Genomic DNA, 113661 nt, shown 5'->3' with positions numbered 1-113661 from the left:
CTGCCACGATTCCTCGACCGATTCGCCGTCGGTCTTCCATTCGTCGGACAGCCGGTCCCACATGTAGGTACGGACGATGCCGGGGCAGATCGCGTTGACGGTCACCCCGTCGCGCGCTAGCTCCTTCGCGAGCGCGTTGGTGAAGCCGACGACCGCGAATTTCGATGCGCTGTAATGCGCGAGATTCGGAAAGCCCTCCTTGCCCGCGATCGACGCGACGTTGATGATCCGGCCGCGCCCCTGCGCCTTCAGATGCGGGAGCGCCGCGCGGCAACCGAGGAACGTGCCCTTCGCGTTCACGTCCATCACGAAATCCCAGTCGCGCTCGGTCAGCGCCTCGACCGGATGAATGCTGATCACGCCCGCGCAATTCACGAGGATGTCGAGCCGGCCCAGTTCGGCGCGCGCCTGCGCGACCATCGCGTCGACCTGCGCGGCCTGCGTGACGTCGACCTTCGCGATCGCCGCGCGGCGGCCGAGCGCGCGCACCTCGCGGGCGGTCGCGTCGAGGGCGTCGTCGAGCAGATCGGCCAGCAGGATGTCGGCTCCCGCGCCGGCGAGCGTCAGCGCAATGCCGCGGCCGATGCCGCGCGCGCCGCCGGTCACGATGGCGACCTGTCCTTCGAGCGGGTTTGTCATGGCAATGTCTCCTTGATGATCGTTATGGATGCCGAAATACCGTTCGGGACGACGGATGCTCAACCACGCCACGCGCCGGCATCGCGCAACAACCGCCGCGACGACGCGTAACGCAGCGTGCGGCCGACATCGACCGTCAACGGCCCGCGCCAGTCGAGCGCGATCTCGTAGCGCTCGCCGCGCGCGACCTCGATCTCGCGCTCGCCGTCGAACGCGAGCGTGCCGTGCTCGAACGGGATCGTCTGCCACGCATTCGGCTCGAGCCGCTCGCAGCTGCGCATCACGACGCGATCGACGCGGCCGGGCGCGATCGGCGCGACGAGCGGCGTGCCGGCGGTCTTGCCGTCGGCGGCGAAGCGCATCGCGAGCCCGTGCGGCGCGCTGCGCTCGAGCGGTGCCCACGCGCCGCCGAGCGCGGACAGGCCGATGCCGTCCGGCTCCGCAAACGTCAGGTAGAGCGTGTCGATGTCGTCGGGCCCCGAGATCGCGCGCGCACCGATGAAGCGCTGGCGCGCCGCGCACACGTCGACGAGCGCGATCTCCTCGCGGCCCGCGTTCGCGCCCGCCGCGCAGCGCACGACGAGCCGCTTGTTGCGCGTGAACGCAACCTCCGCCGGCACGGCGCCGGTCGCGGCGAGTCCTGCCGCGACGCCCGCGACGGTCGCTTCTCGATGTTCGGGAAACGCATTGTTCGTGCCGGTGGACAGCGCAACGAGCGGCGTCGCGCCGCAATGCGCGGCGACCGCACGATGCGTGCCGTCGCCGCCGAGCACGACGATCAGCGCGACTTCCATCCGTCGCATGTAGGCGGCACCGGCCTGCGTGTCGGCGACGGTGTCCGAGATCGGCAGGTCGACGAATTCGACGTCGGGCCAGCGCTCGTGCGGCGCGACCGCGCGATGCGTATCGAGCGCACGCATCAGCAGCGTCGCGATGCCCGTCTTGTCGCGCAAGGTCAGCACGCGCTCGACGCCCATCGCACCGAGGCCGGCGAGCAGGCGCACAACCATGTTGGCCTTTTCCGCCGTCGGGAATACGGATGCATGCGTCGTCAGGCGGCGAATGTCGCGCCCCGATGCGGGGTTCGCGATCACGCCGACGGTCACGGGCGTCGTCACGGGCTTGTCTCCATCCAGTGGGCCGGCGCTCGCGCCGGCCCTGCATGTGTCGTCCGCCGTCATCGAGAGCAGCGGATCGTCGTCGCCGACGCGATTGCGCCGGCTTGCCCGTGACATCTGCAAGCGGCGTGCCACCGTGTGTGCAATGACCGCGAAACCCGCGTGCGGACTGGCTCGGCCGGTACGCCAGGCATCGGCATCTGCTGCCGCGAGCGCCCGACGCCCTGCGAAACCGCCCGTGTGTCTCACGCGGTCGATCTCCTGGCGCGCCGGTTTCGGCGCCTTCATCCGGACCGCAATTTCGCCGGCAAACCACGCGGCTTGCGGCGCGGCGCGCACCGCCGTGCGCCGGCCCACCGTTGCGCGCGGCCTGCCCGCGCGTCTCAGCCGCGCGAGACCGGCTGAGATACCGCTGAGACGAACGTCTCACGCCGCGCGCGTGCTGCGATGCAATGTGATCCGCGCAAGCGGATGTGCTACAAGAACATCGAATTCCCCGCCGTACGGAACCGGAGCCGATCATGCCCTACGCAGTCCCCCAGGCCCAGCACGCCGACCGTGTGCTCGGCGCGCTCGCCGGACGCCTGCCCGCGCCGGCCGATTCCGCGCGTCTCGTGTCGTCGTGGCAGCGCTCGCTCGAGCGCTACGCGCTCGACCCGGCGTCGTCGATCGGCCCGCGCGTGCTGACCGCGGCCGAGCTGCGCGAGGTGCGCGACAAGGAGGAGGCCTTCCTGCGCGCATCGGGCCAGTGCCTGACGCGCCTGCACGACATGATTCGCGTCGCCGACTACTGCGTGATGCTGACCGACGCGCACGGCGTGACGATCGATTACCGGATCGACCGCGAACGCCGCAACGACTTCCGTCATGCGGGGCTGCACATCGGCTCGTGCTGGTCGGAAAGCGAGGAAGGCACCTGCGGCGTCGCGAGCGTGCTGACCGATCTCGCGCCGATCACCGTGCACAAGACCGACCACTTCCGTGCGGCGTTCACCACGCTCACCTGCAGCGCGGCCCCGATCTTCGCGCCGGGCGGCGAACTGATCGGCGTGCTCGATGCGTCGGCCGTCCAGTCGCCGGACGGCCGCGACAGCCAGCGTCTCGTGTACCAGCTCGTGCGGCAGAGCGCGGCGCTGATCGAGGATGGCTACTTCGTGCACAGCACCGCGCAGCACTGGATATTGTTCGGGCACCCGAATCGTCACTACGTCGAGGCGCAACCCGAATGGCTGATCGCGTTCGACGAATGCGGCAATATCGTCGCCGCGAACCGGACGGCGCGCGACGCGCTGCCGGCGCTGCGCGAGCCGCGCCATATCGACGAGATCTTCGATGCGACCGAGATGCCGCTGCGCGACGCCGCGCGGCTCGACGCGATCGTCGCGCTGCGGCTGCGCGCGACCGGCGCCCCGCTCTATGCACGGCTGCGCGCGCCGCTACGGCGCGCCGGCCGCGAAACCGGCACGGCACGGGCCGCCCCGGCATCGCGCCGCCCCGGCACCGCGCAGCGCCACGTCGGCGCGCTGACGCCGTTCCTGCACAGCAGCGACGCGCGCGTCGCGCAGCAGGCCGAACTCGCGCTGCGTGTCGCGAGCAAGCGGCTGCCGATTCTCGTGCTCGGCGAAACCGGCGCGGGCAAGGAAGTGTTCGCCCGCGCGATCCACGACGCCGGTGCGCGACGCGCACGGCCGTTCGTCGCGGTCAACTGCGGCGCGCTGCCCGAGGCGCTGATCGAAAGCGAGCTGTTCGGCTATGCGGCCGGTGCGTTCACCGGTGCGCGCAAGCACGGCGCGCGCGGCAAGATCGCGCTCGCCGACGGCGGCACGCTGTTCCTCGACGAAATCGGCGACATGCCGCTCACGCTGCAGACGCGCCTGCTGCGCGTGCTCGCCGACGGCGAGGTCGTCCCGCTCGGCAGCGATACGCCGGTGCGCGTCGATCTCGACGTGATCTGCGCGACGCACCGCGATCTCGCGCGGATGGTGGCCGACGGCACGTTCCGCGAGGATCTGTATTACCGGCTGAGCGGCGCGACGTTCGAACTGCCGCCGCTGCGCGAGCGCGCGGACGTGCGCGACGTGATCGCCGCGGTGTTCGCCGAGGAAGCGCAGGCGACCGGCCATGTGCTCACGCTCGACGCGACGCTCGCCGAGCAGCTCGCCGCGTATCCGTGGCCCGGCAACGTGCGGCAGCTGCGCAACGTGCTGCGCTATGCGTGCGCGGTGTGCGACGCCGCACGCGTGACGCGGCGCGACCTGCCGGCCGATCTCGCCGCGCAGCTCGGCGCCGGGCCGCCCGGCGCGCTGCCGGACGACGAACGCGGCCGCATCGTCGCGGCGCTCACCGCGCATCGCTGGCGGCCGGACGCGGCCGCACAGGCGCTCGGCATCTCGCGCGCGACGTTGTACCGGCGGATCGCGAAACACCGGATCGTCGCACCGCACCGCCTCTGAAGCATCTGATGCATCCGGTTCATCCGACGCACCGGCACGCGTCGCCTCACGCGGCGCGCGCGCCCGCTTCGGTCGTGCCGCCGTCCCGGCCGGCCGCTTCATCGCGCCGCGTGAACACCTCGTGCGCGGCGAACAACGCGTTGAGGGCGGCCGGGAAACCCGCGTAGACGGCCATCTGCATGAACACCTCGACGATCTCGTCGCGCGTGCATCCGACGTTCAGCGCCGCCTCGACATGCACCTTCAGTTGCGGCTGCGCGTTGCCGAGCGCGGCCAACGCGGCGATCGTCGCGATCTCGCGCGCTTTCAGGTCGAGCTGCGGCCGGCTGTAGATGTCGCCGAAACCGAATTCGACGATCAGCCGCCCGAAGTCCGGCGCGATCGGCGCAAGCGACGCGATCACGCGTTCGCCCACTTCGCCGTCGATTTCCTTCAGCTTGTTCCAGCCGCGCGTGTAGCGATCTTCAACGAGTCGTTCCATGGTGTCCGTCCTGTTCCGAGAATGAGTGAGTAGGGTTCGCCCGTCGTTCCGTCTCGCGTTCCTGCGTCTCGTAGTACGTGATCTTGTCGCCGATCGCGTCGAGGCTCGCCTGCAGCTCCGCGATATGCGCGCGCACCGCGTCGCGATGCGCGGCCAGCAGGCGCCGCCGCGCACCGAACGTCGACTCGCCTTGCGCACGCAGCGCCGCGAACTGCTGCATCTGCGCGATCGGCATGCCGGTCGCCTTCAGGCGCATCACGAAGTCCAGCCAGTCAAGATCGGCCGGCGCGTAGAGCCGGTGCCCGGCCGCCGTGCGCGAAATCGCGCGCAGCAGGCCGGCCTGCTCGTAATACCGCAGCGTATGCGTCGACACGCCGGTCAGTTCGGCGACTTGCCCGATCGTGAGCGGACCGGCGGCGGAAGGTCTGGATACGGTTTTCGACATGGCAGGAACAAGGTTAGGAGTTAGAGTTCACTCTAAGTCAAGCGTTGTCGCACGGCCAAGTACAACAATTTGGAATCCCCGCCGCGGACACCGTAAAGAATGGTCAAAACCGCCGCCCGACGCGGCTTTCCGTCTTTACAGCGACGCAAGCCTTCAGCAAGATTCGGTCAGCCTGTCTCAAAAAGGGCACGCATTTGTCCTATGCTTAACGGCGACGCCCGGCCAGGTCTCGCCCCGCCGTCCGTTGCAACAGCCATTCATCCGTCAGAACCAGGGAGCCTTTGCCATGCTGAAAAAGCTGCTGATGCTGTTCGTCGCGCTATCGCTGTCGCTTGCCGCCGGCCTCGCCGCGGCCGTCGAAGTCAACACGGCCGACCAGGCCGCGCTCGAATCGGTGAAGGGCCTCGGCCCCGTGAAGTCGAAGGCGATCATCGACGAACGCACCAAGAACGGCCCGTTCAAGGACGCGGACGATCTCGCGAACCGCGTGAAGGGTCTCGGCACGAAGTCGGTCGGGCATCTCGAGGAAAACGGCCTGACGATCGGCGGCTCGTCGACGCCGCCGAAGGGCGTGAAGCTGTCGAAGCCGGCCGCGACGACGCCGGCGACGACCCCGTCGACCACGCCGGCCACGACGCCGGCAGGCACCGCTCCGACGTCGACGACCGCGACGGCCGGCACGACGGCGACGGCACCTGCACCGGCCACGAGCGCTCCGGAAGCGGCGACCAAGCCGGCCAAGGGCAAGCGCGCCTCGAAGAAGGAGAAGGCGGCCGCAGCCGCGGCGGCCTCCGCCGACGCGGGCGCGAGCGCGAGCGCGCCGGCCGCAGCGTCGTCCACGAAGGCGACGAAGGGTTCGAAGAAGAAGAGCAAGAAGGACAAGGCAGCCTCCGCCGCCGCGGCGTCGGGCGCCTGATGTGCGCCGCGTGCGCGATGGCGTGCGCGCGGCATTCGATCAACGGGCGCCGTCGTCACGGCGCCCTTTTCAGTAAAGGTGAAGAACCATGGGTCTCCTCGATATCGTTGGCGGTCTGCTCGGCGGCCAGGCCGGCGGCAACTCGCAAAGCGCGCTGATCGCGACCGCGCTCGAATTCATCAACAACCAGCCGGGCGGGCTGAACGGCCTGATCGAGAAGTTCCAGAAAGGCGGCGCCGGCGACGTGATCGGCTCGTGGGTCGGCACCGGCGAAAACCAGCCGATCTCGCCCGACACGCTGCAGAACGTGCTCGGCTCGGACGTCGTCGGTTCGCTCGCCAGCAAGATCGGCATCGATCCGGGCCAGGCCTCGTCGATCCTCGCGCAGGTGCTGCCGCACGTCGTCAACAGCGCGACGCCGAACGGCGAAGTGCCGGCCGGCGGCCAGATCGACACGTCGAACGTGCTCGGCACGCTCACGCAGCTTGCCGGCATGTTCGGCGGCAACAAGCAAGGCTGAGCCGCGCCGGCTGACGGCCTCGGCAGCGGTTTCGGCCGCCCCATATGCAAACACCCCGCCTGAGCGGGGTGTTTGTTTTTGCGTGCCCGGCGCGAACCGGGCACGCGGCCGATGGCCGGCGATCAGTGCACGACGCGGTCGAACACGAACTGGCCGTCGTTGACGTCGACCGGGATCACGTCCTTCGGACCGAAGCGGCCCGCGAGGATCAGCTTCGCGACCGGGTTCTCGATCTCCTGCTGGATCGCGCGCTTCAGCGGCCGCGCGCCGAACACCGGATCGTAGCCGACCTTCGCGATCTGTTCGAGCGCCGCCGGCGACACGTCGAGCGCCATGTCGAGCTTCGCGAGCCGGTCGTGCAGGCGCGCGAGCTGGATCTTCGCGATCGACTCGATGTTGCTGCGATCGAGCGCGTGGAACACGACGACGTCGTCGATCCGGTTCAGGAACTCCGGACGGAAGTGCTGCTTCACTTCGAGCCACACGGCGTCCTTGATCTCTTCCTGCGGCGAACCCGTCATCGCCTGGATCACCTGCGAGCCGAGGTTCGACGTCATCACGATCACCGTGTTCTTGAAGTCGACCGTACGCCCCTGCCCGTCGGTCATGCGGCCGTCGTCGAGCACCTGCAGCAGCACGTTGAACACGTCCGGATGCGCCTTCTCGATCTCGTCGAGCAGGATCACGCTGTACGGCTTGCGGCGCACGGCTTCCGTCAGGTAGCCGCCTTCCTCGTAGCCGACGTAGCCCGGCGGCGCGCCGATCAGCCGCGCGACGCTGTGCTTCTCCATGAACTCGCTCATGTCAATGCGGATCAGGTGCTCTTCGGAATCGAACAGGAACGACGCCAGCGCCTTGCACAGCTCGGTCTTGCCGCCCCCCGTCGGGCCGAGGAACAGGAACGAGCCGTACGGACGGTTCGGATCGGCGAGACCCGCGCGCGAACGACGGATCGCATCCGCGACCGCGCTGATCGCCTCGTCCTGGCCGACCACGCGCTCGTGCAGCTTTTCCTCGATGTGCAGCAGCTTCTCGCGTTCGCCCTGCATCATCCGCGACACCGGAATCCCGGTTGCGCGCGACACGACTTCCGCGATTTCTTCGGCGCCGACCTGCGTGCGGAGCAGCCGCGGACGCGTCGGGTTGTGCTGCTCCTGCTCTTCGGCCTGCGTGACCTGCTTCAGTCGCGACTCGAGTTGCGGCAGCTTGCCGTACTGCAGCTCGGCGACCTTCTCCAGCTTGCCTTCCCGCTGCAGACGCGCGATGTCGGCGCGCACCTTCTCGATCTCTTCCTTGAGCTGCGCGCTGCCCTGCACCGCGGCCTTCTCGGCGGTCCAGATCTCTTCCAGGTCAGCATATTCGCGACCAAGGCGCTCGATCTCTTCCTCGATCAGCTGCAGGCGCTTCTGCGACGCTTCGTCCTGCTCCTTCTTCACGGCCTCGCGCTCGATCTTCAGCTGGATCAGCCGGCGATCGAGCTTGTCCATCTCTTCGGGCTTCGAATCGATTTCCATCTTGATCTTCGATGCAGCCTCGTCGATCAGGTCGATCGCCTTGTCCGGCAGGAAACGATCGGTGATGTAGCGGTGCGACAGCTCGGCCGCGGCGACGATCGCCGGGTCGGTGATGTCGACGCCGTGGTGCAGTTCGTACTTCTCCTGCAGCCCGCGCAGGATCGCGATCGTCGCCTCGACGCTCGGCTCGTCGACGAGCACCTTCTGGAAACGACGCTCGAGCGCGGCATCCTTCTCGATGTACTTGCGGTATTCGTCGAGCGTGGTCGCGCCGATGCAGTGCAGCTCGCCGCGCGACAGCGCCGGCTTCAGCATGTTGCCCGCGTCCATCGCACCCTCGGCCTTGCCGGCACCGACCATCGTGTGGATCTCGTCGATGAACACGATCGTCTGGCCTTCGTCCTTCGCGATGTCGTTGAGCACGGCCTTCAGGCGCTCCTCGAACTCGCCGCGATACTTCGCGCCGGCGAGCAGCGCGGCCATGTCGAGCGACAGCACGCGCTTGCCCTTCAGCGTCTCGGGCACTTCGCCGTTGACGATCCGCTGCGCGAGCCCTTCGACGATCGCGGTCTTGCCGACGCCCGGCTCGCCGATCAGCACCGGGTTGTTCTTGGTGCGGCGCTGCAGGATCTGGATCGAACGGCGGATTTCGTCGTCGCGGCCGATCACCGGATCGAGCTTGCCCGCGCGGGCGCGCTCGGTCAGGTCGACCGTGTATTTCTTCAGCGCCTCGCGCTGGCTTTCCGCGTCCTGGCTGTGCACCTGCGAGCCGCCGCGCACCGCGGCGATCGCGGCTTCGAGCGCCTTGCGCGTGAGGCCGTGCTGGCGGGCCAGCTTGCCGGCTTCGCCCTTGTCGTCGGACACGGCGAGCAGGAACATCTCGCTCGCGATGAACGTGTCGTTGAGCTTCTGCGCTTCCTTGTCGGCCTGGTTCAGCAGCCCGGCCAGCTCCCGGCCGATCTGGATGTCGCCGCCCGTGCCCGTCACTTGCGGCAGGCGCGAAATGGCTTCGTTCAGCGCGCCTTGCAGCGCCTGCACGTGAACGCCCGCGCGCGACATCAGCGAGCGGGCGGAGCCGTCCTGCTGCGCGACCAGCGCCGCCAGCACGTGAACGGGTTCGATGTATTGATTGTCGCGCCCTGCCGCGAGGCTTTGCGCGTCAGAGAGTGCTTCCTGGAACTTGGTGGTGAGCTTGTCGATTCTCATTTGGTGAGACCTCCAATTTTCGATTAACACCAAGATGAGGATGGTTATACGGGTTTCAAGCGAAATTCGGGTTGATTCAACGCAAAAATCGCCGGGCGGCGACGCTGCGGCCTGTGGGCGGGCCGCAGCGCGGACGGCGGGGATGGCGCCGGCGTGTCAGTCGCCCCTCGACGACGATTCGGCGGCCGCCGGCGCGTCATCCCCGGACGGTTCGGCGCGCACCAGCGCGATCGGACGAATGCCCAGCAGCGCGGCGAGCGGCGACGCGGGCACGCTCAGCTCGCCGAGCGTGTGGCGGTCGAGCTCGGCGAAGAATGCGTCGCGCGCGGCCGCCAGCACACCCTTCAGGCGGCATTGCGGCTCGATCACGCAACCGCGCGCCTCGTCGCCGTCGGCCACGAAGCAGCCGACCAGCGCGAAATCGTTCTCGGTCGCGCGCACCACCTGGCCGACCGTCAGCTTCAGCGATTCGCGGAACAGCCGCAGCCCGCCGTTGCGGCCGCGCACGGTGTCGACCCAGCCGAGCTCGCCGAGCTGCTGCACGACTTTCATCAGATGGTTCTTCGAGATGCCGTAGGCGTCCGAGATCTCCTGGATCGTCGCGAGCCCCTCGCCGCGCACGGCGAGATACAGCATGACGCGCAGCGAGTAGTCGGTGTAGTCGGTGAGTCTCATGAGCAGGTACGGAAAATCGTCGATCGTGCCCCGCTCGGGCGAAGCGGGTCGATCGGAACACGCGCCGGGGCGGCTGTCGAGGCCACCGACGACGCCGGGTTGCCGGGACGGCCTGCGCGCAATAAGATGCATGGAATCTGCGCATTTTTCAGGCAGGGGTGGACGCTATTTTGCGTCAAAATTCCGTCGGCGTCCTGCGCGTTGCCCCCGCCGCCGTTCCGCGGACACGTCACCGATGCCCTGAATTTCCCGGCCCTTTTTTTGCCATGACCGCCCTGCCCGCCTCGCCCGATACCGCCCCGGCCCGCCTGCGCGACGCCGAACCGACCGAAGACAACATCCGCGACCTCGTGTACGCGTTCTACGACCGCGTGCGCGCCGATCCGCTGCTGGGCCCCGTGTTCGACGCGAAGCTGGACGGCCGCTGGGACGAGCATCTGCCGAAGATGGTGAGCTTCTGGTCGAGCCTCGTGCTCGGCACCAAGAGCTATCGCGGCAACGTGCAGCAGGCGCACCAGCCGCTCGACGGGATCGAGCCCGCGCATTTCAGCCGCTGGCTGTCGCTGTTCCTGAAGACCGTCGAGGGGCGCTACACGCCGCCCGCGGCCATCCGCTTCATGGAGCCCGCGCTGCGGATCGCGCAGAGCCTGCAGCTGAGCCGATTCGGCTGGGATTACCCGATTCCGCCCGAGCAGCAGGCGCTGCTCGACGCGATCGCGCCGCGCCGCCGCGACACGGGCGACGATCCGCATGCGCTGCCGTCACGCGCCCGCGGCGAGCCGTTTCCGGCGAGGATCATCGGACGCGGCACGGATCCGGACGCCTGACACGACGATTCGCTGCGCTCGAACCCTCGAGCGCCTGCGGCACATCGCCGCACAATGCGAACGCCGCGCTCAACGCGGCGTGTTACCCGATTCGACGCCCCAGCGTGCGAGCGCCGCATCGTCGGTACTGCGGGCATCGACCCAGCGCTCGCCGTCCGGCGTCGTTTCCTTCTTCCAGAACGGCGCCTCGGTCTTCAGGTAGTCCATCACGAATTCGCACGACGCGAACGCGTCGCCGCGATGCGACGCGACCGTCGCGACCATCACGATCTGGTCGAGCGGCAGCAGCCGGCCGACGCGGTGCACGATCGCGACGTCGATCCCGGGCCAGCGCCGGCCGGCCTCGGCGGCGATCTTCTCGAGCGCCTTCTCGGTCATCCCCGGATAGTGCTCGAGCTCCATCGCGGCGACCGAATCGCCTTCGTTCAGGTCGCGCACGGTGCCGACGAAGCATGCGACCGCGCCGATCTTCGGGTTGCGCGCGCGCAGTGCCGCGACTTCGGTGTTCAGGTCGAAGTCGTCGGTCTGGATTCGTATCGTTGCCATCATCTGCCTCTGTCGACCAGAGTTAGCGCTTTAGCGCTTACTCCGGTCCCATGCTTCGCGGTCGACCAGAGTTAGCGCTTCAGCGCTTACTCGGGTCCCATGCTTTGCGGTCGACCAGAGTTAGCGCTTTAGTGCTTGCTCTAGTCCGATGCTTCGCGGTCGACCAGAGTTAGCGCTTTAGCACCTACTCCGGTCCCATCCCAAGCTCAACCGCCCGTCACCGGCGGAAAGAACGCGACCTCGCAACCGTCGGTGAGCCGCGTATCGGGATCGGTCATCTCGTGATTGCATGCCATGCGCAACGCGCGCCCTTCGGCGAGCGTTTCGGCCCACGCGCCGCCACGCAGGCGCAGCCAGGCGCGCACGTCGCCGACGGTCGTCACGCCGTCCGGCACGTCGGCCTGCTCGTCGGACACGCCCAGCGCCTCGCGCACGCTTGCAAAGAATTTCAGCTGAATCTTCATAAGTCGGGAAGCCGTCGTATTACGACAGCAGTTCGGAAAACGGAATGAAACGCACGGTCTCGCCCGCGCTGATCGCGTGCTGCGGCGGATTGTCGATCAGTCCGTCGCCCCAGACCGTCGACGTCAGCACCGCCGAGCTCTGGTTCGGGAACAGGTCGAGGCCGCCGGCCGCGTTGACGCGCGCGCGCAGGAATTCGTTGCGCCGGTCGCCCTTGCCTTGCGAGAAGTCCGCGCGCAGCGACAGCGCGCGCGGCGCGACGTCGCGCACGCCGGACAGGCGCAGCAGGAACGGCCGCACGAACAGCAGGAACGTGACGAAGCTCGACACGGGGTTGCCCGGCAGCCCGATGAAATGGGCGTCGGGACGCGCGTCGCCGCGACGCACCGCGCCGAACGCGAGCGGCTTGCCCGGCTTCATCGCGATCTGCCACAGCGCGAGCCGCCCTTCGGCCTCGACGGCCGGCTTCACGTGATCCTCGTCGCCGACCGATACGCCGCCGCTTGTCAGGATCACGTCGTGATCGCGCGCGGCCTCGCGCAGCGTGTCGCGGGTCGCCGCGAGCGAGTCGGGCACGATCCCGTAATCGGTCACGTGGCAGCCGAGCCGCTCGAGCAGCCCGCGCAGCGTGAAGCGGTTCGAGTTGTAGATCGCGCCGGGCTTCAGCGGCTCGCCCGGCATCGTCAGTTCGTCGCCGGTGAAGAACACCGCGACGCGAATCCGCCGCGCGACCGACACCCGCGCGCAGCCGACCGACGCGGCCAGCCCGAGCGCCTGCGGCGTGAGCCGCGTGCCGGACGGCAGGATCACCGAACCCTGGCGGATGTCCGCGCCCTGCGCGGTGATCCATTCACCGGCCTTCGGCGTGTGCAGGATCTCGACCGCATCGCCGTCGGCCGACGTCTGTTCCTGCATCACGACGGCGTCGGCGCCGGGCGGCACCGTCGCGCCGGTGAAGATCCGCGCGGCCGTGCCCGCCGCGAGCGGCGCGGCCGGATGGCCGGCCGGAATCCGCTGCGACACCGGCAGGCGCCGCTCGCCGTGCAGCAGGTCGGCGACGCGCACCGCATAGCCGTCCATCGCGCTCGTATGCATCGGCGGCACGTCGAGCGGCGAACTCACGTCGGCCGCCAGCACGCGGCCGAGCGCATCGAGCGTGGCGACGGTTTCGGCGCCGGGCAGCGGCTTCGCGGCTTCGAGCAGCGCGGCGAGCGCCTCGGCGGTCGACAGCATCGGCGCGCGCGGCGCCGCGGGATTCGGATTCGACATCGATGGAATCGGGGAAACGTTGGAGTCAATACGTCATTGTAGCGACGCCGTCGCGCCCACGCGCGATATGCCGGACATGCGGCAACTGTGATCGGCGCGAACACGCGGCACTGGCACTCGTTTCGATTTACTTGTTTCGATTCGCGCGCCGTCGGACGGCGCGCCCGTGCGCGGCCGCCGCCCAACCCAAACAAAACGGCCGGAACCCCGATCCGTGCGACGAATCGGCATTCCGGCCGTGCTGCGCCGCCGGGCTTGCGACCCCGCGGCACGGTGCTACCCCGGTGCTACGTCATGCGCCCGTATGCGCGACGATGAAGTCCTTCACCTGCTGCGCGTCGGCCTTCACGACCTCGAAACGCTGCGGCAGCGCCTCGAGCCCGTCGAATGCGGCCGGCCGCTCGGCCTCGCGATCGAGCGCTTCGCGGATCGTCTCGCCGAACTTGATCGGCTGGGCCGTCTCGAGCACGACCATCGGCACGCCCGCGTCGAGATGCTCGCGCGCGACCTTCACGCCGTCGGCCGTGTGCGTATCGATCATCGTGTCGTAGCGCGAGAACACGTCGCGGATCGTCGCGATACGGTCCGTGTGGCTGCTGCGGCCCGACACGAAGCCGAACTCGGCGACGCGCGCGAAATCGCCGCTCGCCGCGAGATCGAAACCACCCTTCTCCTCGACGTCGCGGAACAGCTGCATCACGCGGGCCGGATCGCGGCCGAGCAGGTCGAACACGAAGCGCTCGAAGTTCGATGCCTTCGAGATGTCCATGCTCGGGCTGCTCGTGTGATAGGTGTTTTCCGCGCTGCGCACGCGGTATGCGCCAGTGCGGAAGAACTCGTCGAGCACGTCGTTCTCGTTGGTCGCGACCACGAGCTTCGCGATCGGCAGGCCCATCATCCGCGCGATGTGACCCGCGCAGACGTTGCCGAAGTTGCCCGACGGCACCGTAAACGACACGCGCTCGTCGTTCGACGTCGTCGCCGCGAAATAGCCCTTGAAGTAGTACACGACCTGCGCGACGACGCGCGCCCAGTTGATCGAGTTGACCGTGCCGATCTTCTGTTGCGCCTTGAACGCGTGATCGTTCGAGACAGCCTTCACGATGTCCTGGCAGTCGTCGAACACGCCTTCGACCGCGAGGTTGAAGATGTTCGGATCCTGCAGGCTGAACATCTGGGCGGTCTGGAACGCGCTCATCTTCTTGTGCGGCGACAGCATGAACACGCGCACACCTGCCTTGCCGCGCATCGCGTACTCGGCCGCGCTGCCGGTGTCGCCCGACGTCGCGCCGAGGATGTTCAGCGCTTCGCCGTGCTTCGCGAGCGTGTACTCGAACAGGTTGCCGAGCAGCTGCATCGCCATGTCCTTGAACGCGAGCGTCGGGCCGTTCGACAGTTCGAGCAGCGACAGCGCCGCGCCGTTCTCGGTGCCGAGCGTCTTCAGCGGCGTGATGTCGGACGCGTTCTCGCCGTGGCGCGTGTTGCTGTATACGGCGGCCGTATAGGTGCGGCGCGTGATCGCGCGCAGGTCGTCGGCCGGCACGTCGTCGCAGAACTTCGACAGGATCTCGAACGCGAGATCCGCGTACGGCAGCGTGCGCCAGCGCGCGAGTTCGTCGGCCGACACCTGCGGGTACTCGGCCGGCAGGTACAGCCCGCCGTCCTTCGCAAGGCCGCCGAGCAGGATGTCGGAGAACGTGTGGCGCTCGCCGATGCCGGCACCGCGCGTGGAGATGTAGTTCATGTCGTTCCTGGTCCTCAGTTCAGCGCTTCCATGCGCAGCTTCGTCACCTTCGAGACCACTGTCGCGAGGCTCTCGATCTGCGCGATCGCCGCGTTCACGTGCTTCTCGAGCGTCTCGTGCGTGATCAGGATGATGTCGGTTTCGCCGTTCGCGTCGTCGACCTGCTCCGATTCCTTCTGCAGCAGCGCGTCGATCGAGATGCCCGTGGCGGCGAGGATGCGCGTGATGTCCGCGAGCACGCCGGTCTGGTCGGCCACGCGCAGGCGCAGGTAGTAGCCGCTCGTCACTTCCTCGATCGGCAGGATCGGCGTGTTCGACAGGCTGTCCGGCTGGAACGCGAGATGCGGCACGCGATGCTCGGGGTCGGCCGTGTGCAGGCGCGTGACGTCGACGAGATCCGCGACGACCGCCGACGCGGTCGGTTCCGCGCCCGCGCCCTTGCCGTAGTACAGCGTCGTGCCGACCGCGTCGCCGTGCACGACGACCGCGTTCATCGCGCCCTCGACGTTCGCGAGCAGGCGCTTCTCCGGAATCAGCGTCGGGTGCACGCGCAGCTCGATGCCCTTTTCGGCGCGGCGCGCGATGCCGAGCAGCTTGATCCGGTAACCGAGCTCTTCCGCGTAGCGGATGTCGGTCGCGTCGAGCTTGCTGATGCCTTCGACGTAGGCGCGGTCGAACTGGACCGGCACGCCGAACGCGATCGCGCTCATGATGGTCGCCTTGTGCGCGGCGTCGACGCCTTCGATGTCGAAGGTCGGATCGGCTTCCGCATAGCCGAGCTCCTGCGCGGCCTTCAGCGCGGTCGCGAAGTCGAGGCCGCGGTCGCGCATTTCCGACAGGATGTAGTTCGTCGTGCCGTTGATGATGCCGGCGATGTACTGGATGCGGTTCGCGGTCAGGCCTTCGCGCAGCGCCTTGATGATCGGGATGCCGCCGGCGACGGCCGCCTCGAACGCGACCATCACGCCCTTCTCGCGCGCGGCCTCGAAGATCTCGGTGCCGTGCACCGCGAGCAGCGCCTTGTTCGCCGTCACGACGTGCTTGCCGTTCGCGATCGCGCGCAGCACGAGCTCGCGTGCGATGCCCGTACCGCCGATCATCTCGGCGATGATCGAGATCGACGGATCGTCGACGACCGCGTTGAAATCGTCGGTGATCTGCGCGGCGCCGGCGTTACCGCCGAGTGCGGCCTGCGCCTTGGCCGGATTGCGCACGGCAATGCGCGCGATCTCGATGCCGCGCCCCGCGCGTCGCTTGATTTCTTCCTGGTTGCGGTGCAGCACCGTGAAGGTGCCGCTGCCGACGGTGCCGAAGCCCAACAGGCCAACTTTGATCGGTTCCATGCTGCGTGTGATCGATGAGTAAGAATTGAATGAATGCCGGGGGACGCTGTCCGCTCAGACCGAATGACGCTTGCGGTAGCCGTCGAGGAAGCGCGCGATCCGGTTGATCGAATCGGTCAGGTCGTCGAGGTTCGGCAGGAAGACCACGCGGAAGTGATCCGGCGCCGCCCAGTTGAAGCCCGTCCCCTGCACGAGCAGCACGCGTTCCTCGAGCAACAGGTCGAGGATGAACTGCTGGTCGTTCTGGATCGGATAAAGCTTCGGATCGAGGCGCGGGAACATGTACAGCGCGGCCTGCGGCTTCACGCAGGTCACGCCGGGAATCGACGTGAGCATGTCGTATGCGAGTTCGCGCTGCTTGAAGAGGCGGCCGCTCGGCACGATCAGCTCGTTGATGCTCTGGTAGCCGCCGAGCGCGGTCTGGATCGCGAACTGCCCGGGCACGTTCGCGCACAGGCGCATCGACGACAGGATCCCGAGGCCTTCCAGGTAATCCTTCGCGCGCCGGCGGTTGTCGCCGCCGAGGCCCGACACGGCCATCCAGCCCGCGCGGTAGCCGCACGAGCGATAGCTTTTCGACAGGCTGTTGAACGTGACGGTGATCACGTCTTCCGACAGCGAGCCCAGCGCCGTGTGCTCGAGCCCGTCGTAGACGATCTTGTCGTAGACCTCGTCGGCGAACACGATCAGCCCGTGCTGACGCGCGATCTCGAGCAGCTCGAGCAGCAATTCGTCGGAATAAAGCGCGCCGGTCGGGTTGTTCGGGTTGATCACGACGATCGCCTTGGTATTCGGCGTGATCTTGCGGCGGATGTCGTCGAGGTCGGGCATCCACGCGTTCTGCTCGTCGCACACGTAGTGCACGGGCGTGCCGCCCGACAGGCTCACGGCGGCCGTCCACAGCGGGTAGTCGGGCGCCGGCAGCAGCACTTCGTCGCCGTCGTTCAGCAGCGCCTGGGTCGCCATCACGATCAGTTCGGACGCGCCGTTGCCGATGTAGATGTCGTCGAGGCCAACGCCCACGACGCCCTTTTCCTGCGTGTAGTGCATCACGGCCTTGCGGGCCGAGAACACGCCCTTCGAATCCGAATAGCCGGACGACGCCGGCAGGTTGCGGATCATGTCCTGGATGATTTCGTCCGGCGCGTCGAAACCGAACGGCGCGAGGTTGCCGATGTTCAGCTTGATGATGCGGTGGCCTTCTTCCTCGAGGCGCTTCGCGTGCTCGAGCACCGGGCCACGGATGTCGTAGCAGACGTTGAGCAGCTTGTTCGACTTCTGAATCGGTTTCACGACGACACGGTTCCTGGGTTGGCCTTGCGGCCGGGGGACGGGATCAAAACTGGAGAGCGGCTGGTCTATGCGCGCTGTCTAGACTGGGGAAAATGCGGGCAGTCGGACGCGGCTTGTGGCGACGCACGATGCAAGTGGCGCCCGGGGGCGACCAAAAAGTTATAATTTAGCGGATTTTGGCCAACTTTCGCAATGCACCATGGCCGCTCCGGGCCCGCGCCGTCAGGCGTCCCGCGTGCGCCGGTCGCGAAACGGCCGCCCGGGCCCGTGCGGCCCTTGCCAGACCTTCCCTCCACGGAACCGCGGAATACCGATTTGAAACTGCACCAGGACACGAGCGGCGCGCTCAACACCGTCACCGGCTACGGCCCCGATTATGTCGACGTCAACCTCCAACGCCACGAAGGGAGCGTCATCGTGCTGCCCGGCGCACCGGTGCGGGACTGGCCCGTGTCGTCGTTCGACGCGCTCGCGCCCGAGCATTTCGCGATGCTGCTCGACCCGGCCCCCGAACTCGTGATCTTCGGCAGCGGCGCGCGGCTGCGCTTCCCGCACCCGCGCCTCGTGGCCGCGCTGACGGTCAAGCGGATCGGCGTCGAGACGATGGATTTCCAGGCCGCCTGCCGGACCTACAACATCCTGATGGCCGAGGGCCGCAAAGTGGCCGCCGCGCTCTTAATTGAACGTTAATCCCCGATGCGGTAAAACTCGGGCCGGCACACCGGGTCGATCCCCGGATCATCACGCGGATCGGCAACCGGCAAGCCGGCCGCCGCCGGCGCGACCCGCCGGCGGCGCTTACAACAACCAACAGGCTGAAAATTCATGAACGATACGCCGTCGAGGCTACCGCTCAATCGCATCACGCTCGTCCTCCTGCTCGTCGCGCTCGCGATCGTCTGGTTCGCGCCGCTCGGGCTGCGCCACCTGATCCCGAGCGACGAAGGCCGCTACGCGGAAATGGCGCGGGAAATGTTCGTCACCGGCGACTGGATCACGCCGCGCTACAACGGCTACAAGTATTTCGAGAAGCCGCCGCTGCAGACCTGGCTGAACGCGCTGACGTTCGCCTGGTTCGGCATCGGCGAATGGCAGGCGCGCCTGTACACGGGCCTCGCCAGCTTCGCCGGCGTGCTGCTGGTCGGCTTCACGGGCGCGCGCCTGTTCAACCCGCTGTCCGGCTTGCTCGCGGCCATCGTGCTCGCGTGCTCGCCGTACTGGAACCTGATGGGCCACTTCAACGCGCTCGACATGGGACTCGCGTTCTGGATGGCGCTGTCGCTCTGCTCGCTGCTGCTCGCGCAGCGGCCCGGGCTGCCGGCGGGCGCGGTGCGCGGCTGGATGTGGGCGTGCTGGGCCGCGATGGCGTTCGCCGTACTGTCCAAGGGCCTCGTCGGCCTGATCCTGCCCGGCGCCGTGCTCGTGCTCTACACGCTGATCGCCCGCGACTGGGCGCTGTGGAAGCGGCTCTACCTGGTCAGCGGCCTTGTGATCTTCTTCGCGATCGTCACGCCGTGGTTCGTGCTCGTCCAGCAGCGCAACCCCGAGTTCTTCAACTTCTTCTTCATCGTCCAGCAGTTCCGCCGCTACCTGACCCCGGAACAGAACCGCCCGGGCCCGTTCTACTATTTCGTGCCGGTGCTGCTGGTCGGCTTCCTGCCGTGGCTGTCGGTCGCGTGGCAGAGCATCCGCCATGCGCTGCGGATGCCGCGCCAGCCGAACGGCTTCTCGCCGATGCTCGTGCTGCTGATCTGGAGCGCGTTCATCTTCCTGTTCTTCAGCACGTCGCACTCGAAGCTGATCTCGTACGTGCTGCCGGTCGCGCCGGCGCTCGCGCTGATCATCGGCGCGTACCTGCCGCTGATGAGCGCCGACCGGTTCCGCCGCCACCTGCTCGGCTACCTCGTGTTCTTCGTCGTCGCGGCGTTCGGGATCATCTTCCTCTCGTATCAGGGCGACGCCCGCACGCCGAACGCGCTGTATCGTGCGTTCCAGGTGTGGCTGTACGCGGGCCTCGCGGTCGCGGGCGCGCTGACGCTCGCGGCCGCCTGGCTGAACCGCCGCGTGGGCGTCGCGGCCGCGATCACCGCGTTCGGCGCCGCGTGGCTCGCGTTCGGCACGATCGGCGGCACCGGTCACGACGAATTCGGCCGCTACAGCTCGGGCGCGCTGCTCGCGCCCGCCGTGCGCGCCGAACTGGCGAAGCTGCCGCCCGACACGCCGTTCTACTCGATCGAGATGCTCGATCACACGTTCCCGTTCTATATGGGCCACACGACGATCATGGTCCAGCGCCAGGACGAGCTCGCATTCGGCATCTCGGTCGAGCCGGACAAGTGGATCCCGACCGTCGACCAATGGATCGAACGCTGGAAGCAGGACACCCATGCGCTCGCGATCATGCCGCCCGGCCAGTACGACACGCTGGTCAGGCAAGGCGTGCCGATGCGCGTGATCGCGCGCGACAACCGCCGCGTGATCGTCGAGAAACCGCAATCGTAAGGACGCCCGCCGCATGAATCCCGTTTCGTTCGTCTGCATCATCACCGGCGTGATGCTCAACGCCTGTGCGCAACTTCTGCTGAAAGCCGGCGTCAACGCCGTTGGACACTTCGAATTCAGCCGTGCGAACATCCTGCCGGTCGGCCTGAAGATCGCGACCCAGCTGCCGATCATCGGCGGCCTCGGCTGCTACGTGCTGAGCGTCGTCGTCTGGATTGTCGGGCTGTCGCGGGTCGACGTGTCGATCGCCTACCCGATGCTGTCGCTCGGCTACGTGGTCAACGCGTTCGCCGCCTGGTACCTGTTCGGCGAGGTGCTGTCGGTCCAGCGGCTGGTCGGCATCGGCATCATCCTGATCGGCGTGCTCGTGCTCGCGCGCAGTTGAGCGCGCCCGGCCGGCCCGGCGGGCATTAAGCGTCCGCCTACAAAAAATCACGGTACGAATCCGGCAACCGGTGTTTAATGCCGGTTTCGGGCCGGATCGCCCGACCCCTTTATTACACGCCATTACAGGCAAAGTGTTCATGAGCCAGACTACCGCTCCGTTCCTGCCGTTCACCCGCCCCGAAATCGACGAGGAAACCATCCAGGGCGTCGTCGACGTGCTGCGCTCGGGCTGGATCACCACCGGCCCGCAGAGCCAGAAGTTCGAAGCCGCGCTGTCCGAGTACTGCGGCGGCCGTCCGGTCCGCGCGTTCAATTCGGGCACCTGCACGCTCGAGATCGGCCTGCGCATCGCGGGCGTCGGCCCCGGCGACGAGGTGATCACGACGCCGGCGTCGTGGGTGTCGACCAGCAACGTGATCCTCGAGACGGGCGCGACGCCCGTGTTCGCCGACATCGACCCCGTCACGCGCAACATCGACCTCGACAAGCTCGAGCAGGCGATCACGCCGCGCACGAAGGCGCTCATCCCGGTCTACCTGGCCGGCCTGCCGGTCGACATGGACCGCCTGTACGCGATTGCGCGCGCACACAACCTGCGCGTGATCGAGGACGCCGCGCAGGCGCTCGGCTCGACGTGGCAAGGCAAGCGCATCGGCGCGATCGGCGACATCGTGTCGTTCAGCTTCCACGCGAACAAGAACCTGACGACGATCGAAGGCGGCGCGCTCGTGCTGAACGACGAGGACGAGGCGACGCTCGCGCAGAAGTACCGGCTGCAGGGCATCACGCGCACCGGCTTCGACGGGATGGACTGCGACGTGCTCGGCGGCAAGTACAACCTGACCGATGTCGCCGCGCGCGTCGGCCTCGGCCAGCTGCCGCACCTCGAGCGCTTCACCGCGCAGCGCCGCGCACTCGCGCGCGCGTATTTCGCCGCGCTCGACGGCGGTGCGGCCGTGCAGCTCGGGCTCGGCCTGCCCGTCGCCGATTTCGAGAACAGCAACTGGCACATGTTCCAGGTCACGCTGCCGCTCGACCGGCTGTCGATCTCGCGCGCCGATTTCATGGCGCAGATGAAGGAGCGCGGCATCGGCACGGGCGTCCACTACCCGGCCATCCATCTTTTCACGCTGTATCGTGCGCGCGGCTTCAAGGAGGGCATGTTCCCCCACGCCGAACGATACGGCGCATCGACCGTCACGCTGCCGCTCTTCACGCAGATGACGGAAGACGACGTGCGTCGCGTGGCCGACGCCATCAACCAGATTTGCGAACAATACGGAAAATAAGCGTACATGAATCACCTTGAAGCACGCGCCGGGCATCCGGGGGCCGCGAACCCGGAGGTATCGGTCATCATTCCCGTGTACAACGAGGAAGACGGCCTGGCCGCATTGTTCGCGCGGCTCTACCCGGCACTCGACGCACTCGGCACGTCGTACGAAGTGATCCTGATCAACGACGGCAGCCGCGACCGCTCGGCCGCGATGCTGGCGGACCAGTTCCACGTGCGCCCCGACACGACGCGTGTCGTGCTGCTCAACGGCAACTACGGCCAGCACATGGCGATCCTCGCCGGCTTCGCGCAGTCGCGCGGCGAGATCGTCATCACGCTCGACGCCGACCTGCAGAACCCGCCCGAGGAAATCGGCAAGCTGATCGCGAAGATGCGCGAAGGCTACGACTACGTGGGCTCGATCCGCAAGCAGCGTCAGGACAGCCTGTGGCGCCGCAAGGCGTCGCAGATGATGAACCGGCTGCGCGAGCGCATCACCCGGATCAAGATGACCGACCAGGGCTGCATGCTGCGCGCGTACAGCCGCCGCATCATCGACACGATCAACGTGTGCGGCGAAGTCAACACGTTCATCCCCGCGCTGGCCTACACGTTCGCGCAGAAACCGACCGAAATCGAGGTCGCGCACGAGGAACGCTTCGCGGGCGAGTCGAAGTACTCGCTGTACAGCCTGATCCGGCTGAACTTCGACCTCGTGACGGGCTTCTCGGTCGTGCCGCTGCAGTGGCTGTCGTTCATCGGCGTGATCCTGTCGCTCGGCTCCGCCGCGCTGTTCGTGCTGCTGCTCGTGCGCCGCTTCATCGTCGGCGCGGAAGTGCAAGGCGTGTTCACGCTGTTCGCGATCACGTTCTTCCTGCTCGGCGTGATCATCTTCGCGCTCGGCCTGCTCGGCGAATACGTCGGCCGCATCTACCAGCAGGTGCGTGCACGGCCGCGCTACCTGATCCAGGCCGTGCTCGAACAGCACGACGGCATGCCGGCGGTGCCGGCCCCCGCGAGCCGCACGGGGACGTCGCAATGAAGCCGCGCGCCGTCGTCTTCGCGTATCACAACGTCGGCGTGCGCTGCCTGCAGGTGCTGCTGGCACGCGGCGTCGACGTCGCGCTCGTCGTCACGCACGAGGACAACCCGAACGAGAACATCTGGTTCGGCAGCGTCGCATCGGTGGCCGCCGAGCACGGGATCCCGGTCGTCACGCCGGCCGACCCCGCCGATCCGGCACTGCGCCGCGCGGTATCCGACGCGCGGCCCGAGTTCGTCTTCTCGTTCTACTACCGCCACATGCTGCCGGTGGACCTGCTCGCGATCGCGCCGCGCGGCGCGTACAACATGCACGGTTCGCTGCTGCCGAAATACCGGGGTCGGGTTCCGACCAACTGGGCCGTGCTGAACGGCGAAACGGAAACCGGCGCGACGCTGCACGAGATGGCCGCGAAGCCCGATGCGGGCGCGATCATCGGCCAGACCGCCGTGCCGATCCTGCCGGACGACACGGCCGCGCAGGTGTTCGACAAGGTGACGGTCGCCGCCGAGCAGACGCTCTGGCGCGTGTTGCCCGCGCTGCTCGCGGGCGAGGCGCCGCACCTGCCGAACGATCTCGCGAACGGCAGCTACTACGGCGGGCGCAAGCCGGAGGACGGCCGCGTCGACTGGTCGAAGCCGGCCGCGCAGGTCTACAACCTGGTACGCGCGGTCGCGCCCCCGTATCCGGGCGCGTTCACCGACGTCGCCGGCACGCGTTTCGTGATCGCCCGCGCGCGCCTCGCGGCGCCCGGCAGCGCCGCCGCCGCGGCCGCAGCGGATTTGCCGCCCGGCCTGCACGTAAGCGATAATGCGCTATTCGGCGTCTGCGGCGACAGCCGCGCCCTATCCATTCTCGAGCTGTGGCAGCAGCGCGACGGCAGCGAAACCGTCGTGACGCCCGCGGAATTCGCGCAGTTCATTCATTCTTCCCGTCATTCATGAAAGCAAAAAAAGTCCTGATCCTGGGTGTGAACGGCTTCATCGGCCATCACCTGTCGAAGCGCATTCTTGAAACCACCGATTGGGAAGTGTTCGGCATGGACATGCAGACCGATCGGCTGGGCGACCTCGTCAACCACGAGCGGATGCACTTCTTCGAAGGCGACATCACGATCAACAAGGAGTGGGTCGAGTATCACGTGAAGAAGTGCGACGTGATCCTGCCGCTCGTCGCGATCGCGACGCCCGCGACCTACGTCCAGCAGCCGCTGCGCGTGTTCGAGCTCGACTTCGAGGCGAACCTGCCGATCGTGCGTTCGGCCGTCAAGTACGGCAAGCACCTCGTGTTCCCGTCGACCTCCGAGGTCTACGGCATGTGCTCGGACGAGCAGTTCGACCCGGACGCATCGGCGCTCACCTACGGCCCGATCAACAAGCCGCGCTGGATCTACGCCTGCTCGAAGCAGCTGATGGACCGCGTGATCTGGGGCTACGGGATGGAAGGCCTGAACTTCACGCTGTTCCGTCCGTTCAACTGGATCGGCCCGGGCCTGGACTCGATCTACACGCCGAAGGAAGGCAGCTCGCGCGTCGTCACGCAGTTCCTCGGCCACATCGTGCGCGGCGAGAACATCAGCCTCGTCGACGGCGGCTCGCAGAAGCGCGCGTTCACCGACATCGACGACGGCATCAGCGCGCTGATGAAGATCATCGACAACAAGAACGGCGTCGCGTCGGGCAAGATCTACAACATCGGGAATCCGAAGAATAATTTCTCGGTTCGCGAACTCGCGCACAAGATGCTCGAACTGGCCGCCGAGTACCCGGAATACGCCGGCTCCGCGAAGCAGGTGCAACTCGTCGAAACGACGTCGGGCGCCTACTACGGCAATGGCTACCAGGACGTGCAGAACCGCGTGCCGAAGATCGACAACACGATGCAGGAGCTCGCCTGGGCGCCGCAATCGACGTTCGACGACGCACTGCGCAAGATCTTCGAAGCGTATCGCGGCCATGTCGCCGATGCGCGCGCGCTGGTCGAGCAGCAGAACTGACGGGACGCTCGCTTGGCTCGTATCGTCCTCAAGATCGACGTCGACACGCTGCGCGGCACGCGCGAAGGCGTGCCGAACCTCGCGCGCATCTTCGACCGCTTCAGCGCGCGCGCGACCTTCCTCTTCAGCCTCGGGCCCGATCACACGGGCTGGGCGCTGCGGCGCGTGTTCCGCCCCGGCTTCCTGAAGAAGGTGTCGCGCACGTCGGTGGTCGAGCACTACGGCGTGAAGCAGCTGATGTACGGCGTGCTGCTGCCGGGCCCCGACATCGGCCGCCGCGCGATCGCCGACATGCGCGCGATCCACGAGGCCGGCTTCGAATGCGGGATCCATACGTGGGATCACGTGTACTGGCAGGACAACGTGCGCGTGCGCGATCGCGACTGGACCGCGCGTGAAATGCAGAAGAGCCACGCGCGCTTCGTCGACGTCTTCGGCGCGCCGCCCGCAACGCACGGCGCGGCCGGCTGGCAGATGAACGACGCGGCGTTCGAGCAGATCGACGCATGGGGGATGCGCTACGCATCCGACGGCCGCGGCCATTCGCCGTATCTGCCCGTGGTCGGCGGCCGCACGCTGTCGCACGTGCAGATGCCGACCACGTTGCCGACCCTCGACGAAGTGCTCGGCATCGACGGCATCGACACGCACAACGTCGCCGCGCACATCCTGAAGTTCACGGAAACCAATCCGCACGACCAGGTGTTCACGCTGCATGCGGAACTGGAAGGCCAGAAGCTCGCGCCGGTATTCGAGCAGCTGCTCGCCGGCTGGCGCGCACAGGGCCATACGTTTGCGACGATGGGCGACTACCACGCGACGCTGGACCGCGACTCGCTGCCATCGTACCCTGTCACGTGGGGCGAGATTCCCGGCCGCTCCGGCGAGCTGATCGTCCAGCCCGACTGAGTTCGCGCGCGCCCGCGCCGCCTGCCCTGCCCTTGCGGCGTGCCGCCGCGACGCCCCGCCGAACCGCGCCGCCCGAGCGGCGCCTTTCCATAACAACAGGAGAAACACGTGTCCGTCGAAGTTGACCGTCAAGTTCCCGATTTCACCGCACCGGCGACGGGCGGCGACATTTCGCTGTCCGACCTCAAGGGCAAGAAGCTCGTCCTGTATTTCTATCCGAAGGACAACACGCCGGGCTGCACCACCGAAGGCCTGCAGTTCCGCGATCTCTATCCGAAGTTCAAGAAGGCCGGCGCCGAAGTCATCGGCGTGTCGCGCGACAGCCTGCGCTCGCATGACAATTTCAAGGCGAAGCTCGAACTGCCGTTCCCGCTGATTTCCGATGCCGACGAGGCGCTGTGCGCGCTGTTCGATGTCGTCAAGATGAAGAAAATGTATGGCAAGGAAGTGCGCGGAATCGAGCGTTCGACGTTCCTGATCGACGCCGACGGCGTGCTTCGCCAGGCATGGCGCGGCATCAAGGTACCCGGTCACGTGGACGACGTGCTAAGTGCTGTACAAGCGCTTTGAGGCGCGTTATATTGGGCCGCAATGAATGCCAGTTCGCTCCATATTTCTCGTAGCTGCGCCGGTGCCCGTTGCGATGCTTTCCGGCACCTGACGCGCATCACGACGGTATCAGCCAGCCGCATGTCCCGGTCCACGGGGCAGCGGCTTTTTTTATGGACTGCGCGCCGGCTCTCGGTCCGGCCCCTCACCCCGTCAAGGAGCTGATCGACACTTAGGCGAACCGGCTAGACGAAATTCCTGTGCGCCACCGCGCGCAAACTGCATGCACCTTCCACGTCACGCAGGATGCGATCAGCGGCGCACGCCATGCGACACGATTCCTCCCGAGGGACACCATGCCTTTGCCTACTGCCCCCAGCAAGCTCGGCAGCCTGCTGCCGCCCGATGAATACAAGGCGAAAGCGCGGCCCGCGAAAGCCGCGAAGAAATCCGCCGAAGGGGACGCCTCCACAGCCGGAGAATATGGCCCGGCCAGCGTGGCCCAACCGATGACCGAAGCCGCGAACACGGCCGCGCCGCTGCGCGCCGTCGCGGCGTCGACGCAAGAAGCCGCTGGCACGCCCGCCCGCGGTCGCAAGACCAGACAGACGGCCGCATTGCTGCAGCCGATGCCGGCACCGGCCGAACCGGCGGCACCCGCTGCCCCCGCCGCGCCGGTCGTCGCACGCAACGACAAGCCCGCGGCCGGCAAGCCGACCACCGCGAGCGCACGCGATGCCGGCGCCGCGACGAAGTCGCGCAGCCGCAAGCCGGCCGAAGCCGAATTGCAGAAGCTGTTCGTGCTCGACACGAACGTGCTGATGCACGACCCGAGCAGCCTCTTCCGCTTCGAGGAACACGACGTCTATCTGCCGATGATGACGCTCGAGGAACTCGACAACCACAAGAAGGGGATGTCCGAAGTCGCGCGCAACGCGCGCCAGGTGAGCCGCACGCTCGACGCGCTGGTCGCCGACGTCGGCCCGATCTCCGACGGCATTCCGCTGTCGCGTCTCGGCAGCCGCGAGGCGCTCGGCCGCCTCTACTTCCAGACCAGGCTCGCGGACATCGCGCCGGTCGAAGGCCTGCCCGCAGGCAAGGCCGACAACCAGATCCTCGGCGTCGTGCGCGCGCTGCAGCGCGACCGGCCGGACCGCCAGGTCGTGCTGGTGTCGAAAGACATCAACATGCGCATCAAGGCGCATGCGCTCGGCCTGCCCGCGGAAGACTACTTCAACGACCAGGTCCTCGAGGACAAGGATCTCCTCTATAGCGGCGTGCGCGAATTGCCGCAGGACTTCTGGACGAAACACGCGAAGGGGATGGAGAGCTGGCAGGACACGAAGACGGGCACCACGTACTATCGCGTGACGGGCCCGCTCTGCGGGTCGATGCTCGTCAACGAGTTCGTCTATCTCGAGCCGCAGAACGGCGAGCCGACGTTCCACGCGATCGTGCGCGAGCTGAACGGCAAGACGGCGCTGCTGCAGACGCTGCGCGACTACAGCCATCACAAGAACAACGTGTGGGGCATCACCGCGCGCAACCGCGAGCAGAACTTCGCGCTGAACCTGCTGATGAACCCCGAGATCGACTTCGTCACGCTGCTCGGCCAGGCCGGCACCGGCAAGACGCTCGTCGCGCTCGCGGCCGGCCTCGCGCAGGTGCTCGACGACAAGCGCTACAACGAGATCATCGTGACGCGCGCGACCGTGCCCGTCGGCGAGGACATCGGTTTCCTGCCCGGCACCGAGGAAGAGAAGATGCAGCCGTGGATGGGTGCATTCGACGACAACCTCGAAGTGCTGCAGAAAACCGACGACGCAGCCGGCGAATGGGGCCGTGCCGCGACGCAGGAGCTGATCCGTTCACGCCTGAAGGTGAAGAGCATGAACTTCATGCGCGGCCGCACGTTCGTCGACAAGTACCTGATCATCGACGAAGCGCAGAACCTGACGCCGAAACAGATGAAGACGCTCGTGACGCGCGCGGGCCCCGGCACGAAGATCGTGTGCCTCGGCAACATCGCGCAGATCGACACGCCTTACCTGACCGAAGGCAGCTCGGGCCTGACCTACGTCGTCGACCGCTTCAAGGGCTGGGGCCACAGCGGCCACGTGACGCTCGCGCGCGGCGAACGCTCGCGGCTCGCCGACTACGCGTCGGACATCCTGTAACGCGATACGCCGGCTGCCGCCGGCCTCCGACGCCACGCGGCGCTCCGGTTTCCGGAGCGCCGTTTTCATTTTTGGGGTCGAAAACGGTGGTCATGCTTCGTTACGCAACAACCTCACTTACACGCGAAACTTCAAGTAAATTCTCAGGAATGGTTGCCTAAGCCCCGCCGGAACGTCTACCATCGGGTCTGTCTGTTGTCATACGATTCGCGAGCGCGCTGCGCTCGTCCGCCTTGTCATGCTTCGAATCTGGGTTCCCGTCGCCGTCGTTTCACTGCTCGCGGCCTGCTCCAGCGTGCCGCCGCAGTCGGCCTCGCGCACCTCCGGCATGAAGATCACGACGCCGCGCGCCTTCCCGGCACCCGCCAATTTCCCGAAATTCGTCGACCACAGCGTCGGCCAGGAAGAGATCTCGATCCAGGCGATGAGCCTCGTCGGCGTGCCGTACCGCTGGGGCGGCAACACGCCGACGAGCGGCTTCGACTGCAGCGGCCTGGTGCGTTACGTGATCGGCCGCGCGGCCGACGTGGACCTGCCGCGCACGACCGCCGACATGAGCAACCGCGGCGTGTCGATCGACCCCGACCAGGTCGCGCCGGGCGACCTGATCTTCTTCAATACGACCGGACGCCCGCATTCGCACGTCGGCATCTATGTCGGCAAGCTGCGTTTCGTCAACGCGCCGTCGACCGGCGGCACCGTGCGGCTCGACTACCTGACGAACCCGTACTGGGCCAAGCGCTTCGACGGCATTCGCCGCGTCGCGCCGCCGCGCGGTGCGCCCGGGCCGTTCGATGCGCCGACCTACGAGGCGCGGCGCGATGCGCCGGCGGCGCCTGTCGTCGCGGCAGCCGCGTCGCGACGGCCTGCCTCTGCGTATGCCGCGTCTCAGGCGGGCGTCGCGCCGTCGCCCGCTCCGGTCGTCTCGACCGCGGCGGTTGCCCCGACGGCCGCGGCAACCGCCCCCGCCGCCGATCCGTACGAACCGCCGCCGCGCGTGCTGACCGCGCAGCAGCAGGCAACGTCCGTGAATGGCGACATGATCGCCACGACGGCGAATCCGGGGCCGACTGGCCCCACCGAGACCGGCACGCAGATTCCGACCACCGCGCTGACGGCCGCCCAGGCTGCCGCGTTCGACGCGGAACCGCCGCCCGCGGCCGCCGCGCCGTCGCTGCGCGACACCGAGCCCGTGCAGGTGTTGCGCGCTTCGACGCAATCCGCGCCGGTCAGCCCGCGCACCGCCACCGCCGACGATCCGATCGCCCGCTTCGCGAACGGCAGTTACTGATCCGGCGCATCCCCGGCGGCGGCCCCGCAGTGCGCCGCCCCTTTCCCGACCGCGCAAAGAAAATGCGCCGCAACCTTTTCGGTGTGCGGCGCATTGCGCGTATCGATCCGGCAGCGTCGATATCAGAAGATCTGGTGCCCGAGCCACCATCCGCCGGCCGCGAACAGCGCGGCCGCCGGCAGCGTCAGCACCCACGCCCAGACGATGTTGCCGGCGACGCCCCAGCGGACGGCCGACAGCTTCTGCGTGGCGCCGACACCGACGATCGCACCGGTGATCGTGTGCGTGGTCGACACCGGAATGCCGAGGAACGACGCGATGAACAGCGTGATCGCCCCGCCGCTTTCGGCACAGAAACCGCCGACCGGCTTGAGCTTCGTGATCTTCTGGCCCATCGTGCGCACGATGCGCCAGCCGCCGAACAGCGTGCCGAGCCCCATCGACAGGTAGCACGCGCCGATCACCCACGCGGGCGGCGCATCGGACGTCGCCGACGCATAGCCCGACGCGATCAGCAGCATCCAGATGATGCCGATCGTCTTCTGTGCGTCGTTGCCGCCGTGGCCCAGGCTGTACAGGCCGGCCGACAGCAGCTGGAGCCGCCGGAAGCGCCGGTCGACCTTGCTGGGCGCGGTGCGGAAATACAGCCACGACACGCCGAGCATGAACAGCGAGCCGAGGATGAAGCCGAGCAGCGGCGAAATGAAGATGAACGCAATCGTCTTCAGCAGACCGTCGATGTTCAGCGAGCTCCAGCCCGACTTCGCGAGCGCCGCGCCGACGAGGCCGCCGATCAGCGCGTGCGACGAGCTCGACGGAATCCCGTAGTACCACGTGATCACGTTCCAGCCGATCGCACCGACCAGCGCGCCGAACACGACATAGTGGTCGACGATCTCGGGATCGATCGTGCCTTTACCGACCGTCTGCGCGACTTTCAGGTGAAAGATGAAATACGCGATGACGTTGAACGCGGCCGCGAACACCACGGCTTGCTGGGGCTTCAGCACCCCGGTCGACACGACGGTGGCGATCGAGTTCGCCGCGTCGTGGAAGCCGTTCATGAAGTCGAATACGAGCGCGACGAGCACCAGCGTCGCGACCATCCATAGGGCGAGTTGTATCGAATGCATCGTGGTCCGCTCAGGCGTTTTCCAGCACGATGCCTTCGATGATGTTCGCGACGTCCTCGCACTTGTCGGTGATCTCTTCGAGCAGTTCGTAGATCGCCTTCAGCTTGATGAGCGTCTTCACGTCGTCTTCCTCGCGGAACAGCTTCGACATCGCCGCGCGCAGCACGCGATCGGCCTCCGACTCCCAGCGGTCGATCTCCTCGCACTGCTTGAGGATCTGTGCCGATTGCTTCATGTCGGACAGCAACCCGACGGCCTGCTGCACGTGCTGCGCCGACTGCGTGACGATGTGCGCGAGCTGGCTCGCCTCGGACGTGACGGACTGCACGTCGTACAGCGACACGGCCGTCGCGACGTCTTCCATCAGGTCGAGGATGTCGTCCATCGTCGTGATCAGCTTGTGGATCTCGTCGCGATCGAGCGGCGTGATGAAGGTCTTGTGCAGCAGATCGATCGCTTCATGCGTCAGCTTGTCAGCGGCCTTCTCGGCGGTCTGCACGTTTTGCTTGTGAATCTCGGCGTCGGCGAGATTGTCGATCAGCAGTTCGAGCTCGCGGCCACCGGAAACGATGTGCTTCGCGTGCGCGTTGAAGAGTTCAAAGAACTTGCCCTCGGTGGGCATGAATCGACCGAACATGGGATTCCTGAGAGATTGTCAAACGACTGTCACGAAAACGGGCGATATTGTACCGTTTTCGGTTGCGCCGCGACGCGCGCATATGCGCGCGCCGGGATTGGATACAACGCTTGGCGAAATAAGGGTTTACAACCGGCGTAGAAGTGTTACTCGCCGTAGAAGTTCTGCGCCCCCGCAAAGTTGTCGAACTTCGTGTATTGACCCAGAAACGTGAGCCGAACGGGTCCGATCGGGCCGTTACGCTGCTTGCCGATGATGATTTCGGCCGTGCCCTTGTCCGGGCTGTCCGGGTTGTAGACCTCGTCACGGTAGATGAACAGGATCACGTCCGCATCCTGTTCGATTGCGCCCGATTCACGCAAATCCGACATCACCGGACGCTTGTTCGGACGCTGCTCCAGCCCGCGATTCAGCTGCGACAGCGCGATCACCGGCACGTCCAGCTCCTTTGCCAGACTCTTCAGCGATCGCGAGATTTCGGAAATTTCGGTCGCACGGTTCTCGCCCTGCGACGAACCCGACATCAGCTGCAGGTAGTCGACGATGATCAGGCCGAGCTTGCCGCACTGACGTGCGAGACGCCGCGCGCGCGAGCGCAATTCCATCGGGTTCAGGCCGCCCGTCTCGTCGATGAAGAGCTGCGCCTCGCTCATCTTCTGCACCGCGTGCGTCAGCTTCGGCCAGTCCTCGTCCGTCAGCCGGCCGGTACGCATCCGGTGCTGGTCGAGCCGCCCGATCGAGCCGAGCATACGCATCACGAGCTGGGTGCCCGGCATTTCCATCGAGAACACGGCGACCGGCAGCCCGTACTCGACAGCGACGTATTCGCCGATGTTCATGGAAAAGGCCGTTTTTCCCATTGACGGTCTTCCGGCAACGATGATCAGTTCGCCGCCGTGCATCCCGGACGTCATCCGGTCGAGGTCGACGAAGCCCGTCGGCGTGCCCGTGACGTCACTCGGGTTCGCGGTGTGATACAGCGTGTCGATGCGCTCGACGACCTGCGTGAGCAGCGGCCCGATCTCGAGGAAGCCCTGGTTGCCGCGCGCGCCCTCTTCGGCGATCGAGAACACCTTCGACTCGGCCTCGTCGAGCAGCTGGCGAACTTCCTTGCCCTGCGGATTGAACGCGTCGGCCGAGATTTCGTCGGCGACCGACACGAGCCGGCGCAGCACCGCGCGGTCGCGCACGATTTCCGCGTAGCGGCGAATGTTCGCGGCGCTCGGCGTGTTCTGCGCGAGGGCGTTCAGGTACGCGAGGCCGCCGACGTCGTCGGCCTTGCCGGACGTGGTCAGCGCTTCGTACACGGTCACGACGTCGGCCGGGCGCGTCGACGCGATCAGCCGGCCGATGTGCTCGTAGATGATCCGGTGGTCGTAGCGATAGAAGTCGCCCTGCGACAGGAAATCGGCAATCCGGTCCCATGCCGCGTTGTCGAGCAACAGGCCGCCGAGTACCGACTGCTCGGCTTCGACCGAATGCGGCGGGACTTTCAGCGATTCGATTTGAGGATCTTGCGGCGCGTTCATGGGTTGGGATTATCGCGAATTACACAGGACGGCGCCATACCGGCCACCAGCGAACGGGCAATAAAAAAGGCAGGCCCCGGTTGCCCGGGCGCCTGCCCTTGTCCGGACGGCGGAAGCCGCCCGGAAAGCTTGCATACGCTTACGCGTGGTCGCCGATCACGTTGATCGTGACGTCGACGACGACGTCCGTGTGCAGCGCGATCTGAACGACGTGCTCGCCGATCATCTTCAGCGGGCCTTCCGGCATGCGAACTTGCAGCTTCTCGACTTCGAAACCTGCCTTCTTCAGCAGTTCCGCGACGTCGCCGTTCGTGACCGAGCCGAACAGACGGCCGTCGACGCCCGACTTCTGCGTGATTTCGAACGACTGGCCGTTCAGCTTCTCGCCGACTGCCTGCGATGCTGCCAGCTTTTCAGCAGCGATCTTTTCGAGTTCAGCGCGGCGAACTTCGAATTCGGCGATCGCTTCCTTCGTTGCACGGCGAGCCTTGCGGTTCGGGATCAGGAAGTTGCGAGCGTAACCGTCCTTGACCTTGACGATATCGCCGAGGTTGCCCAGATTGGCGACTTTTTCCAACAGAATGATTTGCATTCGAATTCTCCTTATGGCGTCGCCGAGTTACGCCTTGTGCTGATCGGTGTACGGCAGCAGCGCGAGGAAACGCGCACGCTTGATTGCCGTGTCGAGCTGACGCTGATAGTGCGCCTTCGTACCCGTCAGACGAGCCGGCGTGATCTTGCCGTTTTCGCCGATGAAGTCCTTCAGCGTTTCCGTGTCCTTGTAGTCGATCTGCTCGACGCCGGCAGCCGTGAAACGGCAGAACTTCTTGCGCTTGAAGAGCGGGTTTTGTTGCTGACGACGCTTGTCGAATTTCTTACCAGTCGGGCGGGCCATGATTTCAGTCCTTTCCTATGTCCTGCAATGCAGTGATGTGAAACACCAAGGTTCTCGCGTTGCGGCTCTTCTTTGCCAGGAAGCCCGTGAACAGCGTTTCGACGCCCATTTCACGACGCTCCAGCTTGCCGCTCGCCTCACCGGCCGCCACCGCCTCGATCGTCATTTCGACCTGACGGGGAATGCCTGCTTCGACGACTTCCGTGCGGTGATGCAACGTGGCGCTTGCGATCGGAACACCCGCCGGCGTATATCGCACCGGTGCGCGTTCGACGACGCTCGCCGTCAATTGCAACCTGTTCACGTGAGTGACGCGCTCCTTGATGGCTTAATGAGTGACGAACTTAAGCCTGCGCTTCGGTCGGCTGAGCTGCAGCCGCCTTCTTGGCTTCTTCGCGCTGAACTTCCTTCATCATCGGCGACGGGCCGGTCTCGGCCTTCTTCATCTTGACGATGAGGTGGCGCAGCACGGCGTCGTTGAACTTGAACGCGTGTTCGAGTTCGTCGAGCGTCGTCTGGTCGCACTCGATGTTCATGCAGACGTAGTGAGCCTTCGCGAGTTTCTCGATCATGTAGGCCAGCTGGCGACGGCCCCAGTCTTCGACACGGTGGATCTGGCCGCCGTGCGTCGTGATCGTGGTCTTGTAACGCTCGATCATCGCGGGCACTTGCTCGCTCTGATCGGGGTGCACGATGAATACGATTTCGTAATGACGCATTACACACTCCTTGTGGATTAAAGCCACCCGGGCGTCTGAACCGGTGTGGCAAGTGAGAAGCCGAAGATTCTAACCCGGATACGGGGCGCGTGCAATACCGATCGACGATTTCCGACCGGATTCGGCCATGTTTTCAACGACTTGAATGGCGCCGGCAGCTGAAGCCGCCGTCGGCGCGACCGTTCGGAAATGGGGGCGGAGTGTCGGGCGCGTGCCTGCGGGCCGGCGACGCGGCCCGCCGTCACTCGACGCGCGCCCCGCCCAGCCTCGCGTCGAGCGCCGTCCTGAACGCGGCCAGCGCCGACGGCTCGGCGTCGGTCACGGCCCACCACGTCATCCCGGCCGCCTCCCAGCGGTCGAGCGCGTAGCCCTGCGACACGGTCGCGTACGGCGCGGCCTCCCGCCCGACGCCTGCCGGCTGCACGTACACGTCGATCACGTGCTGCCGGTATCGGTACACGAGCACCGCGACGCGGCGCCGCCCGACGTAGTCGAGCCGGCCGCCCGCGAGCGGGAAGCCGCTCGCCGACAGGTCCTCGACCGGCGGCGCATAGTCGAGCCGGCCGTTGAACCAAGGCTTGACCGTATGCCGGTCGGTCGAGATCACGTCGATGTCGCGCGCCGACAGGCCGGCGCGCACGTGGCTCGCGACCAGTTCGTCGACCGTCTGGTCGGTTGCGGCGTGGCGGGCGGACAGCGCCATCCCGGCCGCCGCCGCGAGCGCGACCAGCAGCGCGACGCCCCAGCCGAGCCCGGGCAGCGCGGCGACGCCCGCCCCCGGTCCGGCCGACGCCGGGCGAGCCGCCGCGCCGCGCCCGCCCAGCCACGCGAACCAGCGGCGACCGGTCGGCCGAGGCTGGGCCCGCGGCCGCGCCGCCGCGTCGTCCGGCGCCGGTTCCACGCGGGCCTGGCCGCGCGCGTTCGCGCCGGCCGCCGCCGGCAGCGTCGCGAGGATGCTCGCGCGCAGCGCCTCCGGCGCGCGGTGATAATCGGCCTGCCGCACGGCGCGCCCGAGCGCGACGATCCGCTCGCGTTCGCGGCGGCACGCGTCGCAGCCTTCGACATGCCGCTGGACGCGCAACGCATCGGGCGCCGACAGCTCGCGGTCGACGTCCGCGTCCAGCAATGCGCGCGCTTCGTTACAGTCCATCGATCGCCTCCGATGCGGTTCCGCTTGCCGACGCACGTCCCGGCGCGGGTTCGGGTGCCGGCGCCTGCGTGCCGGCCAGCAGCGCGGCGAGCCGACGCCGGCCGCGCGCGAGTCGCGACATCACGGTGCCGACCGGTACGTCGGCGATCGCCGCGATCTCGCGATAGCTCAGATCCTCCATCTCGCGCAGCACCAGCACCTCGCGGTATTCGGGCGGCAGCTTCGCGAGCGCCGCGTTCACCAGCCGAACGTTCTCGCCGCGCAACAGGTGCGTGAGCGGATCCTCCGTCGCCGGCTGCCAGTCGTCCGGCACCTCCGTGTCGTCGAGCGTGTCGGGCAGCGCGACCTCGTGCGCGTGGGCGCGGCGGCGCCACTCGGTGTACCAGGTGTGGCGCACGATCGTCAGCAGCCACGGCCGCGCGTTGTCGCCGCGGCACGAGTCGACGAAGCGCAGCGCGCGCATGCACGCGTCCTGGACGACATCGTCCGCGTCGCCCGCATTGCCGCTCAGCCAGCGCGCGAGGTTGTACGCGGCGTCGAGATGCGGCAGCACGAGCACGCGAAACCGTTCGCCGCGCGCGACCGCGTCGTCCTCCGCCCGTTCGTCGACCGCCTGTCCGGCTTGCCCCACATGACCTCCCTGGTCCCGGCGGCCGAAGCCGCGCCCGTTCCACGTCCGTGCCCGGACAGACCGGCAGCGGGCGCTCTCGATGACCTTACCGCCGCTGCGTCGAGTTTATTCCCGCACGAAGCCGATGATGCGCAAAAAAATGCCGGAAACCGCCGCGCCCGTTACGGCGTGCTGTTCCAGTAGCCGGGGCGCGCATACGCTTCGCGCAGGTAGTCGATGAAGTAGCGCACGCGCGCGGGCACGTAGCGCTGCTGCGGATAGACCGCGAGGATGTCGTAGTCCGGCAGCGCGAATTCGTCGAGCACGGTTTCGAGTTCGCCCGTTTCGAGCTGCGCGGCGATTTCCCAGGTCGAGCGCCAGCCGAGCCCGAGGCTTTCCGCGACCCAGCGATGCAGCAGCTCGCCGTCGTTGCAGTCGAGATTGCCGGCCACCCGCATCGTCACGATCTTGCCGTGGCGCTGGAAATACCAGCCGCGGTTCTGGCCGCCCTGCAGGTTGAACGCGAGACAGTTGTGCTTCAGCAGGTCGTCGAGCGACTTCGGCCGGCCGTGCTTGCGGAAATACGCGGGTGTGCCGCACACGACGCGCCGGTTCGACGCGAGCTTCACCGCGACGAAGTTCGGATCGACCGAGCCGCCGATCCGGATCGACAGGTCGTAGCCTTCGCGCACGAGATCCACGACGCGGTCGGTCAGGTTGAACGACAGCTGCATTTCCGGCTTGTCGACGAGGAAACCGGGTGCGTGCGGCGCGACGTGCTTGCGGCCGAACGCGGCCGGCGCGGACACGATCAGGTGCCCGCTGACCGCGCGCCGGCCGGCTGCCAGCTCGTTCTCGGCCTGGTCCCATTCGGACAGCAGCCCGCGGCAGCGCTCGAGGAACGCGGCGCCCTCCTCGCTGACCACCAGCCGGCGCGTCGAGCGATACATCAGCTTCACGCCGAGGCGCTTCTCGAGCGCGTCGATGCGCCGCCCGAGCACCACCGGCGACACGCCCTCCTCGAGCGCGGCCGCCGCGAGGCTGCCCGCGTCCGCGACCCGCACGAACGTCTCGATCTGCTTGAAACGATCCATTTCCCGTCTCCGTCCCGACGCCGACACCGGCGGGAAGCCCCGTCCGGCCGTCATTCCATACTTTTAGTTTCGAAATAAGCGACTTCGGCTGATCTTATCAAACCTTTCTTGCGTCCCTAAAGTGTTCCCAACAGACCGATTCGCAAGATCCAACTATCCAAGGAGACATTCATGGCCAAGATGAGAGCCGTCGACGCAGCCGTACTCGTGCTCGAGAAGGAAGGCATCCAGACCGCGTTCGGCGTGCCGGGCGCAGCAATCAACCCGTTCTATTCCGCGATGCGCAAGTCGGGCGGCATCAGCCACGTGCTGGCGCGCCACGTCGAAGGCGCGTCGCACATGGCCGAAGGCTTCACGCGTGCCGCACCGGGCAACATCGGCGTGTGCATCGGCACGTCGGGCCCCGCCGGCACCGACATGATCACCGGCCTCTACTCGGCATCGGCCGACTCGATTCCGATCCTCGCGATCACGGGCCAGGCGCCGCGTGCGCGCCTGTACAAGGAAGACTTCCAGGCCGTCGACATCGAGTCGATCGCGAAGCCCGTCACCAAGTGGGCCGTCACCGTGCGCGAGCCGGCGCTCGTGCCGCGCGTGTTCCAGCAGGCGTTCCACCTGATGCGCTCGGGCCGTCCGGGCCCGGTGCTGGTCGACCTGCCGATCGACGTGCAGCTCGCCGAAATCGAGTTCGACATCGACACGTACGAACCGCTGCCGGTCTACAAGCCCGCGGCGACCCGCGCGCAGATCGAGAAGGCGCTCGCGATGCTCAACGACGCGGACAAGCCGCTGATCGTGTCGGGCGGCGGCGTGCTCAACGCAGCGGCCGAAGACCTGCTCGTGCAATTCGCCGAAACGATCGGCGTGCCGGTGATCCCGACGCTGATGTCGTGGGGCGCGATTCCGGACGACCACCCGCTGATGGCCGGCATGGTCGGCCTGCAGACGTCGCATCGCTACGGCAACGCGACGATGCTCGCGTCCGACTTCGTGCTCGGCATCGGCAACCGCTGGGCGAACCGCCACACCGGTAGCGTCGAGGTCTACACGAAGGGCCGCAAGTTCGTGCACGTCGACATCGAACCGACGCAGATCGGCCGCGTGTTCGGCCCGGATCTCGGCATCGTGTCCGACGCGAAGGCCGCACTCGAGCTGTTCGTCGCGGTCGCGCAGGAATGGAAGGCCGCCGGCAAGCTGAAGGACCGCAGCGCGTGGGTGTCCGAGTGCCAGGAACGCAAGCGGACGCTGCAGCGCAAGACCCATTTCGACAACGTGCCGGTCAAGCCGCAGCGCGTGTACGAAGAGATGAACAAGGTGTTCGGCCGCGATACCTGCTACGTCAGCACGATCGGCCTGTCGCAGATCGCAGCCGCGCAGTTCCTGCACGTGTTCAAGGCACGCAACTGGATCAACTGCGGCCAGGCCGGCCCGCTCGGCTGGACGATCCCCGCCGCGCTCGGCGTGCGTGCGGCCGACCCGCGCCGTCCGATCGTCGCGCTGTCGGGCGACTACGACTTCCAGTTCATGATCGAGGAACTGGCCGCCGGCGCGCAATTCAAGCTGCCGTACGTGCACGTCGTCGTGAACAACTCGTACCTCGGCCTGATCCGCCAGGCCCAGCGCGCGTTCGACATGGACTACTGCGTGCAGCTCGCGTTCGACAACGTCAACGCACCGGAGCTGAACGGCTATGGCGTCGATCACGTGGCGGTGGCCGAAGGCCTCGGCTGCAAGGCGCTGCGCGTGTTCAAGCCGGAAGAGATCGAGCCGGCGCTGCGCCAGGCGCAAACGCTCGCGGAAGAATTCAGCGTGCCGGTGGTCGTCGAAGTGATCCTCGAGCGCGTGACGAACATCTCGATGGGCACCGAAATCGACGCGATCAACGAATTCGAGGAACTCGCCGAAAAGGCCGAGCACGCACCGACCGCGATCTCGATGCTCGACTGATCCGCACGCCATTTTTTGACTGACCGACCGAAGAGGCTTAGCTCATGCCGAAGTTTGCTGCAAACCTGACCATGCTGTTCAACGAAGTGCCGTTCCTCGACCGCTTCAAGGCGGCCGCGGACGCGGGCTTCGACGCCGTCGAGTTCCTGTTCCCGTACCCGTACGCGAAAGAGGAACTCGCCGAGCGGCTCGAGACACACCGCCTGCGCCTCGTGCTGCACAACCTGCCGGCCGGCAACTGGGACCAGGGCGAGCGCGGCATCGCGTGCCTGCCCGATCGTGTCGGCGAGTTCCAGGAAGGTGTCGGCCGTGCGATCGAGTACGCGAAGGCGCTCAAGGTGCCGCAACTGAACTGCCTCGTCGGCATCCCGTCGGCGAGCACCGCGCGCGACAAGACCTTCGTCACGATCGTCGACAACCTGCGCTTCGCCGCCGACGCACTGAAGCGCGAAGGCATCCGCCTGCTGGTCGAGCCGTGCAACAGCTTCGACATCCCGGGCTTCGCGCTGAACCGCTCGTCCGACGGGCTCGACGTGATCCGCGCGGTCGGCTCGGACAACCTGTTCCTGCAGTACGACATCTATCACATGCAGCGCATGGAAGGCGAACTGGCCGCGACGATCGAACGCAACCTCGCCTCGATCGGCCACGTCCAGCTCGCGGACAACCCGGGCCGCAACGAGCCGGGTACGGGCGAGATCAACTACGCGTTCCTGTTCGCGCTGCTCGACCGGCTCGGCTATGCCGGCTACGTCGGCTGCGAATACAAGCCCCGCACCACCACGACGGAAGGGCTCGGCTGGCTGCAAAGCGTCGCCGGCTGCGCACCGGGCTCGGCGCGTCGCGCCGCCTGAGATCCGCTCTTCCCGTTTTCAGCCCTATAGGAGACTTTCACATGGCAACCATCGGTTTCATCGGCCTCGGCATCATGGGCGCGCACATGGCGCGCAACCTGCTCAAGGGCGATCATCAGCTCGTCGTGAACGGTGCGTTCCCGATTCCCGACGACCTGCGCGCGAGTGCGAAGGTCGTCGCGAACTCGACCGAAGTCGCGCAGAACGCCGACATCATCATCGCGATGGTGCCGGACACGCCGGACGTGCGTAACGTGCTGTTCGCCGACGACGGCGTCGCGAAGGGCCTGAGCGCCGGCAAGCTCGTGATCGACATGAGCTCGATCTCGCCGCTCGACACGCAGGAATTCGCGAAGCAGATCAACGCGCTCGGCTGCGACTACCTCGACGCGCCGGTGTCCGGCGGCGAAGTCGGCGCGCGCGAAGCGACGCTGACGATCATGGTCGGCGGCCCGGAGAAGGCGTTCGAACGCGCGAAGCCGCTGTTCGAGAAGATGGGCAAGAACATCACGCTCGTCGGCGAGAACGGCGCGGGCCAGACCTGCAAGGTCGCGAACCAGATCATCGTCGCGCTGAACATCGAGGCGGTCGGCGAAGCGCTGCTGTTCGCCGCACGCTCGGGCGCCGATCCGGAGCGCGTGCGCCAGGCGCTGATGGGCGGCTTCGCCGCGTCGCGCATTCTTGAAGTACACGGCGCGCGCATGACCAAGCGCACGTTCGATCCGGGCTTTCGCATCGAGCTGCACCAGAAGGACCTGAACCTCGCGCTCGACGGCGCACGCAAGCTCGGCCTCGCGCTGCCGCACACGGCGAGCGCGCAGCAACTGTTCAGCGTGTGCGCCTCGCACGGCGGCAAGGCATGGGATCACTCGGCACTCGTGCGTGCGCTCGAGATCATGTCGAACTTCGAGATCGGCCAGACGCCGGCCGCGTAACGCGGACGCAACGGCGCGCGTTTCGCTGCAACGGCGGAACGCGCGCGACGAATACACGCGATCCGGTCACGGCCGGTCGCATCGATGCGCGACGATGCGCGCATCACGGTGGGGCGCCCCGCCGCGTATCGCCGAAACGCGTGCGCGACGGGGCGAAAAACGCCGCTCTGGGCTGAGAGCGGCGTGGTGGGGTCCGCAGCGGCACCCGGCGGCGCCGGGGAAGCCTTGGTCGGTCAGACGTCGTCGTCGGGTGTCCGCCTGTCGGATTTCGCGTATTACATTTCTTTACGTTCAAGCGCGCGATTTTTCATGCAATCGTCGCGCTGAACGCCTACACTTTCGCCACGCCTTTCGAGAAAACCGCCGCGCTTGGCGCTCGCTCCGGTGAGCGCGCCCAGCGCGGTGTTTTTTTCGCCACTTCACGGCGCGTTTTCTTTTCAACCACCTAGGGAGTGCAGCGATGGGTCTTCTTTCGTTTATCAAAGAGGCGGGTGAAAAACTGCTGGGTCACGCCGATGCGCAAGCAGCGGAAGATCCGAATGCCGCGAACCAGACCGCGGCCGACGCGATCAAGAACTACATCGGCACGCAAGGTCTCGACACGTCGAACCTGAGCGTCGCGTTCGACGGCGCGTCGCGCACCGTCACGCTGTCGGGCAGCGTCGCCGATCTCGACACGAAGGCGAAGGTCAAGGTCGCGGCCGGCAACGTGCAAGGCGTCGCGGGCGTCAACGACGACGACCTGCAGCCGGATGATCAGGAAGTTCAGTACCACGACGTGAAGCCGGGCGACACGCTGTCGGCGATCGCGAAGGAAGTGTACGGCGACGCGAACAAGTACCCGGCGATCTTCGAGGCGAACAAGCCGATGCTGTCGAGCCCGGACCGGATCTATCCGGGCCAGAAGCTCGTGATTCCGCCGCAGTCCTGAGCATTCGCGCGGCACTGACGCAAAAAAGGCAGGCCAACGGCCTGCCCGGACTGCTGACGAACCCCACGCTTTTCGGAGCGTGGGGTTTCGTCTTTTTGGCATCAGGGTTGCAGGCTTGCCGCGGGGCAAGCAGTCGAATCCGCCGCGCAAACCGTTCACGAGGCGCCGCTTTTTCATGCACGCCGCGCGCCGCCCGATCGGCGGCCAGCGGTCACAGCGTGTCGAATGCGCGTTGCAGCGCGTCGCGCTCGTGAATCCCGTTCGCGAGCGCGAGCATCAGCAGCACGCGTGCCTTGAACGGGCTCAGCGACCCGGCGCTCACGAAACCGAGCGCGTCGTCGTTCGCGGCGCCGTTGCGCATCACGTGCCCCGAGCCGACGCGCGACGCACGCACCACGGCGACGCCCGCCTTCACCGCATCGGCGAGCGCCGCCTGCAGCGTCGCATGGATCGACCCGTTGCCGGTGCCCGCGACGACGAGCCCGCGCACGCCGGCCGCGACGAGCGCATCGACGGCCGTGCGCGTCACGCCCGCATAGCTCGCGACGACTTCGACCGGCGGCCACGCCGCGGCGATCGCCAGTCGCGCATCGCGCACGCGCGTCACGCGGCGCGCGAATTCGACGCGGCCGTCCTGCACCCAGCCGAGCGCGCCCAGTTCCGGCGACTGGAACGCATCGACCGCGTAGGTGCTCGTCTTCACGACGTCGCGCGCGCCGTGGATCCGGTTGTTGAATGCGACGAGCACGCCCTGGCCGCGCGCGGCCGGGTGAGCGGCGACGGTCACCGCGTTCAGCAGGTTCAGCGGGCCGTCGGACGACAGCGCGGTGGCCGGCCGCATCGCGGCCGTCAGCACGACCGGCTTGTCGCCGGTCACGACCAGATGCAGCGCGTAGGCGGTTTCCTCGAGCGTGTCGGTGCCGTGGGTGATCACGATGCCGTCGATCGCCGGATCGGCCATCAGCGCGTCGATGCGCGCGGCGAGCGTATTCCACAGCGGCAGCGCGAGATCCTTGCTGTCGATGCTGGCGACCTGCTCGGCCTCGATGCGTGCGACCGACGCGAGCGCCGGCACCGCGTCGAGCAGGAAATTGACGCCGAGCGCGCCGGCCTGATAGCCGGCCGTGCTGGCGGCGTCGGGCGCGGCGCCGGCGATCGTGCCGCCGGTGGCGAGTACGGCGATGCGCGGCAGGGCCGGCGCGGACGAAGGGGATGCGGGGTTCGGAGTATTCATGGCCGCGATTGTAATGGCTCGCGGCCGGCATCCGGTAGATACGCCCGGCACCGGACGCTGCGCATCATGGTTAGTCCCGATCGCCGCGGGACGCACGCCGTCAACGGCCACGTCGCCCGCCGCGTTATAGGAATGCCGTTTTGGTGTTTTCACATTGATTTGCCATAATCGGAGCGCGCGGCGTGATGTGGCCCTGTTCCCGTTGCGCCGGGCTTCGTGACGGCGTCGATATAAAACGCAATTCACCCCATGGGAGTGTCGAAATGAAAATCCAATCGCTCGTAGCCGCAGTGCTTCTCGGCGGCATGCTGGCTTCCCCCGCTTTCGCGGCGAACAGCCAGCAGGACAAGATGAAGGCCTGTAACACCCAGGCCGCCGGCAAGACGGGCGATGAACGCAAGGCGTTCATGAAGGACTGCCTGTCGGCCAAGCCCGCGAAGAAGATGTCGCAGCAGGAAAAGATGAAGGCGTGCAACACGCAGGCCGCCGACAAGAAGGGCGACGACCGCAAGGCGTTCATGAAGAGCTGCCTGAGCAGCCAGCCGGCCGCCTGAGTTCCCGCGCTCCCGCACGAATGCCGCGCACCGCTTCGGCGGGCGCGGCATTTTTGTTTTCGTTGCACGCGCATCGACGCACGCGATGACGTGGAATGCGTCGCCGCGCCGGCCGGCGGCGCCGTCGCTGCCGTCGTCGCGACCTGCTGCGCCGCCTGCCCGCCCCGCTTCCCCAGCACGCCGTACAAATGCCGCCATACGGTGCGGCAATTCGCCGCGATTTCTTCTATGATGGCTGCAACGCGGCCCACCCAAGTACAAGAAGCGCCATCGGGCCGCCCTCGAGACGGACGCGCACACCGCGTCAAACGGAGGCATGGATGGCATGGAGACAACACCGCTGGTTCCGCCGCTGGCTGATCGTGATCGTGTTCTGGGCCGTGCCCGTCGCGATCGTCGCCGTGCGCGAGATCCGCGAGGAAATGGCGTACAACAAGGCCGACCTGCAACTCGCGCTGACCACCTGGCAGCTCACCGATGCGCAGCAGGCGGCCGGCGCCGCCACGAAGTGCCACGGCGATCCTGACGCGGCGCGCGCGGCCGGCTGCCCGGCCGACGTGCTGGCCGCCAACGCGGCACGCCAGCAGGCGGCCCGCGACGAATACGTCGTGCGCCGCAACACGCTCGCCGGTTATCTGTGGCACGCGTTCGTCGGCTACTGGGTCGTGCCGGCCGCGTTCCTGTTCGCGTGCGGGGTCGTGATCGCGCTGATCCGCCGCGCGTTGCGGCGCCCGCCGATCAAGCCGCCGACCCCGCCGGCGCCGCCCGTCACGCACTGACCTGCACCTGCCGGCCCCGCCGTTCCCGCCCGCCCCGGCCGTCGCGCGATGTAGCGACATATCGCCGTGCGCGCGCCGGTCCGTCCGTTGGTGCGCCGCGACACCGCAAAACGATTCGGCGCCTTTTCATGCGCGCACGAAATGGGGTTGTAATCCGTTGTGATATAACTGCCGACGTGATCCGCTCCGTGAGCGAGACTCACTCCGAACGTCATCCGATGGAGAAGAACGATGCAAAAACGGAACCTTGTGCTGAAAGCCGCCGCTGCGCTCGTCGTCGGCAGCCTTGCGCTCACCGGTTGCACCACTACCCCCGACAAGCCCGACAACGCCGCGACCAACGCGTCGAAGCGTCAGGCGATCGATTCGAGCGTCGACGCCACGCTGTCGCGCATGTATTCCACGGTCAAGGGTTCGCGTGAACTCGTCGCGAAGTCGCGCGGCGTGCTCGTGTTCCCGGACGTGCTGCAGGCCGGCTTCATCGTCGGCGGCCAGTCGGGCAACGGCGCGCTGCGCGTCGGCGGCAGCACGGTCGGCTACTACAACACGTCGTCGCTGTCGGTCGGCCTGCAGGCCGGTGCGCAGTCGAAGGCGATCGTGTTCCTGTTCATGACGCAGGAGGCGCTCGACGAATTCCGCGGCTCGGACGGTTGGGCAGCCGGCGCCGGCGCATCGGTCGCGCTCGTGAAGATGGGCGCGAACGGCGCGGTCGACTCCAACACGGCCACCGCGCCGGTCCAGGTCATCGTGCTGACCAACGCCGGCCTGATGGGCGACGTGTCGATCAACGGCACGAAGGTCACGAAGCTGAAGATCTGACGCCGCGGCGTCCTCGTCCGTGCGCGCCGCGCGCGGGCGATGTGCAAACGGCGATGTCCTCGCGGACATCGCCGTTCTTTTATCCGCACGCGCCGCGCGTCAGGTCGTCGAATCGATCACCTTGAAGCGCGAGCGCTTTTGCGCACGAATCAGCGACTGGTACACGTCGACGTACTGCTGCGCCATCCGCCGCGACGTGAAGCGCTCCTCGAAGCGCCGCCGCACGCGTGCGCGCGGCAGCAGGTGCAGCCGGTTCACGGCGGCCACCGCGCTGATCTCGTCCTCGACGATGAAGCCCGACACGCCCTCGTCCACCACCTCCGGCACCGCGCCGCGATTGAACGCGATCACCGGCGTGCCGCACGACATCGCCTCGATCATCACCAGCCCGAACGGCTCCGGCCAGTCGATCGGAAACAGCAGCGCATGCGCGCCCGACAGGAATTCTGCCTTCTCGTGGTCGGCGATCTCGCCGATGTATTCGACGTGCGGCAGTGCGAACAGCGGCTTGATCTCCCGCTCGAAGTACTCCTGGTCCGCCGCGTCGATCTTCGCGGCGATCCTGATCGGCAGCCCGCACTGGTACGCGATGCGGATCGCGGTGTCGACCCGCTTCTCCGGCGAGATGCGGCCGAGGAACGCGAGATAGCGCGGCTCGACGGGTTGCGGCAGGTACAGCGTGTCGGGCAGCCCGTGGTACACGGTCGTCTGCCATTTCGCCTGCGGCAGCGGCTGGCGCTGCGAATTCGAGATCGAGATCACCGGCGCGGTGTTGAACGTGTCGAACACCGGCTGCTGCTCGGGCAGGTCGAGCCGGCCGTGCAGCGTCGTCACGAACGGCGTGTCCTGCCGGTTGAAGACCGAAAACGAGTAGTAGTCCATGTGGAAATGGAGCACGTCGAAGTCCTTCGCGCGGCGCGCGACCGTCTCCATCAGCAGCATGTGCGGTGCGACGCGGTCGCGGATCGACGCATCGAGCCGCAGCGCGCGCGGCCATACCGGTTCGAGCCTGGCCCGGGTCGTCGAATCGCCGCTGGCGAACAGCGTCACGTCATGGCCGAGGTCGACGAGCGCCTCGGTGATGTAGGACACGACGCGCTCCGTGCCGCCGTACAGCTTCGGCGGCACGGATTCGGTCAGCGGGGCGATCTGGGCAATTCTCATGGTCCACGTCTCCTGTGTCCTCGGTCGGCCGGCACGGGGGCTGGCGCACAATCCCCTCCGTGCAGCACACGGCCGGCATCGCGCCGGCCGGATATCTCATTATTATTCGCGATCCCGATGCCCGGAAAGCACCGGGCTTTCATTTTATGGGTGTTGTTACAGACAGGATACATTCGCGCCGCGGGCCCGACGGCGGGCTGCCGGTGGCATGCCGCCGACGCGGCCGCGCGCGCACCGCTTTGCCCGTCAGCGCGACGGCCACTTCCACGGCGGCAGGTCGCGCGTGTCCGCATCGACGAGCACGGTCGCGCCAAGCTGCTTGTCGAGCACCAGCGACTCGCAGCCGGCCTCGCGTTCGAGCGTCGCGATGAGCCGCGCCGCGTGCGACACGACCAGCACCTGCGAACGCTGCGCGGCCTGCGCGATCAGGCGGCCGAGCGCCGGCAGCAGATCGGGGTGCAGGCTCGTCTCCGGTTCGTTCAGCACCATCAGCGCGGGCGGGCGCGGCGTCAGCAGCGCGGCCGCGAGCAGCAGGTAGCGCAGCGTGCCGTCCGACAGCTCGGCGGCCGACAACGGCCGCAGCAGCCCCGGCTGACGCATCAGCACGTCGAAGCGGCCGCGCCCGCCCGGATTGTCGATGTCGATCGATGCGCCGGGGAACGCGTCGTCGATCGCGGCATCGAGCGCGGCCGCATCCCCGATTTCGCGGATCGTCTGCAGCGCGGCGGCCAGGTCGGCGCCGTCGTCCGCCAGCACCGGCGTGTGGGTGCCGATCTGCGACTGCCGGGCCGGCGCCTGCGCATCGGTCCGGAAATGATCGTAGAAACGCCACGACCGGATCCGCTCGCGCACCGCGATCATCTCCGGCGCGCCGACCGGATCGGCGAACTCGGTCATCATGCTGTCGAAGCTCGCCACCGGCTGCGGCACCGTGTGCCAGTCGCCCGACCCGATGCGCGCGCGAATCTGCGCGCCCTGGCGGTCGACCAGCAGCGTCGACGGCCGCAGCAGCGCGCCGCCCCAGATGCATTCGCGCTTCACGACCGGATCGAGACGAAACATCGACGCATCGTTCTTCACCGGCAGGCCGAGATCGATCGCGTAACCGAAATCGTCGCCGGCGAAACCGAGCTTGAGGCTCACCGGTCCGTTGCGCACCGTGCCGGTCACCGGCGTGTCGCCGCTCAGCATCGCGCGCGAAAAGCGCTCGGGGCCGGCCCACAGCGTCGACGGCAGCCCGCCTTCGCGCGCGAGCGACGGAATCACGCGGCCCTGCGCGGTGTCGGCAAGCAGCCGCAGCGCACGGTACACGCTCGACTTGCCGCTGCCGTTCGGCCCGGTGACGACGGTGAGCGCCGCGAGCGGCACGATCAGCTCGCGCAGCGAGCGGTAGTTGGCGATGGCAAGCGTCTTCAGCGCGGTCATGGAGGTGATGGCAGCAGGTACCGGCGCGCGTTCAGCGGCCTTCGGTGGCCTTCGGATCGGCCGCGGTGTTGGCCGCCGTGCTGGCGGCGGGCGGCCGCGCGTGCGGCCGTTCGGGGCTCGGCTCGCCGGGCGCCGAATCGTGCGGATACAGTTCCATCCGGCTGCGCGGCAGGCATTGCGGGAAACGCGCCTGCAGGTACGCGATCAAGCCCTCGCGCACGCGGCAACGCAGATCCCAGCACGCCGACGAGTCGGCCGCACTGACGAGCGCGCGCAACTGCATCGTGCGCTCGGTGGCATCGGTCACCTGCAGCACCTGCACGCGGCCGTCCCACTCGGGCGCCGCATGGACGAGCCGCGCGAGCTCCTCGCGCAGCGGCGCGAGCGGCGTGCGGTAGTCGACCGACAGGTAGACCGTGCCGATGATCTCCGAGCTGTGGCGCGTCCAGTTGGTGAACGGGTTTTCGATGATCCACTGCAACGGGACGACCAGCCTGCGCTGGTCCCACAGCCGCACCGACACGAACGAGCCGGTGATTTCCTCGATGCGGCCCCACTCGCCCTGGATCACGACGACGTCGTCGAGCCGGATCGGCTGCGTGAGCGCGATCTGCAGCCCGGCGATCAGGTTGCCGAGCACCGGCCGCGCGGCGATACCGGCGACGAGGCCGGCGACGCCGGCCGACGCCAGCAGGCTCGCGCCGACCTGGCGCACGTTCGGGAACGTCATCAGCGCGGCGCCCGTGCCGATGACCACGATCAGCACCATGACGGTCCGCACGAGCACCTTGGCCTGCGTGTGGACGCGCCGCGCGTGGAGGTTGTCGGCCGCATCCATCGGATGGGCCTGGATGATCGCGTCGCCGACGCCGGCCGCGAGCCGCACCAGCAGCCAGGTCAGCGATACGATGGAGCCGACCGCGGCCGCGGCGCGCATCCCGCCCACGAACGACATGCCTTCGTCCGTCTGGATCCACAGGAATTCGAGCGCAAGCAGCGCGAGCGTGACGAGCGAAGGTTTGTCGATGTAGCGCAGGATCACGCTCATCAGCGGATACGGCTGCGCGATGCGCTTGACGATGCGTGCGCCGAGACGGTGCACGATCACGACGACCAGCACGACCATGACCGACACGATCAGCGTGCCGGACCACGAATGCAACGGCGCATCGGCGATGCGCTGCAGTTCCTCGATTGAAATCATCGGCGCCCGGGATGCTTCGGTTATGAGACGCGGCGGCCTCGTCCTGGATGCGTCGGCGACGTCCGGGCAGCGCGCACCCGGACCCGGTGTCAGATCAACTGCCGCCCTTGCAGGGGAATGCCTTGCCGAGACCGAGCGATACCGCGGTGCTCGCGTTGTAGTCGGCCAGCTTCGGGTTCTCCGCGATGTACTTGCGCACCGCGTCGGTCATCTGCTGCGCCCGGATGTCGGGCGGCAGGCAGAAATACTGCCCGACGCGCGGCCCGGTGGTGCCGCCGATCGCGTCGATCGTGTTGTAGACGCCATCGGCAGCGCCTTCGATGTAGGCCGCGCACGACGCCCGCGACTTGACGTCCGTCTTCGCGCACAGCCGGTCGAGATCCGCGCCCGTGAAAGCCGCCGCCGACAACGGCACGGCAAACGCCGCGGCACAAAACATAGCCCGCAACATGGTGTTCCTTATGTCAATGCGGCCTCGGGCCGCTTGCTGCGCTGACCGGCGCGGCGGCCGGACGCCCGCTGCCGGCCGGGTTGCGGCCGGCCGGGCGCTGCGCCACCGCGCCGAAACCGTCATTTTGCACTCTTTTGCGCATCTGCCGGCGCCGATGCACCGACGCGCACCGTCCGCTTGCTCAGGATGTCGATCGCATCCGGCGCCTTGTAGTGCTGCGCGAACTCGAGCGCGGTGATGCCGAGCTGGTTCTTCACCTGCGGATCGGCGCCCTGGTCGAGCAGCAGGTTGACCGTCGACGCGTGGTTGCCGCGCGCGGCCATCATCAGCGGCGTCGTGCCGTTCGGCGACGCGGTGTCGATATACGCGTCATGGTCGAGCAGGACCTTGACGACCTCGTCCTGGCCGTTGGTGGCCGCGTAGTGCAGCGGCGCCCAGCCCTTCTTGCTGACTTCCGCGCCCTTGTCGATCAGCAGCTTGACGAGCCCGACGTCGCCGTTCAGCGACGCGAGCATCAGCGCGTTCTCGCCGGCCTTGTCTTCCTTCTCGAGGTCGACGTTCGGCGTCGTGGCGAGCGCCGCGGCGACCTTGTCGGACTTCTCGCGCGCGGCGATCACGAGCAGCGGGTCGCCGTTCGGTGCGATCGTGTTCGGATCGAGCTTGCCGCTCTTGAGCTGCTTGCCGATGTCGGCGATGTCGTCGAACTTGACCGCCTTGACGACCGGGTCGAGCGACTCGGCATGCGCGCCGGCGGCGGCAAACAGGCCGCTCGCGACGAGCGCGGCGGCGACGAGGGCGCGCTTGGGCAGGTATGTGGTCGGCTTCGTCATTGTTGTGGGCTCCTTCCCTGGGTTGTCGGCTGGGCGCGCGTCGTTAGCGGGCGATCTTGAACAGCCGGAAAAAGTTCTGGGTCGTCGCATCGGCCAGCGCCTCGACGGGGATGCCGCGCTCGGATGCGATAAAGCGTCCGACATGGCTGACGTACGCAGGTTCATTCGGCTTGCCGCGGTACGGCACCGGCGCGAGGTACGGCGAGTCGGTCTCGATCAGCAGCCGCTCGAGCGGCACCCGCCGCGCGACGTCCTGCACGTCGGTCGCGTTCTTGAACGTGACGATCCCCGACAGCGAGATATGGAAGTTCTGCGCGAGCGCCTGCTCGGCGACGGGCCAAGGCTCGGTGAAGCAGTGCATCACGCCACCCGGCACGTCCGCGCGTTCCTCGGCCATGATCCGCAGCGTGTCTTCCGACGACGAGCGCGTATGGATGATCAGCGGCTTCATCGTCGCGGTCGCCGCGCGGATATGCGTGCGAAAGCGTTCGCGCTGCCATTCCATGTCGGCGATCGAGCGGCCTTCGAGGCGGTAGTAGTCGAGGCCCGTCTCGCCGATCGCGACGACTTTCGGGTGCGCGGCCAGCTCGACCAGCTCCGCGAGCGTCGGCTCGCGTGCGTCCTCGTGGTCCGGATGCACGCCGACCGACGCGTACACGTTGTCGTGCGCCTGCGCGATCGCGAGCACGTCGGGCAGCGTCTCGAAGTCGACCGACACGCACAGCGCATGCGTGACGTCGTGCTCGCGCATGTTCTCCAGCACGGCCGGCAGGCGGTCGGCGAGACCCTTGAAATTGATGTGGCAGTGAGAATCGACGAACATCGTGTTTCCTGAATACGTAAGGCGAGCGCTCATGCGCTCGCCGGCAGCCGTTTCCCCTCTTCAAGGAAACAATACGCGCTCACGCGAACATTTCCCGATAACCGAGAAACAGTTCCTCGAAGACGAGCCGGGCGTTGAGCGGATGGTTCTCGACCGTCCGCTGGCGCGTCACGGCCTTCATGAAGCGTGCGAACGCATTCGCGTCGACGGCTTCCGCGCAACGCGCGAGCGCGGCCGCCTGCATCGGGAAGTAGCGCGGCGCGCCCGCCATCCGCTGCGCGAGCAGATCGTACAGCCAGCGCTGCAGCCAGCCGAGCACCAGCGGCACCGGCAGCTTCTGCAGCGTCTCGCCGCACGCGAACGGATCGCACGCGGCGCCGGCGGCGAGCTGGCCGAGCGTGAAATCGCGCAGCGGGCGGTTCTCGTCGCTCGCGAGCGCCAGCGCGGCGAGCGGCGCGCCGCCGGCTTCGGCGAGCAGCGCGCGCGCATCGTCGACGCCCTGCGCCGCGAGCCACGCCGCGGCCGCGTCGGGCGCCGGCACGGTCATCGGCCACTGCCGGCAGCGGCTGATGATGGTCGGCAGCAGCCGGTCGATGCGCGCCGACACCAGCAGGAACACGACGCCTGACGGCGGCTCCTCCAGCGTCTTCAGCAGCGCGTTCGACGCGGCGACGTTCAGCGCCTCGGCCGGATACAGCACGACGACGCGCGCGCCGCCGCGGTGCGAACCGACCCCGCAGAAGTCGAGCAGCGCACGCACCTGCTCGATCTTGATTTCCTTGCTCGGCGCACGGGTTTTCTTGCCGCCTTCGTCGGCATCGGCCGGCTTCGCGTCGTCCGCGGCGCCCGGCGCTTCGCCCGCAAGCGCCTCGGGCAGCACGATCCGGTAGTCCGGATGGTTGCCCTGCGCGAACCACGTGCAGGCAGCGCAGGTGCCGCACGGCTCGCCGTCCGGCTGCGGCGCTTCGCACAGGAAACCCTGCGCGAGATGCTGCGCGAACTGCAGCTTGCCGATCCCGGCCTGGCCGTGCAGCAGCAGCGCATGCGGCCATTGCGCGCGCAGTTGCTGCAGGCGGTTCCAGTCGTCGGTCTGCCACGGATAGATCATGTGGTGCGTTCCTTCGTGTTACAGCGCGGCAAGCACGCGTTCGAGCTGCTGGCGGATCTCGGGGATCGTCTGCGTCGCGTCGACGATCGCGAAGCGGTGCGGCGCCTCTTCCGCGCGCCGCAGGTATTCGGTGCGGGTGCGCGAGAAAAACGCGTCCGACTCGCTTTCGAACTTGTCCGGCATGCGCGCGGCACCGCGGCGCTCGCTCGCCACCTGCGGCGCGACGTCGAACAGCACCGTCAGGTCGGGCTGGAACCCGCCCTGCACCCAGCGCTCGAGCGTCTCGAGCTTGTCGCGCGGCAGCCCGCGGCCGCCGCCCTGGTATGCGAACGTTGCGTCGGTGAAGCGATCGGACACGACCCAGTCGCCGCGCGCGAGCGCCGGCTCGATCACGAGCGCGAGATGCTCGCGACGCGCGGCGAACATCAGCAGCGCCTCCGTCTCGAGATCCATCGGCTGGTTCAGCAGGATCTCGCGCAGCTTCTCGCCGAGCTGCGTGCCGCCCGGCTCGCGGGTGACGACGACCTGCCGGCCGCTCGCGGCCAGCCTCGCCTGGAGGCGTTCGCAGAACCATTGCAGGTGGGTGGTCTTCCCCGCCCCGTCGATGCCTTCGAAGGTGATGAATTTACCGCTCGGCATTATTGACCTCGTATGTACTTGTCCACGGCCTTGTTGTGATCGCCGAGCGTGTCCGAGAACACGCTCGTGCCATCGCCCTTCGCGACGAAATAGAGCGCGCTCGTCGGCGCCGGATTGATCGCCGCCTGCAGCGAGGCGACGCCCGGCAGCGCGATCGGTGTCGGCGGCAGGCCGCGGCGCGTATAGGTATTGTAAGGAGTGTCGGCCTGCAGGTCGCGCTTGCGCAGGCGGCCGTCGTACGCGTCGCCAAGCCCGTAGATCACCGATGGATCGGTCTGCAGCGGCATCCCGATGCGCAGCCGGTTCGCGAACACCGCCGCGACGAACGCGCGATCGGCCGCATGGCCCGTTTCCTTTTCGACGATCGACGCGATCGTCAGCGCTTCGTAAGGCGTCTTGTACGGCAGCCCCGGCGCGCGCGCGGCCCATGCTTCGTCGAGGCGCGTCTGCATCAGGTGGTAGGCACGCCGGTAGATGTTCAGGTCGCTCGTGCCCTTGTCGAACAGGTAGGTGTCGGGGAAGAACAGCCCCTCGCCGCTGCCGCGCTGGATCGCGTTGTCGGGGGCGCCGATCGCGCGCAGCAGCTCGGCGTCGCTCATGCCGGCCGTCGCGTGCGCGAGATCGGGATTGCCGTCGAGTTCCGCGCGCATCCGCTTGAAGGTCCAGCCCTCGATCACCGTCGCGACGTACTCGTTCACGTCGCCGCGCGCGATCTTCTGCAGCACGTCGTACGGCGTGATGCCGGTCTTGAATTCGTAGTTGCCGGACTTCAGTCGGCTCGACAGCCCGAGCAGGCGCGTCATCGCGACGAAGCCGAACGGCTCGACCGGCACGCCGCCGTGCTTGAGCTGCAAAGCGACGCTCTTCACGCTGCTGCGCGGCTTGATCGTGACGTCGAGCGTTGCGGCGCCCAGCAGCAGCGGCCGGGTCGCCCAGTAATACCCGCCGCCCGCGCCGGCAGCGGCCACAACGACGGCCAGCGCCACGACCGTCGCGGCGCATTTCTTCAGTAGGGACATGGAAACGAGACTCAGGTAAGACCCATATAATACTTGCTCGCCTCCGTCAAAGTCAGGGTTGACTGTTCCCTCATTCCATGAGCACACCATTCGCTTCACCGGCTGCCCAGCCCGCACCCGTCTCGCTCCCCGTTTTCCCCCGCCCGTCCGCCGCCGATTTCGACGCGCCGGGCGCCTGCATGCCGCTTGCGCAGTTCGGCGTGATCGACGTGGCCGGCGACGACGCCGCGACGTTCCTGCACAGCCAGCTCACCAACGACATCGAGCATCTCGATGCCGCGAGCGCGCGCCTGTCCGGCTATTGCTCGCCGAAGGGCCGCCTGCTCGCGTCGTTCCTCGCCTGGCGCGCCGGTCACGGCGTGCGCCTGCTCGTCTCGAAGGACGTCCAGGCCGCCGTGCAGAAACGGCTGTCGATGTTCGTGCTGCGCGCGAAGGCGAAACTGACGGACGCGAGCGACACGCTCGCGGTGGTCGGCTTCGCGGGCGACGTGCGCGAAGCGCTGTCGGGCATCTTCGACGCGCTGCCGGACGGCGTGCACGTGAAGGTCGACGGCCCGGCCGGGGCGCTGATCCGCGTCCCGGACGCGGCCGGCCGCAAGCGCTACCTGTGGATCGGGCCGCGCGCGGAAGTCGACGCGCGTCTCGCCGCGCTCGCCGGCACGCTGCCGGTCGTGTCGCCGGCCGTTTGGGACTGGCTCGACGTGCGCGCGGGCGAGCCGCGCATCACGCAGCCTGCCGTCGAACAGTTCGTGCCGCAAATGGTCAACTTCGACGTGATCGGCGCCGTTAACTTCAGGAAGGGGTGCTACCCGGGCCAGGAAATCGTCGCGCGCAGCCAGTACCGCGGCACGATCAAGCGCCGTACCGCGCTCGCGCACGTCGCCGGCGAGACCGACACCGTGCATGCCGGCGTCGAGCTGTTCCACAGCGACGACCCGGGCCAGCCGTGCGGGATGATCGTCAATGCGGCGGCCGCGCCCGCGGGCGGCGTCGACGCGCTGGTCGAGATCAAGCTGGCCGCGCTCGACAGCGGCACCGTGCACCTCGGTTCGGCCGACGGTCCGGCACTCGCGTTCGACGCGCTGCCGTACCCGTGGCCGACGGAAGCGTGACGCACTGACAACCCGGTCGCACGCCGGCTCGCACGATGCAGCCGGCGCCCGATGTTTCCTGCGAGAGATTCGCCCGATGTGTCTGATTGCCTTCGACTGGCAGCCCGATGCCGCCGCCGGTCCCGTCTTTACCCTGACCGCCAACCGCGATGAGTTCTTTCGCCGTACGAGTGCGCCGCTTTCGTGGTGGGAGGATGTGCCGGGCGTGCTGGCCGGCCGCGATCTCGAAGCGGGCGGCACGTGGCTCGGCGTATCGCGCGACGGCCGCTTCGCGGCGCTGACCAATTACCGCGCGCCGTTCGACATTCGCGCGGGCGCGCCGACCCGCGGCAAGCTCGTGTCCGATTTCCTCCGCGGCCCGTCCGTCGCGCCGCTCGACTATCTCGGCGAGCTGGCCGAGCACGCGGCCGTGTACAACGGCTTCAACCTGCTGGTCGGCGACTGGAAGCGGCGCGAGCTCGCGTGGTTCTGCAACCGCGCGGCCGAAGGCGAAACCCGCGTCGCCGCGCCGGTCGCGATCGCCGCCGGCGTGCATGCGCTGTCGAATGCCCGGCTCGATACGCCCTGGCCCAAAGTCGTGCGCAAGCGCGCGGAACTCGGCACGCTGCTGACCGACAACCCGGCCCCGTCGCTCGACGAGCTGATCGAGCTGATGCGCGATCCGCATGTCGCGGACGACGACGCGCTGCCGCACACCGGCATTCCGATCGAGCGTGAGCGTGCGCTGTCGGCCGCGTTCATCGAGACACCCGAATACGGCACGCGCGGCACGACCGCGCTGCGCGTGACGATGAAGGAAGGCGTGCGCCTGACGGTCGACATCAAGGAACGCTGCGACGACGACGGCTCGCACCGCACCGTTCGCCCGGGCAGTTTCGAGCGTGCGTTCACGTTCGACATCGACGCGACGCCGCCGCGCTGAGCCAGCGGCGGGGGCGGCGCGGGCGGCGCTACGGCGCGCGCGCCATCTCGACGTGCGGCACGCCGATTTCGACGAACGGTTCTCCGATTGCCGCGAAGCCGTGCCGCACGTAGAACGACACCGCGGCATCCTGCGCGTAAAGCCGCACGACCGGCTCGCCGCGATGCCGCGCCGCGTCCAGCAGCGCATGCAGCACGGCCGATCCGGCGCCCTGCCCGCGCGCGTCGGCCAGCACCGCGACCCGGCCGATCGTGCCGGTGCGCAGCAGCCGTCCCGTCGCGACCGCGCGGCGTGCGCCGGTCGCCGCATCGACCCGGTAGGCAACCGCGTGCAACGACAGCGGATCCTCGTCGTCCAGTTCCCATTCCGGCGGGATCCGCTGCTCGCGCACGAACACCGCATCGCGAATCCGTGCGGCATCGCCGCCCAGCACGGCCCAGTCGCCCGTTTCCACCCAGCCGTCGGTCATCGCTTCCTCCGCGCGGCGCCGGGCGCCGCCGCCGTCAAACGTCGTCGAATGCGGCCCTGAGCGCCGCCACCGCGTCGGCATGCGCGGCCCGCACCTCCGGCACGTAGCCGCCCATCTTGAAGAACTCGTGGATCATCCCCGGATAGCAGACCAGCGTAACCGTATTGCCGGCCGCGCGCAGCTTGTCCGCGTACGCGGCGCCCTCGTCGCTCAGCGGATCGTATTCGGCCGTCGCGATCCAGACCGGCGCGACACCGGCGAACGACGGCGCGTCGCGCGTGCCGTCGAGCGGCGCGAAGCGCCAGTCGTCGCGGTCGGACCGATCGCGCAAGTATTGCGTGAAGAACCACTGGATCGTGTCCTGCGTCAGCAGGTAGCCGTTCGCGAGCCGTCCGTGGGATTCGGTGTCCTGGTGACCCGTCACGCCCGGATAGATCAGCAGTTGCAGCGCAAGCCCGATACCCGCGTCGCGCGCGAGCACCGCGCAGACCGTCGCGAGCGTGCCGCCCGCGCTGTCGCCGCCGACCGCGAGCCGCGTCGCATCGATGCCGAATGCGGCGGCCTCGCGATGCAGCCAGCGCAATGCATCGTCGGCGTCGTTCACCGCGGTCGGGAACCGGTGTTCGGGCGCAAGCCGGTAGTCGACCGACAGCACCGCGCATTGCGCGTCGCGCGCAAACATCCGGCACAGCGCGTCGTGCGTATCGACGCTGCCGACCGTGAAGCCGCCGCCGTGGTAATAGACGAGCGCCGGCAGCGGTTCGGCGAGGCTCGGCTCGACCGGAAGGTACAGCCGCGCGCCGATCGAGCGGCCGTCGCGTGTCGGCACGACGCAGGCCTCGACCGAATGCATCGGCGCCGGCGCGACGTCGAGGATCGGCGCGCTCTTCTCGTACGCGGCGCGCGCCTGCTGCGCCGTCTGGTGGTGATAGGACGGACGTTTCGCGCGCTCGACCATGTCGAGCACCTGGGCAATCTTCGGATTCAGCGGCATCGGTGAGGACGGCGCGGGCGGCGCCGTGAGCGGACAAGCGTCACATGATGCCACGCCGCGCGGTGGCGGGCCGCCACGCAAAACGGCCCTGCCGGTGAAAAGGCAGGGCCGTTCGTCGAGGGCGCTTACGCGTCACTCGGGCCGGGCTGCGCATCCGGCGCGGTGCGGGTGCGTTGCCGCTTGATGTCGCGGCCCACCGCGAGCCGCCGCATGTACTTGAACGTGCCGAGCGCCTTCGCGACGAAGTTGCCGTCGCTGTCGCGCACTTCGCCTTCGCAATACGCCATCGTCGTCGAACGATGCATCACGCGTCCGTATGCGCGCAACTCGCCGCGCCCGGGCTGCATGAAGTTCACCTTCATCTCGACCGTGACGACGCCGACGCCGTCGTCGGTCAGGCTGCGCGCGGCCATCGCGAGCGCGATGTCCGACAGCGTCATCGTCACGCCGCCGTGCGCGATGCTCCACGTGTTCATGTGCCGCTCGTCGAGCGGCAGCACGATCTCGCTCGCACCGTCCTTCGCGGACACGAGCCGCACGCCGAGCAGGTCGACGAACGGGCTTTCGATCGACGGACCGGCCGCCGGGGATGTCGCGTCGCTCATCGTGCGCTGTCGGACAGGTAGTCGACGCACTGGCGCGATTCGGCCACCGCCACGATGAACTTCTTCACTTCCTGGTGAACCGGGTGCACCTGATACGCATCGAGCGCGGCCTGGTCCGTGAAATCGGACACGAGCACGACGTCGGACGTCGCTTCGAGGCCCGGCGTCGCGATGCCGACATCGAGTTGCAGGATGCCCGGCACGAGGTCGCGGCAGCCTTCGAGCTTTTCCTTCAGCTTCAGCGCGTTCTGCGCGCGCGTGCCGCCCTCGGCCGATTCCTTCAGCTTCCACATGACGATGTGTCTAATCACTTCCGTTGCTCCTGTTCGTGTTGGTTCGGCGGTTCGCCCAGAACCTTGCCAGCCGGGTATCACACAGCCTGTTCATCGTTCGCTCACGTTCGTCGAAATCGCTCCCTGCCGGGAAAAAGCGGGTATCCAAGCCGGTACAAGTTCAAGACTCCAACCACGATACCCGCTTTTTCACCGTGCCACTTGCGGACGTCACGATTCGGCTGGCGAAAGCAGCCGACAAGCGTACCAAACTTGCCGGCGCGAATGGACGGCATCTTGAGATGCGCCCATCTGGCTAGAAGCGCTGACGGTATCGATACGGGATTGCCGGAAAGGAAATCGTATTCGCGATCGGCGAATCGCCCTCCGCATTCCGGTTGTAAGCCCCGCATGGCTGGCCGCCATCGCGAACCACGGCTCACGCGCCTCTCGGCAGGCGCACCTCGAATACTGTTTCCGTCGGATCGGACCGCGCGTCAATTCGGCCGTGATGTGCCTTTGCGATTTCGCTGGCGATGTACAAGCCGAGCCCCAACCCGACATCGTCACTCGCACTTGCCGACTGGTCGGCTCCGCGCTGAAGGGGGTCGAAAATGCGCTCCAGCGTGAGTCGGTCCATCGCCGGCCCTCTATTCCCAACCTCGATGAGCACTTCCTTGTCAGCCGATACCGCCGTCACCCGCACCGGCGTTTTGGACGCGCCATACTTGATCGCGTTGCTCACCAAATTACTCAGCAATTGCTGCATGCGCTGATCGTCCCAGTCCCCCCGGAGGTCGCCGCTTACGTCGACCTCGATTTCCCGATCCGGATGAGCCGCCCGCAGTTCGTCGACCACATTGGCGAGCACACGTGCGAGATCGACATTGCGCGGAACAACGTTGATGCCCAGCCCGAGCTGGGTTCGATTGAAATCGCAGAGATCGTCAAGGAGGCCTTGCATGCGCCCCCCGCTTCTGATCAGCCGGGCCGCGGCCTCCGATACTTCCTCTCCCGCATTGAGCGCCGCCAGATAAGTCGCCGTGATCTGAATGGTCTGCAGCGGCGTGCGCATGTCGTGACCCAGCATGCCCAACAACAAGTTGCGAGCCTGCTCGACCTGCTCGGTAAAGAAAGCGACGGATTCCGCGAGCGCCTGATCGATCGCCTCGTTGAAACGAATCATGTCGTCCATGTGAGGCAGCCCCGGCTGGCACTCGTCGATCCACAGGCGCAACACACTGGCACGCAGCGCCCGATACTCGGCCGCCAACTGATTGATGTTGAAGCCTCTTCGGGCACGCAGCACGGCATGCGTCTGCGCGGCGGTTTCCGTGGCGTTCACCGGCTCGGGCGCGCGCCCGAGCGATTTTTCGTGTTGCTCGTCCCGCGTTTGCGGGGTGCCGATGTCCTTGGCCACGGCCTCGAGGATCTGCCGTGAATGGTCGCGTAGCGCGAACGAGTCCATGCCCTTTGCGGCCGGTAACAGCGTGGCGGCAAACGCTTCCCACTGCACCAGGATCGACTCCATGTTCCGCACGATGAAATCAGCTAGTCGCATGTCGCCCCACATAACGAAATGAACGGTGGATGCTCCTGTGATACCGCACGAGATCACGCGAATACCAACGATCGAAGACGCTTGCATGGCCAGCCGCGCGCAAACCCGTTGTCAGGTGCCCTCTATCGTATGGTGATTTGCCCGGCCCCAAGACGGGCCAGCGCGCGAAGCCGCAACCGCTAATGTGCAACAACTCGTGGTAACGCGAACTTCGTGGTTACCCGTCAAAGGCGCGGCTACGCCTGGCCATCAAAGCAACTTTCACGACCTGTGCTTCGCGTTTTTCGAATCGGCCATTGCCGCGCCCGCCACCGATCCCTTCTCACAACGGTCATGGCGGACGACATTGCAGTCGCCATGCGTTTCATGCATTGCCGATTAATCTTCGATTTGAAGCGCCATTTCGGATCAATCGACCGGTCGTTATCCGGATTCATTATTCATTTCGACGAAATTGCATCTTTTACCGGCTCGCCGGGTAATAATTACAGAAATCAAATAAAATACATCGAAATTGATCGAGCATGATTGACTTTGGCTTTCATGAAAATCTAGAATCCCCTACAACATCTTTCATCTGATCTTTTTCAGCACCGACAGAGCCTCATCCTTCGCCCGCCGAAAGCGCTCTCCATCGACTTCACCCGTTTCGTGACGGGTGGTGTGGGCTATCGTTTTCCATATTCATCCTTTATCGCCTCCCGATTAAAAAACGGTTCAATTCGTCCCGCAAGCATCACATCACGATTAATCCGGGCATTTTCCGAATGCCTGCGACGCAGAACGAAGCGGATCGAGCCGTCCGCTCATCCGGGCATTTCGATAAAAAAATCGCAGCCGTCAGGAGGGTCGTCATGAACGTGCATCGCTTCACGAAATCGCTGTGTCTGGGATTCGTCTGCGCCGGCCTGCTCGCCGCCTGCAACGACGACGACGTCCATTCAAACGACCCGCCACCCTCTTCCAGCGCCGCGCTGTCGTTCCGCATGGACGCCGGCGGGCAGATCAACGCGTTCTACCGGCAGGACAAGGTCGCCGCCCATCTGCTGGTGCGCTCGTCGACGAAGCCGCGTCTGCTTGTCGTGTTTCCGGCCGGCAACAGCGGCACCGGGCTGTGGTTCGACGACACCGCGCAGCCGGTGAACTGGAGCCTCGACACGCCGCCGTCCGCACTGTCGGCACCCGACCCGCACGGCCGCCCGCTGAACGGCATCGGCGCCGACCTGTCGGTCGACACCGACACGCTGACGATCCGCCAGGGCGTGCTCAGCAACGTGCGCTTCCTGCGCGACTTCAACGGCGGCGCGACGATTCCGCCGGAGATCGTCACCGCCCCGACGATCCAGGGCAGCGCCGCGCAATGGCAGCGCGACCGGCTCGACGGCGCCCCCGGCTACGCACTGCGCATCACGCTGCGTGACGGCGGCAGCATCGCGACGGCCGCGGACGGCAAGCTGGTGCTGCGCGCGGCGGCCGGTACGCGCACGCTGAAGCTGCATGTCGACGCGCTGTCGGGCGAGACGCCGATGTCGCCGATCACGCGCGCCGACCTGCTCGCCCCGTCCGCGAATCCCGACCCGGTCAGCCAGAACGTGCTCGAATTCCTGAGCTTCCACGACAAGCTGCTGGCCGGCTCGTGGCAGTACGACACGTATTTCGGCCGCGACACGCTGATTTCGGCGCGCATGCTGATGCCGGTGCTCGAACCGGCGGCGATCGAGGCCGGCCTGACGTCGGTACTGAGCCGCCTGTCGAACGACGGCAAGGTCGCGCACGAGGAAGGCATCGGCGAATTCGCACTGGTCGACAACGCGAAGCACGGCCGGCCGAACGATGCGACGCCGACCTACGACTACAAGATGATCGACAGCGACTACCTGCTCGCGCCGATCGCGGCGGCGTGGCTGATCGACGACACGCGCGGCCAGGCGCGCGCGGCCGCCTATCTCGCGCAACGCGGCGGCGACGGTCAGACCAATGGCAGCCGGCTCGTCGTCAACCTGCTGCACGTCGCGGCGACCGCGCAGCCGTTCGCGCAGCAGCCGTCGGTTGCGAACCTGATCCACCTGCGGCCCGGCGAGATCGTCGGCAACTGGCGCGACAGCACCGACGGGCTCGGCGGCGGCGTCTATCCGTACGACGTGAACGCGGTGCTCGTGCCGGCCGCGCTGCGCGCGGCGAATGCGTTCCTCACGCGCGGCCTGCTCGATCCGTACCTGGACGCCGGGCAACGCGCGGCACTCGCGAACACGGCGGCCGAAGCGGCCACGTGGGAACGGCAGGCGCCACCGCTGTTCCAGGTGAGCGTGCCGGCCGCACAGGCGACGACCGACGTGTCGGCGTATGCGCCGTCGGCCGGCGTACCGGCCGGCACCGCGCCGGGCGCGCCGCTCACGTTCTACGCGTTGTCGCTCGACCAGCAGGGCACGCCGGTTCCGGTGATGAATTCCGACGGCGGCTTCGCGCTGCTGTTCGGCACGCCGCCGGACGACGAACTCCAGCGCATCGTCGCCGACGTCACGCGGCCCTTCCCGACCGGGCTCGTCACCGATGTCGGGATGGTGATCGCGAATCCCGCGTATGCGAGCCAGGCACTGTGGCCGAAGTTCACGAGTTCCGCGTATCACGGCACCGTGATCTGGTCGTGGCAGCAGGCGATGTGGGTCGCCGGGCTCGATCGGCAACTCGCGCGCCAGGATCTGTCGGACACGACACGCGCGCTGCTGACGCAGGCACGGCAGACGATCTGGCAAGTGATCTCGAACGGGCGCGACATGCGCACGTCGGAGATGTGGACGTGGTCGTACGTGAACGGCCGGTATCAGACCGACGCGTTCGGCACGCGCAGCGCGGACGCGACCGAGGCCAATGCGGCGCAGCTGTGGAGTACGACGTATCTCGCGATTCGTGATCCGCAACTGCGGACCGGCAAGTACTGGTGGCAGGCGATGGAGCGGATGAAGGACGTGCAGCCACAGCAGGCGGCGGCCATCGCGGCGCGCCAGACGATGCGCCAATGAAACGAAAGCCCCGCACGCACATTCGCGTACGGGGCTTCATTCAGGCGGGACGCAAACCGCGCGGACATCGCATCGCGCCGCCATTGCGCTGCATCCGCGCACACCACGCCGCCGGATGCGCGGCGCTCGTCCGTCAGTGCGCGACCACGCGATTGCGCCCGTCCCGCTTCGCCTGATACAAGCGTTCATCGACCGCGCGCAACAACGCATCGACCGTCCCGCCGTCGACCCCATACTGCGCGACGCCGACACTGACCGTCACCTGCACGCGCTTGAAATCCAGCCCGAACGGCGAACTCGCGATCGACGAACGCACGCGCTCGGCCGTCATGCGAGCGCCCTCGAGCGGCATCTCGGGCAACAGCGCCATGAACTCCTCGCCGCCGACCCGCGCGAGCGCACCGGCCGGACGTATCGCCTCGAGACACTGGCGCACGACGCCGCGCAGCACCTCGTCGCCGATCTGGTGCCCGTATGCATCGTTGATGTTCTTGAAGTTGTCGAGATCGAGCGCGAGCAGGCAAAACGGCGTGCCGTCGCGTTCCGCGCGCACGATCTCGCGCTCGACCTGCGCGATGAACTGGCGACGGTTGGACGCGCCCGTCATCGGATCGGTCGCGGCCATGTATTCGAGCTTCTGGTTCGTGCGGCGCAGTTCCTGCAACGCACTCTCGGTGCGCGCCATCGATTCCGACAACCGGCTCATCAGGTCTTCCTGGCTGTAGATCGCCGAGAACGAGCGCGTCGTCTGCAGCGCCTGCACGACGCCGTAGCTGAGCAGGAAGAACCCGCCCGCGAAGATCGCATGCGCGAGCCACCACATGTGATTCCACGGCTTGCCGAGGATGAACGCGAGCGACGACAGCGCGAACGCCATGATCGACACGCCGTAGATCACCATCAGCGGCGAGCGGATGCGCCGCGCGAGCAGCACGCCGACGTTCAGCAGCGAAAACACCAGCGCGCCGCCTTCCATCGACAGCCGCGTACCCGGCGCGCCGGCGACCGGCGAATAGGCGATGTACGCAACCGCCACGTTGATGGTCACGAACAACACGACCCACGGCAGCCACGTGCGCGCGCGCGTACGCTTCTCCACCCGATCGGGCGGCTGCGAATACGACAGCAGGCCCGTGAGCAGCAGGATCGACATCACGAGGCGCGAGGCGGGCCCGTACAGCAGGAACAGCCAGATGTTGTGGTGCGCCATCCCGGTGAACAGACCGTGCAGCGCGTAGATCATCGCGAAGCCGAGAAAGCCGAGCGTCAGCCAGCGCAGCAGCGGCTCGCCGGACGATCGGTAGCACACCCACGTCACGTAGGTGACGAACGCGCCTTCGAGGGTCGCGGCCGCGATCGCGATTTCATGGAATGCGTGGTTCTCGAACACGACGTGCGGGTCGCTGAAGAACCACAGATAGGCAATCAGATAGGCCGGCAGCAATGCAAAACCGACCAGCAGGCATTTTGCGTAGAGCTTCGCGGCCGCGCTGACGACGCGCGGCGGTTCCCCGGCTGCATAGGTCGTGCTCAATTTGGTCCCCGTTTCGGTCTGCTGCGTGGTTCGAACGCCCACGGTGCCGGAAACGCGCGATGCATCGTCTTCGCCGGCTACCGGAAACGCGTCACGTGCGCCGGTACGACGCACGCGTTGGCCCATCCCGCCGAAAGGCAAATGTCAGAGCAAGTATAGGTGCGGCAAATCGTTTGACAAGTAAGGGGAAACGGCAGCGTCGAATGCATGGCGTTTGCTTCCTGTTTCTTACGAATCGCCCACGGATTTCGCCGATTCGCATCGCGGCCGCGGTTTCGGTCCCCCGAAAGCCGCGGCCGCCCCTCCTGCGCACAAATATCAGACGATTTCGAACAGGCCGGCAGCCCCCTGCCCGCCGCCGATGCACATCGTGACGACCGCGTATTTCACGCCGCGCCGCTTGCCTTCGATCAGCGCATGGCCGGTCAGGCGCGCACCCGACACGCCGTACGGATGGCCGACCGCGATCGCGCCGCCGTTCACGTTCAGGCGGTCGTCAGGAATCCCGAGCGTGTCGCGGCAGTACAGCACTTGCACCGCGAACGCTTCGTTCAGCTCCCACAGGCCGATGTCGTCGACCTTCAGCCCCGCCTGCTTCAGCAGCTTCGGCACCGCGAACACCGGGCCGATGCCCATCTCGTCCGGCTCGCAACCGGCGACCGCGAAACCGCGGAACACGCCGAGCGGCTGCAGCCCTTCGCGCTGCGCGGCATCCGCGTTCATCACCACGCACGCCGACGCGCCGTCCGAGAACTGGCTCGCGTTGCCCGCGGTGATCACGCCGCCCGGCACGGCCGAACGGATCTTCGCGACGCCCTCGAGCGTCGTGTCGGGCCGGATGCCCTCGTCGGCCGACACCGTCACGTCCTGCGTGAACAGCCGGCCCGTCGCCTTGTCGGCGACGCCTGCCCGCACGGTGATCGGCACGATCTCGTCGTTGAAGCGCCCGGCTTCCTGCGCGGCCGCGGCGCGCAGTTGCGAGCGCACGCCGTACTCGTCCTGCCGCTCCTTCGCGATCCCGTAGCGCTTTGCGACGTTCTCGGCCGTCTGGAGCATGTTCCAGTAGATCTCCGGCTTGTGCTCGACGAGCCAGCCCTCCTGGATCATGTGCCGGTTCATCTCGTTCTGCACGCACGAGATCGATTCGACGCCGCCCGCGACATACACGTCGCCCTCGCCCGCGATGATCCGCTGTGCGGCGAGCGCGATGGTCTGCAGCCCGGACGAGCAGAAACGGTTCACCGTCATCCCCGGCACGCTCACCGGCAGTCCGGCGCGCAGCGCGATCTGCCGCGCGATGTTCGCGCCGGTCGCGCCTTCGGGGTTCGCGCAGCCCATGATCACGTCCTCGATGCGCGCGGGGTCCAGCTTCGCGCGTTCGAGCGCGGCCGCGACCACGTGGCCGCCGAGCGTCGCGCCGTGCGTCATGTTGAATGCGCCACGCCACGATTTCGCGAGCGGCGTGCGTGCGGTCGATACGATTACGGCTTCGGTCATGCGAGTCTCCTTCGGTCCTGCTTGATGTTCTGCGTCGGATAGGAATGCGCTACGCCGTCGGGCGCGCGCCCGCGGACGTCACGTGTGCGACGCCCGCCGCCTGCATCTGTTGCCATGCGTGCGCGAGCGACCCGTTGAGGTCGATCGCGCGGCACGCATCGTTGATCACGGCCGCCTCGAAACCGGCCGCGCGCGCATCGAGCGCGGACCACGCGACGCAATAGTCGGTCGCAAGCCCGCAGCACCACACGCGCTTCGCGCCGAGCTCGCGCAGGTAGCCGGCGAGCCCCGTGCGCGTCGTGCGATCGGCTTCGACGAACGCGGAATAGCTGTCGACCTGCGCGTCGCCGCCCTTGCGGATCACGAGCCGCGCGTGCGGAATGTCGAGGTCGCGATGCAGCGCCGCGCCTTCGGTGTCCTGCACGCAGTGCACGGGCCACAGCACCTGCTCGCCGTACGGCAGCGCGAGCGTGGAAAACGGCTCGCGGCCGGGATGGTTCGCCGCGAACGACACGTGATCGCGCGGATGCCAGTCCTGCGTCAACACGACCTGGTCGAAGCGTTGCGCGAGCGCGTTGATCACCGGCACGACCGCGTCGCCATCTGGCACCGCGAGTGCGCCGCCCGGCATGAAGTCGTACTGCACGTCGATCACGAGCAACACGTCATCAGTGCGTTTCATTGCGTTTCTCCTTGCAAGCCTGGCCGCGCGGTCACGCGGGCCGTCAGCCGTTGAACCCGCGCCCGGCGCTGGCGAGCTCGACGATCGACGGCGCGAGCTGCCACGCGTCGCCGTTCGGCGCGGCCGCATAGCGGCGGATCGCGCGCTCGACGTTGTAGAGGCCAACCATGTCCGCATACAGCATCGGGCCGCCCCGCCACAGCGGGAACCCGTAGCCGGTCAGATAGACCATGTCGATGTCGGACGCCTTCGACGCGATCCTCTCCTCGAGGATCTTCGCGCCTTCGTTGACGAGCGCGAACACGAGCCGCTCGACGATCTCGTCGTCGCCGATCTTGCGCCGCTCGACGCCGCGCTCCTTCGAATACGCGACGACCATCTCGTCTACGAGCGCCGACGGCTTCGCCTTGCGCTCGCCCGGCACGTAGTCGTACCAGCCGCCGCCCGTTTTCTGGCCGAAACGGCCCTGCTCGCACAGGCGGTCGGCGATCTTCGAGTAGTGCAGATCGGGTTTCTCGACGTAGCGGCGCTTGCGGATCGCCCAGCCGATGTCGTTGCCGGCGAGGTCGCTCATCCGGAACGGGCCCATCGCGAAACCGAACTTCTCGATCGCGCGATCGACCTGTGCGGGCAGCGCGCCTTCCTCGAGCATGAAGAGCGCCTGGCGGATGTACTGCTCGATCATCCGGTTGCCGATGAAGCCGTCGCACACGCCCGACACGACGGCCGTCTTGCGAATCTTCTTGGCGACCGCCATCACGGTCGCGAGCACGTCCTTCGCGGTCTGCGCGCCGCGCACGACCTCGAGCAGCTTCATCACGTTGGCCGGGCTGAAGAAGTGCATGCCGACCACGTCCTGCGGACGCTTCGTGAACGCGGCGATCTTGTCGACATCGAGCGTCGACGTGTTCGACGCGAGGATCGCACCGGGCTTCGCCACCGCATCGAGCCGGCCGAACACCTGCTCCTTCACGCCGAGTTCCTCGAACACGGCCTCGACGATCAGGTCCGCGTCCTTCAGGTCGTCGTAGGACAGCGTCGGCGTGATCAGCGCCATGCGCGCGTCGAGCTTCTGCTGCGTGAGCTTGCCCTTCTTCACCTGCGCGTCGTAGTTCTTGCGGATCGTGGCGAGGCCGCGGTCGAGCGCGTCCTGCTTCGTCTCGAGCAGCGTGACGGGCAGGCCCGCGTTGACGAAGTTCATCGCGATCCCGCCGCCCATCGTGCCCGCGCCGATCACGCCGACGCGGCGGATCTCGCGCACCGGCGTATCGGCCGGCACGTCGGGAATCTTGCTCGCCGCGCGCTCGCCGAAGAACGCGTGCCGCAGCGCACGGCTTTCCGGCGTCATCATCAGCGCGACGAAACCGTCGCGTTCGGCGACGCTGCCCTTGTCGAAGCCGTTCAGCACGCCGGCCTCGATCGCGTCGATGCACTTGTGCGGCGCGGGGAAATTCGGCGCGGCGGCCCGCGCGGAATTGCGCGCGAACTGGATGAAGCCCGCGGCATTCTCGTGGACGATCCTGCGATCGCGCACGCGCGGATGCGGCCCCTGCTGCGCGCCGACCTTGCGCGCGAACGCGACGGCCGCATCGAGCAGGTCGCCGTCGGCCATCGCGTCGAACAGCCCGCTGTTCGCGAGCTGCTCCGACGGCACCGGCGCACCCGACACGATCATGTTCAGCGCGGTTTCGAGGCCCACCGCACGCGGCAGCCGCTGCGTGCCGCCCGCGCCCGGCAACAGGCCGAGCTTCACTTCGGGCAGCGCGACCTGCGCACCGGGCGCCGCGACGCGATAGTGCGCGCCGAGCGCGAGCTCCAGGCCGCCGCCCATCACGACGCTGTGCAGCGCCGCGACGACCGGCTTCGCGCTCGCCTCCACCGCGCGGATCACGGTGTGCAGCGTCGGCTCCTGCAAGGCCTTCGGGGTATTGAATTCGGTGATGTCGGCGCCGCCCGAGAACGCGCGGCCCGCGCCGGTCAGCACGATCGCCGTGACCGACGGATCCTGCGCGGCACGATCGAGCGCGTCCATGACGCCCTGGCGCGTCGACAGGCCGAGCCCGTTGACGGGCGGATTGTTGAGCGTGATGACGGCCACGCCGTCGCGAGTCGAGTAATCCACTGCCATCTGCCTGCCTCCATGCATCGCGCGCCGGGGTGGCTGCGCTTCATTGTGCGCGGTCGAACGGCCGCATGTCCGGATCGAACGGAGGCAGCATACAACGAAAAAGCACGGTCGTTCAATTTGATTTTGTTGCCGATCCGGGGGCCGGATCGGGCGACCGCGCGGCGGGCCGTCGCCGGCCGCGGGTTACGGTGCGCAGCGCGCCGTCGGCAGCACGTAGTCGCGGAACGTCTCGCGCAGCTTCAGCTTCTGCAGCTTGCCGGTCGCGGTGTGCGGCAGCGATTCGACGAACACGACGTCGTCGGGCACCCACCACTTCGCGACCTTGCCTTCGTAGAACGCAAGCAGCGCGTCGCGGGTCAGGTTCGCCCCCTCGCGCGGCACCACGACGAGCAGCGGACGCTCGGTCCATTTCGGGTGCGCGCACGCGATGCACGCGGCTTCGGCGACGCCCGGGTGCGCGATCGCGACGTTCTCGATGTCGATCGAGCTGATCCACTCGCCGCCGGACTTGATCACGTCCTTGCTGCGGTCGGTGATCTGCAGGAAGCCGTCGGGGTCGATCGTCGCGACGTCGCCGGTCGGGAACCAGCCGTCCGACAGCGGCGACGTATCGCCCTTGAAGTAGTGATCGATCACCCAGGGCCCGCGCACCTGCAGCTCGCCGAACGCGACGCCGTCCCACGGCAGTTCGCGGCCGTCGTCGCCGACGATCCGCATGTCGACACCGCAGATCACGCGCCCCTGCTTCTCAAGCAACCGGCGCTGCACGTCGAACGGCCGCTGCGACTGCGCCCAGTTGAGCTTCGCGAGCGTGCCGAGCGGCGACAGCTCGGTCATTCCCCACGCGTGGATCACGCGCACGCCGTATTCGTCCTCGAACGTGCGCAGCATCGCGGGCGGGCAAGCCGAACCGCCGATCACCGTGCGGTTCAGCGTCGAGAAGCGCACGCCGGCCTCGCGCATGTAGTTCAGCAGCCCGAGCCACACGGTCGGCACGCCCGCGGAGAACGTCACGCGTTCGGCCTCCATCAGTTCGTACAGCGACTTGCCGTCGAGGTCCTTACCGGGAAGCACCAGCTTGCCGCCGGTAAGCGGCACCGCGTACGGCAGCCCCCAAGCGTTCACGTGGAACATCGGCACGACGGGCAACACCGCGTCCAGCGCCGACAGGTTCATCGCGTCGGGCAGCGCGGCGCCGTAGGCGTGCAGCACCGTCGAGCGATGTGAATACAGCACGCCCTTCGGATTGCCGGTCGTGCCCGACGTGTAGCACAGGCCGGACGCCTGCCGTTCGTCGAGGCGCGGCCAGTCGTAGCGGCCGTCCTCGGCGTCGACGAGCGTTTCGTAGCACAGGTACGGCGTCGCGCCGGACGGCAGGTGCGCGGCATCCGTCATCGCGATCCAGCCCTTCACGTGCGGGCACTGCGGCGCGATCGCGTCGACGAGCGGCGCGAAATTGATGTCGAAGAAGACGTAGCGGTCTTCCGCGTGGTTGACGATGTAGGCGATCTGCTCGGGAAAGAGCCGCGGGTTGATCGTGTGGCACACGGCGCCCATCCCGCCGATTCCGTAGTACGCCTCCAGATGCCGGTAGCCGTTCCAGGCCAGCGTGCCGACACGATCGCCCGCTTCGACGCCGAGCCGTGCGAGCGCCTGCGCGAGGCGCTTCGCGCGCTGCTCGCAGTCGCGGTACGTGTAGCGATGCAGGTCGCCTTCCACGCGCCGCGACACGATCTCCGTGTCGCCCGCATAACGCGCGGCATGCGCGATCAGCGACGACACCAGCAACGGCATGTCCATCATCTGGCCCAGCAACGGCTTACCCATCGTCTTGTTCTCCCGGAAGGACGCGAATCGGTGACCAGCCTCGAAGCGATGCGCCAGCCTGCAACCCGTCCACGGCCCGGACCGGCCTGGCGCAAGGCGCGCGGGCCGCCATGCGGGCGGCGCGGCGCCGCCTTACAATATCGGCTTACCCAGAGGCGCTCAACATGTCGTTTTCCCGAAGCGCAGCCGCTACGGCTGACACTCTCCCCGACCTCGCCGCCACGCTCGGCGCGCCGGCCGTCGGCGCGTTCGTCGCACTCGGCGACGCGTTTCATACGCGGCTGCCGGCAGCACCGCTGCCCGCGCCGTACGTCGTCGGCTTTTCCGACGAAGTCGCGCGCCTGCTCGGCCTGCCGGCGTCGCTCGCCGCCCAACCCGGATTCGCCGAGCTGTTCGCCGGCAACCCGACGCGCGACTGGCCCGCGAGCGCGATGCCGTACGCGTCGGTGTATTCCGGCCACCAGTTCGGCGTGTGGGCCGGCCAGCTCGGCGACGGCCGCGCGCTGACGATCGGCGAACTCGCCGGCACCGACGGCCGGCGCTACGAACTGCAGATCAAGGGCGGCGGCCGCACGCCGTATTCGCGGATGGGCGACGGCCGCGCGGTGCTGCGTTCGTCGATCCGCGAATTCCTGTGTTCGGAAGCGATGCATCACCTCGGCATTCCGACCACCCGCGCGCTCACGGTGATCGGCTCCGACCAGCCGGTGGTGCGCGAGGAGATCGAGACGTCGGCCGTCGTCACGCGCGTGTCGGAGAGCTTCGTGCGCTTCGGCCACTTCGAGCACTTCTTCTCGAACGATCGCCCGGACCTGCTGCGCCAGCTCGCCGATCACGTGATCGAGCGCTTCTATCCCGCATGCCGTGACGCCGACGATCCGTACCTCGCGCTGCTCGAAGCCGCGACGCTGCGCACGGCCGACCTCATCGCGCAGTGGCAGGCGGTCGGCTTCTGTCACGGCGTGATGAACACCGACAACATGTCGATCCTCGGCGTGACGATCGACTACGGCCCGTTCGGCTTCGTCGACGCGTTCGACGCGAACCACATCTGCAACCACTCCGACACGAGCGGCCGCTACGCGTACCGGATGCAGCCGCGCATCGCGCACTGGAACTGCTACTGCCTCGCGCAGGCGCTGCTGCCGCTGATCGGGCTGCAGCACGGCATCGCCGACGACGATGCGCGCGCCGAGCGCGCGGTCGACGACGCGCAGGCCGTGCTCGCGAAGTTTCCGGAACGCTTCGGCCCGGCGCTCGAGCGCGCGATGCGCGCGAAGCTCGGCCTCGAGCTCGAACGCGAGAACGACGCCGAGCTCGCGAACAAGCTGCTCGAAACGATGCACGCGAGCCATGCGTACTTCACGCTGACGTTCCGCCGCCTCGCGCAGATCTCGAAGCACGACGCGAGCCGCGACGCGCCGGTGCGCGACCTGTTCATCGATCGCGACGCGTTCGACGCGTGGGCGAACCTCTACCGCGCGCGGCTGTCCGAGGAAACGCGCGACGACGCGGCCCGCGCGGCCGCGATGAATCGCGTGAACCCGAAATACGTGCTGCGCAACCATCTGGCCGAAGTCGCGATCCGGCGCGCGAAGGAAAAGGATTTTTCCGAAGTCGAACGACTCGCGCAGGTGCTGCGCCGCCCGTTCGACGAACAACCGGAACATGAAGCGTATGCGGCATTGCCGCCCGACTGGGCCGGGTCGCTCGAAGTGAGCTGCTCGTCGTGACCCGACCGACCCGACCGACCGATCAGGAGAACTCCCCCATGTCACACGATTCCGACGACAAGACCTTCCCGTACCAGAAGGACGACGCCGAACTGCGCCGCCGGCTCACGCCGATGCAGTACGAGGTCACGCAGCATGCGGCGACCGAGCGCGCGTTCACCGGCGAATACACCGACACCGAGGACGCCGGCATCTACAAGTGCGTCGTCTGCAGCACGCCGCTGTTCGAATCCGGCGCCAAGTTCCATTCGGGCTGCGGCTGGCCCAGCTACTTCAAGCCGCTCAACGGCGAGGTGATCGACGAGAAGATCGACCGCTCGCACGGAATGGTGCGCGTCGAGGTCCGCTGCAACCATTGCGGCGCGCATCTCGGCCACGTGTTCGAGGACGGCCCGCGCGACAAGACCGGTTTGCGGTACTGCATCAATTCGGCTGCGTTAAACTTCGAGTCCCGACCCGAAAACGAATGAGCGGCACCGGACGGATCGGTCGGACAGCCTTGCCGGCTGCCCCGATCCCGGACGGTGGCGCCCGGCGGGTCCCCACAACGGTGAAAGGCCGCGCGATGCGGCCTTTCACGCAGCTGCGAGCGCCATGAAATTCCTGTTCGATCTGTTTCCGATCATCCTGTTTTTCGCCGCCTTCAAGGTCTGGGGCATCTTCACCGCCACCGCCGTCGCGATCGTCGCGACGCTAGCCCAGGTCGCGTGGGTCGCCTTCCGGCACCGGAAGGTCGACACGATGCTGTGGGTCAGTCTCGGCGTAATCGTCGTGTTCGGCGGCGCTACCCTCGTCCTGCATGACGAGAAATTCATTCAATGGAAACCGACTGTGCTGTACTGGCTGTTTGCGATCGGGCTGCTCGCCGCGCGCTATGCGTTCGGCAACAACCTGATCGAGAAGATGATGGGCAAGCAGCTGACGCTGCCGCACCCTGTGTGGGACAAGCTGAACGTCGCGTGGGCGCTGTTCTTCGCGGTGCTCGGCGTCGCAAACCTGTACGTGGTGCACAACTACACCGAATCGCAGTGGGTGAACTTCAAGCTGTTCGGCACGACGGGCGCGATGGTCGTGTTCATCATCCTGCAGAGCCTGTGGCTCACGAAGTACCTGAAGGACGAATGACATGACCGACGCTTTCCTCAACGCCTCGCCCGACGAACGCATCGCGCTGATCGAAGCGCGCCTCACCGCCGCGCTCGCGCCGCTGTCGCTCGCGGTGCGCGACGACAGCGCGCAGCACGCGGGCCACGCCGGCGCCGCTGCCGGCGGCCACTTCACGGTCACGATCGTGTCGGCCGCCTTCGCGGGCAAGCCGCGCGTCGCGCGGCACCGGCTGGTGTATGATGCGCTCGCTGATGCGATGCAGCGCGGCATTCACGCGCTCGCGATCGTGGCTTACACGCCCGAAGAATTCAACGAATCTTCAATCTAGTCTCAACAGGAATTCCCGATGATCCTGAAATCCCCCCGCCTGTGGGTCGCGGCGGCTGCTTTTGCAGCGGCACCGGCATTCGCCCAGAACATCGCCGTCGTCAACGGCACGCCGATTCCGAAGTCGCGCGCCGATGCGATGGTCGCGCAGCTCGTCCAGCAAGGCCAGACCGACAGCCCGCAACTGCAGCAGGCCGTGCGCCAGGAACTCGTGAACCGCGAAATCCTGATGCAGGAAGCGATCCGCGAAGGCATCCCGAACCGCCCGGACGTGAAGGCGCAGGTCGCCGTCGCGCAGCAGACGGTCGTGCTGCGCTCGATGATCGAGAGCTTCCTGAAGAAGAACCAGCCGACCGACGCGGAAGTGAAGGCGCGTTATGACGACCTCGTGAAGGGTGCCGGCGGCAACCGCGAGTATCACCTGCACCACATCCTCGTCGACAGCGAGCAGCAGGCGAAGGACCTGATCGCGAAGATCAAGGGCGGCGCGAAGTTCGAGGACCTGGCGAAGCAATACTCGAAGGATCCGGGCTCGGGCAAGAACGGCGGCGACCTCGACTGGTCCGACCCGAAGGCGTACGTGCCGGAATTCGCGGCCGCGGCGCAGAAGCTGCAGAAAGGCCAGATGACCGACGCGCCGGTGAAGACGCAGTTCGGCTGGCACATCATCCGTGTCGACGACGTCCGCGACATCGCCCCGCCGCCGTTCGACCAGGTGAAGGCGCAGATCGCGCAGCAGCTCGTGCAGCAGAAGCTGCAGGCGTTCGAGGAAGGCCTGCGCCAGCAGGCGAAAATCCAGTAACGTCGGCGACGATCGCCCACGCGAAGGCCGCTCCCTGGAGCGGCCTTTTTCATGTGCGCTTGCGGTGCGCGCGCCGACCTGCTGCCCCCGCGCCGTGCTTGAGCGCCGCCGCAACGGCGCCACGACGAGCAGGACGGGTCACACCAAACAAAAAAGCCGCGTCGAAGCGGCTTTTCAGTTCATTCGGTCGAGTCCGGCGAGATCGCACACGGCCGGCGCACCGAACCGTTACACCGGATGGAACACGTCGTGATAGCGGACGTCGCCCGATGGCCGCGGCGCGGCGTCGTCGAATGCCAATGCGAGGAAATGCTCGGGCGGCGCATCCGCGAACACGAGATCGCCGGACGGCACGAAACCGAAACGCGCGTAGTACCCGGGATCACCGAGCACGACGCAGCCGCGCGCGCCGAGCCGGCGCAACGCGTCGAGCCCCGCACGCACGAGCCCCGCGCCGATGCTCTGGCGCCGGCATTCGGGCAGTACCGCGAGCGGCGCGAGCCCGTACCACTGCTGGCTGCCTGCCGGCTCGCCGCCGATCGAGACCGGCGAGAACGCGACATGGCCGATCACACGCTCGTCGCGCTCCGCGACGAGCGACACGCCGAGCGCGCCATCCGCGCGCAACGCGTCGACGATCCGCCGCTCGAACGCGCCGTGCTGCGGCGCGTCCGCGAACGCGGCCACGATCACGCGACCGATCGCCTCGACGTCGCTCGCGCGCTCATCGCGCAGCGTGACGATCTCGACCGGCGCGTGCGGATCGAACATCAGCCGATCCAGCGGCGTGCGTTGCGGAACACGCGCATCCACGGGCTCGCTTCGCCCCAGCCTTCCGGATGCCAGCTCATCGTGACCGTGCGGTGCACGCGCTCCATGTGCGGCATCAGCACCGAGAAGCGGCCGTCGGCCGTCGTGACCGACGTGATGCCGGCCGGCGACCCGTTCGGGTTGAACGGATAACGCTCGGTCGCTTCGCCGCGGTGGTCGACGTAGCGCATCGCGACCGCGACGCGGTCGATGTCGCCTTGCTGCGAGAAGTCCGCATAGCCTTCGCCGTGCGCGACCGCCACCGGAATCCGCGAGCCTTCCATCCCCGCGAAGAAGATCGACGGCGACTTCTCCACTTCGACGAACGAGAAGCGCGCCTCGAACTGCTCGGACTTGTTGCGCGTGAACTTCGGCCACGCTTCGGCGCCCGGGATCATCGATGCGAGGCTCGACAGCATCTGGCAGCCGTTGCAGATGCCGAGCGCGAACGTGTCGGGGCGCGCGAAGAAGGCCGAGAACATGTCGGCGAGATTCGCGTTGAAGCGGATCGTCTTCGCCCAGCCTTCGCCCGCACCCAGCACGTCGCCGTACGAGAAGCCGCCGCATGCCACCGCGCCCGCGAAATCGGCGAGCGTCGCGCGGCCGGCCAGCAGGTCGCTCATGTGCACGTCGTGCGCATCGAAGCCCGCGCGGTCGAACGCGTATGCCGTTTCGAGGTGCGAATTCACGCCCTGCTCGCGCAGGATCGCGACGCGCGGGCGCGCGCCCGTCGCGATGAACGGTGCTGCGATGTCGTCGGCCGGATCGAACGTGAGCACCGGCGAGATGCCCGGGTCCGCCGCATCGAGCAGCGCGTCGTATTCGGCGTCCGCGCAGGCGGGGTTGTCGCGCAGGCGCGCGATGCGCCAGCTCACTTCGCCCCATGCGCGATGGAGTTCCGCGCGCGGCGCGTCGAACACCTTCTTCGCGTCGCGGTACACCTCGATCACGTCGCGATCGTTGACCGTGCCGATCACGTGCGAGCACGCCGACAGGCCGAACTCGCGCAGCGCGCCGAGCACCGCGTCGCGATCGGCCGCGCGCACCTGCACGACGGCACCGAGTTCTTCCGAGAACAGCGCGCGCAGCGTGCGATCCTCGCGACGGCCGCTCGTCTGCTTCGCCCAGTCCTTCGCGTCGCCGTAGTCGGATTCGTGATTCGGGTCGAGCGTCAGCATGTCGACGTTCAGCGACACGCCCGCGTGACCCGCGAACGCCATTTCGCACACCGTCGCCCACAGGCCGCCGTCCGAGCGGTCGTGGTACGCGAGCAGCGTGCCTTGCGCGTTGAGCGACTGGATCGCGTTGAAGAAGCGCTTCAGATCTTCCGGATCGTCGACGTCCGGCGTCGTGTCACCGACCTGCTGCGTGACCTGCGCGAAGATGCTGCCGCCCATGCGGTTCTTGCCGCGGCCGAGATCGATCGCGATCAGCACGCTGTCGCCTGCGTCGGCGATGCGGCGCAGTTGCGGCGTCAGGTGACGGCGCACGTCTTCGACCGGCGCGAACGCGGAGATGATCAGCGACACCGGCGACACGACTTCCTTCGCGACGCCCTGCTCGTCCCACTTGGTCTTCATCGACAACGAGTCCTTGCCGACCGGGATGCCGATCCCGAGCGCCGGGCACAGCTCCATGCCGATCGCCTTGACCGTGTCGAACAGCGCGGCGTCCTCGCCGGCCGTGCCGCACGCGGCCATCCAGTTCGCCGACAGCTTCAGCTTGTCGAGCGACGCGATCGGCGCGCTCGCGATGTTCGTGATCGCCTCGCCGACCGCCATGCGGCCCGAGGCCGGCGCGTCGATCACCGCGAGCGGCGTGCGCTCGGCCATCGTCATCGCCTCGCCCTTGAAGCCCGCGTAGTCGAGCGCGGTCACCGCGCAGTCGGCCACCGGCACCTGCCACGGGCCGACCATCTGGTCGCGCACCGAGGTGCCGCCGACCGAACGGTCGCCGATCGTGATCAGGAACGACTTGCTGCCGACCGTCGGGTGCTTCAGCACGTCGACCGCGATTTCCGACAGCGCGACGCCCGTCACGTCGACCGGCGCGCGCTCGGTCGCGACACGCGTGACGTCGCGGTGCATGCGCGGCGGCTTGCCGAGCAGCACTTCCATCGGCATGTCGACCGGGTATTCCTCGACGCCCGTCGCTTCGTCGTCGACGAGCTTCAGCTGGCGTTCGTCGGTCGCGATACCGACCACCGCGAACGGGCAGCGCTCGCGTGCGCAGATCGCCTCGAAGCGCGGCAGGTCGGCCGGCGCGATCGCCAGCACGTAGCGCTCCTGCGCCTCGTTCGACCAGATTTCGCGCGGCGACAGGCCCGATTCCTCGAGCGCGACCTTGCGCAGTTCGAAGCGTGCGCCCTTGCCCGCGCCGTCGACGATCTCGGGGAACGCGTTCGACAGGCCGCCCGCGCCGACGTCGTGGATGCTCAGGATCGGGTTTTCCGCGCCGAGCTGCCAGCAGCCGTTGATCACTTCCTGCGCGCGCCGCTCGATTTCCGGGTTGCCGCGCTGCACCGAGTCGAAGTCGAGTTCGGCCGTGTTCGCGCCGGTCGCCATCGAGCTCGCCGCGCCGCCGCCCATGCCGATCCGCATGCCGGGGCCGCCGATCTGGATCAGCAGCGAGCCGGCCGGCACGTCGTGCTTGTGCGTGTGCTGATCCGCGATGTTGCCGAGGCCGCCCGCGATCATGATCGGCTTGTGATAGCCGTGCACCTTCCCGCCGACGTTCTGCTCGTACACGCGGAAATAGCCGCCGAGGTTCGGCCGGCCGAATTCGTTGTTGAACGCGGCGCCGCCGAGCGGGCCGTCGATCATGATCTGCAGCGGCGACGCGATGCGGTCCGGACGGCCATACGGGCCGTGCTGCTCGTTCGGGTTGCGCTCGGCGACCGGCTGCGCCGCGTCGCGTGCGTTCTCCCACGACTGGCGTGCGTCCGGCAGGTCGAGGTTCGACACCGTGAAGCCCGTGAGGCCGGCCTTCGGACGCGCACCGCGGCCCGTCGCGCCTTCGTCGCGGATCTCGCCGCCCGCGCCGGTCGCCGCGCCCGGGAACGGCGAGATCGCCGTCGGGTGGTTGTGCGTCTCGACCTTCATCAGCGTGTGCGTGAGCTCGGTGTGGCGCCCGTAGCGCTCGCCCGGCTCGCCGGCCGCGCCCGCGTTGCGCGGGAACCAGCGCTCGGCTTCGGCGCCGACCATGATCGACGAGTTGTCCGAATACGCGACGATCGTGCCTTGCGGGCTCAGCTTCTCGGTGTTGCGGATCATCGCGAACAGCGACATGTCCTGCGCTTCGCCGTCGATCGTCCAGTTCGCGTTGAAGATCTTGTGGCGGCAGTGCTCGCTGTTCGCCTGCGCGAACATCATCAGCTCGACGTCGGTCGGGTTGCGTTCGAGCTTGCGGAACGCGTCGACCAGGTAGTCGATCTCGTCGTCGGCGAGCGCGAGGCCCAGCTCGACGTTCGCGCGCTCGAGCGCGGCGCGGCCGACGCCCAGCACGTCGACGGTCGCGAGCGGCTTGGCCGGCAGCTCGTCGAACAGGTGCTTCGCGTCGTCGCGCGCGGCGACCACGCTTTCGGTCATCCGGTCATGCAGCGCGGCTGCCACCGCGGCGCGCGCGTCGTCGGACAGCGCCTTCTTGCCGCCGAGCAGGCCCGACTTCAGCGTGACCGTGAATTCGACGCCGCGCTCGATGCGGCGCACCTGCGTGAGGCCGCAGTGCTGCGCGATGTCGGTCGCCTTGCTCGCCCACGGCGAAACGGTGCCGAAGCGCGGCAGCACGACGAAGGTCTCGGTCGTACCCTTCTCGGCCGCCGGCTCGAACGGCGCGCCGTAGTGCATCAGCGCGTCGATGCGCGCGCTGTCGTCGGCCGACAGCGGCTCGGCCGCATTGACGAAGTGCAGGAACTGGCCGCGTACCGCGACGATGTTGGCGTCGATTTGCCTGAGCGTGTCGAGCAGACGGGTTTGACGGAAATCGGAGAGGGCCGAAGCGCCGGGAAAACACGAGAAGTGAGCCATGGGCTGGACTGACGTCGATGAGTCGCGCGAGGTGGCGACGTGGGGCGAAAGGAAGGCCGTAATTATACCCGGAAGTCGGTCATCCCAGACCGGCTGATCGGCACCCTGATCGGCACCCATCACGCACCGCGACGGTGCACCGGCATCCACGGCGCCCGGCCGGCCGCCGGGCCGGCGTGCGCGGCCGCGGTGGCCTGTGACCGCAAGACGGCGGAATCGGATGGGGTTGCGTGGCACCGGTTCGCGTGATTTTGGCGCTATCATTCCCGGTTCACCGGGCCGGGGGCCCGTCAGCGAATTCTCACCGGGCGGCGTGCGCGCCGCCCGTCATCGAAGCAATCCATGGATGTCATCGTCATCGGCGGCGGAATCAGCGGCGTCGCCACCGCCTACCAGCTGCGCGCGGCCGGCCATCGCGTGTGCGTGGTCGAACGCCACGCGACCGTCGCGCAGGGCGCGACCTACGGCGACGGCGGCACGCTGCTGCCGAGCCCGCTCGACGTCTGGTTCGGCCCGACCTTCATGCGCCAGCGCCAGCCGCGCGACACCGGCATCGTCTACAAGCCGGGCTTCAACGGCGGCGTGCGCCGCTTCGTCAAGCAGCTCGCCGCGCTGCGCGAACCCGATGCATTCACCGCGCAGTATGCACGGCTGCGCCCGCTGATCGACGCGTCGCGCGAGTCGCTCGCCGACATCGAGGCGCGCTTCCAGCTCGAATTCGAGCAGAAAGCCGGGATCCTGCACGTCGTGCGCGACCCGCGCGACTGGGAAGCGCTGCAGCCGGCGCTCGACCTGCTGCGCGCGCTCGACCAGCCGTACCGCGTGCTCACCGCCGACGAATGCGCGGCGCTCGAACCGTCGGTGCCGGCCGAGCCCGGCTTCGCCGGCGGCGTGCTGCTCGAGAGCGAGCGCACCGGAAACTGCCCGCTGTTCGCGAAACTGGTCAAGCAGACGCTCGACGAGCACGGCGTGCAGTTCCGCTTCGGCGCGGACGTCGCGGCGATCCGCGTCGACACCGGCCGCGCCGCGATCGAGCTCGCACCGGCCGGCGGCCGGCACGCGAAGAAGGCGCACGAGGTCGACGTGATGGCGGCCGACGCGATCGTGGTCGCTGCCGGCGCCGGCAGCCTGCCGCTGCTGGAGCGGCTCGGCTGGCGGCTGCCGCTGCACCCGGTCCGCGCGCATACGCTGACCGCGCCGGTCGCGTACGAAGAACATGCGCCGCACCTGAGCGTCGTCGATTCGATCAAGCGGATCTCGATCACGCGCACCCACCAGCGGCTGCGCATCGGCGGCGGCGCCGTGCTGCAAAGCCTCGCCGACACCGCGAAGCCGCTCCCCGAGCCGCTGTCCGAAGCCGCGCTCGCGCTGCTCGGCCAGGCCGTCCACGACTGGGTGCCGGGCGCCGCGAAGATTTCCGCCGCGCTGTCGTGGCAAGGCACGCAACTGCTGTCACCGGACGGCCTGCCGGTCGTCGGTCCGACCCCGCATCCGCGCGTGTTCGTCAATTTCGGTCACGGCCCGGCCGGTTGGGGCCTCGCGTGCGGGTCTGCTAAAGTGGTGACAGACTGTCTGGCCGGCGACACGCAGCAGTGGCCCGCCGACACGCTCGCCGCGCTGAGCGCCGCGCGCTTCACGACCTGACCGCCGCGGGCCCGTCCCGGGGCGCTTCCTCCCGCCGCCATGACCCCGCGATGACGAATACCCGCCCGCTTCCCGATTCCGTCCCGCTCGTGCTGCTGCGCGTCGCCGACCTGCGCGCGGCCGAGGCCGCCGCGACCGCCGAACTGCCGCCGCACACGCTGATGGGCCGCGCGGGCGCCGCCGCCGCGCGCTGGCTGTCCGAACGGGTCGCCGGCGACGACCGCCCGGTCTGGTTCGCGGTCGGCCCCGGCAACAACGGCGGCGACGCGCTGGTGGCCGCCGCGCAGCTGCAGCAGCTCGGTGTCGCGACGCAGGCCTGGATGCCCGTACCGGTCAAGCCGGACGATGCGCAATGGGCGCTCGGCCTCGCGCGCGCGGCCGGCGTGCCGCTGTCGACCGAACCGCCCGCCTCGCTCGACGATTACGCCTGGGTCGTCGACGGACTGTTCGGCATCGGCCTCGGTCGCGCGCTCGACGATCCGTTCGCCACCCAGGCCGCGCGCATCGCCGCGCATGCCCGAAGCGGCGGCCGCGTGCTCGCGCTCGACGTGCCGAGCGGACTGGACAGCGACACGGGCCGGATCGTCGGCGCGGGCGTCGCGGTCGCCGCGACCCACACGCTCACCTTCATCGGCGCGAAGCCGGGGCTTTATACCGGCGACGGCCGCGACCTCGCCGGCCAGATCGACATCGCGTCGCTCGACGTCGCCCCACCCGCCGCGCCGGCCATCGTGCTGAATGCACCGGCACGATTCGCCGCCGCATTGCCCGCCCGCGCGTTCGCGTCGCACAAGGGCACGTTCGGCAGCCTCGCGGTGCTCGGCGGCGACACGGGCATGTGCGGCGCGCCGATCCTCGCCGCGCGCGCCGCGCTGTTCGCGGGCGCCGGCAAGGTGCATGTCGGTTTTCTCGGCGCCGGCGCGCCGCCGTACGACCCGCCGTTTCCCGAACTGATGCTGCATCCCGCGGACGGCCTCGACCTCGACGCGATGTCCGCGATCGCAGCAGGCTGCGGCCTCGGCACGCGCGAGGCCGCAGCCACCCTCGTGCGCGACGTGCTCGCGCACGATGCCGTGACGCTGCTCGACGCCGACGCGCTGAACCTCGTCGCGACGCACGCCGACCTCGCGGCCGCCGTGGCCGCCCGCGGCACACGCGGCAATGCGTGCGTGCTGACACCGCATCCGCTCGAGGCAGCGCGGCTGCTCGGCAGCGACACGGCGTCGGTACAGCACGATCGACTGGCCGCGGCCCAGGCGCTCGCCACGCGCTACGCGAGCGTCGTTGTACTGAAGGGTTCGGGCACGGTGATCGGCGCGCCCGACGGCCGCCTGACGATCAACCCGACCGGCAATGCGGCGCTCGCCACCGGCGGCACCGGCGACGTGCTCGGCGGCCTGATCGGCGCGTTGCTCGCGCAGCGCGTCGCGCCGTACGAGGCCGCACTCGCGGGCGTCTACCTACACGGCCTCGCGGCCGATACGCTGACCGCGCACGGCACCGGGCCGGCCGGCCTCACCGCGGGCGAACTCGCGCCGATGGTGCGCACGCTGATCAATCGCCTTTTTTACCCGTCGCCGCGCGCCGACATGTAACGCCGCTATACTGAGTGCCCCCGCCGCACGGCGGGCCCGCTCGTCCGCCGGCCTTCCGATCCCGAGGCGCCGGCGCGGCATTCCTCCCGATTCACGCTTCACTCGAACCGCCATGACGCTGAATTCGCTCCCCGCCTGGACTGCCCTTCAATCCCACTTCGAACAAATCCGCCATGCACGGCTGCGCGACTGGTTCGCGCCGGAAAACGACCGCGCGCCGACCCGCGCCGAACGCTTCACGGTCCCGGGCGGCGGCCTTGCGGCCGACTTCTCGAAGAACCGCATCAACGACGACACGCTGCGCCTGCTCGTGCAACTGGCCCGCGAAGCGGGCGTCGAAGCGCGCCGCGACGCGATGTTCGCCGGCGAGATCGTCAACCCGACCGAAGGCCGCGCCGCATTGCACACCGCGCTGCGCGCGACGGACCCGCACGCGCCGTTCCATGCGCAGGTCAGCGCCGAGCGCGCGAAGTTGGCGACCTTCGCGCGCGCCGTGCGCAGCGGCGCGTGGACCGGCTATACCGGCAAGCGCATCCGCCACGTGATCAACATCGGCATCGGCGGCTCGGATCTCGGGCCGAAGATGGTCGTGCACGCGCTGCACCATGTCGCGACGCCCGACATCTCGACGCACTTCGTGTCGAACGTCGATGGCGCCGATCTCGCGCGCGTGCTCGAACAGGTCGACCCGGAAGAAACGCTCGCGATCATCGTGTCGAAGACCTTCACGACGCTCGAGACGATGACGAACGCACGCTCGCTGCGCGACTGGTTCGTCGCGCGCGGCTGCCCCGAGGACGCGCTCGCGAAGCACTTCGTCGGCGTGTCCGCGAACCCGGCCGAAGTCGTGAAGTTCGGCATCGCCGCGGACAACGTGTTCGAAATGTGGGACTGGGTCGGTGGCCGCTATTCGCTGTGGTCGGCGGTCGGCCTGTCGATCATGATCGCGGTCGGGCCCGAGCAGTTCGACGAACTGCTCGCCGGCGCGAACGACATGGATCGCCATTTCCGTGAAGCGCCGCTCGAGCGCAACCTGCCGGTGCTGCTCGGCCTGATCGGCATCTGGTATCGCAACTTCTTCGGCTCGCAGAGCTACCTCGTCGCGCCGTATTCGGAAGCGCTGCACTACCTGCCGTCGTATCTCCAGCAGCTCGAGATGGAAAGCAACGGCAAGTCCGCGCGTCTCGACGGCACGTTCGTCGATTACCCGACGTCGGCCGTCACGTGGGGCGAGCCGGGCACCAACGGCCAGCACGCGTTTTTCCAGATGCTGCACCAGGGCCCGACGATCGTGCCGATCGACTTCATCGCGGTGCTGACGCCCGAGCATCCGCTCGCGAGCCATCATCCGAAGCTGCTCGCGAACTGCTTCGCGCAAAGCGAAGCACTGATGCTCGGCCGCACGCTCGACGAAGCGCGCCAGGTCGCCGGCCCCGGCAAGGAAGCGCTCGCGCCGCACCTGACGTTCCCCGGCAACCGTCCGACGACGACGCTGCTGGTGGACGCGCTGACGCCGCGCACGCTCGGCGCGCTGATCGCGCTCTACGAGCACAAGGTGCTGGTGCAGGCGACGGTGTGGGACATCAATCCGTTCGACCAGTGGGGCGTGGAGCTCGGCAAGATTCTCGGCAAGGTCGTCGAAGCCGACCTGTCGGCCGACTCGGTCGATCCCGCGAAGCACGATTCGTCGACGACCGCGCTGATCGAGCGCGCGCGGGCAGCGCTCGAGCGCTGACGCGACGGCGTCGCACGCATGCCGGCCGCACCGGGCGATCCACCTGGCACCTGGCTCGGCCGGCAAAAATTCGGTCCCGCGCTATGCCGCGTGCGGCGCGACGATGCGTCCGGCGTCGATGGTAACCATCGTCGCGCAGCGCCGCGCGAGCTCGGGATCGTGCGTGACGAGCACGAGCGTCGCGCCGTGCGTGCGATTCAGCTCGAACATCAGGTCGATGACCGCGTGGCCCGTGGCCGCATCGAGGCTGCCGGTCGGTTCGTCGGCGAACAGGATCGCCGGATGCGTGACGAACGCGCGCGCGAGCGCGACGCGCTGCTGCTCGCCGCCCGACAGCAGTTTCGGATAATGCGCGGTACGCTCGCCGAGACCGACCTGCACGAGCAGCGCGCGGGCACGATCGGCTGCGTCGCGCGCACTGATGCCGCCCTGCAGTTCGAGCGGCAGCATCACGTTCTCGAGCGCCGTCAGGTGCGGCATCAACTGGAACGACTGGAACACGAACCCGACCGCGCCGTTGCGCAGCGCGGCACGCTCGTCCTCGTCGAGCTGGTCGAGCGCGCGGCCAAGCAGGCGAACCGTGCCGCTCGTCGCGCTGTCCAACCCGGCAAGCAGGCCGAGCAGCGTCGATTTGCCCGACCCCGATGCGCCGACGATCGCGAGGCTGCTGCCGGGCCGCACGGCGAGCGTGATGCCGTCGAGGATCGTCAGCTCGCCCGTTGCATCGGCAACCCGCTTGCACACGTCATGGACTTCGATGATCGGATCGGTAATCTTGAACATGGACACGACATTCCGCTGGAAAAGGCGCGCGGCACTCGCCGCACTGCTGGGGACCCTGGCCGCAACAACCATGCCCGCACGCGCCGCGACGGCGGCGGCCCCGACCTCGGGCCAGCCCGCGCTCGTCGTGCTCGGCGACAGCCTGTCGGCCGAATACGGGCTGCCGCGCGACACCGGCTGGGTTGCGCTGCTGCGGCAGCGGCTTGCGACCGAGCGAATCGATTATAGCGTCGCGAATGCAAGCGTCAGCGGCGACACCACGAGCGGCGGCCGCGCACGACTGCCCGCGGTGCTGCAACGGCTCAAACCGTCGATCGTGGTCGTCGAGCTCGGCTCGAACGATGCGCTGCGCGGCGTGCCGCTCGCGACGACCGAGCAGAACCTACGCGACATCATCGCCGATGCGCGGCAGGCGCGCGCGAAGGTCGTGCTGGTCGGCATGTACGTGCCGCCCAACTACGGGCCCGACTACACGCAGAAGTTCCATGCGGTCTATACGCGCCTGTCGAAGGAACTCGGCGTACCGCTCGTGCCGTTCCTGCTCGCCGGCATCGAGAACAAGCCCGAGATGTTCCAGCCGGACCAGATGCATCCTGCGCAGCAGGCGCAGGGCATCCTGCTCGACAACGTCTGGCCGGCGTTGAAACCGCTGCTCGGCAAGCCGCGCGGCTGACCTCGCCACTCGCCACCACCGGAAAGCAAAAAGCCCCGCTCGAAGCGGGGCTTTCTGTTGCTGCATGCGAACCCGTGAACGGCGCTTCGCTTGGTTGGCGCTGGGTCGTGGCTTAGTTGCCGCCGTCCTGCGACTGGCTCTGCGTGGTGCCGTACAGCTTCACCTTCGAGCGGTCGCGCAGCGCGGCGAGATATGCTTCACCTTCGCTTTGCGCTTCGACCTGCGCCATCTGCTGCTGCGCGGCCGCGAGCTGCTGCGGATCGACGGCCGTACCCGCGATCACCGTGTTCACGCGATAGATCGCATAGCCGTCCGCACCGAGGTCGACACCGACATACGCCGGCAGCGTCTTCGCATCGACCTTGTAGACGGCGCTCAGCGCGGCCGGCGTCAGGCCCTGCGACTGCGTGCGCGACACCTTCTGTGCGGCCGCGAAGCCGTCGGCCGACTTCGACTTCTGCAGCTCGGCCAGCTTCGCCGCACCGTCCTTCTTCGCGAGTTCCGCAGCCTGCTCGGCAACGACCTTCTGACGTACGACGTCCTTGATCGCGTCGAGCGCGGGCACGGCAGCCGGCTTGTAGTCGGTCACGCGCGCCGAGATCAGCGTGTTGTTGCCCACGTCGATCGCCTGCGTGTTGTTCTGGCTCTTCACCGAATCGTTCGCGAACACGGCAGCGAGGAACTTCGGATTGTTCAGCGGGCTCGTCGGCGGCAGTTGCGGATTCGGCGTCGGCGTGACGGTGGCCGTCTGGATCGTCAGCTTGTACTTGTCGGCGGCCGGCTGCAGCGTCTTCGCCTTTTCATACACGGTCGACGTGAAGCCTTCCGCGTTGTCCGTGAATGCCTTCGCTGCGTACTGCTGCTTCAGGTCGATTGCGATCTGGTCCTTCACGTCCGCGAACGGCTTGACCACCGACGGCTTCACTTCCGTCGCCTTCAGGATGTGGAAGCCGAGATCCGATTGCACGACACCGCTCACGTCGCCCTGCTTCAGCGCGAACGCCGCATCGTCGAACGCCTTGCCGCCCGCCGTCGAGCCGCGCGTGATGAAGCCGAGATCGCCGCCCTTCGCTGCCGACGGCGCATCCTGCGAGCTCTTCTGCGCGATCTGCGCGAACTGGTCCGGATGCGCCTTCACGTCCGCCAGCAACTGCTCGGCCTTCGCCTTCGCGGCTGCCTTGTCGGCCGCGCTCGCGCTGCTCGCCGCGGCGATGAAAATGTGGCTCACGCGCACCTGCGCTTCCGAGCGGAAGTGCGTCGGGTTGTCGTCATAGAACTTCTTGATGTCCGCCTCGGTCGGCTGCGCGCTCGCGGCAGCGGCGGCCGGCGAATAGACGAGATACTGGATCGTCGCGGTTTCCGGCGTCGCGAAGCTTTGCTTGTGCGCGTCGTAGTACGCGGCGAGCTGTGCGTCGGTCGGCTGCACCTTCGCCGCGTAGTCGCTCGTCTTCAGCACCAGCGCCTGCACTTCGCGCTGCTGCGCGGCCAGCTCCGACAGGCGTTGCGCCGGGCCCTTCGGCGTGAACGCGCTCGCGATGATGCTCGCCGGAATCTGCTGCAGCGCGAGGCTGTAGCGCACGCGCTCCTGATACTGCTCGGGCGTCATCCCCTGGAACGACAGCAGCTGCGCGTAGCGTTCGACGTCGATCGAACCGTCGGGCTTCTTCAGCGACGCGATCATCGGGTCGCTCATCAGCGCATCGCGCACGGCGTTGTCGGATGCGGTCAGGTGCAGGCGTTGCGTCTCGTCGGCCAGCACGCGTTGCTGGATCAGGCCGTCGAGTACTTGCTTGCGATGTTCGGGCGTGTCGAACGCCTTGATGTCGAACTGCCCGCCGAGCGCCTGGCGCGCCTGGTCGACCTGCTGACGGAACGCGCCGTCGAATTCGACCCGCGTGATCTTGTGCCCGTTGATCGCCGCGACGTTCGCGCTGTCGTCGAAGAAGCCGCGGAAACCTTGGATCCCGACGAAACCCAGCCCCGGCAACACGATCAGGAGCAGGAGCGCCATCATCAGGCGCTGGTGATTACGGAAGAAATCGAGCATGCGTGACGGGAAAATTGGACAAAACGTCCGATATTACAACATACGGGGTGGCACGGGAGAAAAGCAGGTGCGCAACGCGCGGGCGTGAGCGACGATGCAAATGAAAAAGCCCGCACGAGGCGGGCTTCTTCATTTTCTGGCGGAGCGGACGGGACTCGCCTACATCCTGCAGGCCGCGGCTGCGCGTGCACGCGCACGCGCAGCCCTTCGCGTCCCGCCGGAAGCCGCGCAGGCGGCTTCCTCCACTCCGCAGTCACGCGCCCGCGAGCGGGCGCGATCAACGACGCAAATGAAAAAGCCCGCACGAGGCGGGCTTCTTCATTTTCTGGCGGAGCGGACGGGACTCGAACCCGCGACCCCCGGCGTGACAGGCCGGTATTCTAACCGACTGAACTACCGCTCCTTGGTCTGGCTGAATCGTGAAACTGGTGGGTGCTGAGGGGTTCGAACCCCCGACCTACGCCTTGTAAGGGCGCCGCTCTACCAGCTGAGCTAAGCACCCGTTTCCGATTCGTTCTGGCTGCGATCTGCGTTTCGGCATCAACAACCAGCGAGCCCGCAAGTTTAATTCATCCCCGATCATTTTGCCAAGCCCATGCGCAAAAATTTTTAACGCACGACGCTACACACGATCCCGACGCGCATAAAAAAACCCGCGGACTCGCCGCGGGTTTCGCGAACCACCGTCAGCGACGGCGTTCAGGTTCTCAGTGCTTCACGACTTCCGTCGAGCCGGCATCCTTCGCCGCCTCGCCGACCGGTGCCGCAGCCTTCGCCTCTTCTTCCGGCGGCAGCGGGGTCGGCGTACGTTCGAGCGCGAGTTCGAGCACCTTGTCGATCCAGCGGACCGGCACGATCTCGATCGCGTTCTTCACGTTGTCCGGAATGTCCGCGAGATCCTTCACGTTCTCTTCCGGGATCAGCACGAGCTTGATGCCGCCGCGATGCGCAGCCAGCAGCTTTTCCTTCAGCCCGCCGATCGGCAGCACTTCGCCACGCAGCGTGATCTCGCCCGTCATCGCGACATCGGCACGCACGGGAATGCCCGTCAGCACCGACACCAGCGCGGTCGTCATCGCACCGCCGGCGGACGGACCGTCCTTCGGCGTCGCGCCTTCCGGCACGTGGATGTGGATGTCCTGCTTCTCGAACGCTTCGTCCTTGATGCCCAGACGCCGCGAACGCGAGCGCACGACCGAACGTGCGGCCTCGACTGACTCCTTCATCACGTCGCCGAGCGAACCCGTGCGAATCACGTTGCCCTTGCCCGGCATCACCGCGGCTTCGATCGTCAGCAGGTCGCCGCCGACTTCCGTCCACGCGAGGCCCGTCACCTGACCGACCTGGTTTTCCTTCGCCGCGAGGCCGAAGTCGTACTTGCGCACGCCGAGGAACGTGTCGAGGTTCTCGCCGTCGACCTTGATCGCGCCCGATGCCTTCTTCAGCAGCAGCATCTTCACGACCTTGCGGCAGATCTTCGACACTTCCCGCTCGAGCGAACGCACACCGGCTTCGCGCGTGTAGTAGCGGATGATGTCGCGGATCGCCTGCTCGGTGACCTCGATCTCGCCGTCCTTCAGACCGTTGTTCTTCTTCTGCTTCGGCAGCAGGTAACGCTGCGCGATGCTGACCTTCTCGTCTTCCGTGTAGCCCGACAGACGAATCACTTCCATCCGGTCGAGCAGCGGCGGCGGGATGTTCAGCGAGTTCGACGTCGCGACGAACATCACGTCCGACAGGTCGAAGTCGACCTCGATGTAGTGGTCGGCGAACGTGTGGTTCTGTTCCGGATCGAGCACTTCGAGCAGCGCCGACGACGGATCGCCGCGGAAATCCATGCCCATCTTGTCGACTTCGTCGAGCAGGAAGAGCGGATTGCGCACGCCGACCTTCGCGAGGCTTTGCAGGATTTTGCCCGGCATCGAGCCGATGTACGTGCGGCGGTGACCGCGGATCTCGGCTTCGTCACGCACGCCGCCGAGCGCCATCCGGACGAACTTGCGGTTCGTCGCGCGAGCGATCGACTGGCCGAGCGAGGTCTTGCCGACGCCCGGAGGCCCGACGAGGCACAGGATCGGCGCCTTGACCTTGTCCACGCGCTGTTGCACCGCGAGGTACTCGAGAATGCGTTCCTTCACCTTCTCGAGGCCGAAGTGATCCTCGTCGAGCACCTGCTCGGCGTTCGACAGATCGTTGTTGACCTTGCTCTTCTTGCGCCACGGCAGGCCGATCAGCGTGTCGATGTAGTTGCGCACGACGGTCGCTTCCGCCGACATCGGCGACATCAGCTTCAGCTTCTTGAGCTCGGCGTCGGCCTTCTTCTTCGCTTCCTTCGGCATGCGCGCGGCGTTGATGCGCTTCTCGAGTTCCTCGAGATCCGCGCCCTCTTCGCCTTCGCCCAGTTCCTTCTGGATCGCCTTGACCTGTTCGTTCAGGTAGTACTCGCGCTGGCTCTTTTCCATCTGGCGCTTCACGCGCCCGCGGATGCGCTTTTCGACCTGCAGGATGTCGATCTCGGCTTCGAGCTGCGCGAGCAGGTGCTCGAGGCGCTCGATGACCGGGAACATCTCGAGGATGTGCTGCTTCTGGTCGAGCTTCAGCGGCAGACGCTCGGCGATCATGTCCGCGAGACGGCCGGCTTCATCGATGCCCGACAGCGACGTGAGAATCTCCGGCGGGATCTTCTTGTTCAGCTTCACGTACTGGTCGAACTGCGACACGATCGCGCGGCGCAGCGCTTCCGTTTCCGCGCTGTCGGCGTGATCGGGCTCGAGCGGCATCACTTCGCAGGAGAACTGCGTCTCCTGTTCTTCGATCGACAACGCCTTCGCGCGCTGCAGGCCCTCGACGAGCACCTTCACGGTGCCGTCCGGCAGCTTCAGCATCTGCAGGATGTTGGCGATACAGCCGACCTCGTACATGTCCTTTTCGGTCGGTTCGTCCTTGGCCGCGGTTTTCTGGGCGACGAGCATGATGTGCTTGCCGCCTTCCATCGCTGCTTCGAGGGCCTTGATCGATTTCGGCCGGCCCACGAAGAGCGGAATGACCATGTGCGGGAAAACGACGACGTCCCGCAGCGGCAGCAGCGGGAGCGTGATGCGTTCCGGCGGGAGAAGTTGGGTGCCTGACATTTCATTTCCCCATGAGTGGAATCAATTGTTCGGTAATTGAGGCCGCCACAACGAATTGCAAGCCTTCAAGTGCGGGAAATATTCGGTAAGAAAGTAACCACCGCGTGTCGAGTCAGAGTTACCCACAAGATAAACGAAAAAAAGCCGCCCACGGTCTCATGAACGGCCTTTTTTGCAGAACATCGTCGGCAAGCCGGTCAGTTCGAACCCGCCACCTTCGGCGTGTCCTCATAGATCAGCAGGGGTTTGCCGTCGCCATCGATCACGTTCTCGTCGATGATGACCTTGCTGACCCCTTTCATCGCCGGCAGCTCGTACATCACGTCGAGCAATGCCTGTTCGATGATCGAACGCAAGCCGCGCGCGCCGGTCTTGCGGCGGATCGCCTTGCGGGCGACTGCCTGCAGCGCGCCCGGCCGGATTTCCAGCTCGACGCGCTCCATCGCGAACAGCTTGTGATACTGCTTGACGAGCGCGTTCTTCGGCTCGACCAGGATCTTCATCAGCGCGGCTTCATCGAGCTTGCCGAGCGTCGCGACCACCGGCAGGCGGCCGATCAATTCGGGGATCAGACCGAATTTGATCAGGTCTTCCGGCTCCGTTTCGCGCAGCACTTCGCCCGCGTCGCGTTCCTGCTTGCTCTTGACCGTCGCGCCGAAGCCGATGCCCGTCTTTTCGGTGCGATCGGTGATCACCTTCTCGAGGCCGTCGAACGCGCCGCCGCAGATGAACAGGATGTTGGTCGTATCGACCTGGATGAAATCCTGGTTCGGATGCTTGCGGCCGCCCTGCGGCGGCACCGACGCCATCGTGCCCTCGACGAGCTTCAGCAGCGCCTGCTGGACGCCCTCGCCCGACACGTCGCGCGTGATCGACGGGTTGTCCGACTTGCGGCTGATCTTGTCGATTTCGTCGATGTAGACGATCCCGCGCTGGGCCTTGTCGACCTCGTAGTTGCAGTTCTGCAACAGCTTCTGGATGATGTTCTCGACGTCCTCGCCGACGTAGCCGGCTTCGGTCAGCGTCGTCGCATCGGCGATCACGAACGGCACGTTCAGCAACCGCGCGAGCGTCTGCGCGAGCAGCGTCTTGCCGGAGCCCGTCGGGCCGATCAGCAGGATGTTGCTCTTCGACAGCTCGACGTCGTCCTTCTTGTCGAGATGCTTCAGGCGCTTGTAGTGGTTGTACACGGCCACCGCGAGGATCTTCTTCGCACGCTCCTGGCCGATCACGTACTGATCGAGGATGTCGCGAATTTCCTGCGGGCTCGGCAGATCCGACCGGGACAGGCTGGCCTCGACGCCGGCGGCAGCCGCCTCGTCGCGAATGATCTCGTTGCAGAGGTCGATGCACTCATCGCAGATGAATACCGACGGGCCCGCGATGAGTTTCTTCACCTCATGCTGGCTCTTCCCGCAAAACGAGCAATACAACAGCTTCTCGCTGTTCGAACCTTTTTTGTCCGCCATGAATGTAGAGCCTCCGGACAGGTAGATGACATGATACGCCGAATGCTCCGAACGCCGCGCCTAGGGCGCGACCGGAGTCGGCTGGATGCGCTTGCCGCAGATGCTCAGGGCACTCGGGACGTTGCAGGGGCGCCGCGCAAATCGGGGCGGCACCCCACTTAAGCTCACGGGCGCTTCAGCAGCACCTGATCGATCAGCCCGTATGCCTTCGCGTCCTCGCTTGACATGAAGTTATCACGGTCGGTGTCGCGCGCGATGCGTTCCACGTCCTGGCCCGTATGCTGCGCGAGCAGGTTGTTCAGCCGTTCCTTCAGGTAGAGGATCTCGCGTGCCTGGATCTCGATGTCGGACGCCTGGCCGCGTGCGCCGCCGAGCGGCTGGTGAATCATCACGCGCGAGTTCGGCAGCGCGAAGCGCTTGCCCTTCGCGCCCGACGCGAGCAGGAATGCGCCCATGCTGGCCGCGAGACCCATGCACAGCGTCGACACGTCCGGCTTGATGAACTGCATCGTGTCGTAGATCGCCATGCCGGCCGACACCGAGCCGCCCGGGCTGTTGATGTAGAGGCTGATGTCCTTGTCGGGATTCTCGCTCTCGAGGAACAGCAACTGCGCGACCACGAGGTTGGCGGTCTGGTCGTTCACTTCGCCGACCATGAACACCAGGCGCTCCTTCAGGAGACGCGAATAGATATCGTACGAACGCTCGCCGCGGCCGCTCGTTTCGACGACGATCGGCACCAGCCCCAGCGCTTGCGCCTCGAAACCCTGCGGCGCGTTCGAAGCAAGCATGTCCAGCAATTCAGCGCGAGTGATCATTCAATGAACCTTGTTCGAATGGAAAATTGAACGGAGGGAAGCCGCCCGCTCAATCGCCATATTAATGGCAACCGTGCGCTTGACGTAAAAACGGCGTGCGGGCCGTCGCTCCGACAGCCGGCACGCCGCTAGAGCAACACTTACGCTTGCGCCGATGCGCTCGCGAGTGCCTCGAAGCTCACTTCCTTGTCCGTCACCTTTGCCTTGCCCAGCACGAAGTCGACGACGTTGCTTTCAACGACGAACGCTTCCATCTCGGCGAGGCGCTGCTGGTTCGAATAATACCAGCGGACCACTTCCTTCGGGTCTTCGTAGCTCTTCGCGAACTCGTCGACTTCCGCGCGGATCTGTTCCGGCTTCGCTTCGAGGCCGTTCGACTTCACGAGCTCGGCCAGCACGAGGCCCAGCTTCACGCGACGCTCCGCCTGCTCGGCGAACATCTCGGCCGGGATCGGTGCGTCCTTCGCGTTCGGCACGCCGCGCTGCGCCAGATCCTGGCGAGCCATTTCGACGAGACGTTGCTGGTCTTGTTCGATCAGCGCCTTCGGCACGTCGAGTTCGGAAATCTTCAGCAGCGCGTCCATCACCTGGTTCTTGACGATGGCTTGCGTGCGACGCTTCGCTTCGCGCTCGAGGTTTTCCTTGATTTCGGCGCGCATCTTCGTCAGGTCGCCGTCTTCGATGCCGAGCGACTTCGCGAATTCGGCGTCGATTTCCGGCAGGTGCGGCCATTCGATCTTCTTCATCGTGACCGTGAATTGCGCCGTCTTGCCCGCCACGTCCTTGCCGTGGTAGTCGTCCGGGAACTTCAGCTCGAACGTGCGCTGTTCGCCGGCCTTCAGGCCGAGCGCCGCCGTTTCGAATTCCGGCAGCATGCGGCCTTCGCCGAGCACGAACGGGAAGTCTTCGGCCGTGCCGCCCTGGAACGCGACGTCGTCGATCTTGCCGACGAAGTCGACCGTCACGCGGTCGCCGTTCTTCGCTGCGGTGTCCTCACCGCCGTCGCCGTGCTCGCCGGCTTCGCCGCGAGCGTGGTAGTGCACGCGCTGCTTGCGCAGGATGTCCAGCGTGCGGTCGATTTCGGCGTCGCCGATCGACGTCGTCGAGCGCTCGACTTCAGCCGTCGCCAGATCGCCGATCTTCACTTCCGGGTAGACCTCGAACGTCGCGTCGAACGCGTACGCATCTTCAGCCTGTTCCTGCTTCGGCTCGAAGCTCGGCTGGCCGGCGACGCGCAGGTTTTCCGCGCGGCTGATCGTGAAGAATTCCTGGCCGATCTTGTCGCTCAGCACTTCCGCCTCGACCTGACCCGAGTATTGCTGGGCGACCATCTTCAGCGGCACCTTGCCCGGGCGGAAACCCGGCATGCGAACGTTCTTCGCGAGTTTCTGGATACGGGCGTCGATTTCCTTCTGCACGGTGTCCTTCGGCAGGGAAATCGTCACGCGGCGTTCAAGCTTGCCGAGGTTCTCAACAACGTTAGCCATGGCTTCAATCGTCCTAAAATTATTCGAGCGAATCGGGTTTTCCTTGCCGTGCCTGCCTGCGGCGTGAGGTGCGTCTCACGCACACGCCGCGCCGGAGCGCCACGCCATCCCTGCACGCGCCGGATGGCTAGCGCAAGCGGCTCGGAGCACGGCTTTGGCCGGAAGAATCGACTATTCTAGCAAACAATCTTCCTCATACCGCCAGATCGGCGCGACAACCGTGCGCACCCGCGGTGCCGCCCGCTCCGGCGCGCGGCAATGCGCGCGGATCGCCGCTATGCCGAACGCCGTATCCACCGCGGGCCCGCCATCCTGTAAGCTCCGATTGAAGGTGCGCCGCGGCCGCGGCCGCCATTCTTCACACCAATCACGCCTTCCGGAGACACCATGCCGCAACACCCGTCCGCGCCTGTCGTCGTCATCGCGCCCGATTCGTTCAAAGGCTCGCTTTCCGCCGAGCAGGTCGCGGACGCGATCGCCACCGGCATCCGCCGCGCCCGGCCCGACGCGGTCGTGCGCTGCTGCCCGATGGCCGACGGCGGCGAAGGCACGCTCGACGCGATGCTGGCGGGCGGCGGCACGCGGCGCACGCTGCAGGTGGCCGGCGCGTCGCTCGCCGCACGCGATGCGGCGGTCGGCGTGATCGACGCGCGCACCGCGATCGTCGAGACGGCCGAGATCGTCGGCATTACCGATGCGGTCGGCATGAGCGTGCCGGTCGACGCGCGCAGCACGCGCGGCATGGGCGAAGCGATCCGCACGCTGCTCGACGAGGGCGTGCGCCGCTTCTTCGTCGCGCTCGGCGGCAGCAGCACCAACGACGCGGGCGCAGGGTTGCTCGCGGGCCTCGGCCTGCAATGCTTCGACGCGGCCGGCCAGCCGGTCGAACCCGTCCCGGCACGACTCGCCGACATCGCGCGGATCGACGCGGCGGGGCTCGATCCGCGCCTGCAGGACGCGGAATTCATCGGCATGTCCGACGTCGACAACCCGCTGACGGGCGCGCATGGCGCGACCGCGGTGTTCGGTCCGCAAAAGGGCGTGACGCCCGCGCAGGTCGCGCCCCTCGACGCCGCGCTCGGCCATTTCGCCGACCTGCTCGAGACCGCGCTCGACCGGCGCTGCCGCGACCTGGCCGGTGCCGGCGCCGCGGGCGGCCTCGGCTTCGCGCTGCACATGCTCGGCGCGCAGTTCGAAGCCGGCGCGGAAGTCGTCGCGCGGCAGGTCGGGCTCGATGCGGCACTGGCCGGCGCCGACTGGCTGATCACCGGCGAAGGCCGCTCCGACGTGCAGACGCTGCACGGCAAGGCGCCGTTCATCGCGTGCCGCCATGCGCGGGTCGCGGGCGTGCCCGCGTCGCTGCTGTCGGGCGCGGTCGACCCGGCCGCGCTGCCGCGCCTGTCCGAGCACTTTTCCGGCTGCTTCTCGCCGGCGCCCGGCCCGATCACGCTCGACGTCGCGATCCGCGACGCGGCGAACCTGCTCGCGAACGAAGCGGAACAGTTGACACGGCTGAAGTACGGCGCACACTGACCGTTGACCCGAGCGCGCGATACAGGAACAATCGGGCCCGCCCTTTTTCTTCAGGATTCGACATGAAAGGCCGACAAGCCGGGCTCGACCAGTTTCTGACCTATCGCCTCCATGCGCTCGCGAAGCGATCCGACCGCGGGATCGCCGACGTGTACCGGCACAAGCTGGACATCTCGCTGCCCGAGGCGCGCGTGATCGCCGCCGTCGGCGCCTTCGGTCCGTTTTCGATCATGGATCTCGCGCGCCATACCAATCTCGACAAGAGCCAGGCGAGCCGCGCGGCGGAAGCGCTGCTGCGCCAGGGGCTGCTCGAGCGCAGCGCGAGCGAGGAGGATGGCCGGATCGTGTTGATCGCGCTGACCACCGACGGCCGCGCGCTGCATCGCAAGATCATGCCGATCGTGCGCAAGTGGAATGAAGGCTTGCTCGCGTGCCTGTCCGACAGCGAGCGCCAGACGTTCGAGCGGCTGCTCGACAAGGTGGTCGCGAACGCGATCGAACGCGACGACTGAACCGCGTGGCGGGCGTAGTCGGCGCCGCCCCTATCGCGAAGGTGCGGCATGGGCTGCAATCGCTGCGGCCGCGCACATGTTTCAGGCGCGCTCCCGCGCCTGCCGCTTTACCCGGATTTACTCGGATGAATCCCGCGGGCCGCCCGAGTCGCGCAAGCGTGGGCGGCGGCCCGGGCGACCGCTCGCAGTGTCGTCATTCTTCCCTGCATGCCGGCCATCGCCGCCGCGCTCTCCCTCCGTTACAGCCCGCTGTTCGCCGCACGCTGACGCAGCAACCCCAGCACCGCGTCGCAATACGGCGTCGGCACGCCGAGCTTGCGCCCCAGTTCCGGAAACACGCCGAGGATCGGCCCGATTTCCAGCGCTCGCCCGGCCTCGAAATCCTGCAGCATCGATGTCTTGAACGCGCCGAGCTTGCGCGTCACGGCAATCCGCTCCGGCCCGCTCATCCCCGCATCGAGGCCGAGCTGCGCGCCGATCGCGGCCGCCTCCTCCATCATCCGCAACGCGAGATCCCGCGTGAACGGATCGTCGAGCAACTGCTCGGCGGTCGAACCCGTCAGCGCGCTCAACGGATTCATGTTCATGTTGCCCCACAGCTTCGCCCAGATCTCGGTGCGGATCGCCGGCGTCGACTCGACGTCGAAGCCGCCCGCGGCGAGCGCCGCCGCGAACCGCGCGGTCGGCGCGGCGAGCCGATGGTCGGGCGAGCCGACGATCAGGCGGTTGCCGCGGCCGCGGCGCACGACACCCGGCGCATCGGTGCTCGACGACAGGTGCACGACGCAGCCGATCGCCTGTGCGGGCGGCAACGCCGCCGAGACCGCACCCGCCGGGTCGACCGCGTCGAGCGGCACGCCGTCGAGCGGGCCCGCGAGCCCGTGCGTGAACCACCACGGCAGCCCGTTCATCGCGGCGACGATCACTGTGCCGGGCCCGACCAGCGGCGCGATGCGCGCGGCCAGCGCCGGCAGCGCCTGCGCCTTCAGCGCGATCACCACGTAGTCCTGCACGCCGAGCACGGCCGCGTCGTCGCTCGCGCGCACCGGGACCGACGACATGACGCCCGCCTCGTCGAGCACGCGCACGCCGTGCGTGTCCAGTGCATCGAGCGTCGCACCGCGCGCGAATGCGCTCACCGTCATGCCGGCCCGCGACAGCGCGGCCGCGAGCAACCCGCCGATCGCGCCGACACCGACCACCGCCGCGCGCACCGACCCTGAATTCGTGTCGTTCATGATGGAAATCCGTCTACCGGGAGCTGACGAGCATAACGCTCAATGGTTGCGGATACAACCATTCGTGCCAGCACCCGCATGCCTGTGCCGGCACGAACGATTCAGCGCGCCGCGCCACCTGCCTCCTCCGGCTCGTCGTCGGTCGGGCCGCCCGTCGCGCCGAGCACGCCGGCGATCTGGCTCTTGTCGTGCATGCCGAGCTTGCGGTACGCGCAGCGCAGGTAGTGACGCACGGTCGTCGGCGAAATCGCCATCTGCTGCGCGACCTCCTTGTGCGAACGGCCGGCACCGTAATAGCGGATCGCCGCCAGCTCGCGCGGACTCAGCCGGTCGAGCAGCGAGCGCGGCCGCGCCTCGATCTGGAACAGTCCCGCGACGGGCACGCACTGGATGCGCAACGCATCGCCGATGAACGGCTGGCCCGACTGGCGCCGCACGTGCGCGACCAGCGGCTCCGGTACGCGCGGGCCCGTCCACGCCGGCCATTCGGTGCGCAGCACGTCGTCGAAGCCGTGATCGGCGTGATGCAGCACGCCGAAGTTGTCGCACAGCGCGCGCGCCGCCGGCGCCACCGCGTCGCCGCGCTCGCGCGTGAGTTGCGCCGCGCGATTGATCGTCAGCGCGGCCGCCAGATGCGGGATCACTTCCTCGAAGCGGCTCGCGTCGTCGTCGCTGAACGGACGGTTCAGGCCCTGGCGGTAGATCGACATGAACGTCGTCAGCCCGAAGCGGCGGTCGAGCGTACACACGCACATCAGTTGCGCCAGCCCGTACTTCACGCACCAGTCGCGAAACCGCGCGTCGAACCCGGGCTCGACGACCGACAATCGCACCGCGCGACCGTGCGCGCCGAGCAACGTGCGCTGCGCGAGCGGATCGCAGTCACGCACGCGTTTCCAGTCGCTGAAGAACGCATGCGGCAGACGGTACAGGAAACTGTTGTGCATCACGGGGCCGGTCGGCACGTGCGTCGCGACGCCGGTCCACGCGGCGTCGAACGGGATGAGCCCCTGCAGCAGCGAAAAGAAGCGGCACTCGAATTCGCCGATGCCCGACTGCGCGGCGAGCGCGTACAGATCGAGCAGCATCAGGCCGAGTTCGCGCCGCGCCGCGTCGCCGCGGGTCACGCCGTCGAAATCGGCGCGGCGCGGCGGCAGCGGCGGCCAGGCGGATTCGTCGAGCACGATCGCGGCCGGCACGTCGCGCAACGCGTCGAGATCCTGCCCGATATCCGTCGTGATCCTCACCTTCCGCTCCCCTGCCCGATCGGGCCGCTGATGCGCGCAACGCAGACCGGCCGATTATAGCGACCGGCATTTTTGGCGGGCGCCGCCGCCGGAGTACACGACAGCCCCATCCATTTGAACGGGACGCAGCCCGTTGCTGCCGCGCAGCACGCCGCGCCGCGGCGTCGCGGCGCGTCCATGCCGTGCACCGCGGGTTTTCCATACCGTTCATCTGCACGACTGTTCGCCGGTTTTCCCGCTGCGGACACTGCGTCGCGACAACACCAACGACAAACGATGCAGGACGGTATGGAGAACCCCACGTGATGACACCCCGCTTCATCCGCACGGCGACGGCCGCCGTTGCGCTCGCCGCGTGCAGCCTCGCCGCGCACGCGCAATCGACCCTCACGCTGTACGGCGCGCTCGACGCCGGCGTGCAGTACCTGACGCATGCCGACGGACGGCACGCGGCCGTGCAGTTGCAGAACTACGGCATCCTGCCGTCGCAGGTCGGGCTCAAGGGCAGCGAGGATCTCGGCGGCGGCTGGCGCGCGCTGTTCAAGCTCGAACAGGGTCTCAACCTCAACGACGGCACCGCGACCGTCCCCGGCTACGCGTTCTTCCGCGGCGCGTACGTCGGCATCGCGGGGCCCGTCGGCACCGTCACGCTCGGCCGGCAGTTCAGCGTGCTGTTCGACAAGACGCTGTTCTACGACCCGCTGTGGTACGCGTCGTACAGCGGCCAGGGCGTGCTCGTGCCGATGAACGCGAACTTCATCGACCACTCGATCAAGTACCAGTCGCCGGCGTTCGCCGGCTTCGATGTCGAGGCCCTCGCCGCGACGGCCGGCGTCGCGGGCAATACGCGCGCCGGGCGCGTGCTCGAACTCGGCGGCCAGTACACGAGCAACGGGCTGTCGGTCAGCGCGGTGCTGCATCAGGCGCACGGCGACGCGTCGGCGGCTGACGACGCGTCCGCGCGCCGCCGCGAGCTCGGCACGCTCGCCGCGCGTTATGCGTTCGCGACGCTGCCGCTCACCGTCTACGCGGGCGTCGAACGCCTGACCGGCGACCTCGACGCAGCGCGCACGATCGTGTGGGGCGGCGCGCGCTACCTGACGTCCGGCGGAATCGGGCTGAACGCGGGCGTCTACCACACCGATTCGCATACGCCGGCGATCGGCCGCCCGACGCTGTTCATCGCGAGCACCACTTACGCGCTGTCGAAACGCACCGTCGCCTACCTGAACCTCGGTTATGCGCGCAACAGCGGCCAGAGTTCGCAGACCGTCTACGAATACGACCCGACGCCGCTCGCCGGCGCATCGCAGTTCGGCGCGATGGTCGGCATGTACCACCTGTTCTGATTCCGTCCAGCGAGATCCCGCCATGAAAACCCTTTGCTCCACCGATGCCGCACTGCCGTCCGACGGCCGCGCGTCGCCGTTCGCGCGCTCGACGCTCGTCGCCCTCGTCGTGTTCGCGGCCATCACGCCGCTGCTGCTGCTCGTTGCGCCGGCCGTCGCCGGTCAGTTGGCGACACAGCTCGGGCTGTCCGCGTCGCAGATCGGCACCTACTTCTTCGTCGAACTCGGTGCGTTCAGCCTCGCGACCGTGCCGTCGTACCTGTGGCTCGGCCGCGTCGATGCGCGCCGCGTTGCCGCCTGCGCGATCGCGCTGTTCGGCGCGGGCAATCTCCTGACCGCGCTGTGGATGCCCGGCTTCGTCACGCTGCTCGCGCTGCGTGCCGTCACCGCGCTCGGCGGCGGCTCGCTGATGGTGCTCTGCATGACCAGTGCGGCCACGAGCGAGAACAGCGATCGCGTGTACGGCCTCTGGGTCGTCGGCCAGTTGATCGCCGGCGCGATCGGCCTGTTCGTGCTGCCGCACGTGTTCGCCGGGTTCGGGCTGCGCGCGCTGTACGTCGCGCTGGCCGTGCTCGCGCTGCTTGCCGCGCCGCTGTCGCGCGGCTTTCCGGCGACGCTCGGTGCGCGGCGCGCGTCGGCGCGGGCAGCGCGCGGCGCCGCGACGAATACGCCGCAGCGCTTCGTCGCGCTCGCGATCGGTGCGGTGCTGACGTTCTATCTCGCGATCGGCAGCGTGTGGACCTTCGCGAGCCGCGCGGCGGCGGAAGCCGGACTCGATCCGCAAGCGACCGGCAACGTGCTCGCGATCGCGAGCGTGATGGGGATTGCCGGCGCGGCGCTCGCATCCTGCGCGGGCGGCCGGCTTGCGCGGCGCACGATGCTGGCCACCGGTTACGCGCTGCTCGCGGCGTCGCTCGTCGCACTCGCCGCGTTGCCGCATGCGCGCGGCTACAGCGCCGCGATCTTCGCGTTCAAGTTCGCGTGGACGTTCGTACTGCCGTTCATTCTCGCGACCGTCGCGCAGATCGATACGTCCGGGCGCCTCGTCGCGACGCTCAATTTCGTGATCGGTGCGGGCCTCGCGGCCGGCCCGCTGCTCGCCGGGCTGTTGCTCGATGCCGGCGGCACGATGCACGCGCTGTTCGCGGCCGCCACTGCCGTCGCGATCGCGTCGTTCGCCGCGCTGCGCCATATCGATCGCCGCGCGCGGATTGCCGCGGCTGCCATTTCCTCCCAACCGTGACAGGTCAAGCACATCCATGAATCGCACTGCCTTCTTCACCGACGAACGCACGTTCTGGCACACCGGCGGCACGCACGCGCTGTTCTTCCCGGTCGGCGGCTGGGTCCAGCCGCCATCGAGCGCCGGCTACGCGGAATCGCCCGATTCGAAGCGGCGCTTCCTGTCGCTCGTGCAGGCGTCGGGCCTTGCCGCTCACCTCGACCTGCGCGGTGCCGCGCCGGCCACCACCGGCGATCTGCTGCGGATTCATCCGGCGAGCTATCTCGACGCGTTCCGCGCGCTCAGCGATGCGAACGGCGGCGACCTCGGCGATCTCGCGCCGTTCGGCAAAGGGAGCTACGAGATCGCCGCGCTGTCCGCCGGCCTCGCGATCGCGGCAGTCGACACAGTCGTCGGCGGGCATGCGGCCAACGCGTTCTCGCTGTCGCGCCCGCCCGGCCATCACTGCCTGCGCGATCGCCCGATGGGCTTCTGCCTGCTCGCGAACATCCCGATCGCGATCGAGGCCGCGCGCGCGAAGCATGCGATCGAGCGCGTCGCGGTGATCGACTGGGACGTGCATCACGGCAACGGCACGCAGTCGATCTACTACGACGATCCGGACACGCTGACGATCTCGCTGCACCAGGACCGCTGCTTTCCGCCCGGCTACAGCGGCGGCGACGAGCGCGGCGAAGGCGCGGGCGTCGGCGCGAACCTGAACGTGCCGCTGCTCGCGGGCAGCGGCGACGACGCGTATCGCCATGCGTTCGAGCGGATCGTGCTGCCGGCGCTGGAACGGTTCCGGCCGGAGCTGATCGTCGTCGCGAGCGGTCTCGATGCCAGCGCGGTCGACCCGCTCGCGCGCATGCAGTTGCATACCGACAGTTACCGGTACATGACGCGGGCGGTGAAGGAGGCGGCACGGCGCCACTGCGGCGGACGGCTCGTGATCGTGCACGAAGGCGGCTATTCGGAGGCTTACGTGCCGTTCTGCGGACTCGCGATCGTCGAGGAACTGGCCGGTATCCGCACCGAGGTCGCCGATCCGATGCTCGACCTCGCGATCGCGCAGCAGCCAGGCGAGCGGTTCGTCACGTTCCAGCGCGAGCTGCTCGACGAACTGGCCGTGTCGTTCGGGTTGTAACGCGCGCTCACCAACGAGATGGGGCCGGCCCTTGCGCGATCGGTGCGGATGGGGTTTCCTGTGCTTTTACACCTGCCGGGCCCGGGCCCCTCTTCAGATGAAATCGTCTCCGCGCGAACCCGACACCAACGACAAAGCGCGCCGCCAGCCTTCGAAGCTCGCCCTGAATATCGCCGCGGTGCTGGTCGGCCTCGTCACGTTCGCGATCGGCGTGGCGTGGTTGATCTATAGCTGGATCGTCGATCGCGAAGCGCAGTATTTCGCGATTCCGCTGGTGTTTTCGGTGCCGGTGATCGTGGCGGTCGCGGTGCGGAGTTTCTGGGACTAGGCGCGCGCCGAACGACAAAGCGCCGCGGTCGGTGGACGCGCGGCGCTTTTCATCAAATGCGGTAGCAATATTGGCGGTTCGCTCCCGGCCGCTCACAAGCCCGCGTGCCGACACGGGTTGGGAACCGCGCCCTGATATCCGCTGGCGAAACCCAGCGCGGAACCGAGCAGCGCCGTGCCGACCGATTTCAGGACGGTTTCGCCCGACAGCGACACCCCGCTCGAAATCAGCCGGCCCGAATAGGCCGAACACTCCGGGGAGGCTGCGCCGGTCTGCACGGGCCTGGCGCTCCACGCGACGTTGTCGGCGGCCGTCGTGGCAGATGCCGGTACGGCCAGCGCGAGCGTGAGTACGGCAATCGATGTGTGTGATGTTCTTCTTCATGGACGGTCCTTGGCAGGGAACGCTGCGTACAGGAACTGTAATGAAGAGATGATACGCGCTACGCGACCCGAATTTCCGTGCGCTGGACAGGAGCCGTGTATCGGCGAAAATCGTCATCAACAAAAAAGCGCTGCCGGTCAGCCGACCGGCAGCGCTTTGTTGGAACGGTCCTGGGCGGAGCCCGTTCGACTTCGTGGTGCGTGAGGCCGGACTCGAACCGGCACACCCTTGCGGGCGTCAGGACCTAAACCTGGTGCGTCTACCAATTTCGCCACTCACGCGCATTCCTGTCGCCTGACCGCGCGGCACGCAAGAAGCGTGCTCCACGCGCCCGGGCGTCATGCCGGCCCGAAAACCCGAAAACCGGCACGCCCGATCAGGCGAGCGCGAGATTCTACCCGATCCGCGCAGCATTGTCTCGCCCCGCCGGCGCCCGTCGGACAGCGGTGCTAGAATGCCGCGCTCGACGTGCCGGCCACGCGCCGGCACGCGTCCCCCGAACCCGCCTCCGCCACGACCCCACCCGTGAACTTCGACGACTACTGTCAGCAAAAGGCCGCCCCCGCGGGCTCCAGCGTCTACTACGCGCTGCGCCAGGCGCCGCTCGCCGCCGCACCGCGCCTGACGGCCCTGTTCGCGCTGCGCCGCGAACTCGAGGAAACCGTCAAGGAAACCAGCGATCCGACCGTCGGACACACGAAACTCGCGTGGTGGCACAAGGAACTCGCGGCGCTCGCCGCCGGCGAACCGTCGCACCCGGTCACGAAGGCGCTCGCGCAGCACCACCCGGCGATCGGCGCAGAAACCGACGCGCTGCGCACGCTCGTCAACGGTTACGGGATGGATCTGGAACAGGCGCGTTATCTGGATTTCGCAAACCTGCAGCGCTACATCGCGCAGGTCGGCGGCACCTTCGCGTCGCTGGTCGCGCGCGCAAGCGCCGCGAATCCGGCCGAACCGCAACCGTGGGCCGCGCAGGCCGGCCACGCGCTGATGCTCGCGCAATTCGTGCAGGAACTCGGCAACGATGCGCGCCACGGCCGCATCTATCTGCCGATCGACGAACTGCAACGCTACAACGTGACCGCCGCCGACCTGCTGAATCGCCGCTACAGCCCGGCCTTCAGCGAGCTGCTGCAGTTTCAGACGGCCCGCGCGCGCGAAGCGCTCGCCGCCGCCGACGCGGCGATCCCCGCGTCCGCACGCCGCGCGCAACGCACGCTGCGTGCGCAGATCGCACTGGCCGGCGCGCTGCTCGACGAAATCGAGCGCGACGGCTACCAGGTGCTGCACCAGCGTATCGCGCTGACGCCGATCCGCAAGCTGTGGATCGCGTGGCGCGCCGCACGCCGCCGCTGATCCGCCCCGTCACGCACGACCGCCTCACACCTTCAGCAGCGGCAGCGTCTCGAAGCGCTGCTGCAGCACGTGCGTCGCATCGAGCCCCCACCACGGCCCGAGCACGGTCGCATAGAGCTGGCGGAAATCGACCGCGACCGGCAGGTTGCCGTTGCCGTCGAGATGCCCGAGTGCCGGCGCCGCGCCGTACAGCCCGCCGGCCACGCGGCCGCCCATCACGAAATGCGGCGCGGCGGTACCGTGATCGGTGCCGTTGCTCTGGTTCTCGCGCACGCGCCGCCCGAATTCCGCATACGTCATCACGAGCGTCTGGTTCCAGCGCCCGAGCTCGACCAGCGCGCCGCGCATCGCACTCATCCCTTCCGCGAACTGCCTGAGCAGCGCCGCCTGCTGCCCCGGCTGGTTCTGGTGCGTATCGAAACCGTTGAGCGTGAGCCGCAGCACCGCGACGCCGTCCTGCGCGCCAGGCCCCGACGCCTCGCATGCCGCGAGCACCTGCATCGCGGTCTTCACCGAGGTCCCGAACGTACCGGCCGGAAAGGCCGTCCTGAACTCGCGCATCCCGCCGCGCGGGCGCAGCCGGTCGGCCGCCTTCACGATGTCGTTCTCGACCTCGATGATGTGCGCGAGCGCCGGGTTCCGTTCGCGCAGCGACGACGGTTCGGCCAACCGCGCCGCGCGGATGAACTGCGCGGGATTGACGAGCGCGATCGCGCGCGCGCCGTTCGCGAGCGGTCCCATTTCCGCACTGCCGAGCACGACGCCGTCTGCCGCGAAGCCGGGCGGCACCGGCGCCTGCGCGAACGTGCGCGTGAGCCAGCCTTCGTGCAGGTACTGGTCCGAGCGCGACGCGGTGTCCCAGATCTCGATCGAGCGGAAATGCGACAGGTTCGGCTGCGGATAACCGACGCCCTGCACGATCGCGACCTGTCCGTCGCGCCACAGCGGCATCAACGGCGCGAGCGACGGGTGCAGCCCCGTCTGCGCGTCGAGCTGCAGCACCTGGTCGCGCTTGATGCCGATGCTGCGGCGGAACTGGTAGTAGAGCGGATCCGCATACGGCACCACCGTGTTGAGGCCGTCGTTGCCGCCCTTCAGCTCGACGAGGATCAGCACGTTCGCATAACCGGCCGCCGGCTGGCGCCCGGCCGCGACCATCGATGCCGCCTGCGCGGGCGGCTGCCACAACGACACGCCCGCCGCGGCCGCGGCGCCCGTCAGCGTCAGAAAATCACGTCGGTTCATCGTGCATCCTTCGGCTCGCCGTGCGGTATGGCCACCGCGGCAGCGTGCCTGTTCGTCGTCGTTTCGGTCGTTTCAGTCATTTCAGTTGATAGGCCGGATCCATCAGCAGCGCCTCGAGATACACGCTGCCGGTCGAGTCCGTATCGATCGCCGCGACCGGCGACACCGGCAGCACCGCGTGCTGCAGCTGGAGCTCGGTCGACAATCCCGCAATCGCCTGCGGCCGCGCACGATACTGCGCGAGCCAGCGTTCGAGGTCGAATCGCAGGCCGCCGCGCGCGGGTTTGACCGGCGCGCCGCGCATGCCGGCAACCGACGCGGCGTCCGCAACCGGTATCGCTTGCGCCCGCGCATTCGGCGACGGCGGCGCCATCGCGTGCGCGGGCGAGCGCATGCCGGCCGTCTCGGTCGCGCGGAACAACTGCTCGACGAACTGCTTGCGCGCCAGCAGCGTGGTGCTGTTGATCCACATCGCGCCGCCCGGCCAGCCCTTCACGTTCGGCGGATAGAACAGGTTCTGCCCGAGCGTGCGCACGGTGTTCGCGAGCATCTGCGGATCGCCGTACGCGACGTCGAACAGCCGCACCGACCCGACGACGAACTCGGCCGGCGACTTCACGAGCACGCCGCGATTGCGCGGATCCCAGAATGCGTCGGTCGACCAGAGCGCGGCGAGCGCCGCGCGTATGTCGTAGCCGCTGGCGCGAAACCGCTCGGCCACGACATCGAGCGCGCCGGCGTCGGGCGTATCGGACACGAATTCGCGCCACAGCTTGCCGGCGATGAAGCTTGCCGTCTCGGGCCGCTTCAACAGGATGTCGAGAAACCCGTCGCCGTCGAACGCACCGGTCTCGCCGAGGATCGTCTTGTCGCCCGCGCCCTGCCATTCGGGCCGCACCACGAAGCGCAGCGTATCGGGATCGACGCTCCAGCCGGTCATCGCGCGCGCGGCTTCGGTCACGTCGCGCTGCGAGTAATGCCCTTCGCCGAGCGTGAACAGCTCCATTACCTCGCGCGCGAAATTCTCGTTCGGGCGGCCCTTGCGGTTACTCGCGCCGTCGAGATACTGGAGCATAGCCGGATCCTTCGCGATCGCATGCAGCAGCGTGCCGAAGTTGCCGAGCGCCTCGCGCCGAAACAATGCATTCTGCGCGGCCATCGTCTGCGGATACGGGACCTTGTCCTGCCCGGACGTGAAGTGCCCGTGCCAGAACAGCGTCATGCGCTCGGTGAGCGGCGACGGCGTGACGATCATCTCGTTGACCCACGCGGCGCGCAGCGCATCGTAGCGGACATTGCGCTCGCGTTGCTCGTCGCGGCGCATGTCGGGCGTCAGCGCCTGACGCTGCGCGCGCGTCGGCGGCAGCTCGGCGATCCAGTCGGGCCACGTCGTCACGGGCTCGCGCCGCACGCTGCCGAGCGTGTCGGCCACGACCTGCGCGCGCGTCATGCCGACGACGCGCGCGACGTCGGCGGGCGCGGGAGAGAAACCGGTGCGGCTGAGGAAAAACAGTGCGTCGTCGGCATCGAGCGGCGACTGCATGGCAGACGACGGCGCCGGGGCGGCAGCGTTCGCTTTCATCGTCGTGGACTCCCGGAGCGCACCGGCGGTGCGGATGCGGGTTCAACGGCGGCACGCATCCGAAAGTTGACCGAAAAATTGCTACGGAATCTTTCCGCGCCGTGCGAACGCGCGTGCGTGTCAGCGCTTGTACAGCTCGCGAACGGCGTCCTCGATGTGCTGGCGCAGCAGGTGGCGCTCCTCGGGCGTCATGTGTCCGTCGCGACGGTGCTGATCGAGATCGGGAGGCACGGCGGAACGGACCGCCATGTCGGCGGCGCGGTCGGGCTGCGGCGCTTTGCCGCGCGGCAGCTTGCGCGACGAGGCGCCCTGCTCGGGGCGCTGCGCATACGCGAAGTTCGACGCATATGGACCGGCAAGTGCGATCGTCAGCATCAGTGCAATCCGGGCAGATCGCATGACCGTCCTCGCTTCTTTGGTCGATTTGTTCCCTTCGTCACGCGGCAACCGGTTACCTCTGGTACTTGAAAAACCCTGCGGAATTCGGGTGTACAAAGATGAAAGATGGAGTGCAGGGGAGTATCTACCGAATTTCAGCTTCGAGTAAAGGAATCTCTATAGCCTGCCTTTACTCCGCGCGACACTACGGGTAAATTTTGTAACGGACTGTAACGCGCGAAAATACGCGACCGTGCGTGATTTCCCATTCGCGATAAGATGCCGCTCATGGAAACGAAAAACCCCTCCAAGATTCTCGTCGTCGACGACGACCCGCGCCTGCGCGATCTGCTGCGCCGCTATCTCGGCGAGCAGGGTTTCAACGTGTACGTCGCGGAGAACGCGACCGCGATGAACAAGCTCTGGGTGCGCGAGCGCTTCGACCTGCTGGTGCTCGACCTGATGCTGCCGGGTGAAGACGGCCTGTCGATCTGCCGCCGCCTGCGCGGCAGCAACGACCGCACGCCGATCATCATGCTCACCGCGAAGGGCGAAGACGTCGACCGCATCGTCGGCCTCGAGATGGGCGCCGACGACTACCTGCCGAAGCCGTTCAACCCGCGCGAACTCGTCGCGCGCATTCACGCGGTGCTGCGCCGCCAGGCGCCGGCCGAACTGCCGGGCGCGCCGTCGGAAACCACCGAGGTGTTCGAGTTCGGCGAGTTCTCGCTGAACCTCGCGACGCGCACGCTGACGAAGTCGGGCCAGGAAATTCCGCTGACGACCGGCGAATTCTCGGTGCTGAAGGTGTTCGCGCGCCATCCGCGCCAGCCGCTGTCGCGCGAAAAGCTGATGGAGCTCGCGCGCGGCCGTGAATACGAAGTGTTCGACCGCAGCCTCGACGTGCAGATCTCGCGTCTGCGCAAGCTGATCGAACCGGATCCGGGCAGCCCGCGTTTCATCCAGACCGTCTGGGGCCTCGGCTACGTGTTCATTCCGGACGGCGCCGCCTGATCTTTTCTCTTTCCGGTTTCGCCCGTCCACGGCCCGTCCCATGCGTATCGACCGGCGCCTCCTGCAGCTCGCGTTCGGCGGGCTGTTCTGGCGCACCTTCCTGCTGATCGCGCTGCTGATCTCGGTCAGTCTCGCCGCGTGGTTCCAGAGCTTTCGCGTGATCGAGCGCGAGCCGCGCGCGCAGCGCGTCGCGCTCCAGCTCGTCGCGATCGTGAAGCTCACGCGCACCGCCCTGCTCTATTCCGATCCCGATTTGCGGCGCGCGCTGCTGCAGGATCTCGAGAGCAACGAGGGCGTGCGCGTGTACCCGCGCGAAAAGACCGACAAGTTCAAGCTGCAGCCCGACGAATCGCTGAACCGCCTGATCGAACACGACATCCGCAGCCGGCTCGGCGACGATACCGTGATCGCGCAGTCGGTCAACGACATCCCGGGCGTCTGGATCAGCTTCAAGATCGACGACGACGATTACTGGGTCGCGCTCGACCGCGACCAGCTCGACAGCGTCACGGGCCTGCAGTGGGCCGGCTGGGGCCTGTTCGCGCTCGCGCTGTCGCTGTTCGGCTCGGCGTTCATCACGAGCCTCGTGAACCGGCCGTTCTCGCGGCTCGCGCTCGCCGCGCGGCAGATCGGCTCGGGCCAGACGCCCGAGCTGCTGCCCGAGCGCGGGATGGGCGTCGCGGCCGACACCAACCGCAGCTTCAACCAGATGGTGCGCGACCTCGAACAGCTCGAGGCCGATCGCGCGCTGATGCTCGCGGGCATCTCGCACGACCTGCGCACGCCGCTCGCGCGGCTGCGGCTCGAGACCGAGATGAGCCCGTCCGACCAGGCGACCAAGGACGCGATGGTCGACGACATCGAGCAGATGGACCGCATCATCGCGGCCTTCATCGACTACGCGCGTCCGACCCAGCGCAAGCCGGAGCCGGTCGACCTGTCGTCGATCGCGCACGAAGTCGCCGCGCGCGTGTCGGGCGAGGACGGCGTCGAGATCCGCACGCGGCTCGCGCCGACCGCCGTGATCGAAGCCGACGAGACCGACATGCGACGCGTGATCGGCAACCTCGTCGAGAACGCGCGCAAATACGGCCAGAGCCGCGACGACGGCGTATCGCGCATCACGCTCGAGACGCGCGTGACGCACGCGCGTGTCGAGCTGTCGGTGAGCGACGAGGGCCCGGGCATCCCCGAGGACCAGCTGCCGCTCGTGATGCGGCCGTTCTACCGCGTCGACACGGCGCGCACCAAGGCGGACGGCACGGGGCTCGGCATGGCGATCGTGCTGCGCCTCGTCGGCCGCTATCGCGGCGCGCTGCGCCTGCGCAACCGCAGCCCCGAAGCGGGCCTCGAAGTCACGCTCGAATTCCCCGGCGCCGGCAAGGCGCGTGCGACGGCGTGACGCATTCGCGCACGCTTCTTGCGCGTCACACTATCGGCGCGGTTGAAAAAAACTATGGGAATCGTTAGTCAAAAACTATTGAAGCTACTTATTAATAGTGTTATAGTCGTGCCCATGCTGTCACATCAACGTTGCAGCACCGAGGTAGCTTGACTCAGTCTTCTTCCCAACTCACACAGGAGTATCCGCATGAAAACCGTGGGCGATAAACTCGAAGCATTCACCGTCGTAGCCGCGAAGCCGGGCTTCAACAATCACGAGGAAAACGGCCAGTCGGCGTTCGAGACCGTCACCGAAGCGTCGTTCCCGGGCAAGTGGAAGATCATCTACTTCTATCCGAAGGATTTCACGTTCGTGTGCCCGACGGAAATCGTCGAGTTCGCGAAGCTGACGAAGCAGTTCGAAGAGCGCGACGCCGTCCTGCTCGGCGGCAGCTCGGACAACGAATTCGTGAAGCTCGCATGGCGCCGTGAGCACAAGGACCTCGACAAGCTGAACCACTACTCGTTCGGCGACGTCAAGGGCGAGCTGATCGACCAGCTCGGCGTGCGCGACAAGGAAGCCGGCGTGGCCCTGCGTGCAACGTTCATCGTCGATCCGGACAACACGATCCAGCACGTTTCGGTGAACAACCTGAACGTCGGCCGTAGCCCGGAAGAAGTCCTGCGCATTCTGGACGGCCTGCAAACGGACGAACTGTGCCCGTGCAACCGTGCAGTCGGCGGCGCAACGCTGTAAGCGCATCGATGCACGAAGCCCGCGGCGCACGTCCTGCCTGCGGGCTTTTTTAACGGCCAACCCATAGGAGATATCAATGGAATTCATCGATTCGATTAAGGCACGTATCCCCGACTACGCGAAGGACATTCGCCTGAACCTCGACGGCACGATCTCGCGCTCGTCGCTCGAAGGCACCGATGCAGTCGGCGTCGCGCTGGCGGCGGCGGTCGCGGCGAAGAGCACCGTGCTCGTGAAGACGATCCGCGAAGCCGGCGTGCTGTCGCCCGAAGAGACGAACGCCGTGCTGACGGCGGCCGCGCTGATGGGGATGAACAACACCTGGTATCCGTATGTCGAGATGGCCGACGATGCCGACCTGAAGACGCAGCGCGCCGAGCTGCGGATGGGCGCGTATGCGTCGCACGGCGGCGTCGACAAGCGCCGCTTCGAGATGTACGCGCTCGCCGCGTCGATCGTCGGCAAGTGCCACTTCTGCGTGAAGTCGCACTACGCGCTGCTGAAGAACGAGCAAGGGATGACGACGACGCAGCTGCGCGACGTCGGCCGCATCGCGTCGGTGATCAACGCCGCCGCGCAGGTGATCGCCGCCGAAGGCGAATAAGCAGCCACGCGAACGGCAGCGCGATACGGCGGTCAAGCGCGCCGGATCGCGCCGCAAAACGAAAATGCCACGCAAGCGCGTGGCATTTTTCATTCCGGCGGCGCAACCTGCGCGCCGCTTCGGACCGGCGTCAGGCGCTCACGCGCCCTGCTTCACCAGCAGCGCGGCGGCCTGCGCCTCGATGCCCTCGCCGCGGCCGAGGTAGCCGAGCTTCTCGTTGGTCTTCGCCTTCACGTTCACGCGCTCGAGCGGCAGGCCGAGATCGGCCGCGAGGTTCGCGCGCATCCCGTCGATGTGCGGTGCGAGCTTCGGCGCCTGCGCGATCACCGTGCTGTCGACGTTCTGGATCGTGAAGCCGGCCGCCTTCACGCGGGCGACGCATTCGCGCAGCAGCACGCGGCTGTCCGCGCCCTTGAACGCCGCGTCGGTGTCGGAGAAATGGCGGCCGATGTCGCCGAGCGCCGCCGCGCCGAACAGCGCGTCGGTGATCGCGTGCAGCAGCACGTCCGCGTCCGAGTGGCCGAGCAGGCCGCGCTCGTACGGAATCGTCACGCCGCCGATGATGAGGGGGCGCCCCGGGACGAGCTGGTGCACGTCGTAGCCTTGTCCGATTCTGAAGTCCATGCGTAATCCGGTTTGAGATGAGGTGAAAGTCAGGAAGCGTTCGCGGGGCGCGCGAGGATCGCTTCCGCGAGCGCGAAATCTTCCGGGTACGTGACCTTGAAGTTGCGCAGGCTGCCCTGCACGACGCGCGGCGTATGGCCGGCCCATTCGATCGCGCTGGCCTCGTCGGTCAGGTCGTGGCCTTCGCGCTGCGCGCGCAGGATCGCGTCGCGCAGCATGCCGATGCGGAACATCTGCGGCGTCTGCGCCTGCCACAGCGCGTCGCGCGACTCGGTGCGCGCGATCGCGTCGCCGCCGGCCGGCACGCGCTTGAGCGTATCGGCCACCGGCAGCGCGACGATGCCGCCGACCGGGTCGTCCTTCAGCGTCGCGACCAGCGTGCGGATCAGTTCGGGCGTGATGCCGGGGCGCGCGGCGTCGTGCACGAGCACCCAGTCCTGCTCGGTCGCGCCGAATTCGGCCAGCTCGAGCAGCCCGTTGAGCACCGACGCCTGCCGCGAGCCGCCGCCGCAGCGGCGCACCGCGAAGCGCAGGCCCGCGAAGCGGCGCGCATCGAAGTGCGTGTCGTCGGGCGCGAGGACGACGAGCGTCTGCGCGAATTCGCTGCACGCGTCGAACGCGGCGAGCGTGTAATGCAGGAGCGCGCGGCCGGCCAGCGTGCGGTATTGCTTCGGCACGGCCGAACCGGAACGGCTGCCCGTGCCGGCGCAAGGAATCAGGGCGAAAAGTCGGGGAGTCACGAAGGGGAAACGCCGGAAAGATGAAATCGAGAAGCGGATTTTATAATAGGTCTTTCGTCTCGACCGGCGCGCCGCGTCGCGCCCGTGCCCGCCACCCCTGCCGTCCCTATGCCAGACAACGCTTCCACCCCGTTCGCCTCGCC

Annotated in this window: 105 protein-coding genes, 3 tRNA genes and 1 pseudogene (2 of these 109 running past the window's edge); 47 read left to right on the top strand and 62 right to left on the bottom strand. The window is 67.5% G+C overall.

Translation table 11 applies throughout. The annotated features are described in order from the left end of the window. Both U4012_RS20095 and U4012_RS20090 read right to left on the bottom strand, forming a co-directional pair. Positions 1 to 639: the 5' portion of an SDR family NAD(P)-dependent oxidoreductase gene (locus U4012_RS20095; RefSeq protein ID WP_321800982.1), read on the bottom strand. It extends 138 nt beyond the left edge of the window; only the first 639 of its 777 coding nucleotides appear in the window; the start codon lies at positions 637 to 639; the stop codon falls past the left edge of the window. Between the two features lie 59 nt (positions 640 to 698). Next, on the bottom strand, positions 699 to 1757 hold the full coding sequence (locus tag U4012_RS20090) for an ATP-NAD kinase family protein (protein WP_044847258.1): 1059 nt from the start codon (positions 1755 to 1757) through the stop codon (positions 699 to 701). A 521-nt stretch (positions 1758 to 2278) separates the two neighbouring features. On the opposite strand from U4012_RS20090, the gene U4012_RS20085 reads away from it, so the two are divergent. After that, positions 2279 to 4210: a sigma-54-dependent Fis family transcriptional regulator gene (locus U4012_RS20085; protein WP_044847256.1), complete on the top strand. Its 1932-nt coding sequence runs from the start codon at positions 2279 to 2281 to the stop codon at positions 4208 to 4210. Between the two features lie 46 nt (positions 4211 to 4256). Here U4012_RS20085 and U4012_RS20080 read toward each other — a convergent pair whose 3' ends face one another. Together U4012_RS20080 and U4012_RS20075 are read right to left on the bottom strand one after the other, a co-directional pair. Continuing rightward, a complete protein-coding gene (locus U4012_RS20080; RefSeq protein ID WP_321800977.1) occupies positions 4257 to 4691 on the bottom strand; it encodes a carboxymuconolactone decarboxylase family protein in 435 nt (144 codons plus the stop codon). Beyond that, positions 4675 to 5136 carry a MerR family transcriptional regulator gene (locus U4012_RS20075; protein WP_321800975.1) on the bottom strand — a complete coding sequence of 154 codons (462 nt, stop codon included), beginning with the start codon at positions 5134 to 5136 and terminating at the stop codon, positions 4675 to 4677. The genes U4012_RS20080 and U4012_RS20075 overlap by 17 nt, the downstream gene beginning before the upstream one ends. Before the next feature lie 286 nt (positions 5137 to 5422). Here U4012_RS20075 and U4012_RS20070 point away from each other — a divergent pair, with 286 nt between their 5' ends. Together U4012_RS20070 and U4012_RS20065 are read left to right on the top strand one after the other, a co-directional pair. Then, positions 5423 to 6052, top strand: a complete 630-nt coding sequence (locus U4012_RS20070) for a ComEA family DNA-binding protein (protein WP_321800973.1) — start codon at positions 5423 to 5425, stop codon at positions 6050 to 6052. A gap of 88 nt (positions 6053 to 6140) precedes the next feature. Continuing rightward, positions 6141 to 6572, top strand: a complete 432-nt coding sequence (locus U4012_RS20065; RefSeq protein ID WP_044847252.1) for a YidB family protein — start codon at positions 6141 to 6143, stop codon at positions 6570 to 6572. A 122-nt stretch (positions 6573 to 6694) separates the two neighbouring features. Here the strand turns inward: U4012_RS20065 and clpB are convergent, their stop codons facing one another. Next, on the bottom strand, positions 6695 to 9292 hold the full coding sequence (gene clpB, locus U4012_RS20060) for an ATP-dependent chaperone ClpB (protein WP_321800969.1): 2598 nt from the start codon (positions 9290 to 9292) through the stop codon (positions 6695 to 6697). Between the two features lie 156 nt (positions 9293 to 9448). Continuing rightward, positions 9449 to 9967, bottom strand: coding sequence for an Rrf2 family transcriptional regulator (locus tag U4012_RS20055; RefSeq protein ID WP_321800966.1), 519 nt, complete (start codon positions 9965 to 9967; stop codon positions 9449 to 9451). A 266-nt stretch (positions 9968 to 10233) separates the two neighbouring features. On the opposite strand from U4012_RS20055, the gene U4012_RS20050 reads away from it, so the two are divergent. Next, the gene (locus U4012_RS20050) at positions 10234 to 10794 is read left to right on the top strand and encodes a group III truncated hemoglobin (RefSeq protein WP_321800964.1); all 561 of its coding nucleotides are present in this window, start codon (positions 10234 to 10236) and stop codon (positions 10792 to 10794) included. A gap of 69 nt (positions 10795 to 10863) precedes the next feature. Here U4012_RS20050 and U4012_RS20045 read toward each other — a convergent pair whose 3' ends face one another. The 6 genes from U4012_RS20045 to U4012_RS20020 all read right to left on the bottom strand — a co-directional run bounded on the left by U4012_RS20045 (position 10864) and on the right by U4012_RS20020 (position 17451). After that, a complete protein-coding gene (locus U4012_RS20045) occupies positions 10864 to 11340 on the bottom strand; it encodes a molybdenum cofactor biosynthesis protein MoaE (RefSeq protein WP_124486280.1) in 477 nt (158 codons plus the stop codon). 206 nt (positions 11341 to 11546) lie between these two features. After that, positions 11547 to 11804, bottom strand: coding sequence for a molybdopterin converting factor subunit 1 (gene moaD / locus U4012_RS20040; RefSeq protein WP_006758354.1), 258 nt, complete (start codon positions 11802 to 11804; stop codon positions 11547 to 11549). 19 nt (positions 11805 to 11823) lie between these two features. Next, entirely contained in the window at positions 11824 to 13071 is a 1248-nt protein-coding gene (gene glp, locus U4012_RS20035) for a gephyrin-like molybdotransferase Glp (RefSeq protein ID WP_321800961.1), read from the bottom strand. Positions 13072 to 13363: 292 nt separating this feature from the next. Next, a complete protein-coding gene (gene thrC, locus U4012_RS20030; protein WP_044847246.1) occupies positions 13364 to 14815 on the bottom strand; it encodes a threonine synthase in 1452 nt (483 codons plus the stop codon). A gap of 14 nt (positions 14816 to 14829) precedes the next feature. Next, complete coding sequence (locus tag U4012_RS20025) at positions 14830 to 16158, bottom strand: homoserine dehydrogenase (protein WP_044847245.1); 1329 nt, start codon at positions 16156 to 16158, stop codon at positions 14830 to 14832. Between the two features lie 54 nt (positions 16159 to 16212). Beyond that, positions 16213 to 17451, bottom strand: a complete 1239-nt coding sequence (locus U4012_RS20020) for a pyridoxal phosphate-dependent aminotransferase (RefSeq protein ID WP_044847244.1) — start codon at positions 17449 to 17451, stop codon at positions 16213 to 16215. Between the two features lie 315 nt (positions 17452 to 17766). Here U4012_RS20020 and U4012_RS20015 point away from each other — a divergent pair, with 315 nt between their 5' ends. The 9 genes from U4012_RS20015 (at position 17767) to U4012_RS19975 (ending at position 26133) form a co-directional block, all read left to right on the top strand. After that, a complete protein-coding gene (locus tag U4012_RS20015) occupies positions 17767 to 18141 on the top strand; it encodes an Mth938-like domain-containing protein (RefSeq protein ID WP_321800957.1) in 375 nt (124 codons plus the stop codon). 135 nt (positions 18142 to 18276) lie between these two features. Then, positions 18277 to 19953 (top strand): glycosyltransferase family 39 protein, encoded by a 1677-nt coding sequence (locus U4012_RS20010; RefSeq protein ID WP_321800955.1) that lies wholly within the window; start codon positions 18277 to 18279, stop codon positions 19951 to 19953. A 13-nt stretch (positions 19954 to 19966) separates the two neighbouring features. Then, positions 19967 to 20338 (top strand): EamA family transporter, encoded by a 372-nt coding sequence (locus U4012_RS20005; protein ID WP_044847242.1) that lies wholly within the window; start codon positions 19967 to 19969, stop codon positions 20336 to 20338. A 139-nt stretch (positions 20339 to 20477) separates the two neighbouring features. Then, complete coding sequence (locus U4012_RS20000) at positions 20478 to 21629, top strand: DegT/DnrJ/EryC1/StrS aminotransferase family protein (RefSeq protein ID WP_321800953.1); 1152 nt, start codon at positions 20478 to 20480, stop codon at positions 21627 to 21629. A 6-nt stretch (positions 21630 to 21635) separates the two neighbouring features. After that, positions 21636 to 22658 carry a glycosyltransferase gene (locus U4012_RS19995; protein ID WP_044847240.1) on the top strand — a complete coding sequence of 341 codons (1023 nt, stop codon included), beginning with the start codon at positions 21636 to 21638 and terminating at the stop codon, positions 22656 to 22658. Further along, the gene (locus U4012_RS19990) at positions 22655 to 23602 is read left to right on the top strand and encodes a formyltransferase (RefSeq protein ID WP_321800949.1); all 948 of its coding nucleotides are present in this window, start codon (positions 22655 to 22657) and stop codon (positions 23600 to 23602) included. Before U4012_RS19995 ends, U4012_RS19990 begins: the two co-directional genes overlap by 4 nt. Then, entirely contained in the window at positions 23599 to 24654 is a 1056-nt protein-coding gene (locus tag U4012_RS19985) for a bifunctional UDP-4-keto-pentose/UDP-xylose synthase (RefSeq protein ID WP_124486274.1), read from the top strand. The genes U4012_RS19990 and U4012_RS19985 overlap by 4 nt, the downstream gene beginning before the upstream one ends. Positions 24655 to 24666: 12 nt before the next feature. Then, complete coding sequence (locus U4012_RS19980; RefSeq protein WP_124486273.1) at positions 24667 to 25563, top strand: polysaccharide deacetylase family protein; 897 nt, start codon at positions 24667 to 24669, stop codon at positions 25561 to 25563. Positions 25564 to 25671: 108 nt separating this feature from the next. Next, entirely contained in the window at positions 25672 to 26133 is a 462-nt protein-coding gene (locus tag U4012_RS19975; RefSeq protein WP_124840143.1) for a peroxiredoxin, read from the top strand. A 192-nt stretch (positions 26134 to 26325) separates the two neighbouring features. Here the strand turns inward: U4012_RS19975 and U4012_RS19970 are convergent. Then, a pseudogene (locus U4012_RS19970) lies at positions 26326 to 26519 on the bottom strand (hypothetical protein). Here U4012_RS19970 and U4012_RS19965 point away from each other — a divergent pair. Together U4012_RS19965 and U4012_RS19960 are read left to right on the top strand one after the other, a co-directional pair. Beyond that, entirely contained in the window at positions 26469 to 28289 is a 1821-nt protein-coding gene (locus U4012_RS19965) for a PhoH family protein (protein WP_321800943.1), read from the top strand. The pseudogene U4012_RS19970 and the gene U4012_RS19965 overlap by 51 nt on opposite strands. 238 nt (positions 28290 to 28527) lie before the next feature. Then, complete coding sequence (locus tag U4012_RS19960) at positions 28528 to 29580, top strand: C40 family peptidase (RefSeq protein WP_321800941.1); 1053 nt, start codon at positions 28528 to 28530, stop codon at positions 29578 to 29580. A gap of 122 nt (positions 29581 to 29702) precedes the next feature. On the opposite strand, the gene U4012_RS19955 is transcribed toward U4012_RS19960, so the two are convergent. The 10 genes from U4012_RS19955 to U4012_RS19910 all read right to left on the bottom strand — a co-directional run bounded on the left by U4012_RS19955 (position 29703) and on the right by U4012_RS19910 (position 37347). Next, complete coding sequence (locus U4012_RS19955) at positions 29703 to 30713, bottom strand: inorganic phosphate transporter (protein ID WP_044847235.1); 1011 nt, start codon at positions 30711 to 30713, stop codon at positions 29703 to 29705. Between the two features lie 10 nt (positions 30714 to 30723). Then, the gene (locus U4012_RS19950; protein ID WP_044847234.1) at positions 30724 to 31350 is read right to left on the bottom strand and encodes a DUF47 domain-containing protein; all 627 of its coding nucleotides are present in this window, start codon (positions 31348 to 31350) and stop codon (positions 30724 to 30726) included. A gap of 146 nt (positions 31351 to 31496) precedes the next feature. Continuing rightward, positions 31497 to 32879, bottom strand: a complete 1383-nt coding sequence (locus U4012_RS19945) for a replicative DNA helicase (RefSeq protein ID WP_044847233.1) — start codon at positions 32877 to 32879, stop codon at positions 31497 to 31499. Between the two features lie 139 nt (positions 32880 to 33018). Then, positions 33019 to 33471, bottom strand: a complete 453-nt coding sequence (gene rplI, locus U4012_RS19940; protein ID WP_059449913.1) for a 50S ribosomal protein L9 — start codon at positions 33469 to 33471, stop codon at positions 33019 to 33021. A gap of 27 nt (positions 33472 to 33498) precedes the next feature. After that, positions 33499 to 33774 (bottom strand): 30S ribosomal protein S18, encoded by a 276-nt coding sequence (gene rpsR, locus U4012_RS19935; protein ID WP_004193360.1) that lies wholly within the window; start codon positions 33772 to 33774, stop codon positions 33499 to 33501. A 4-nt stretch (positions 33775 to 33778) separates the two neighbouring features. Next, on the bottom strand, positions 33779 to 34078 hold the full coding sequence (priB, locus tag U4012_RS19930; protein WP_031399239.1) for a primosomal replication protein N: 300 nt from the start codon (positions 34076 to 34078) through the stop codon (positions 33779 to 33781). A 40-nt stretch (positions 34079 to 34118) separates the two neighbouring features. Next, on the bottom strand, positions 34119 to 34493 hold the full coding sequence (gene rpsF / locus U4012_RS19925; RefSeq protein ID WP_006755436.1) for a 30S ribosomal protein S6: 375 nt from the start codon (positions 34491 to 34493) through the stop codon (positions 34119 to 34121). Between the two features lie 241 nt (positions 34494 to 34734). Then, positions 34735 to 35643 carry an anti-sigma factor gene (locus tag U4012_RS19920; RefSeq protein WP_321800933.1) on the bottom strand — a complete coding sequence of 303 codons (909 nt, stop codon included), beginning with the start codon at positions 35641 to 35643 and terminating at the stop codon, positions 34735 to 34737. Further along, on the bottom strand, positions 35633 to 36274 hold the full coding sequence (locus tag U4012_RS19915; RefSeq protein ID WP_044843634.1) for an RNA polymerase sigma factor: 642 nt from the start codon (positions 36272 to 36274) through the stop codon (positions 35633 to 35635). The genes U4012_RS19920 and U4012_RS19915 overlap by 11 nt, the downstream gene beginning before the upstream one ends. A 161-nt stretch (positions 36275 to 36435) precedes the next feature. Next, positions 36436 to 37347 (bottom strand): LysR family transcriptional regulator, encoded by a 912-nt coding sequence (locus tag U4012_RS19910; RefSeq protein ID WP_044843635.1) that lies wholly within the window; start codon positions 37345 to 37347, stop codon positions 36436 to 36438. Positions 37348 to 37518: 171 nt separating this feature from the next. Between U4012_RS19910 and gcl the strand changes: the two genes are divergently transcribed. The 4 genes from gcl to lysM all read left to right on the top strand — a co-directional run bounded on the left by gcl (position 37519) and on the right by lysM (position 42014). Further along, positions 37519 to 39294: a glyoxylate carboligase gene (gcl, locus tag U4012_RS19905; protein ID WP_044843636.1), complete on the top strand. Its 1776-nt coding sequence runs from the start codon at positions 37519 to 37521 to the stop codon at positions 39292 to 39294. Between the two features lie 44 nt (positions 39295 to 39338). Beyond that, positions 39339 to 40148, top strand: coding sequence for a hydroxypyruvate isomerase (gene hyi / locus U4012_RS19900; RefSeq protein WP_044843637.1), 810 nt, complete (start codon positions 39339 to 39341; stop codon positions 40146 to 40148). A 41-nt stretch (positions 40149 to 40189) separates the two neighbouring features. After that, positions 40190 to 41083: a 2-hydroxy-3-oxopropionate reductase gene (locus U4012_RS19895; RefSeq protein ID WP_044843638.1), complete on the top strand. Its 894-nt coding sequence runs from the start codon at positions 40190 to 40192 to the stop codon at positions 41081 to 41083. Between the two features lie 460 nt (positions 41084 to 41543). Next, complete coding sequence (gene lysM / locus U4012_RS19890; protein WP_044843639.1) at positions 41544 to 42014, top strand: peptidoglycan-binding protein LysM; 471 nt, start codon at positions 41544 to 41546, stop codon at positions 42012 to 42014. A 211-nt stretch (positions 42015 to 42225) separates the two neighbouring features. On the opposite strand, the gene U4012_RS19885 is transcribed toward lysM, so the two are convergent. Next, complete coding sequence (locus U4012_RS19885) at positions 42226 to 43248, bottom strand: asparaginase (RefSeq protein ID WP_321800927.1); 1023 nt, start codon at positions 43246 to 43248, stop codon at positions 42226 to 42228. Between the two features lie 263 nt (positions 43249 to 43511). Between U4012_RS19885 and U4012_RS19880 the strand changes: the two genes are divergently transcribed. The 3 genes from U4012_RS19880 (at position 43512) to U4012_RS19870 (ending at position 45400) form a co-directional block, all read left to right on the top strand. Continuing rightward, positions 43512 to 43802, top strand: coding sequence for a PsiF family protein (locus tag U4012_RS19880; protein WP_044843641.1), 291 nt, complete (start codon positions 43512 to 43514; stop codon positions 43800 to 43802). A 320-nt stretch (positions 43803 to 44122) separates the two neighbouring features. Then, positions 44123 to 44581, top strand: a complete 459-nt coding sequence (locus U4012_RS19875; protein ID WP_044843642.1) for a membrane protein — start codon at positions 44123 to 44125, stop codon at positions 44579 to 44581. Positions 44582 to 44812: 231 nt separating this feature from the next. Further along, positions 44813 to 45400, top strand: a complete 588-nt coding sequence (locus tag U4012_RS19870) for a YSC84-related protein (protein WP_044843643.1) — start codon at positions 44813 to 44815, stop codon at positions 45398 to 45400. Positions 45401 to 45499: 99 nt separating this feature from the next. Here the strand turns inward: U4012_RS19870 and U4012_RS19865 are convergent, their stop codons facing one another. From U4012_RS19865 to mltG, 9 genes are all read right to left on the bottom strand, one after another. Continuing rightward, on the bottom strand, positions 45500 to 46564 hold the full coding sequence (locus tag U4012_RS19865; protein ID WP_321800924.1) for a glycosyltransferase family 4 protein: 1065 nt from the start codon (positions 46562 to 46564) through the stop codon (positions 45500 to 45502). Positions 46565 to 46810: 246 nt separating this feature from the next. Continuing rightward, complete coding sequence (locus U4012_RS19860) at positions 46811 to 47989, bottom strand: AAA family ATPase (protein WP_321800921.1); 1179 nt, start codon at positions 47987 to 47989, stop codon at positions 46811 to 46813. 31 nt (positions 47990 to 48020) lie between these two features. Further along, entirely contained in the window at positions 48021 to 49193 is a 1173-nt protein-coding gene (locus U4012_RS19855; RefSeq protein ID WP_321800919.1) for a mechanosensitive ion channel family protein, read from the bottom strand. Between the two features lie 94 nt (positions 49194 to 49287). Next, positions 49288 to 49644, bottom strand: a complete 357-nt coding sequence (locus U4012_RS19850; protein WP_044843647.1) for a Rap1a/Tai family immunity protein — start codon at positions 49642 to 49644, stop codon at positions 49288 to 49290. A 119-nt stretch (positions 49645 to 49763) separates the two neighbouring features. Then, the gene (locus tag U4012_RS19845; RefSeq protein ID WP_321800916.1) at positions 49764 to 50474 is read right to left on the bottom strand and encodes an ankyrin repeat domain-containing protein; all 711 of its coding nucleotides are present in this window, start codon (positions 50472 to 50474) and stop codon (positions 49764 to 49766) included. 43 nt (positions 50475 to 50517) lie between these two features. Beyond that, on the bottom strand, positions 50518 to 51297 hold the full coding sequence (locus U4012_RS19840) for a TatD family hydrolase (RefSeq protein WP_044843649.1): 780 nt from the start codon (positions 51295 to 51297) through the stop codon (positions 50518 to 50520). Between the two features lie 79 nt (positions 51298 to 51376). Then, positions 51377 to 52405, bottom strand: coding sequence for a DNA polymerase III subunit delta' (locus U4012_RS19835; protein WP_321800913.1), 1029 nt, complete (start codon positions 52403 to 52405; stop codon positions 51377 to 51379). 18 nt (positions 52406 to 52423) lie between these two features. Beyond that, positions 52424 to 53044, bottom strand: a complete 621-nt coding sequence (gene tmk / locus U4012_RS19830; RefSeq protein ID WP_321800911.1) for a dTMP kinase — start codon at positions 53042 to 53044, stop codon at positions 52424 to 52426. Next, positions 53044 to 54063: an endolytic transglycosylase MltG gene (gene mltG, locus U4012_RS19825; protein ID WP_044843652.1), complete on the bottom strand. Its 1020-nt coding sequence runs from the start codon at positions 54061 to 54063 to the stop codon at positions 53044 to 53046. Before mltG ends, tmk begins: the two co-directional genes overlap by 1 nt. A 77-nt stretch (positions 54064 to 54140) precedes the next feature. Between mltG and U4012_RS19820 the strand changes: the two genes are divergently transcribed. Both U4012_RS19820 and U4012_RS19815 read left to right on the top strand, forming a co-directional pair. Continuing rightward, a complete protein-coding gene (locus U4012_RS19820) occupies positions 54141 to 55175 on the top strand; it encodes a folate-binding protein (protein ID WP_321800908.1) in 1035 nt (344 codons plus the stop codon). Between the two features lie 76 nt (positions 55176 to 55251). Further along, positions 55252 to 56097 (top strand): NRDE family protein, encoded by an 846-nt coding sequence (locus U4012_RS19815; protein ID WP_124520189.1) that lies wholly within the window; start codon positions 55252 to 55254, stop codon positions 56095 to 56097. A gap of 28 nt (positions 56098 to 56125) precedes the next feature. Here U4012_RS19815 and U4012_RS19810 read toward each other — a convergent pair whose 3' ends face one another. The 5 genes from U4012_RS19810 to U4012_RS19790 all read right to left on the bottom strand — a co-directional run bounded on the left by U4012_RS19810 (position 56126) and on the right by U4012_RS19790 (position 59998). Continuing rightward, the gene (locus U4012_RS19810) at positions 56126 to 56566 is read right to left on the bottom strand and encodes a GNAT family N-acetyltransferase (RefSeq protein WP_044843655.1); all 441 of its coding nucleotides are present in this window, start codon (positions 56564 to 56566) and stop codon (positions 56126 to 56128) included. Between the two features lie 34 nt (positions 56567 to 56600). Then, complete coding sequence (locus U4012_RS19805) at positions 56601 to 57560, bottom strand: alpha/beta hydrolase (RefSeq protein WP_321800905.1); 960 nt, start codon at positions 57558 to 57560, stop codon at positions 56601 to 56603. Between the two features lie 125 nt (positions 57561 to 57685). Next, positions 57686 to 58165, bottom strand: a complete 480-nt coding sequence (locus U4012_RS19800; RefSeq protein ID WP_124570151.1) for a PaaI family thioesterase — start codon at positions 58163 to 58165, stop codon at positions 57686 to 57688. Further along, the gene (locus tag U4012_RS19795; protein WP_121858954.1) at positions 58162 to 58476 is read right to left on the bottom strand and encodes a Dabb family protein; all 315 of its coding nucleotides are present in this window, start codon (positions 58474 to 58476) and stop codon (positions 58162 to 58164) included. The genes U4012_RS19800 and U4012_RS19795 overlap by 4 nt, the downstream gene beginning before the upstream one ends. 400 nt (positions 58477 to 58876) lie before the next feature. Beyond that, positions 58877 to 59998, bottom strand: coding sequence for a sensor histidine kinase (locus tag U4012_RS19790; RefSeq protein WP_044843777.1), 1122 nt, complete (start codon positions 59996 to 59998; stop codon positions 58877 to 58879). 213 nt (positions 59999 to 60211) lie between these two features. On the opposite strand from U4012_RS19790, the gene U4012_RS19785 reads away from it, so the two are divergent. Together U4012_RS19785 and U4012_RS19780 are read left to right on the top strand one after the other, a co-directional pair. Next, a complete protein-coding gene (locus tag U4012_RS19785) occupies positions 60212 to 60526 on the top strand; it encodes a hypothetical protein (RefSeq protein ID WP_321800900.1) in 315 nt (104 codons plus the stop codon). 332 nt (positions 60527 to 60858) lie between these two features. Beyond that, on the top strand, positions 60859 to 63018 hold the full coding sequence (locus U4012_RS19780; RefSeq protein ID WP_321801043.1) for a hypothetical protein: 2160 nt from the start codon (positions 60859 to 60861) through the stop codon (positions 63016 to 63018). 133 nt (positions 63019 to 63151) lie between these two features. Here the strand turns inward: U4012_RS19780 and U4012_RS19775 are convergent, their stop codons facing one another. The 5 genes from U4012_RS19775 to U4012_RS19755 all read right to left on the bottom strand — a co-directional run bounded on the left by U4012_RS19775 (position 63152) and on the right by U4012_RS19755 (position 70686). Next, a complete protein-coding gene (locus U4012_RS19775; RefSeq protein ID WP_321800898.1) occupies positions 63152 to 64552 on the bottom strand; it encodes a sensor domain-containing diguanylate cyclase in 1401 nt (466 codons plus the stop codon). 318 nt (positions 64553 to 64870) lie between these two features. Then, complete coding sequence (locus U4012_RS19770) at positions 64871 to 66049, bottom strand: acetyl-CoA C-acyltransferase (RefSeq protein WP_321800896.1); 1179 nt, start codon at positions 66047 to 66049, stop codon at positions 64871 to 64873. A 49-nt stretch (positions 66050 to 66098) separates the two neighbouring features. Continuing rightward, a complete protein-coding gene (gene pncA, locus U4012_RS19765) occupies positions 66099 to 66731 on the bottom strand; it encodes a bifunctional nicotinamidase/pyrazinamidase (RefSeq protein WP_257771444.1) in 633 nt (210 codons plus the stop codon). 43 nt (positions 66732 to 66774) lie between these two features. Continuing rightward, complete coding sequence (locus U4012_RS19760; protein ID WP_321800892.1) at positions 66775 to 68859, bottom strand: 3-hydroxyacyl-CoA dehydrogenase NAD-binding domain-containing protein; 2085 nt, start codon at positions 68857 to 68859, stop codon at positions 66775 to 66777. A 183-nt stretch (positions 68860 to 69042) separates the two neighbouring features. After that, positions 69043 to 70686 carry a 3-(methylthio)propionyl-CoA ligase gene (locus U4012_RS19755; protein ID WP_321800890.1) on the bottom strand — a complete coding sequence of 548 codons (1644 nt, stop codon included), beginning with the start codon at positions 70684 to 70686 and terminating at the stop codon, positions 69043 to 69045. A gap of 164 nt (positions 70687 to 70850) precedes the next feature. Between U4012_RS19755 and U4012_RS19750 the strand changes: the two genes are divergently transcribed. The 5 genes from U4012_RS19750 to U4012_RS19730 all read left to right on the top strand — a co-directional run bounded on the left by U4012_RS19750 (position 70851) and on the right by U4012_RS19730 (position 74655). Beyond that, on the top strand, positions 70851 to 72419 hold the full coding sequence (locus U4012_RS19750; protein WP_321800888.1) for a protein adenylyltransferase SelO: 1569 nt from the start codon (positions 70851 to 70853) through the stop codon (positions 72417 to 72419). A 38-nt stretch (positions 72420 to 72457) separates the two neighbouring features. Continuing rightward, positions 72458 to 72889 carry a peptide-methionine (R)-S-oxide reductase MsrB gene (gene msrB / locus U4012_RS19745; RefSeq protein ID WP_059529717.1) on the top strand — a complete coding sequence of 144 codons (432 nt, stop codon included), beginning with the start codon at positions 72458 to 72460 and terminating at the stop codon, positions 72887 to 72889. Between the two features lie 124 nt (positions 72890 to 73013). Then, positions 73014 to 73544: a septation protein A gene (locus tag U4012_RS19740; RefSeq protein ID WP_006753406.1), complete on the top strand. Its 531-nt coding sequence runs from the start codon at positions 73014 to 73016 to the stop codon at positions 73542 to 73544. A 1-nt stretch (position 73545) separates the two neighbouring features. Further along, a complete protein-coding gene (locus tag U4012_RS19735) occupies positions 73546 to 73854 on the top strand; it encodes a BolA family protein (RefSeq protein ID WP_044843665.1) in 309 nt (102 codons plus the stop codon). 18 nt (positions 73855 to 73872) lie between these two features. Next, positions 73873 to 74655, top strand: coding sequence for a peptidylprolyl isomerase (locus U4012_RS19730; protein ID WP_044843666.1), 783 nt, complete (start codon positions 73873 to 73875; stop codon positions 74653 to 74655). A 228-nt stretch (positions 74656 to 74883) separates the two neighbouring features. Here U4012_RS19730 and U4012_RS19725 read toward each other — a convergent pair whose 3' ends face one another. Beyond that, on the bottom strand, positions 74884 to 75426 hold the full coding sequence (locus U4012_RS19725) for a GNAT family N-acetyltransferase (RefSeq protein ID WP_044843780.1): 543 nt from the start codon (positions 75424 to 75426) through the stop codon (positions 74884 to 74886). Then, complete coding sequence (gene purL / locus U4012_RS19720; protein ID WP_321800880.1) at positions 75426 to 79490, bottom strand: phosphoribosylformylglycinamidine synthase; 4065 nt, start codon at positions 79488 to 79490, stop codon at positions 75426 to 75428. Before purL ends, U4012_RS19725 begins: the two co-directional genes overlap by 1 nt. A 342-nt stretch (positions 79491 to 79832) precedes the next feature. Here purL and U4012_RS19715 point away from each other — a divergent pair, with 342 nt between their 5' ends. The 3 genes from U4012_RS19715 to pgi all read left to right on the top strand — a co-directional run bounded on the left by U4012_RS19715 (position 79833) and on the right by pgi (position 84464). Beyond that, positions 79833 to 81134 carry an FAD-dependent oxidoreductase gene (locus U4012_RS19715; RefSeq protein WP_044843669.1) on the top strand — a complete coding sequence of 434 codons (1302 nt, stop codon included), beginning with the start codon at positions 79833 to 79835 and terminating at the stop codon, positions 81132 to 81134. Between the two features lie 50 nt (positions 81135 to 81184). Further along, positions 81185 to 82729 carry an NAD(P)H-hydrate dehydratase gene (locus tag U4012_RS19710; protein ID WP_321800877.1) on the top strand — a complete coding sequence of 515 codons (1545 nt, stop codon included), beginning with the start codon at positions 81185 to 81187 and terminating at the stop codon, positions 82727 to 82729. Positions 82730 to 82841: 112 nt separating this feature from the next. Further along, the gene (gene pgi / locus U4012_RS19705) at positions 82842 to 84464 is read left to right on the top strand and encodes a glucose-6-phosphate isomerase (protein ID WP_321800875.1); all 1623 of its coding nucleotides are present in this window, start codon (positions 82842 to 82844) and stop codon (positions 84462 to 84464) included. A gap of 81 nt (positions 84465 to 84545) precedes the next feature. On the opposite strand, the gene U4012_RS19700 is transcribed toward pgi, so the two are convergent. Next, complete coding sequence (locus U4012_RS19700) at positions 84546 to 85247, bottom strand: ABC transporter ATP-binding protein (protein WP_044843672.1); 702 nt, start codon at positions 85245 to 85247, stop codon at positions 84546 to 84548. Between U4012_RS19700 and U4012_RS19695 the strand changes: the two genes are divergently transcribed. Then, the gene (locus U4012_RS19695; protein WP_321800873.1) at positions 85246 to 85920 is read left to right on the top strand and encodes an arylesterase; all 675 of its coding nucleotides are present in this window, start codon (positions 85246 to 85248) and stop codon (positions 85918 to 85920) included. The genes U4012_RS19700 and U4012_RS19695 overlap by 2 nt on opposite strands. A gap of 112 nt (positions 85921 to 86032) precedes the next feature. On the opposite strand, the gene U4012_RS19690 is transcribed toward U4012_RS19695, so the two are convergent. From U4012_RS19690 to tig, 7 genes are all read right to left on the bottom strand, one after another. Further along, positions 86033 to 87967, bottom strand: a complete 1935-nt coding sequence (locus U4012_RS19690; RefSeq protein WP_321800872.1) for a SurA N-terminal domain-containing protein — start codon at positions 87965 to 87967, stop codon at positions 86033 to 86035. A 326-nt stretch (positions 87968 to 88293) separates the two neighbouring features. Beyond that, positions 88294 to 88370 (bottom strand) — tRNA-Asp (locus tag U4012_RS19685). Between the two features lie 23 nt (positions 88371 to 88393). Then, a tRNA-Val gene (locus U4012_RS19680) sits at positions 88394 to 88469 on the bottom strand. Positions 88470 to 88674: 205 nt separating this feature from the next. Then, positions 88675 to 91098: an endopeptidase La gene (gene lon, locus U4012_RS19675; RefSeq protein ID WP_044843675.1), complete on the bottom strand. Its 2424-nt coding sequence runs from the start codon at positions 91096 to 91098 to the stop codon at positions 88675 to 88677. Between the two features lie 197 nt (positions 91099 to 91295). Then, positions 91296 to 92567, bottom strand: coding sequence for an ATP-dependent Clp protease ATP-binding subunit ClpX (gene clpX / locus U4012_RS19670; protein WP_006754177.1), 1272 nt, complete (start codon positions 92565 to 92567; stop codon positions 91296 to 91298). Between the two features lie 164 nt (positions 92568 to 92731). Next, positions 92732 to 93385 carry an ATP-dependent Clp endopeptidase proteolytic subunit ClpP gene (gene clpP, locus U4012_RS19665; protein WP_006496351.1) on the bottom strand — a complete coding sequence of 218 codons (654 nt, stop codon included), beginning with the start codon at positions 93383 to 93385 and terminating at the stop codon, positions 92732 to 92734. A 140-nt stretch (positions 93386 to 93525) separates the two neighbouring features. Beyond that, a complete protein-coding gene (tig, locus tag U4012_RS19660; protein ID WP_044843676.1) occupies positions 93526 to 94872 on the bottom strand; it encodes a trigger factor in 1347 nt (448 codons plus the stop codon). A gap of 387 nt (positions 94873 to 95259) precedes the next feature. On the opposite strand from tig, the gene U4012_RS19655 reads away from it, so the two are divergent. Further along, a complete protein-coding gene (locus tag U4012_RS19655) occupies positions 95260 to 96405 on the top strand; it encodes a glycerate kinase (protein ID WP_321800867.1) in 1146 nt (381 codons plus the stop codon). 62 nt (positions 96406 to 96467) lie between these two features. After that, positions 96468 to 96917 carry a MarR family winged helix-turn-helix transcriptional regulator gene (locus tag U4012_RS19650; protein WP_044843678.1) on the top strand — a complete coding sequence of 150 codons (450 nt, stop codon included), beginning with the start codon at positions 96468 to 96470 and terminating at the stop codon, positions 96915 to 96917. A gap of 239 nt (positions 96918 to 97156) precedes the next feature. On the opposite strand, the gene U4012_RS19645 is transcribed toward U4012_RS19650, so the two are convergent. Both U4012_RS19645 and U4012_RS19640 read right to left on the bottom strand, forming a co-directional pair. Next, positions 97157 to 98155 carry a 2-dehydropantoate 2-reductase gene (locus U4012_RS19645; protein WP_321800865.1) on the bottom strand — a complete coding sequence of 333 codons (999 nt, stop codon included), beginning with the start codon at positions 98153 to 98155 and terminating at the stop codon, positions 97157 to 97159. A 101-nt stretch (positions 98156 to 98256) separates the two neighbouring features. Continuing rightward, complete coding sequence (locus tag U4012_RS19640; protein ID WP_321800863.1) at positions 98257 to 99402, bottom strand: helix-turn-helix transcriptional regulator; 1146 nt, start codon at positions 99400 to 99402, stop codon at positions 98257 to 98259. 302 nt (positions 99403 to 99704) lie between these two features. On the opposite strand from U4012_RS19640, the gene U4012_RS19635 reads away from it, so the two are divergent. The 4 genes from U4012_RS19635 (at position 99705) to U4012_RS19620 (ending at position 103448) form a co-directional block, all read left to right on the top strand. Further along, positions 99705 to 100751 (top strand): porin, encoded by a 1047-nt coding sequence (locus U4012_RS19635; RefSeq protein WP_321800861.1) that lies wholly within the window; start codon positions 99705 to 99707, stop codon positions 100749 to 100751. A gap of 22 nt (positions 100752 to 100773) precedes the next feature. Then, positions 100774 to 101994 (top strand): MFS transporter, encoded by a 1221-nt coding sequence (locus U4012_RS19630; RefSeq protein ID WP_321800859.1) that lies wholly within the window; start codon positions 100774 to 100776, stop codon positions 101992 to 101994. A gap of 16 nt (positions 101995 to 102010) precedes the next feature. After that, positions 102011 to 103120 (top strand): class II histone deacetylase, encoded by a 1110-nt coding sequence (locus tag U4012_RS19625; protein WP_124570169.1) that lies wholly within the window; start codon positions 102011 to 102013, stop codon positions 103118 to 103120. A 97-nt stretch (positions 103121 to 103217) separates the two neighbouring features. Then, the gene (locus tag U4012_RS19620; RefSeq protein ID WP_044843684.1) at positions 103218 to 103448 is read left to right on the top strand and encodes a hypothetical protein; all 231 of its coding nucleotides are present in this window, start codon (positions 103218 to 103220) and stop codon (positions 103446 to 103448) included. A gap of 92 nt (positions 103449 to 103540) precedes the next feature. Here the strand turns inward: U4012_RS19620 and U4012_RS19615 are convergent, their stop codons facing one another. Both U4012_RS19615 and U4012_RS19610 read right to left on the bottom strand, forming a co-directional pair. Continuing rightward, entirely contained in the window at positions 103541 to 103726 is a 186-nt protein-coding gene (locus U4012_RS19615; RefSeq protein WP_321800855.1) for a hypothetical protein, read from the bottom strand. 300 nt (positions 103727 to 104026) lie between these two features. After that, positions 104027 to 104113: transfer RNA gene (locus U4012_RS19610), tRNA-Leu, on the bottom strand. A gap of 244 nt (positions 104114 to 104357) precedes the next feature. On the opposite strand from U4012_RS19610, the gene hpnD reads away from it, so the two are divergent. Next, on the top strand, positions 104358 to 105191 hold the full coding sequence (gene hpnD, locus U4012_RS19605; protein WP_321800854.1) for a presqualene diphosphate synthase HpnD: 834 nt from the start codon (positions 104358 to 104360) through the stop codon (positions 105189 to 105191). A gap of 24 nt (positions 105192 to 105215) precedes the next feature. Here hpnD and U4012_RS19600 read toward each other — a convergent pair whose 3' ends face one another. The 3 genes from U4012_RS19600 to U4012_RS19590 all read right to left on the bottom strand — a co-directional run bounded on the left by U4012_RS19600 (position 105216) and on the right by U4012_RS19590 (position 108417). After that, positions 105216 to 106436, bottom strand: coding sequence for a DUF1501 domain-containing protein (locus U4012_RS19600; protein WP_321800853.1), 1221 nt, complete (start codon positions 106434 to 106436; stop codon positions 105216 to 105218). A 76-nt stretch (positions 106437 to 106512) separates the two neighbouring features. Next, on the bottom strand, positions 106513 to 108018 hold the full coding sequence (locus tag U4012_RS19595) for a DUF1800 domain-containing protein (RefSeq protein WP_321800852.1): 1506 nt from the start codon (positions 108016 to 108018) through the stop codon (positions 106513 to 106515). 120 nt (positions 108019 to 108138) lie between these two features. Continuing rightward, entirely contained in the window at positions 108139 to 108417 is a 279-nt protein-coding gene (locus U4012_RS19590) for a hypothetical protein (RefSeq protein ID WP_124666474.1), read from the bottom strand. Positions 108418 to 108675: 258 nt separating this feature from the next. Here U4012_RS19590 and ompR point away from each other — a divergent pair, with 258 nt between their 5' ends. The 4 genes from ompR to U4012_RS19570 all read left to right on the top strand — a co-directional run bounded on the left by ompR (position 108676) and on the right by U4012_RS19570 (position 112154). Beyond that, positions 108676 to 109410, top strand: coding sequence for a two-component system response regulator OmpR (ompR, locus tag U4012_RS19585; RefSeq protein WP_004192636.1), 735 nt, complete (start codon positions 108676 to 108678; stop codon positions 109408 to 109410). Between the two features lie 40 nt (positions 109411 to 109450). Continuing rightward, on the top strand, positions 109451 to 110812 hold the full coding sequence (locus U4012_RS19580) for an ATP-binding protein (protein ID WP_044843721.1): 1362 nt from the start codon (positions 109451 to 109453) through the stop codon (positions 110810 to 110812). A 189-nt stretch (positions 110813 to 111001) separates the two neighbouring features. Then, positions 111002 to 111550 carry a peroxiredoxin gene (locus U4012_RS19575; protein ID WP_006478563.1) on the top strand — a complete coding sequence of 183 codons (549 nt, stop codon included), beginning with the start codon at positions 111002 to 111004 and terminating at the stop codon, positions 111548 to 111550. 76 nt (positions 111551 to 111626) lie between these two features. Further along, positions 111627 to 112154 (top strand): carboxymuconolactone decarboxylase family protein, encoded by a 528-nt coding sequence (locus tag U4012_RS19570; RefSeq protein WP_044843722.1) that lies wholly within the window; start codon positions 111627 to 111629, stop codon positions 112152 to 112154. 138 nt (positions 112155 to 112292) lie between these two features. Here the strand turns inward: U4012_RS19570 and ispF are convergent, their stop codons facing one another. Continuing rightward, positions 112293 to 112778: a 2-C-methyl-D-erythritol 2,4-cyclodiphosphate synthase gene (gene ispF / locus U4012_RS19565; protein WP_044843723.1), complete on the bottom strand. Its 486-nt coding sequence runs from the start codon at positions 112776 to 112778 to the stop codon at positions 112293 to 112295. Between the two features lie 29 nt (positions 112779 to 112807). Continuing rightward, positions 112808 to 113518, bottom strand: coding sequence for a 2-C-methyl-D-erythritol 4-phosphate cytidylyltransferase (gene ispD, locus U4012_RS19560; protein ID WP_044843724.1), 711 nt, complete (start codon positions 113516 to 113518; stop codon positions 112808 to 112810). Positions 113519 to 113626: 108 nt separating this feature from the next. Between ispD and mfd the strand changes: the two genes are divergently transcribed. After that, a protein-coding gene (mfd, locus tag U4012_RS19555; protein ID WP_321800848.1) for a transcription-repair coupling factor crosses the window boundary here: on the top strand, positions 113627 to 113661 show its 5' portion. Its footprint extends 3436 nt past the window's final position; the window shows 35 of its 3471 coding nt (coding positions 1–35); the start codon lies at positions 113627 to 113629; its stop codon lies off the right edge, out of view.

It is taken from the genome of Burkholderia sp. BCC1988, assembly GCF_905339895.1.
Lineage (GTDB): Bacteria > Pseudomonadota > Gammaproteobacteria > Burkholderiales > Burkholderiaceae > Burkholderia.
This window is presented reverse-complemented; position numbering and strand designations above follow the sequence as displayed.

Bases quoted from the DNA above. Each gene is read 5' to 3' on its own strand.
- hyi (WP_044843637.1), top strand. From the start codon at position 39,339: ATGCCGAAGTTTGCTGCAAACCTGACCATGCTGTTCAACGAAGTGCCG.
- U4012_RS19630 (WP_321800859.1), top strand. From the start codon at position 100,774: ATGAAAACCCTTTGCTCCACCGATGCCGCACTGCCGTCCGACGGCCGC.
- gcl (WP_044843636.1), top strand. From the start codon at position 37,519: ATGGCCAAGATGAGAGCCGTCGACGCAGCCGTACTCGTGCTCGAGAAG.
- U4012_RS19910 (WP_044843635.1), bottom strand. From the start codon at position 37,347: ATGGATCGTTTCAAGCAGATCGAGACGTTCGTGCGGGTCGCGGACGCG.
- U4012_RS20085 (WP_044847256.1), top strand. From the start codon at position 2,279: ATGCCCTACGCAGTCCCCCAGGCCCAGCACGCCGACCGTGTGCTCGGC.
- clpP (WP_006496351.1), bottom strand. From the start codon at position 93,385: ATGATCACTCGCGCTGAATTGCTGGACATGCTTGCTTCGAACGCGCCG.
- mltG (WP_044843652.1), bottom strand. From the start codon at position 54,063: ATGTCCCTACTGAAGAAATGCGCCGCGACGGTCGTGGCGCTGGCCGTC.
- clpX (WP_006754177.1), bottom strand. From the start codon at position 92,567: ATGGCGGACAAAAAAGGTTCGAACAGCGAGAAGCTGTTGTATTGCTCG.
- U4012_RS20000 (WP_321800953.1), top strand. From the start codon at position 20,478: ATGAGCCAGACTACCGCTCCGTTCCTGCCGTTCACCCGCCCCGAAATC.
- U4012_RS19620 (WP_044843684.1), top strand. From the start codon at position 103,218: ATGAAATCGTCTCCGCGCGAACCCGACACCAACGACAAAGCGCGCCGC.
- U4012_RS19735 (WP_044843665.1), top strand. From the start codon at position 73,546: ATGACCGACGCTTTCCTCAACGCCTCGCCCGACGAACGCATCGCGCTG.
- U4012_RS20070 (WP_321800973.1), top strand. From the start codon at position 5,423: ATGCTGAAAAAGCTGCTGATGCTGTTCGTCGCGCTATCGCTGTCGCTT.
- pncA (WP_257771444.1), bottom strand. From the start codon at position 66,731: ATGAAACGCACTGATGACGTGTTGCTCGTGATCGACGTGCAGTACGAC.
- U4012_RS19805 (WP_321800905.1), bottom strand. From the start codon at position 57,560: ATGCCGCTGAATCCGAAGATTGCCCAGGTGCTCGACATGGTCGAGCGC.
- thrC (WP_044847246.1), bottom strand. From the start codon at position 14,815: ATGAACTACATCTCCACGCGCGGTGCCGGCATCGGCGAGCGCCACACG.
- U4012_RS19655 (WP_321800867.1), top strand. From the start codon at position 95,260: ATGCCGCAACACCCGTCCGCGCCTGTCGTCGTCATCGCGCCCGATTCG.
- U4012_RS19990 (WP_321800949.1), top strand. From the start codon at position 22,655: ATGAAGCCGCGCGCCGTCGTCTTCGCGTATCACAACGTCGGCGTGCGC.
- U4012_RS19965 (WP_321800943.1), top strand. From the start codon at position 26,469: ATGCCTTTGCCTACTGCCCCCAGCAAGCTCGGCAGCCTGCTGCCGCCC.
- U4012_RS19725 (WP_044843780.1), bottom strand. From the start codon at position 75,426: ATGTTCGATCCGCACGCGCCGGTCGAGATCGTCACGCTGCGCGATGAG.
- U4012_RS20075 (WP_321800975.1), bottom strand. From the start codon at position 5,136: ATGTCGAAAACCGTATCCAGACCTTCCGCCGCCGGTCCGCTCACGATC.
- U4012_RS19715 (WP_044843669.1), top strand. From the start codon at position 79,833: ATGGATGTCATCGTCATCGGCGGCGGAATCAGCGGCGTCGCCACCGCC.
- rplI (WP_059449913.1), bottom strand. From the start codon at position 33,471: ATGCAAATCATTCTGTTGGAAAAAGTCGCCAATCTGGGCAACCTCGGC.
- U4012_RS19880 (WP_044843641.1), top strand. From the start codon at position 43,512: ATGAAAATCCAATCGCTCGTAGCCGCAGTGCTTCTCGGCGGCATGCTG.
- tmk (WP_321800911.1), bottom strand. From the start codon at position 53,044: ATGCCGAGCGGTAAATTCATCACCTTCGAAGGCATCGACGGGGCGGGG.
- pgi (WP_321800875.1), top strand. From the start codon at position 82,842: ATGACGCTGAATTCGCTCCCCGCCTGGACTGCCCTTCAATCCCACTTC.
- U4012_RS19700 (WP_044843672.1), bottom strand. From the start codon at position 85,247: ATGTTCAAGATTACCGATCCGATCATCGAAGTCCATGACGTGTGCAAG.
- U4012_RS19730 (WP_044843666.1), top strand. From the start codon at position 73,873: ATGATCCTGAAATCCCCCCGCCTGTGGGTCGCGGCGGCTGCTTTTGCA.
- ispF (WP_044843723.1), bottom strand. From the start codon at position 112,778: ATGGACTTCAGAATCGGACAAGGCTACGACGTGCACCAGCTCGTCCCG.
- U4012_RS19770 (WP_321800896.1), bottom strand. From the start codon at position 66,049: ATGACCGAAGCCGTAATCGTATCGACCGCACGCACGCCGCTCGCGAAA.
- U4012_RS19920 (WP_321800933.1), bottom strand. From the start codon at position 35,643: ATGGACTGTAACGAAGCGCGCGCATTGCTGGACGCGGACGTCGACCGC.
- U4012_RS19875 (WP_044843642.1), top strand. From the start codon at position 44,123: ATGGCATGGAGACAACACCGCTGGTTCCGCCGCTGGCTGATCGTGATC.
- U4012_RS20065 (WP_044847252.1), top strand. From the start codon at position 6,141: ATGGGTCTCCTCGATATCGTTGGCGGTCTGCTCGGCGGCCAGGCCGGC.
- U4012_RS19950 (WP_044847234.1), bottom strand. From the start codon at position 31,350: ATGTTCGGTCGATTCATGCCCACCGAGGGCAAGTTCTTTGAACTCTTC.
- U4012_RS20080 (WP_321800977.1), bottom strand. From the start codon at position 4,691: ATGGAACGACTCGTTGAAGATCGCTACACGCGCGGCTGGAACAAGCTG.
- U4012_RS19695 (WP_321800873.1), top strand. From the start codon at position 85,246: ATGGACACGACATTCCGCTGGAAAAGGCGCGCGGCACTCGCCGCACTG.
- U4012_RS19760 (WP_321800892.1), bottom strand. From the start codon at position 68,859: ATGGCAGTGGATTACTCGACTCGCGACGGCGTGGCCGTCATCACGCTC.
- U4012_RS19755 (WP_321800890.1), bottom strand. From the start codon at position 70,686: ATGGGTAAGCCGTTGCTGGGCCAGATGATGGACATGCCGTTGCTGGTG.
- U4012_RS19740 (WP_006753406.1), top strand. From the start codon at position 73,014: ATGAAATTCCTGTTCGATCTGTTTCCGATCATCCTGTTTTTCGCCGCC.
- U4012_RS19575 (WP_006478563.1), top strand. From the start codon at position 111,002: ATGAAAACCGTGGGCGATAAACTCGAAGCATTCACCGTCGTAGCCGCG.
- U4012_RS19835 (WP_321800913.1), bottom strand. From the start codon at position 52,405: ATGATCTATCCGTGGCAGACCGACGACTGGAACCGCCTGCAGCAACTG.
- U4012_RS19945 (WP_044847233.1), bottom strand. From the start codon at position 32,879: ATGAACGCGCCGCAAGATCCTCAAATCGAATCGCTGAAAGTCCCGCCG.
- U4012_RS19690 (WP_321800872.1), bottom strand. From the start codon at position 87,967: ATGCTCGATTTCTTCCGTAATCACCAGCGCCTGATGATGGCGCTCCTG.
- U4012_RS19810 (WP_044843655.1), bottom strand. From the start codon at position 56,566: ATGACCGACGGCTGGGTGGAAACGGGCGACTGGGCCGTGCTGGGCGGC.
- U4012_RS19580 (WP_044843721.1), top strand. From the start codon at position 109,451: ATGCGTATCGACCGGCGCCTCCTGCAGCTCGCGTTCGGCGGGCTGTTC.
- U4012_RS20010 (WP_321800955.1), top strand. From the start codon at position 18,277: ATGAACGATACGCCGTCGAGGCTACCGCTCAATCGCATCACGCTCGTC.
- U4012_RS19645 (WP_321800865.1), bottom strand. From the start codon at position 98,155: ATGAACGACACGAATTCAGGGTCGGTGCGCGCGGCGGTGGTCGGTGTC.
- U4012_RS19710 (WP_321800877.1), top strand. From the start codon at position 81,185: ATGACGAATACCCGCCCGCTTCCCGATTCCGTCCCGCTCGTGCTGCTG.
- U4012_RS19650 (WP_044843678.1), top strand. From the start codon at position 96,468: ATGAAAGGCCGACAAGCCGGGCTCGACCAGTTTCTGACCTATCGCCTC.
- U4012_RS20050 (WP_321800964.1), top strand. From the start codon at position 10,234: ATGACCGCCCTGCCCGCCTCGCCCGATACCGCCCCGGCCCGCCTGCGC.
- U4012_RS19985 (WP_124486274.1), top strand. From the start codon at position 23,599: ATGAAAGCAAAAAAAGTCCTGATCCTGGGTGTGAACGGCTTCATCGGC.
- U4012_RS19750 (WP_321800888.1), top strand. From the start codon at position 70,851: ATGTCGTTTTCCCGAAGCGCAGCCGCTACGGCTGACACTCTCCCCGAC.
- U4012_RS19595 (WP_321800852.1), bottom strand. From the start codon at position 108,018: ATGAAAGCGAACGCTGCCGCCCCGGCGCCGTCGTCTGCCATGCAGTCG.
- U4012_RS19625 (WP_124570169.1), top strand. From the start codon at position 102,011: ATGAATCGCACTGCCTTCTTCACCGACGAACGCACGTTCTGGCACACC.
- U4012_RS19820 (WP_321800908.1), top strand. From the start codon at position 54,141: ATGAGCACACCATTCGCTTCACCGGCTGCCCAGCCCGCACCCGTCTCG.
- U4012_RS19855 (WP_321800919.1), bottom strand. From the start codon at position 49,193: ATGATTTCAATCGAGGAACTGCAGCGCATCGCCGATGCGCCGTTGCAT.
- U4012_RS19995 (WP_044847240.1), top strand. From the start codon at position 21,636: ATGAATCACCTTGAAGCACGCGCCGGGCATCCGGGGGCCGCGAACCCG.
- lon (WP_044843675.1), bottom strand. From the start codon at position 91,098: ATGTCAGGCACCCAACTTCTCCCGCCGGAACGCATCACGCTCCCGCTG.
- U4012_RS19845 (WP_321800916.1), bottom strand. From the start codon at position 50,474: ATGACGAAGCCGACCACATACCTGCCCAAGCGCGCCCTCGTCGCCGCC.
- U4012_RS19800 (WP_124570151.1), bottom strand. From the start codon at position 58,165: ATGAGCGACGCGACATCCCCGGCGGCCGGTCCGTCGATCGAAAGCCCG.
- U4012_RS19600 (WP_321800853.1), bottom strand. From the start codon at position 106,436: ATGAACCGACGTGATTTTCTGACGCTGACGGGCGCCGCGGCCGCGGCG.
- U4012_RS20025 (WP_044847245.1), bottom strand. From the start codon at position 16,158: ATGGAACCGATCAAAGTTGGCCTGTTGGGCTTCGGCACCGTCGGCAGC.
- glp (WP_321800961.1), bottom strand. From the start codon at position 13,071: ATGTCGAATCCGAATCCCGCGGCGCCGCGCGCGCCGATGCTGTCGACC.
- U4012_RS20005 (WP_044847242.1), top strand. From the start codon at position 19,967: ATGAATCCCGTTTCGTTCGTCTGCATCATCACCGGCGTGATGCTCAAC.
- tig (WP_044843676.1), bottom strand. From the start codon at position 94,872: ATGGCTAACGTTGTTGAGAACCTCGGCAAGCTTGAACGCCGCGTGACG.
- U4012_RS19895 (WP_044843638.1), top strand. From the start codon at position 40,190: ATGGCAACCATCGGTTTCATCGGCCTCGGCATCATGGGCGCGCACATG.
- U4012_RS19850 (WP_044843647.1), bottom strand. From the start codon at position 49,644: ATGTTGCGGGCTATGTTTTGTGCCGCGGCGTTTGCCGTGCCGTTGTCG.
- msrB (WP_059529717.1), top strand. From the start codon at position 72,458: ATGTCACACGATTCCGACGACAAGACCTTCCCGTACCAGAAGGACGAC.
- U4012_RS20055 (WP_321800966.1), bottom strand. From the start codon at position 9,967: ATGAGACTCACCGACTACACCGACTACTCGCTGCGCGTCATGCTGTAT.
- U4012_RS19790 (WP_044843777.1), bottom strand. From the start codon at position 59,998: ATGCGACTAGCTGATTTCATCGTGCGGAACATGGAGTCGATCCTGGTG.
- rpsR (WP_004193360.1), bottom strand. From the start codon at position 33,774: ATGGCCCGCCCGACTGGTAAGAAATTCGACAAGCGTCGTCAGCAACAA.
- U4012_RS19865 (WP_321800924.1), bottom strand. From the start codon at position 46,564: ATGAGAATTGCCCAGATCGCCCCGCTGACCGAATCCGTGCCGCCGAAG.
- U4012_RS19870 (WP_044843643.1), top strand. From the start codon at position 44,813: ATGCAAAAACGGAACCTTGTGCTGAAAGCCGCCGCTGCGCTCGTCGTC.
- lysM (WP_044843639.1), top strand. From the start codon at position 41,544: ATGGGTCTTCTTTCGTTTATCAAAGAGGCGGGTGAAAAACTGCTGGGT.
- purL (WP_321800880.1), bottom strand. From the start codon at position 79,490: ATGGCTCACTTCTCGTGTTTTCCCGGCGCTTCGGCCCTCTCCGATTTC.
- U4012_RS19840 (WP_044843649.1), bottom strand. From the start codon at position 51,297: ATGTTCGTCGATTCTCACTGCCACATCAATTTCAAGGGTCTCGCCGAC.
- U4012_RS19885 (WP_321800927.1), bottom strand. From the start codon at position 43,248: ATGAATACTCCGAACCCCGCATCCCCTTCGTCCGCGCCGGCCCTGCCG.
- U4012_RS19815 (WP_124520189.1), top strand. From the start codon at position 55,252: ATGTGTCTGATTGCCTTCGACTGGCAGCCCGATGCCGCCGCCGGTCCC.
- clpB (WP_321800969.1), bottom strand. From the start codon at position 9,292: ATGAGAATCGACAAGCTCACCACCAAGTTCCAGGAAGCACTCTCTGAC.
- rpsF (WP_006755436.1), bottom strand. From the start codon at position 34,493: ATGCGTCATTACGAAATCGTATTCATCGTGCACCCCGATCAGAGCGAG.
- ompR (WP_004192636.1), top strand. From the start codon at position 108,676: ATGCCGCTCATGGAAACGAAAAACCCCTCCAAGATTCTCGTCGTCGAC.
- U4012_RS19960 (WP_321800941.1), top strand. From the start codon at position 28,528: ATGCTTCGAATCTGGGTTCCCGTCGCCGTCGTTTCACTGCTCGCGGCC.
- moaD (WP_006758354.1), bottom strand. From the start codon at position 11,804: ATGAAGATTCAGCTGAAATTCTTTGCAAGCGTGCGCGAGGCGCTGGGC.
- U4012_RS19570 (WP_044843722.1), top strand. From the start codon at position 111,627: ATGGAATTCATCGATTCGATTAAGGCACGTATCCCCGACTACGCGAAG.
- U4012_RS20045 (WP_124486280.1), bottom strand. From the start codon at position 11,340: ATGGCAACGATACGAATCCAGACCGACGACTTCGACCTGAACACCGAA.
- U4012_RS19590 (WP_124666474.1), bottom strand. From the start codon at position 108,417: ATGCGATCTGCCCGGATTGCACTGATGCTGACGATCGCACTTGCCGGT.
- U4012_RS19955 (WP_044847235.1), bottom strand. From the start codon at position 30,713: ATGCATTCGATACAACTCGCCCTATGGATGGTCGCGACGCTGGTGCTC.
- U4012_RS19860 (WP_321800921.1), bottom strand. From the start codon at position 47,989: ATGACCGCGCTGAAGACGCTTGCCATCGCCAACTACCGCTCGCTGCGC.